Genomic DNA, 113,769 nt, shown 5'->3' on the forward strand with positions numbered 1-113,769 from the left:
CACTGGGTCATGCAGTCCTCGCTGCTGTGCTCCCTGGCGGACAAGCACCGCTCGACCGTGTCGAAGATGGCCCGCAAGTACAAGGCCACCATCGACTCCCCGGCTGGGCCACGCAAGTGCCTCCAGGTCAGTCTCGCCCGTGCCCCGAGCAGCAGGCCACTGGTCGCCCGGTTCGGCGGAATCCCACTCCGACGCAGAAAGGACGCGGTCCTCAAAGACCGCGACCCCGCCCAAGCAGTCTCCGCGCCACGCCAACGCGAGCTGGTCAAAAGGCTGTTGGCCGGGTTCTGCGAGCTCTGCGGAGCGACCGACAACATCGCGGTCCACCAGATCCGCAAGCTCGCTGACCTCGACCTCTTCGGGCAGGGACAACCCAACTGGGCCGCCCTCATGGCCAGGAGACGGCGGAAGACCCTCGTGGTCTGTCCAACCTGCCATGACGGCATCCACGTTGACTGCGCAAACACACCTCACGGAAGTCACTGGAGAGCCCGTTGCGATTAACGTCGCACGACGGGTTCGGGAGGAGGCCGCTGGGAAAAGGACCAGCTCACGCGCTGGCACCTCGCCCGGCGGCCCACCTCACGCTGGACGCCGCCGCGTGAACCGCACCTCCACCCCGGCCCGGATGCCGCCGTGCTCGGTCTCCTGATCCTCGTCATCCTCGCGGCGGTCGTCGGCGCCGTCTGCCAGGTGCGGACCGACGCGCTCAACGCCGTCGACCGTGAGCAGGGCGGCAGGCACGACCGCCCCGCCAAGGTCGAGCGGCTCGGCATATCCTCCTGAACGACGAAGCAGCGGGTCGCGCCCCGTCCGGACCGGGCGCGACCGCTTCGACGGGGTGCGACATCGCATCGCCGGCCGCCGGGCTCACGGCTACGGACTCGTGTGCGGGCCGACCTTCCCGGTGAAGGGGAAGAGCGGATAGCCCTCGAAGCAGCCTCCGTCGGGCTGGATGTGGGGCCAGTTCATCCCCGCTCGGTACAGCGCCGTCAGCACGACGGCTGCGACCACCGGTGCCAGCAGCTCGACGGTCCGGCCGCCGGGGAGCGGGTGCCTGCCCAGGAGGGCCTGGAGCAGTGCGAGGGCGACGGTCATCGTCAGCCATACCGTCGGCACCGTCCCGAACTGCAGGCCGATGGTGTTGCTGACGTTGTTCCCGAGCGGGCAGTCGTTCCAGGCCCGGACCGTCATCCGGGTGCCGACGACCGCGCCGACGGCGGCCAGTGCGGGAGCGAGGAGGTACCGGCCGCAGCTGCCCCGGTCGGCGGCTGCGCGCTCCGGACGCTCTGATGTCTCCATGTCTCGTCCCCCCGGTTCCGGTGGCAGGGTGCCACCCGAACCGGTCACGCCGAGTGGGACCGTGCCGGTTCCTTCTCGACGGCTCAGCGCAGGCGCGAGGAGGAGAGGATCGACGCGAGGTGGGCGACGACCATGCCCCAGGTGATCACCGCGATGGCGGCGAGGGCGATCCGGGTCGGGCCGATGTTCCCGACCGCGGCGTCCGCGACCGCCGTGGCCAGCAGCACGAGCGAGGCCTCGATGCCGTTGGTCACCCGGTGGATCTTGAAGATCGAGGCGAGCCGGCGGGCCGTCGCGATGCCCTGCGAACGCGGCTGGGTCGACTCCTCGTCGGCCGGCAGGAGACCGCTGCGGGCCCGGGCCACGTCCACCAGGTCCGTCGACGCTTTGAGCAGTACCACGCCGAGCGCCGTCGCCAGCCCGACCGACACCCACAGCTCCGAGCCGCCACGCGCCGCCCGCACACCGGCCCCGATCATCAGCGCCGCGTCGGCCAGGTAGGCGCCGAGCCGGTCGACGTACACGCCGGCCGTGCTGAACTGCCGCTTCCACCGAGCCACCTCGCCGTCGACGCAGTCGAACAGCAGGAAGCCCTGGAACAGCACCGCCGCCAGCACCGCGCCCGTCAGCCCGGGGATCAGCAGGGCGGCCCCGGCGCCGACGCCGCAGACCACCATCACCCAGGTCAGGGTGTTCGGCGAGACGGACGTCCGCACCAGCTGCCGCGTCGTCCGCAGCGAGATCGCCCGCATGTACAGGCGGCCCGCCCAGTGCTCGCCGTTGCGGCTCTGCAGCTTGGCCTGCGGCTGGCAGACCTCCCGCAGCTCGGCCAACGCCGGGGCAGCGACCTTCACGAATTCCTCCACCTGTCCGGCCGGACCAGAACGATCAGCACAGGCTACGACCTGCCTTGACCGCTGCTCGGGCCGGGGCTTCGATTCCGGGTATGGAGATCCGCCGTGTTACCCGGGCCGCCGAGGTTCTGGCCGCCGGACACCTCTTCGACAGCCCCCCGCTGCCGGAGGCGACGGCACGCTTCCTCGCCGACGACCGCCACCACCTGCTGATCGCCTACGTCGACGGCGTCCCGGCGGGCATAGTCACCGGGGTCGAGATGACCCACCCGGACAAGGGCACCGAACTGTTCCTCTACGAGCTGGGCGTGGACGAGCCGTTCCGGGGCCGCGGCATCGGCCGGGCCCTGACGGCCGCGCTCGTGGAGCTGTCCCGCGAGCGCGGCTGCCACGGCCTGTGGACGGTGACCGAGGAGGAGAACACGGCCGCCCGCGCCACCTACCGCGGTGCGGGCGGCGAACCGGCGCCGGGCCATGCGGTGTACGTCTGGGACTTCGAGGAGTCCTGACCGGCGCACCGCCCGCCATGCGGTACCGGCGCACCCCGCCCGCCGGGCGGCGCCGGGGCCTCAGACCAGCGCGGGCATCGCCGGCACCTCGGAACCCCGGTGCAGCCAGGCGCGCTCGGCGGCCGACCAGGCGGACGTGGTCAGCAGGTAGACGGCGGCGGCCAGCGGCACCAGCGCGGCGAACAGCACCGTGCCGAAGGACAGGTACGGCAGGAACGACAGCCCGGGCTGCGCGGCCGGCTGCGGGGCGGCGGCCTGCGCCCGGCGGGCCCGCCGGAAGTTGACGTACCCCACCGCGGCCAGCCCCGCGTAGAGCACGCCGAAGACCACCCACTGCGCCACGTCCTGCGCGCCGCCCACGTGCAGGCCGAGCGGGACGCCGAACAGGGTGTGGCCGAGCAGGTCGTTCGGGGTGGTGAAGAGCCGGTACATCACCGAGAAGAAGGGGATCTGCACCAGCATCGGCAGGCAGCCGGCGAACGGCGAGGCCTTCTCCTCCTTGTACATCTCGGCGAGCGCGGCCTGGAGCTTCTCCGGCTTCCCCTTGTGCTTGCGGTTCAGCTCGGCGACCTTCGGCGCGAGCCGCGCGCGCGCCTTCTCGCCGCGCGCCGCCGCCCGGGCCAGCGGGTGCAGGGCGAGGCGGACGCAGACGGTGAACAGGACGATCGCCAGCGCGGTGGGCAGCAGCTGGGCGAGGGCGGCGACGACGTCGTGGGCCAGGCCGACGGCCGGGTCGAGGAGTGCGAAAAGGGACATGGTGGAGCGAGCCCTCCGGGGTCTCAGCGTCTCAGGACATGAGTGGTCTACGGAGGACGGCCGCGTTCAACGGCCCTGTTTTTCGAGGCAGGAGCAGGCGGAACTAGGCGGCCGTCAGGGCCGCCCCCGGCGCCCTGGGGCGTCGCCTGCCCCTGGCGTCCGGATCGCGCTGCGGGAGGAACGCCGTCCGGAACGCGTGCCTGCGCAGCGTCCCGTCCCGTACGGAGGCCGGTGCCCGCGCGCCGAGCAGCCGGGCGACGACCATCGTCCCCGCCACTGCCCCGGCCAGCAGCACCACGGCGGCCGCAGCCGCCACCGACGTCAGCGACCCGCCCTCGGCGAGCGCCTCCCCGGTCAGCACCCGGAGCAGCCCGAGCAGCATCGCGACGAACCCCACGGTGCGCTCCTCTCCGCTCTCTCCGGTGACCGGCATCGGCCGTTGACGACGATGGTACGGCCTCCGGGGCCCGCCGCGTGAGGGTCGTGGAGGAGGTCGTGGAAGAGGGGGCGCGGACCGGCTGCGCACGCCGTAGCCAGAGGTGCTACGCGGGGCTACCTTGGAGGGATGAAGACGATTACCCAGCGGGAGTTCCGGAACAACTCCGCCGCGGTGATGGATGCGGTGGAGGCGGGGGAGACCTTCCACATCACCAGGAACGGGGTCGAGGTCGCGGAGCTGCGGCCGGTGGCGGGGCGCCGGCGGCTCACCGCGGAGGAGCTGGTGGCGCGGCACGTGAAGCTGCCGCGGGTCGACTACCAGCAGATGCGCAAGGAGGCCGAGGAGTACTTCGGTCCCGAGGAACTGGTCGGGGGCGCGGACGACGACCCCTTCGAGCGGCGGCGTGGCTGAGCGGCGCAGGGCGTCCCGGCGGCGGCCGGCCGGGGTACTGGACACCTGTGTCTACATCGACCTGGCGCTGCTCAACCCGGCCGATCTGCCGGCCGTGCCCGAGCTGACCGCGATCACCTTCGCCGAGTTGCAGCAGGGCGTCTCGATGGCGCGCGACCCGATCAGCCGGGCGGCGCGGCTGGAGGTGCTGGGGGCGGCGATGGCGGACTTCGACCCGCTGCCGTTCGACGCGGCGGCCGCCGCCCGGTACGGGACGCTGGTCACGCTGACCATCGCCGCCGGCCGTCAGCCACGCCCACGCCGGATCGACCTGATGATCGCCGCCGTCGCCTCCGCGCACGGGCTGCCGCTCTACACCCGCAACGTCGCGGACTTCCGCGGGCTGAGCTCGGCGGTGGAGATCATCGGCATCTGACCGGGGACGTCAGCCGGGGGCGACGGCCCCGCACCGTCCTGCTCGACCCGGTCGGCGGCCTGCCCGGCTCTCCGGGGCCCGGACCCCGGGGAGCCGGGGCTCTCAGCCCAGCCGGACGGTCGTGCCCGTGGCGGCCGAGGTGCGGGCGGCCTCCAGCACGGCGAGGGTGGCGACGGCGTCGCGCGGGTCGACCGGGGGCGGGGTACCGGGATCGGCCAGGGCGGCGGCGACGCCCGCGTAGAAGGCGGGGTAGTCGCCCGGGTCGGTGGGGATCGGCGTGGCGGACTCGTCGGTGCCCAGGGTGCCGTAGAGGGCGGGCTCGTCGGATCCCCAGGGGCGGGTGCCGTCCGGCCGGTGGCCGGCGCGCAGGTCCGCCTCCTGCGGGTCCATGCCGGACTTCACGTAGCCGGCGGTGTCGCCGAGCACCCGCAGCCGGGGGCCGGCCAGCGGGGTGATGGCGCTGGTCCACAGGTGCGAGCGGGTGCCGGAGGCGTGGGTGAGTGCGAGGAAGGCGTCGTCGTCGACCACTGCGCCGTCCCGGCGGACGTCGATCTCCGCGTACACGGTCTCCACCGGGCCGAACAGGGTGAGTGCCTGGTCAACCAGGTGACTGCCCAGGTCGTACAGGGTGCCGCCGACCTCGGCGGGGTCGGCCAGTTCGCGCCAGCCTGCCTTGGGCTTGGGCCGGAACCGCTCGAAACGGGACTCGAAGCGGTGCACCCGGCCGAGCGCGCCCTCGCGGACCAGGCGGGCGGCGGTGAGGAAGTCGCCGTCCCAGCGGCGGTTCTGGAAGACGGAGAGCAGGACGCCGCTGGACTCGGCCAGCGTGCAGAGCTCCAGCGCGTCGTCGGCGGTGGCGGCCAGCGGCTTGTCGACGACGGTGGCCAGCCCGGCGCGCAGCGCGGCCCGGGCGAGCGGGACGTGGGTGCGGTTGGGGGAGGCGATGACGACCAGGTCGAGCGCGTCCGGGTCGGAGAGCAGCTGCTCGGGGGTGTCCACGGCGCGGGCGCCGGGGTGTTCCCGGTGCAGCTGCTCGCGGCGGTCGGGGTTGGCGGTGACCACCGCGTCCAGCCGGAGCCCGGGGGTGGTGGCGATCAGCGGGGCGTGGAAGGCGGAGCCGGCCAGGCCGTAGCCGATCAGGCCGACGCGGCAGGGGCCGTCGTGGTGGCGGGGCGGGCGCGGGGACGAGGAGGGGCTCATGCGCCCTACTCAATCACGCGGTGTCTGGTTGGTCCCGGTATCGGACGGCGGCTCGGGGAACACCGCCTGCTCGTGGTCGGGGCAGTCGAGCCGTAGCCGGCCGTCGCCGAACGGGGCGTCGACGAAGGCGCAGTGGTGCGGTTCGCGCGGGTTCTCGGGGTGGGCGTCGGGCCGGTAGAAGCGGCAGGTGACGCAGGTGCGGGAGACCGGGATGGCCTGGTGCTGCTGGAGCACCCGGATCATCGTCGTGGCGCCGCGCAGCATGGCCGCGACGGTGTCGTCGCCGAGGGCGTCGAGTGCCTCGCGCAGTGGCGGCGGTACGACGGTGAGCCGTTCGGCCTCGGCGCGGCCGGCCTCGGTGAGGGTCAGGGTGACGGCCCGGGTGTCGGCGCGGTCGCGTTGACGGTCCACCAGTTCCTTGGCTGCCAGGGCGCGTACGGCGTCGCTGACGGTGGGGGCGGTGGAGGCGAGTGCGGTGACGATCTCGCCCTGGCGGCGCGGCCGGGGGTCGCCGGCGAGGTGGAGCAGGATGTCGGCCTGGAGCGGGGTGAGCCTGGTCGGGCCGCTGTTGTGCCAGGTGCTCAGCCGGACCGCCTGGCCGAGCCTGGTCAGCCCGATCAGCAACTGCTCGCTCGGGGACAGCCCCGGCAGTGGATCTGCCATCCGAACCCGGCCTCCTCGGCGCGTTGCTGTGCCGGCTCTCGCCGGCCTCCGTCGGTCCCCGCCGGTTCTCCGTCGGTCTCCTGCCGGTTCTCCGTCGGCGCTCCGTCGGCATCCGGCTCTTGCATTCTAGGCAGTGCCAACTATATTTGGCACTGCCAACGGACTGTTGGCAGTGCCAATCATCGGCGCGCGGCTGCGGCTGCGGCTGCAGCGTGGGGTTCGGCTCGCTGCGGCTGTGCTGCGGCTTCAACCACGGCGCCCGGTGGTCGGCCGTCCGTCAGCTCTGCCTGCACCTCTGCCGTCTGACCCTGCCGGCGCCTTCGCCGGCCACTTCCCATCGAAACGGAGCACAGCCATGCCTCGACTCGGCACCGTCAACCCCGACACCGCCGAACCCGCCGCCAAGGCCCTCCTCGACAAGGTCGAGCGGGCCCTCGGCGTGACGCCCAACATGATGCGGGCGATGGCCACCTCACCCGCCGTCCTCGACGGGTACCTGTCCTTCAGCGGCTCGCTCGCCAAGGGGACGCTCGGCGCGGCCCTCCGCGAGCAGATCGCGCTGGTCACCGCCGTCGAGAACTCCTGCGACTACTGCTACGCCGCCCACCACGTGCTCGGCGCCAAGGCGGGCGTCAGCCCGGCCGACCTCGCCTCCGGCGGGCACGCGCAGGCGGCGGACCCCAAGGCGGCGGCCGCCCTGCGGTTCGCCCGTGCGGTGATCCGCAGCAAGGGCTTCGTCTCCGACGAGGAGATCGACATCGTACGGGCGGCCGGCTACGGCGACGGCGAGATCGGCGAGATCGTCGGCGCGGTCGCACTGAACACCTTCACCAACTACTTCAACTCGGTCGGCCGCACCGAGATCGACTTCCCGGTCGTCGCCCTGCCCGAGTCCGAGGTCGCGACTGCGTGACCGCTGCACGTCGCCGCGCCGCCCCCGGGGTCCAGGGGACGGCGCGGCGGTGCGTCGGCGTAGTGGCGTGGTGGCGTGGCGGTCGGTCAGAGCGGAGGGGCCGTTTCGGTGGGCGGGACATACTGCCGTCGGCCTGGTGTGCGGATTAGGCTGTGCCCCGTTGGGGCAGCCAGCAGTACCCCCGGCGGTCCGGTGTCCCGAGGAGGGTCCGGCCGGTGGGAGGCGCAACGGTGACGGCGGTGCGCCGCAGATTCCGTACGACCATCGCTAGACGTTGCAAGAGCAAGACCCTTGCAAGACTTCGGGAGACACGCACGTGGCAGACCGCAAGCCCATCGAGTCCTGGCTGACCGACATGGACGGCGTCCTCATCCACGAGGGCACGCCGATCCCCGGCGCGGAGGAGTTCCTGCGCCGGCTGCGGGAGTCCGGCAAGCCGTTCCTGGTGCTGACCAACAACTCGATCTACACCCCGCGCGACCTCAGCGCCCGCCTGGCCGGCATGGGCCTGGAGGTGCCGGAGGAGTGCATCTGGACCTCCGCCCTGGCCACCGCCAAGTTCCTCAAGGGCCAGCGCCCGGGTGGCACCGCGTACGTGATCGGTGAGGCGGGCCTCACCACCGCGCTGTACCAGGCCGGTTACGTGCTGACGGACAACAACCCGGACTACGTCGTCCTCGGCGAGACCCGCACCTACAGCTTCGAGGCGCTCACCAAGGCGATCCGCCTGATCAACCAGGGCGCCCGCTTCATCTGCACCAACCCGGACGAGACCGGCCCGTCCACCGAGGGCGTGCTGCCGGCCACCGGTTCGGTCGCGGCCCTGATCACCAAGGCGACCGGCGTCGAGCCGTACTTCGTCGGCAAGCCCAACCCGCTGATGATGCGCGAGGCGCTGAACACGGCGGGCGCCCACTCGGAGACCGCCGTCATGATCGGCGACCGGATGGACACCGACATCGTGGCGGGCATGGAGGCCGGCATGGAGACCATCCTGGTGCTCACCGGTCTGACCGCCGCGGCCGACGTGGAGCGCTTCCCGTACCGGCCGACCCGGGTGGTCAACTCGGTCGCGGACCTGGTGGAGCTGGTCTAGCCTCTCCACAGCTCGTTCTCCGGGCCCTGCCCTGGCCGTCGGCCGGGGTGGGGCCCGCGTGTTCGGTCAGCTGTTGCGTGTGCGGAGGAGGGGAGGGGCGGATGAGCACGACGGCGGAGTCCGGCGAGCAGTCCACGGGGGCGTCCTCGGAGGAGTCCAACGGGGAGTCCAACGGGGAGGCCGCCGAGCAGGCTCCGGAGCGGTTCACCGAGCGGTTCACCGAGCAGTTCACCGACGAGAAACGGGTCACGTGGGCGGAGCTCTACTTCGACCTGGTCTTCGTCTTCGCGATCACCCAGGTGTCCGGCCTGCTGCACCACCACCACGACTGGACCGGCGTCGTGCGGGCCCTCGTGGTGTTCGTGCCGGTCTACTGGTGCTGGGTCGGCACCACCGTGCAGGCCAACATCCGCGACGTGGACACCCCGCGGGACCGGATGGGCATCCTCGCCGTCGGCCTGGCCGGCCTCTTCATGGCGCTGGCGGTGCCCGGCGCCTACGAGGGCCGGGGCGTGCTGCTGGGCGCCGGGTACTGGGCGGCCCGGGTGGTGCTGCTGGTGCTGCTGATCCGCGTTCCGGGCGTCTGGCGCGGGCCGTACGGCGTGGGGGTGCTGGTCAGCGGACCGCTGCTGCTGGTGGGCGGGCTGCTGCCGGACGGGCCGCGGCTGGTGCTCTGGGCGCTGGCGGCGCTCTGCGACCTGTCCGGACCGGTCCTGTTCCGCAACCGGCTGGCCAGGGTGTCGTACAACCCGTCGCACATGCCGGAGCGGTTCGCCCTGTTCCTGCTGGTGGCGCTCGGCGAGTCGATCGTCGGGATCGGCGCCACGGCCGCCGGGGCCCGGCTCGACGCCGCTGAACTGGTCGCGGTGGCCGCGGCGTTCACCATCTCCTGCGGGCTCTGGTGGCAGTACTTCGTCTACGCGGCGGACGCCATGCGGCACGCCGTCGCCGTCGCGGACTCCCGCCGGGACGTGATCCGCCGGGTCTTCCAGTACGGGCACCTGGCACTGGTGGCCGGGGTGATCGCGGTCGCGGTCGGCTTCGGCGAGACGGTGGCCGACCCGCGGCGGGCGCTCGGTGCGGGCTCGGTGGCGCTGCTGTACGGGGGGTGCGGGCTCTACCTGCTGACCTTCGGCTACACGCGGTGGATGATGTTCCGCGCGGTGTCGACGACGCGGATCGTGGCGGCGGTGGTGGTGCTCGGGCTGGCCCCGGTGATGGTGCGGCTGCCGGCGATCGCGGTGCTGGTGACGCTGGCGGTGCTGCTGGTGGCGCTGAACGTGGTCGAGCACGTGAGGGTGGAGCGGGCGGCCGTCCGCTCTGCCGAGGCGGCCCCGGCGACCCCGGTGACCGAGGCGGCTCCGGCGATCCCGGCGGCCCCGGTGACTGAGGCGATCCCGGCGGCCCCGGTGGCTCCGGCGGAGTGAAGTGTCAGTCGGGCTGTGTAGCGTTCGGTGTGGAAAGAGGGCGTGCGGCGCAAGGTCGTGGTGCGTCCGAGGTCGGGGCGGTGCGGCGGTGAGCGGCCGTCCGGTGGGAGGTTGATGTCGTGACGGACACGGTCGAGGCGGGCGTGGGCGAGGCTGGAGCGGTCGAGGTCGGCGCGGGTTCCGGGCTGGAGCTGCCCGAGTCCTGGCGCGGGGTGCTGGGCGGCGAGACGGAGAAGCCGTACTTCGCCGAGCTGGCGGCCTTCGTGGCGGCCGAGCGCGCGGAGCACCAGATCTTCCCGCCGAGCGGGCAGGAGTTCTCCGCGCTGGAGGCCACCCCGTACGAGAAGGTCCGCGTGCTCGTCCTCGGCCAGGACCCGTACCACGACGACGGCCAGGCCCACGGCATGAGCTTCTCCGTGCTGCCGGGCACCAAGACGCCGCCGTCGCTGCGCAACATCTTCAAGGAGCTGGACGCCGACCTCGGCATTCCGGCCCCGGACAACGGCTACCTGATGCACTGGGCCGAGCAGGGCGTGCTGCTGCTCAACGCGGTGCTCACGGTGCGCGCGCACGAGGCGAACTCGCACAAGGCCAAGGGCTGGGAGAAGTTCACCGACGCGGTGATCAAGGCGGTGAGCGCGCGCGAGGAGCCGGTGGTCTTCGTGCTCTGGGGCAACTACGCGAAGAAGAAGCTGCCGCTGATCGACACCTCCAAGCACGTGGTGGTCCAGGGCGCGCACCCGTCGCCGCTCTCGGCCAAGCTGTTCTTCGGCAGCCGGCCGTTCTCCCAGATCAACGAGGCGCTGGACGGCTTCGGCGTCGACCCGATCGACTGGCAGGTGCCGAACCTGAAGCAGGGCTGACCGTACGCCGACCGCAACCGCGTCGGGCTGACGCTTCGTCTGCCCGCCGTCGCTGCCCACTGTTCACCGGCCTCGGCTGCCGGCCGGTACCCGGTGTGCGAAGCTGGGTGCCGGCCGGGTCGCCGGACCGGGTCTGGGAGGGGCGGTACGTGCGCCGGGTAGGGCGAGGAGCAGGGTTCCGGCTGGCTGTGGGGGCAGCACTGCTGGGGCTGGTGACGGGCGTTGCCGGGTGCAACGGCGGTGGTGCGTCAGGGGGTTCGGGCGGCGGTTCCGGTACGGGCGCGGCGCCCGCGTCCACCGGGGCCGGTGCGGCGGGCGGCGCGGGTTCGACCGGCTCGGGGGGTACGGCCGGTTCGGCGGGCTCGGGGGGCGCCGCTTCCGGCGGGGCGTCCGCCGCCGGGCTCGCCCAGCCGCCCGGGCAGACCTTCTACGTCTCCGACCAGACCACGGCCGTCCAGCAGCTCGTCGCCCTGCGCGGCCAGAGCCGGACGGCCGAGGCCGACACGCTGCTGAAGATTGCCGCCCAGCCGTCCTCGCAGTGGCTCGGCGACCAGGCGGCCAAGGGCATCGTCGAGCAGGTGGGCCGCCGGGCCGCCGCCGTGGACCGCACGCCCGTGTTCGTCGTCTACAACATCCCGCACCGTGACTGCGGCCAGTACTCGGCCGGCGGTGCGTCGGACGCCGCCGCCTACCGCTCCTGGATCAGCGGCTTGGCGGAGGCGCTGGGCGACCGCAGGGCGTGGGTGGTGCTGGAGCCGGACGCCGTGGCGCACACCCTCGACTCCTGCGGGGTGAAGGGCGCGTCCGCCGCCGAGCGGTACGGCCTGCTGGCCTTCGCCGTACAGGAGTTGAAGAAGCGCCCGCAGGTGCGTGTCTACCTGGACGCGGGCAACCCGGGCTGGGCGCAGGACCCGTCGGCGATGGCCGACGCGCTGCGGAAGTCCGGCGTCGCGGTGGCGGACGGCTTCGCGGTCAACGTCTCCAACTTCTACGGGACCGACCGGAGCGCGGCGTACGGTACGGAGCTCTCCACCGCGTTGGGCGGGAAGCACTTCGTGATCGACACCAGCCGCAACGGCAACGGCCCGCTCAGCGGCGACGCCTGGTGCAACCCGCCCGGCCGCGCCCTCGGCGAACCGCCCACCACCGAGACCGGCAAGGCCGGCGTCGACGCCTACCTCTGGATCAAGAACCCCGGCGAGTCCGACGGCGAGTGCGGCCGCGGCGAGCCCCGGGCGGGCGAGTTCTGGCTGCCGTACGCCCTGGGGCTGGCGCGCGGGGGCGCCTGACCCGTCCGGGCCGGCGGTACGGCGCCGGCGGTACGGCGCCGGCGGGGCGGCGCCTTCGGGGCGGGCCGTGCGCTCACCCGGGGCCGGGTCGGCTACGGGGTCACCTTGATCCAGCGGGCCACCGACGGGGTGCCGGAGCCGTCCGTCACGAACAGCATGTACCAGCCCGGCGGTAGCAGGTTCGGGTTGCCGGGCAGGGTGAGCGCGACGCCGCCGTCCGAGCGCGCGCCGACGTCCAGGGCGACCGACCGCTGCTCGACGTCGGTCGCGTGGGTGACCGAACTCGGCCGGACCAGCTTGGCGGTGACCACCCCGTCCGGCCTGGGGGACTTCACCGTGACGGTCGTGCCGAGCCTCGCGGCGGCCGGCGCGTCGGTCAGCTGCGGGCGCTCGCCGTGGAACAGGTACGGCGGCGTGTAGATCTCGATCCGCTGCTCGAAGGTGCCCGGCTCGGTGTCGGCCTTGTCGGCGAAGAGCGGGTTGGAGCCGAGGACGACCACCCGGCCGTCCGGCAGCAGCAGCGCCTCGGAGTGATAGTCCCGTCCGACGGTCGGCTCGGCGGCGGTGGTGAAGGTGTTGGTGTCCGGGTGGTAGACCTGCGCCTTGAGCAGGTCGCTCTTGTGCTTGCCCCGGTAGTCGCTGGAACCGCCGGTGGTGAACACGGTGTCGTCGGGCAGGATCACGCTGTTGAGGTAGCGGGTGCCGCCGGCCGGCAGGTCCGGGCCCGGGGCGAAGACCGGCTTGGCGGCGGAGAGGTCGGCGATGTCGGTGCGGGCGGTGGAGAGCGGAGACTCGCCGACGCCCCCGCCGCCGAGCACCATCACCTTCTGCGCCTGGGCGGGCGGCAGCAGCACCGAGGACGAGGTCTCCGTGAGGGCGGGGTCGCGAAGCCCCGGCACCTGCTGGAAGCTGTTGTCCTTCAAGTCCCAGAGCCCTGGTTCGCGGCCCTTGTCCGCCGGGCCGTAGCCCGCGTTGGAACCGGAGTAGAAGAGCTTGCCGGAGGCGGTCAGGAAGATCGACGGGTAGGTGGGGAAGTAGCGGTCGGGCGCTTTGGACCAGTTCTTGTCCGCCGGGTCGTAGATCTCGTTGTCGTTGCCGCTGAGGATCTGCCCCGTGTCGTCCAGCCCCGAGACGGTGACCACCCGCCCGTCCCCCAGCCCGGTGAGGGTCGGGTACCAGCGCGCGTACGCCATGTCGGTGACCCGCTCGTAGAGCTCGGTGTCCGGGTTGAACTCGAAGGCGGCGCGGATGCCCTGGAAGTCCTGCTTCTCCAGTGTCATGCGGTCGGCCATGCCGTAGAGGTTCCGGGCCTCGGCGCCGCTCAGGCCCTTGATCGCGTACTGGGCGGGGGAGTTGTCGACGTACCCGGTGCCCTGCGCCACCGCCTCCACGAAGACGTGTTGCTCGCTGGCCTTCACGACGGTCCGGTCGCCGCCGCCGGTCTTCACCGCGGCCGGAACGGTCACCTCGGCGGTGGACACGTACTCGCGGCCGTTCGGCGCCGTGAACACGGTGCCCTTCGGGAAGGTCCGGGCCGCGTCCGGGTTCTCGTTGCGCACCCGCATGGTGCCCGCCGCCTTCTTCACCGCACCGTCCAGCGCCTCGTAGCGCTGGGTGCCGCCGGCCACCAGCAGTCGCCCGTCGGGCAGCGCGGTGTGGCCTCCGCAGAACATGTCCGCCGGGGTCGGGACCAGCTTGTACGTGTTCCTGGCCGGGTCCCAGAGCACGCTCTTGAAGCTGCCCGCGTCGAAGCTGCGCTGGTCGTTGCCGGAGCCGGCGATGATCAGCACCTTTCCGGTGCGCAGGAGGCTGGCATGGATGGCGTTGACCCGGAACTCGGCGGGGAGGACGAAGGTCTGCCAGTGGCCGTACTCGGCCTTGTACTCGGGACGGTTGATCACGTAGTCGTGGTACTGCGCGTTGGCGAAGCCGAGCACGGCCGGTGCGTTCATCCCGGCGACGGTCAGCGCGACCGTGCTGCCGAGGGCGAACCGCCTGGTACGGCCGGCGTTGCGGATCTTCACGGTGCTTGTCCCCTCCTGCTGCGGGTGCGGGTCAGCGTGTGCTGGTGGGCGCCGGGACGGTTCCGGCGCGGCCCTGGGGCGGGACGACCGCTGCGGCGGTGGGTGTCGGTGCCGTCGCTGTGGCCGGTGAAGTCGTTGCGATTGCGGTTGCGGCCGCCGTTGCCGTCGTCGCTGTCGTCGCGGCGCCGGTGACCGAGAGGGTGGACGTCGGCCGGGCCCGGTGGCGCCGGACGGCGTCGGCGGCCAGCACGAGGATCGGCAGCATGCTGAGGAGGAACGCCAGGCAGGCCCAGGTGCGCATGGCGACGTGATCGTGGCCGGTGAAGAAGGAGGCGGTGACCGCGCCGCCGAACACCAGCGCCCAGAACAGGTGGATCCGGAACGTCGCCAACCGGTCGGGGCTGGCCGAGTCGCCCTTCGGTGTCACCACGAAGCGACTGCGGAGGCGAAGCACCGCTTGCAGAAACGATGCTGCATAGATCGGCCCGCAGAGGGCCGACATCACCATGCCCGCCACCCCGGACGACCCGGCCGGCTCGTGCGGGCTCACGTTGTGCTTCCGGTTCCAGGTGTAGAGCAGCACCTGGAGGGCGGCCGCGTCGCTGTACAACATCATCCAGATCTCGGACGACACGTGGACGCCCGACGCCCCGAATCCCAGGTAGAGCACGCTCGACACCCCGCCGAGCAGCCAGGTCAGCGCCGCCATCGGGTAGAAGCAGACCATCAGCGTGTAGTTGAGCAGCCGGCCGGGCGACAGCCTCCAGGCCGCCCGCCAGTACTGGGTGAGGAGGGTTTCGTAGGTGCCCCGGCTCCACCGCAGCTGCTGGGAGAAGAAGTCGGTCCAGGACGACGGCCCCTCGCCGACCGCCAGCACGTCCGGCGTGTAGACCGACGTCCAGCGCGCGCCGGTGGCCGGGTTCCGGCGGCGGTGGAACTCCAGGCCGGTCGCCATGTCCTCGGTGATCGAGTCGTACAGCCCGCCGATCGACTGCAGTGCGCTGATCCGCACGGCGTTGTTGGTGCCGACGAACATCGGTGCGCCGTAACGGTTCCCGGCCCGCTGGATCAGCGCGTGGAAGAGGAACTGCTGGCTCTCCGAGAACTTGGTGACCGCCGAACCGGAGCTGCGGTAGTTCCCGTACACCTGCGGCCCGACCACGAACGCGACGTCCGGGTCACGGAAGTAGCCGAGCATCCGCTCGCAGAACTCGGGCAGCGGGACGTGGTCGGTGTCCACCGAGACCCAGAAGTCGTAGCCGCCGCCGTGGGCCTGGAGCCAGCTGTTGTAGTTGCCGTGCTTGGTCTTGGCGCGAAACCGGCCCTTGGACTGGTTCCACTGCTTGATCCCGCGCCGGCTGAAGTGCCGCGCGCCCAGCTCGGAGCAGAGCGCGCGCATGGCAGGATCGTTTCCCTCGTCGAGCAGCCAGACGTCGTACGGGCCGTCGTGCCGGACGGCCAGGGCGGCGGTGAGCGTGGTGCGCACCATCTCCGGCGGCTCCTTGCCCGGCACGCAGGTGGTGATGAACGCGACCCGGGTGCCCGCCTGCGGCGTGACCGGGACGGGATCGCGGGCGACCAGGGTGGCGTGGGCGTTCGAGACGACGTTGACCAGCCGGAACACCTCGACCACCGCGATGATCCCGATCATCACCTTGTCGCCGAGCAGCAGCCAGGCGTGCGTCTCGCCCGGCCGGACCGGCCAGTGGTCCGGGAGCAGCAGCCAGACCAGGAGCACCGCCTCGACCAGCGGCGCGGTCAGCAGGAGGAGCGCCGCCCGGATCCGGTGCGGCTCGCGGCGCAGCAGGCTGCGGTACCGGACGCGGTAGGGCGCCGGCGCGGCGGCTGCTTCGGGGGAGTGGTGGTACTGCGGGAAGGCGTGGTCCGGTGGGTCGGGCGTGGTGGCCGGGCCGGCCAGGCGGCTGAAGTGGGCGTAGTCGTACGGGGCTTCGGGGACCGGTATGGAGCGCAGGTCGGCCTCGACCGCGCTGTGCGGGGCGGTCCCCGCCGGGGCGGGTGTGCCTGGGGCAGGTGTTTCCGGGGCGGTTCGGAACTGGGCGTCCGTCTGTCGTGAGAACAGCTTGATCATGTGTGGCTCCCCCCGTGGCCGGCCGCGTGGCCCGGCCGGTTCGTGCGTGCTCCGACCGGGGGTGTACGGACATGGGAGTCCCGCGCTGCGACCTGCGCGCAGGGACCGACCGCTCCCCCCGGAGCCTTGCCTTCGAAGCAGAACACCGCCCGGCGAACCGCGCTGCATCCAGGCGGTTTCCGGGCCGTCAATCAGTAAAACGTGTACGATCGATTTTGTTGTGTGGCTGCGCTGCTACCTCGAATGCAGGGTCCCGCATTGCTCCCCGGACTCCCCTCCGGGGGTGCGGAACCCTTGGCTTCCCCAACTCTCCCGGAGCGAAGGCGTGATCGCAACCGATCCGGGAAATGATCATTGCGCAAGCATGAAGATATGACGGTTCCCGGCCATTCGGGTCGTCGATGGTGCTATTGGGCGGATTCACGTGTCCGGCATTCCGGGTCGGTCGAAAGAATGCGCGAAGGCCGGACCGCCGCGCAGGCAGTCCGGCCTTCGCGCCCTTGTCTCCTCGGCAGGTGGCGTTCGGGGTGGGCGCTTCTCGGGGCGGGCGCTTCTCTCGGGGCGGGTGTCGCGCCGGGCGGCTGCTGCTCGGGGCGTCGCCCTCAGCCGGCTCGCCGAAGGCGCGGCCCGGTCGCCGCCTGGACCTCCTCGACCCCCACCCCCGGGGCCGTCTCCACCAGACGCAGTCCGTCCGGCGTGACGTCGATGACCGCGAGGTCGGTGACGATGCGGTCGACAACCCGTCGGCCGGTCGCCGGAAGTGAGAGCTCGTCGACGATCTTCGGTGAACCGTCCCTCGCGGTGTGCTCCATGACGACGATCAGCCGCCGCGCGCCGTGCACCAGGTCCATGGCGCCGCCCATGCCCTTGACCATCTTGCCCGGGATCATCCAGTTGGCGAGGTCCCCGGCGGCCGAGACCTGCATCGCCCCCAGGACCGAGACGTCGATCCGGCCCGCCCGGATCATGCCGAAGGAGAAGGCGGAGTCGAAGTACGAGGCCCCGGCAGCGACCGTCACGGTCTCCTTGCCCGCGTTGATCAGATCGGGGTGCTCGGTTCCGTCCTCGGGGAACGGGCCGACGCCGAGGATGCCGTTCTCGGAGTGGAGCACCACATGGACGCCGGGCGGAAGGTGATTGGGGATCAGGGTCGGCAGTCCGATGCCCAGGTTGACGTACTGGCCGTTGCGCAGCTCCCGGGCGGCCCGCGCGGCGAGCGCGTTCCGGGGGTCGGGCGCGTTTCCGGGGCCGACCGCGTTCCTCGGGGCGAGTGGGGCGGGCGCATCGGCGGGTCGGGCAGGCGCCTCGGCGGACCTCTCCGTGGCCGGCCTGGTGGACATCCCGGTGGACATGCGAGTGGAGATCTCGGCGGGCATCGGGTCAGGCCTCCTGGAGTGCGGTGCGAACGGTCCGGCGCTCGATGCGGCGGTCTGCGGGGTCGGCGGCGACCACCCGGTCGACGTAGACGCCGGGGAGGTGGACGGCGTCCGGGCCCAGCGCGCCCGGCTCGACGATCCGGTCCGCCTCGACCAGGGTGATCCGGCCGGCCGCCGCGCAGAGCGGGTTGAAGTTGCGGGCGGCGGCGTGGAAGACGCAGTTGCCGTGCCGGTCCGCCACTTCGGCGCGTACCAGCGCGAAGTCGGCGGTGATGGCCTCCTCCAGCAGGTAGCGGCGGCCGCCGAACTCCCGGACCTCCTTCGGTGGTGAGGCCAGCGGCACCGAGCCGTCCGCCCCGTACCGCCAGGGCAGCCCGCCCTCCTCGACCTGGGTGCCGACCCCGGCCGGGGTGAAGAACGCCGGGATGCCGGCGCCGCCGGCCCGCAGCCGCTCGGCGAGGGTGCCCTGCGGCGTGAGCTCCACCTCCAGCTCGCCGGAGAGGTACTGACGGGCGAACTCCTTGTTCTCGCCGACGTACGAGGAGGTCATCCTGGCGATCCGCCCGGCGCGCAACAGCAGGCCGAGCCCCCAGTCGTCCACCCCGCAGTTGTTGGACACCACCCGCAGGCCGGTGGTGTCCGTGGCGGCCAGGGCGCCGATCAGGGTGCTGGGGATGCCGCAGAGACCGAAGCCTCCGACGGCCAGCACCGCTCCGTCGGGGATGTCCCCGACCGCGGCGGCGGCGGAGTCCAGGACCTTGTCCAAGGGGTCACCTCGTGAGGGGGTGTGGGTGAACGGAGGGGCGGGTGGAGGAAAGGGGAGGGCCTCGTTCCCCCACCACCGTCGCCGCGCACGGCCCGCCCGTGCCATGGCGGGCTCCGCCACGCACGTACACGCACACATGGCGACAGGCCACACCGGATGGACGTCGGGGGGCCACCGGCTCGGTGGTATGGCGGCCGCAGCCATATCCGGGCGGGCTGATGCGTCGTCCGGGCACATGTCGCAGCCTTCACGCCACACCTACGGTTCCGGCATCCACCCCCGCAGCACTCTCAGGAGTCGGTCACCATGCGCAGCTCGACAGCCCTCACCAGGACCGCCTCCGGTGCCCCCACGGATGCAGCCGCAACCGAGGCCGTGGCCCCGGCTGCGGGACCGGCCCGCACGGCGGCCGCCGGACCGGCCCGCAGACTCGCCGCGATCGCCGCCTGCGCCCTCCTGGCGGCCGGCTGCGCCAAGGCGGGCACGGCGGGGACCGCCGCTGCGGACGGTGGCGGCTCCAAGAGCCCGGTCAAGGTCGGCCTGGTGTACTCCAAGACCGGGCCGCTGGCCGCGTACGGCAAGCAGTACCTGGAGGGCTTCAAGGCCGGCCTGAACTACGCGACCAAGGGCACCGGCGCGGTCGACGGGCACAAGATCGAGTTCGAGGAGCAGGACGACGCGGGCGACCCGGCCAAGGCGGTGTCGGCCGCCAAGGACCTGATCGGCAAGGGCCACAAGATCCTGGCCGGCTCCACCGCCTCGGGTGTCGCCCTCCAGGTCGGCCCGATCGCAGCCCAGAACAAGGTGCTGTTCATCAGCGGCCCGGCCGCCGCCGACAAGGTCACCGGGTTGAACAAGTACACCTTCCGTTCCGGCCGCCAGTCCTACCAGGACATCAGGACCGCGGCCTCGTTCATCGGTGATGCCAAGGGCAGGAAGGTCACCGTGCTCGCTCAGGACAACGCCTTCGGGCAGGCCAACGTGGCCGCCGTGAAGGCGGTGCTCGGCGCCCAGGGCGCCACGGTCGAGGCGGTGCTCGCGCCCCCGAGCGCGACCGACCTGACCCCGTTCGCCACCCAGGCCAAGACCGCCAAGCCCGACCTGTTGTTCGTCGCCTGGGCCGGCGACACCTCGTCCGCCCTGTGGACGGCGCTGAACCAGCAGGACGTGTTCGCCGAGACCAAGGTCGTCACCGGCCTCGACCTCGCCGCCTCCTACCCGCTCTTCGGAGCGGCGGGCGAGAAGATCTCCTTCCTGAACCACTATTTCGGCGGGGCCGCCGGCACCCCGGTGGAGAAGGCCATGGACGAGGCCGTCACCGCCGGCGGCGGCAAGTCCGACATCTTCACTCCGGACGGCTTCACCGCCGCCCAGATGATCGTGCACGCGATCGAGGCCAACCACGGCTCGGCCGACGACACTTCGGCGCTGGTGAAGTCGCTGGAGGGTTGGAGCTTCGACGGGGTGAAGGGCCGGGCCACGGTGCGTGCCGAGGACCACGCCCTGCTCCAGCCGATGTTCCAGGTCCGGCTGACCGGCACCGGCGCCGCCGCCAAGCCGTCCGTGGAGAAGACGCTGACCGCGGACGAGGCGGCGCCCCCGGTCACCCCGATGGCGGGCTGATCCCGGTGACCGGTCCTGCTCCGTCCGCGATGGGCACGCCCCGGCCCGCCCGGGCCACGGTTTCGCCTCCCGGGGCCGCACCTTCGGCCGCCACGGCCCCGCCGGTGCTGCGGCTCACCGGCCTGGGCTGGTCCGTTCGCGGTGTGCCGATCGTTGAAGACGTCTCCTTCTCGGTGGGGGAAGGCGAGTTCATCGCCTTCATCGGACCCAACGGTGCCGGTAAGACCTCCCTCTTCAACCTGATCTCCGGGATCTACCCGGCGAGCCACGGCACCCTCGAACTCGACGGCGCCGACATCACCGCCGAGGCCGTTCACGCCAGGGCACGCCGAGGGCTCGGCCGCACCTTCCAGACCTCCTCCCTCTGGCCGGGCATGACGGTGGCCGACCACGTCCGCCTGGCCGCGCAGGCAGCGGCCGGGCCGCGGGCCTCGTACCGGATCTGGCGCCGCGCCGACCGCTACGCGGACCAGGTGGACCGGACCCTGGAGCGCACCGAACTCGCGCACCGGGCCGACACCTTGGCGAGCGCCCTTTCCCACGGTGAGAAGCGCAAACTCGAACTTGCCGTCCTGCTCGTCTCCGACCCGCGGCTGATCCTGCTGGACGAGCCGATGGCCGGGGTGAGTGCGGAGGAGGTGCCGGCCCTCACCGAGCTGATCCGCTCGGTGCACCGCGACCTCGGCCGCACCGTACTGATGGTGGAGCACCACATGGACGTCCTGCTCGGCCTGGCCGACCGCCTGGCCGTGATGCACCACGGCACGCTGCTCGCGCTGGACACCCCTGAGGCAGTGATGGCGGACGCCACCGTGCAACAGGCCTACCTGGGCGAGGCGCTGTGACCGACTCTCCTGTCCATGCCTCCTCCTCAGGCGTTGCTGCCGGCGTGCCGGACAGTGCCGCTGATGCCGCTGATGCCGCTGATGCCGCGGATGCCGCCGGTTCCGCGGATGTCGCCGGGGCCGGTGCGTCCGGCCTCATCGGTGCGTCGGGTGCGCGCGGTGCGTCCCGTGCGCCCGGTGCGTCCGATCCATCCGGTGCGTCGGCTCCTGGCGGGGCCCTCCTCTCCGTTCGCGATCTGCGGGTGGTCATCAACGGGCTGCACATCCTGCACGGGGTCGACTTCGACGTGGCGCCGACCGGGGTCACCGCGCTGCTGGGGCGCAACGGCGCCGGCAAGACCACCACGGTCAAGGCCGTGATGGGCCTGGTGCCGCGCACCGGCAGCGTCCTGTTCGCAGGTACCGAACTCTCCTCTCTGCCCACGCACCTCGTGGTCCGTCAGGGTATCGGGTACGCCCCCGAGGACCGTGGGATCTTCGCGGGCCTCACCGTCGCCGAGAACCTTCGGTTGGCCGAACGGGACCGTGATGCCGAGCCCGCCTATCACCTCGTTCATGAACTCTTTCCCGAACTCAAGCAGAGGGCGGCCCAGTTGGCGGGGACGCTCTCGGGTGGCCAGCAGCAGATGGTGGCCATCGGCCGAACCCTGCTCAACCGCAACCGGCTGATCATCGCCGACGAGCCCACCAAGGGCCTGGCGCCGAAGATCGTCGCCGAGGTGGCCGACGTGCTGGCGCGCGCGGCCGAGGCCGTGCCAGTCCTCCTGGTCGAGCAGAACCTCGCCCTCGTTCGCCGGCTGGCCGGCACCTGTGCCGTGCTGGCCGACGGTCGCACCGCCCACCGGGGCGACACCGCCGAACTGCTGGCCGACGAGGAGGCCGCCCGCCGACTGCTGGGCGTCGGCGGCCGCCGACCGGGAGCCGGAGCCGGTCCCGCGGTGACCGGTTCCGCAGTCGTCGGTCAGGCGCCTCCCGGCCCTGCTGTCACCACGGAGGTGAACCCCTGATGGACACGATCGTCCTCCTCACCTGTACCGGTCTCGGTCTGGGTGCGTTGTACTTCCTGGTGGCCTCCGGTCTCTCGCTGATCTTCGGTCTGATGGACGTGCTCAACTTCGCTCACGGCGCCCTGCTCTCCATCGGCGCCTATGCCACCTGGTGGGCCGGCACCGAGGCCGGCTTCCCCTTCTGGCTCTCCGTGCCGTTCGGCACGCTGGTCGGGACGGCCGCCGCCGTCCTGCTGGAGCTCTTCCTGATCCGGCCGCTCTACAGCCGGCCGCGCGACCAGATCCTCGCGACCGTCGGCGTCGGGCTGGCCGTGCCCGCTCTCCTGATGGGCATCTGGGGCGCGGACGCCCGCCCCTTCCCGCAGCCGGAGCTGCTCTCCGGCACCTGGCACCTGCTCGGCGCGACCGTCCCGGTCAACCGCTTCGTGCTGGTGGCCGCGGCGGCCCTGGTGCTGTTCGTTCTCCGGGTGTTCCTCGCCCGTACCCGCTACGGGCTGATCGTCCGCGCCGGCGTCGAGGACCGGGCGATGGTCACGGCGCTCGGCATCGACGTCCGCAGGGCGTTCACCCTCGTCTTCGCCATCGGTGGCGCCGCCGCCGCTCTCGGCGGTGCCCTCGGCGGCCTCTACTTCGGCTCGGTCAACCCCGGTCAGGGGACCAGCCTGCTCATCTTCGCCTTTGTTGTTGTCGTCATGGGCGGCATGGGCTCCGTCACCGGGGCCGCCGTGGCCTCGGTGTGCGTCGGCCTCGTCCAGCAGTTCGCCAACTACTACACCGCTGCAGGGCTCGGCGACCTGTCGGTCGTCGTCCTGCTGGCCGTCCTCCTCCTCGTACGACCCCGCGGACTCACCGGGAGGCTCGCGTGAGCACCAACACCCCCACCACGAGCACCGGTGGCACCGCGGCCGACCGCACTGCCGCCACTTCAGCAGGGACCACTGACACCGGCCCTGCCGGGAGACATTCTGGACGGACGGGCGAGGCCGGCGCCATCCCTCGAACAGGTGAATCAATCACTGAGAGCTCGACAGTGGTGCACAGAGCGCTACGCTGGTGGCCGATCGCCCTGCTGATCCTGCTCCTTGTCGCCCCATACAGTGCGCTTCCCCTCCCGGGACTGCTCGACGGCCCGCTCGGCAGCCCCGGAAGCCTCCAACTCATCGCCCTGTGCCTGCTCTACGGGGGCCTCGCCACCGGGTACGACCTCCTGCTCGGCCGTACCGGACTGCTCTCCTTCGGCCACGCGCTCTACTTCGCGACCGGCCTCTACGCCACCAACCTCGGCATGCTGGAGCTCCGACTCCCCTTCGCCGCCGCGGCGCTCTTCGGCGTCTCCTGTGCCGTCGTGCTGGCCCTGCTGCTCGGCTCGGTCAGCCTCCGCGTCACGGGCATCGGGTTCTCCATGGTCACCCTCGCCTTCGCACAGGCCGGCTCGATCCTCGTCCAACGCAACCCGGGCGGCATCACCGGTGGTGAGGAGGGCCGGTCGGCGCCCGCCGACCAACTGCCCTCCGCCTTCCTGGGCATCGAGAACACCGCCAACCTCTACTGGATCGCCGTCGCCTACCTGGTGCTCACCCTGGCCGCGGTCCACTGGGCCGTCGCCTCCCCGGCCGGGCGGGTCTGGGAGGGCATCAAGGAGAACGAGCGCCGGGTCGAGGTGCTCGGACTCCGCCCCTACGGCTACAAGTTGATCGCCTTCGTCCTCGCCGGAGCCCTGGCCGCGGTGGGCGGGGTGGTCTACCTCCTGCTGACCGGTGGGGCCACGCCGCAGGCCGCCACATCGGACGCCACGCTCTCACTGCTGGTCATGGTCGTTCTCGGCGGCTCCGGCACGCGCTGGGGCCCGCTGTTCGGCGGCGTCATCTACACCTGGGCCGGCCACCGGCTCGGCGACCTCGCCAACTCCGAGGCCGTCGCCGGCCTGCCCGCGGTCCTGCGCGTCCCGCTGTCCCAGCCGCTCTTCCTGCTGGGCGGCCTCTTCGTCGCCGTGGTCTACCTGCTGCCCGGCGGCCTGGCTAGACTGCCTGCCCGCATCCGCGCCGCCCGCTCGGCCCGGGCCGCCGGCCATGCCGGTGCCCCCGGCGTCCGCCCTTCAGGAGGTAGCCCCGCGTGAGCCAGTCACTTCCGCAGCCCGAGCAGCTGACGATTCCCGTTCCCGGTGGGGACCTGGCCGTGCTCCGCTGGCCGGCCACCGTGCCCGGGGCTCCGACCGTCGTGGCGGTACACGGCATCACCGCCAACGGACTCGCCTGGTTCGAGGTGGCCCGCAGGCTTGCCGGCCGGGCCACGCTGCTCGCGCCCGACCTGCGCGGCCGGGGGGCCAGCCGGGCCGTGAGCGGCCCGTACGGCCTGGCCCGGCACGCGGACGACGTGGCCGCCCTGATCACCGAGCTCGGCCTGGGGCCGACGGTGGTCGTCGGGCACTCCATGGGCGCCTGGATCACGGCGCTGACGGCAGTGCGGCATCCCGGGCTGGTCAGCCGGGTCGTCCTGGTCGACGGGGCGGTCAGCTTCCCGCTGCCGGAGGGCGTCCGGGAGGAGGACGCGCTGGCCGCGGTGCTCGGCCCCGCGCTGGCACGGCTGTCGATGACCTTCCCGGATCGCGCCGCCTACCGCGCGTTCTGGCAGCAGCACCCGGCGTTCAACGCCGACTGGTCGGCGGAGATCGACGCCTACACCCAGCGTGATCTGGTCGGTGTCGAGCCCGAGATGCGCTCCTCCTGCGTACTGGAGGCCGTGCAGACCGACGGCGCACAGGTCCTGCTGGACCAGGACGCGGCCGCCGCGGTGCACCGGCTGCCCTGCCCCGGTGAACTGCTGTGGGCGGAACGCGGCCTGCTCGACGAGCCGCAGGGCCTCTACGACGACAAGCGGATCGAGTTGGCAGGGCTGGACCCGGCCCGCGTGGCGGTGGCACCGGTGCCGGACACCAACCACTACTCGATCCTCTGGGGCCGGGCCGGCGTCGAGGCCGTCGTGCAGCGCCTGCTCGGCACCGGGCCCACCGCCGGGTAACGGCCGCTGCAACGGGCCGGTCGGCGGCGCGAGAGGTCACCGCCGCGCCGGCCGGCCCGCCCCGGCCACGCTCGACAGCGGGAGCTGCCCACGCGCTGCGTTGCTCTCGCGGCGCATTGCTCCTGCCGGGCCTTGCTCCCGCCGGGTCGTGTCCCGCCGGGTTCTGCGGCCGGTGCTCAGCCGGCGGTGCCGAGGAAGGACTCCCACCCGCCGGAGGGCGCCTGTCCCACGTTCAGCGTGCGCAGCTTGCGGATCGTGGACTGGTCCTGCACCTCCAGCCAGTCGACCAGCTGCCGGAAGGAGACCAGCCGGACGTCCGGCTTGCTCGCGATGGTCTTGAGGGTCTCCTCGACGGCGTCCATGTAGATGCCGCCGTTCCACTGCTCGAAGTGGTTGCCGATGAACAGCGGCGCGCGGTTGCCGTTGTACGCGCGGTCGAACCCGGCCAGATAGGAGTCCCGGGCCTGGGTGCGCCAGTCGTTGTACTTGGCCGGGTCGCCCTTGGTGCTGCCGGCCGACTGGTTGGCCAGGATGTTGTAGTCCATCGACAGGACCTGGAAGGCGTGCCCGGGGAACGGGATGCTCTGCAGCGGGAAGTCCCAGACCTTGCCGTCCTGCACCTTCTGCGGCCATATCTGCTGGCCGCCGGAGGAGCTGGCGTCGTACTTCCACCCCATCTTGGCCGCGGTCGGCAGCAGGGCCTTCTGCCCTTCGAGGCAGGGGGTGCGGCCGCCTATGAGCTCCTTCTTGTAGTCGAAGGGGAGCGGGTCGACGTCGGTGAAGCCGGTGTTGGTCCGCCACTGCGTCACGAACCCGATCGCCTGGTCGATCTCGCTCTGCCAGTCCTCCGGGGTCCACTTGTTGACGCCGTTGCCGTCCGAGCGGGTCGAGCAGAAGTGCCCGTTGAAGTGGGTGCCGATCTCGTGGCCGGCCAGCCAGGCCTGGCTGATCAGTTTGATGGTGTTCTTGACCGCGCCGTCCGACAGGTAGGGGATGTCGGACGCACCGACCGAGTGCTTCGGCGGGTGGTACAGGTCGGCCTTGCCCTTCGGGAGGGTGTAGATCCCGGAGAGGAAGAAGGTCATCGAGGCCTTGTGCTCCTCGGCCAGCTTGAGGAAGCGGGGGAACTGGCCGTCGTCGGTGGCGCCGGCGCCGTCCCAGGAGAACACCACGAACTGGGGCGGCCGCTCACCGGGCTTGAGCTTCTCCGCCTTGGGCTGGTTCGGCTGGGGGCCGGTGTCGGCGTTGGAGCCGTCGCCGATCGGCGTCCCCTTGGGCGCCCCCTTGCCCGGGGAGTCGCTGCCCGTCGGCCCGTTGCCGGTGCTGCTGCCGCCCGGGGCGGGAGCCGTGCCCGACCCCGACCCTGAACCCGACCCGGATCCGCCGCTGGAGCACGCCGTCACTGCGCCGAGGGCCACGGTTGCGGCGGTGGCACTGAGCACGGTCCTGCGCGAGATGTTGGTCATGGTCTCCCCTGGGTGCCGCTGGCCGGGTGGTGATGGCGACAGTGGGCCGTACCGGTCAAATCGGGCAATTGATGATTATTTCGCCGTCAGCATGTCATGTGGACGCAGGGTGCACCAAGGTGCCGAGGTCCATTGACAGTCAATACGCAGAATGCGAGTCCAGGGGCTGCGGTGATGGCCCTTCTGTTGCCGTCCTGTGACGCTCGGCTCTCGCCGGCGCTGCATCCCCGGCGCTGCATTCGCGGCGCTGCATCTCCGGGGCCACGTCCCACGGTCCGTGCCCGGGCCGTGGCCGGCTCTGCTGCCGACGGGTGGGCGGGCGGACGGGCAGGTGGGCAGCAAGGTGGGCGGACAGGGCGGCGGGCGGATGGACCGGCAGATAGACCGGCCGGCAGATGGGCCGGCAGGAGTCAGATCGCGGCGAGTCGGCGGTGGCGGCGAACGATCCGCGCGATGGTCGTGCTGACCACGGTGGCAGCGGTGCAGGAGACGGCGAGGCTCAGCCATGCGGTGTCGAACCAGTGACTGTTGAGCCAGCCCAGCGTGACGATGTAGGCGGCCCAGATCAGCGCGGCCAGCGCGGACCAGCGGAGGAACCGGTGCGGCTGGGCGGGGGAGTGGCCGATGGCCAGGTCGAGGACGGTGCGCCCGGCCGGTACGAACCGTGCGATCACCACCATCGCGGCGGCCGCCCCGGTGGTCCGGCCGTCCAGGGCCTGCTGGACCCGGGCGACGCTGGCCGCCAGCTGCGGGCGGTGTTCGAGCCGTCGCTGCACCGAGGGGGCGCCGCGCCGGGCGAGCTGGAGGAGCAGCAGGTCCCCGAGGAACGAGGCCACCGCGACGCCGAGCCCCAGCAGCAGCGGTGCGCCGTCTATCTGCGAAGTCTTGAGCACGGCGAGGATGACGAGCGTTCCGCTGGGGATGAAGGGGAGGAAGGCGTCGCCCAGTACGGCGAAGAGCGCCAGGGCGCAGATCCATGAGGATCCGATCACCGCTGCGATGTCCAAGGTCCGACTCCCTCCAGGCTGCCCGGGGGAGCAGATGGCTGCAGGGGACAACGCTAGCGCCTCGACTTTTCATGCCATGAAGCACCCCGGCTGTGCCGGACCTCACAGGAGGCGGGGCAAGGTGCGAGGTGGGGCGCGGGCAGAGGCGCGGACAAAGGCGCGAGCCCCCGGTGCGGGGTGCCGCTCCGGGGGCTCGCGGGGATCGATCGGCGCTGGTCCAGCCCGATGACCTTGCTGGTGAGGACGGATCCGGTTGGGTGATCCGCTCCGGGATCCAGCCTGCCGGACGCCGACCGCCGGCCGCGAGGCCTGTGGCTGGCGACTTCCCGCGCTGGCGTGAAGTCGCCACGCGTGTCCGTCTGCTGGCTCTGAGTCAGCCGAACGGTCGGTAGGCGGCCCGCCGTACGGCGCTGCGCACGACGGCCGGTGACGACGGCGACCGGGCCCCGGTGCGGGGAACACCCGGCCCTGCGGCGTGGTTGACGTCCGTCGGCAGGAACGGCCGTCGTCCAGGGCGCGGCCGTTCGAGACGGCCGGGACGACGGCCACGGAGACGGCGGCCACGACGGCCGCGACCACGGCCGCCCGGGCGGCCAGAAGGGCGGAGGGCATGACCACCGAGGACCACCAGGAGCGCGGTCCCGAGCCGCAGACCGGCGCGGCGATCCGGGGCACCGCCCGCGGTACGGCGCCCGCGCCGCTCTCCATCCTGGACCTGGCCACCGTCGGTGTCGGCTATACCCCGTCCGAGGCGCTGGCCGCGACCACGACCCTGGCCCGCAGCGCGGAGGAGTGGGGTTACCACCGCTTCTGGGTCGCCGAACACCACGGCATGCCCGGTGTCGCCAGCTCCACCCCGGCCGTCCTCCTGGCCCACCTCGGGGCCCGCACCACGACGCTGCGGCTCGGCTCGGGCGGGGTCATGCTGCCCAACCACGCCCCGCTGGCGATCGCCGAGCAGTTCGGCCTGCTGGAGGCACTCCACCCCGGACGCATCGACCTCGGACTGGGTCGAGCCCCCGGCACCGACCCCGCAACCGCCCGGGCCCTGCGCCGCGGCCTCGCCGAGGGGGCGGACGACTTCCCCCAGCAGCTCGCCGAACTCACCCACTTCCTCGACGGCGACTTCCCGGCCGGTCACCCGTACGCCCGGCTCACGGCCGTCCCCCAGGGCGACGGGCGGCCGCCGGTCTGGCTGCTCGGTTCGTCCGGCTTCAGCGCCCAGCTGGCCGGCCGGCTCGGCCTGCCGTTCGCGTTCGCCCACCACTTCAGCAGCACCAACACCCTCCCGGCCCTCGACCTCTACCGCTCGTCGTTCCGCCCCTCGGCCGTCCTCGACGAGCCGTACGCCCTGATCGGGGTGAGTGCGGTCGCGGCCGACGACGAGGCGTCCGCCCGCCGGCTGGCCCGCTCGGCGGCGCTCGGGATGCTCCGGTTGCGGCGCGGCAACCCCGGCCCCATCCCCACCCCGGAGGAGGCCGAGGCCTACCCGTACAGCCCGCTGGAGGCGGACTTCGTCGACGACTGGCTGGGCAACGTCGTCCTGGGCGCGCCGGGTGAGGTCGCCGACGGGCTGGAGGCCCTGCGTAAGCGGACCGGGGTGGACGAGTTGATGGTCACCTCGCACATCCACGGCCACGAGGCCCGCCACCGCTCGTACGGGCTGATCGCCAAGGCCTACGGGCTGACCGGGGCGTAGCGCCGGCCCGCGCGAGGGCGGGCGGAGGCCCGGGGAGGACGGGAGCGGGCCGTACGGCCCCGCGTGCTGCCAGAACCTTGCAGGCGGCGCGGCCCCTACCGCCCGGGCCTTGCAGGCGGCACGGCCCCTACCGCCCGTACCGCCCGGGCCTTGCAGGCGGCACGGCCCCTACCGCCCGTACCGCCCGGGCCTCGCAGGCGGCGCCGCCCGTACCGCCCGTACCGCTACTGCTGAGCCGCACCCGGGAGCTCGTCCGGCCCGGGGCGGCTCTCCCGGAGTATGGCCGCGACGAGTTCGGCCTCGCCGGGTCGGGCGAAGTACCAGCCCTGGGCGGTGTCACAGCCGGTCAGCCGCAGCCGCTCGGCCTGTGCCGCGCTCTCGATCCCCTCGGCGGTGACGGTCAGGCCGAGGGTGTGCGCCAACTGCACCATCGCGCCGACGATCTGCTCGTCGGCGTCGCTCCGGCGGGAGCCGAAGGCGGGGAGTTCCGTCCTGCCGGCGGGGGCCGGGTCGCGGAACCCCTCGATGAAGGTGCCGTCCAGCTTCAGGACGTGCACCGGCAGGCGGGAGAGGTACGCCAGGTTGGAGTAGCCGGTGCCGAAGTCGTCGATCGCGATCCGGACGCCCATGTCGGCGAGCGCCTGCAAGGCCTGCAACGGCCGGCCGCCCGGGCCCAGCAGCGCGCTCTCGGTGATCTCCAGTTGCAGCAGCCGGGCCGGCAGGCCGGTGCTGTCGAGCGCCTGGGCCACGTCGGCGACCACGTCGGAGTCCCAGATCTGGCGGGCGGCCAGATTGACGCTCACGAACGTCTCGGTGTCGGGGAACTCGCTGAGCCAGCGCTGCGCCTGACGGCAGGACTCCTCCAGGACCCACTTGCCGAGCGGCACGATCGCGCCGGACTCCTCGGCGAGTGGGATGAAGCGGTCGGGCGAGAGCGTCCCGTAGCGCGGGTGCCGCCAGCGGACCAGCGCCTCCGCGCCGTGCACCGCCCCGTCGGCGAGTCCGACGAGCGGCTGGTACTCGATGGTGAACTCGCCGCGTTCCAGGGCCGGGCGGAGTGCGGTGGCAAGGAGTTGGCGGGTCAGCTGGTGGGCACCCCGGTCGGGGTCGTAGAGGGTCCAGCGGGCCCGGCCGTCCGCCTTGGACCAGTAGAGGGTGGCGTCGGCGTCCTTGACCAGGTCGGTCGGCGTGGTCTCGTGCACGGAGCGTTCGACGACGCCGACGCTGGCGGTCACCACCAGCCGGTGCCCGGCCACGTCGAAGGGGCGTTCCAGCGCTTCGAGGATCCGGGTGGCCAGCGCGGTCAGCTGGTTGCTTCCCTGACTGTCGGTCACCAGGACGGCGAACTCGTCGCCGCCCATCCGGGCCACCAGGTGGGTGTTGTGCTCGGAGAACCCGCGCCGCAGTCGGGTGGCGACGGCGATCAGCAACTGGTCGCCGATGTGGTGGCCGAGGGTCTCGTTGATCGCGGCGAAGCCGTCGAGGTCCAGGTAGCAGACGCCCACCCGGCGCTCGTCCGTTTCCTCGGCGGCCGCCCCGGAGTCGGGGCCACTGTCGGCGTCGGCGCCCGAACCCGCAGGCGTCGGGTCCGAACCCGCAGCCACTGGGCCCGAACCCGCCGAACCCGAACCGGGGCCGCCGGCCGCCTCGCCGGTGCCAGCGCTGGTGCCCTCGCCCACGGACGCGTCCGTGCCCCCGGCCGCCGGGCCGGCCGTCACCGCGAGGCACGCGGCGTCGAGCCGTTCGAAGAAGAAGGTCCGGTTGGGCAGCCGGGTCAGCGGGTCGTGCAGGGCCTGGTACTCCAGGCGGTCGCCGAGCCGGCGCTGCTCGGTGATGTCCTCCACCATCGCGAGGGTGTAGAGCGGACTGCCCGCTCCGTCCCGGATCAGGGAGACGGTCACCTTGCACCAGACCGTGCGGCCCTCGCGGTGCCTGAGCTGCTTCTCCACCCGGAGCCGTTCGCGCTTGCCGCGGACCAGTTCGGGGAAGAGCCGGTCCGGCATCCCCTCCGGGTCGATGATCTCGCGGACCGGAGTGCGGACCAGCTCGCCGGCCTCGCAGCCGATCAGGGCGGCGAAGGCGGGGTTGACCTCGATGATCCGGTCTTCGGGATCGATCAGGGCCATGCCGATGCCGGCGTCGCAGAAGGCCGCCCGGAACCGGGATTCGCTCGCGCTCAGTGCGGCCAGCAGCCGGTCGGTCCCCCCGGCCGGCAGGTCCGCCCCGTCGGCGGGCCGGTGTGTGCCGCGGGCGAGCGGGGCGGAGCAGGTGGGGCAGCGGACGATGTGGGCGCCGTCCGCGCCCTCGGCGCCTGTCCCGGGCGGGGCACCCGGCAGAAGGAGGAGAGGGTCACCGTTCACGGCGTCGACCGCGTCGACCGCGTCCACCGCGTCCACCGCGTTGAGCGCGTCGATCGCCGGGGCCGCCGTGAGCGCGTCGATCGCCGTGACCGCGTCGGCGGTGGTACCGCGGGGGTCGCCCGTCGTGGTTCCGACGGCCGTGCCGTGGGCGTGGTGCAGGACCGGAGTCCGGAGGTGGCGGTGGTGTTGCGGTTCCTCGTGCCGCACGCCTGGGTGGTGTGCGTCGGCCCCCTCGTTCTGGCCCGGCACGGCATGCTCCCGTCCGCTGCTGACGCTTGATGCTTGACGCTGGTCCGGCCGGTCACCCGGAACTGCGGCGGCCGGCTCGCGCATTCTGTCGAGGTCCTCGCGGTCCGGGGCGGAGCGCTCGCGGAGGAGCACTCGGATGGGGATCCGCGTGAAGAGAAGAACAGGGCGCTGCGGCCGATCATAGGACGCGGCGGCAACGCGCGGTAACCGCCGCCAGGGTGATTCGCCTGCTTTCGGATCATGTGTGGCGGTACATGCAGACGCCCCTGGTGCACATCACATGATGTGCACCAGGGGCGTCTGCTACCACCGTGCGCCCCGGGCGCTGGTCGAGCGCCGGGAGCGCGCCGTTCAGCCGGGTCGCAACGCTCTGTGTGCGCGGCCGGAACGAAGCGTCGGAGGGTCAGGCCAGCTTGGCCGTGAGGGTGATGGTCGTGCCGGTGAGGGCCTGGCTGACCGGGCAGTTCGCCTTGGCGTCTTCGGCGGCCTTCACGAAGCCGGCCTCGTCGAGGCCGGGCACCTCGCCGGTGACGGTCAGGTGGATGCCGGTGATGCCGGCGCCCGGCTGGAAGGTGACATCGGCCTGGGTGTCGAGCTTGGTGGGCGGCGTGCCCGCGCCGGCCAGGCCGTTGGAGAGGGCCATGGAGAAGCACGCGGAGTGAGCGGCCGCGATGAGCTCCTCCGGGCTGGTCTTGCCGTTCGGCTCCTCGGCCCGGGCGGGCCAGGAGACCGGGTACTCGCCGATGCCGGACGAGGCGAAGGTCACCCGGCCCTTGCCGTCGAGTAGGTTGCCTTCCCAGGCGGTGCGTGCGGTGCGAGTGGTTGCCACGATCGGTACCTCCGTTACTGAGGAACTGCTGAGTCGTCACTTCCGGTCATGCCGCGTACCAGACTACGGGCAGGCCGCGGGCCGGTCGCGGGTGGCGCCGCGAGGGTGTGGCGAGGGTCTGGCGAGGTGCTGCGGCGGGAAAACCGCAGGTTCGGGCGCCGGTGACGGTCGGCCCGTCCATTCGCCGTCCGGATCGTGGACGGATGCGCCAAATGGTGAGGATCCGCACCGGGGGCCCTGTTAGATTTGCCCGGGCCTGGACCCCGGCCTTCGGACGGCCGGGTGCCGACCAACCAGAGAGCCGCGGAGCCGCCCCGATGACGGATCACCCCACGACCCCCGATGCCGGACTGCCCGAGGGGATCGCCGATGCCGTGCGGGCCGAGCTGACCAGCCTGCGCGAGAGCATCGACAACATCGACGCCGCGGTGGTCCACATGCTGGCCGAGCGGTTCAAGGCGACCCAGCGCGTCGGCCGGCTCAAGGCCGAGCACAAGCTGCCCCCGGCCGACCCGGCGCGGGAGCGCGACCAGATCCGGCGCCTGCGCGAGCTGGCCGCCGGGGCGCACCTCGACCCGGTGTTCGCGGAGAAGTTCCTCAACTTCATCATCGCCGAGGTGATCCGTCACCACGAGAAGATCGCCAGCGATGCGGTGACCGGCCAGACCGTCGCCGGCTGACGACGCGCCGAGGCGTTCCCGAGCCCTGGCGGGCCGGGCAGGCCGCGGCAGCCCGCGGCAGGTTCCCCAGCGCCTATCTCCCGCGCCCTGTCCGCGCCCCGCGTGCGTACTGTCCGCGTCCTGCGTGCGCCCCGTCCGTGCCCGGCGCGCGTACTGTCCGGGTCCTGCGCGTGCCCCGTCCGCGCCCTGTCCGCCTTCGTCGGTGTCCCGTCCACGTCCGGTCCGCCCTCCGTCCGCGAGGCGCGGATGTCTGGCGCGGGTAAATGCCCGATTTCGCGAGGCTTCGTCGGTGGCGTAGCGTGCAGGTTCCCCCAGCCGGAGAGGTGGAGCAGCGACGATGGCGGTGAACCTGCCCGATACGCACAGCGATGCCGGGAGCGGTCCGGCCCCGGCTGCCGGTGCCGGCCATGGCGCCCCCGGTGCTCCCGGTGTCCCCGGAGGCGGACGGGCCGCGGCGCGGCGGGCGCGGGGCCGGAAGGCCCGGCGGGCGGGGCGTCGTCACCGGCCGTGGTGGATAGAGATCCCCGCGATGGCGGCGGTCGGACTGGTGGTCGCGCTGCTGATCAAGACCTGCCTGTTCCAGGTGTTCACCATCCCGTCCGGCTCGATGGAGAACACGCTGCGGATCGGCGACCGGGTCGGCGTGAACAAGTTCGCGCCGCTCACCGGCTGGGAGCCGAAGCCCGGCGAGCCGATCGTGTTCAAGGACCCGGGGGAGTGGCTGCCGCCGCAGCCGACCGACGGCAACCCGATCTCGCGGGCTGTGAGCTCGACGCTCAGTTTCGTCGGCCTGATTCCGCCGAAGGACGACAACTACCTGGTCAAGCGGGTCATCGCGACGGGCGGCCAGACCGTGCAGTGCTCGGGCACCGCGCTGACCGTCAACGGGGCGAAGGTGGACGAGCCGTACCTCCACCCCGGGGACGACTCCTGCGCGGGGCTCGACTTCGGCCCGGTGACGGTGCCCCAGGGCTACGTCTGGGTCGAGGGCGACCACCGGAGCGACTCCGCCGACTCGCGGTACCACCAGCGCGGCCCGGGCGGCGGCGCCGTGCCGGTGGACAACGTGGTCGGGCCGGTCTCGGCCGTGGTGTGGCCGCTCAATCACCTCGACTGGTTCGGCTGGGTCGGCCACTGACCCCGGGCTCGGCACCGGGCCTGTTCCCGGCGCCCTGCCCTGCGGCACCCTGCACCCCGGCACCCTGCCTCGCAGCGCCCTGTCCTGCGGCACCCTGCTCCACGGCCGCACGCGCCAGCCGCTCGCCCAACGCGGTCGCACCTGCCACAGCACCCGCCCCGGCGCCCGCACCTGCCACAGCACCTCCGTCAGGCACCCCGGCCCGCACCTCGTCGGCCGGGGCGGCTGGCTTGCTCGCCTGGGCCGCGAAGGCGCCGGCCAGGACGAGCAGGCCGCCGGCCATCTGCGGTGCGCCCAGGTGCTCGCCGAGCAGGATCCAGGCCAGCACGGTGGCGACGACGGCCTCCAGGTTGGCCAGCACCCCGGCGACCGGGGGCGACAGGTGCTGGACGGAGATCACGCCGGTCAGGTAGGCGAGCACGGTCGCGATGAGGATCATCCAGGCGGCTGGGACCAGGGCGGGCAGCGAGTGCCCGTTCATGACGACGTTCCCGCCGAGCAGGCTCCAGTCGGCGTCCCACGGGCGGGCGAACACGGTGAGCACGATCGCGCCGATCAGCAGGCCGTACGCGCTGAGGGCGAGCGGGTCGACCGGGCGGTCGCCGCGGCTGCCGGCGTCGGCCAGGACGAAGTAGCCGACCTGGCAGCAGGCGGCCCCGAGGGCGAAGAGGACGCCCAGGGCGTCGAAGCTCAGGCCGTTCCAGACCTCCACCACGCAGGCGAGTCCGGCCACGGCGATGCCGGCGCCGATCGCGGAGCCCCGGCTGATCGGCTTGCGCTGGACGAACTTCACGTAGCCGATGAGCAGCGGCGGCCCGAGGTACTCGATGAGCAGCGCGACGCCGACCGGGATCCGGGAGATCGCCGCGAAGTAGCAGGCCTGTACGCCGGCGACGGCGAGCAGGCCGAAGCCGAGCAGCACGCCGGGCCGCCGGAGCACCGCGTCGCGGTGACGGTAGGCGAGCGGGAGCAGGACCACGGCGGCGCCGGTCACCCGGAGCCAGACCACGTGCAGGGGGGAGAGTCCGGCCTCGATCAGCGGCTTGGCGGCGGTGCCGGAGCCCCCGAAGGAGAAGGCGGAGACCAGCGCGAGGAGGAGACCGAGGGTTCTGCCCGGGGATCGGCCGAGCAGGGGCTTTGAGCTGTACACCCGCGCATTGTGACAGTCATTCCCGCGGTTCGGTAAGGTGCCATTCCGGCATTTGGTCCTGCCCCTAACTGTGCGCAACGGCAGATTTGCGGACAAGTCCGCTACTGCCCCGCCCCGGCCCCCGTCAACGAGCCCGCGCCCGCGCCCGCACCGGTGCCGCTACCCGTGCCCGAGCCGCCCGTGCCCCCCGAAGGCTGGGGAGCGGTGGTCGGGCCGGTGGTCGGCGCCGTGGTCGGCCCGGTGGTGGGTGCGGTGGTCGGCGCCGGCGTCCGGGTGGGCCGGCCCGTCGGCTGGGTGGTCGGCTGGGACGTGGGCCGGGAGGTCGGCTGCTGGGTGGGCGCGGTGGTCGCCCCGCCGTCACCGGGGCGCGAGCCGCCCGGGTTGTTCTGCCCGCCGGGGGACCCGGGGGAGCCGGACGTCTCCGACGGGCCACCCGGCGAGGCGGAGGCCGCACCGCCCGGCGAGGCCGGGGTGGAGGCCGCCCCGGCCGGGGGCGAGGAGCCGTCGGTACCGCCGGACGACGTGTCGTCGCCACCGGACGAGGAGCCGTCCTTGTCCGAGGGCGAGGGGAAGTCGCTGACCGGCAGGCCCTTCAGTGCGGCCTTCATGTAGCCGGTCCAGATCTGCGCCGGGTACTGACCGCCCGCCGCGCCGTCGATGCCGCCGGTGCCGCTGAGGCTGACCTGCGCACCGCTGGCCGGGTCCTGGCCGAACAGGGCGACCGAGGTCACCAGCTCGGGGGTGTACCCGACGAACCAGACGGACTTCTGGTCGTCCGTCGTGCCGGTCTTGCCGGCCACCGGGCGGCCCAGGGACTTGGCGCGCCAGCCGGTGCCGCCCGGGTCGCTCACCACGCCCTGGAGCATGGAGGTGACCTCGCGCGCGGTCTCCTCGCTGACCGCCTGGGTGGTCTTGTGGGCCGGCGGCTGGAGCGCCTCGCCCTCGCGGTCCACCGACTGCACCAGCCACGGGGTGATCTGCTTGCCGCCGTTGTCCAGCGTGGCGTACACGCCGGCCATGTCGAGCACGCTCGGGGTGGCGGCGCCGAGCGGGATGGACGGCACCGGTTCGAGCCCCGGGGTGTTGCTGGGCAGGCCGAGCGCGATGCCGGTGTCCCGCACCTTCTGCAGCCCGGTGTCCTGGGCGAGCTGGGCGAACGCCGAGTTCACCGACCAGTCGGTGGCCTGCTGGAGGGTGATCTGGCCGTAGCTCTTGTCGCCCTCGTTCGGCGGCGCGTAGGGCGTGCCCTTCCCGCCGCGGACCTTGCGCCCGCTGGTGCCGTCGTAGACGGTGCGCGGGGTGACGGTCTGGCCGGACTGGGTCTTGGCGTCGTTCTCCAGCGCCGCCGCCAGGGCGATCGCCTTGAACGTCGAGCCGGCCTGGTAGTCCCGCCGGGTCGCGTTGTCGATGTAGTGCTTGGTGTAGTCGACCCCGCCGTAGAGGGCGACCACGGCGCCGGTCTTCGGGTCGACGGAGACGGCGCCGGCCTGGGCGGCCGCGTCCTTCTTCCGCTTGTCCGGGTTGAGGGTGTCGTGCAGCTGCGCCTGGACGGAGTCCTGGAGGGCCTGCTGGCGCGCCGGGTCGACGGTCAGCTTGATGGTGTAGCCGCCCTTGGCCAGCTCGGACTCGGTGATGATCCGGTTGCCGGTGAGGTACTCGGTCGCCGCGTTGACGAGGTAGCCGGCCTGGCCGGAGAGGCCGAGCTGGGCCTGCGGGTCCTTGACGTCGGGGAAGGTGGTGGCGGCGCGCTCCTCGGCGGAGAGCCAGCCCTCCTTCACCATGCCGTCGAGGACGTAGTTCCAGCGGTTGACCGCGTTCTGCTTGCCCGCCGGGGTCGCGGTGGCGACGTCGTACGCGCTCGGCGCGTTCAGCAGGGCGGCCAGGTAGGCGCCCTGGGCGGGGTTGAGGGCGGACGCGTCGACGCCGAAGTACTGCTGGGCGGCGGCCTGGATGCCGTAGGCGCCGCGACCGTAGTACGAGGTGTTGAGGTAACCCGAGAGGACGTCGTCCTTGGCCTGGGTGGCGTCCACCTTGATCGCTATGAAGAGTTCCTTCACCTTGCGGCTGATGGACTGCTTCTGGCTCAGGTAAGTGTTCTTCACGTACTGCTGGGTGATCGTGGAGCCGCCCTGGGTGCCCTCGCCCTGGGCGGTGTTGAGGGCGGCGCGGACCAGGCCGGGCACGTTGACGGCGCCCTCGTGGTAGAAGTTGCGGTCCTCGGCGGCCAGTGCGGCGTGCTGGGCGGCGGGGGAGACCTTGTCCAGGGGGACGTTCTGCCGGTTGGTCTGGCCGGTCCGGGCGATCACCGAGCCGTCCTGGTAGAGCCAGGTGTTGCTCTGCGCGGTCGCGGCGGCGTGCGCGTCCGGCACCTTCACCAGGGTGATGCCCAGCGCGAAGAGGCCGATGCCGAGCAGCAGGGCGGTGACGAAGCCGAGCAGGGTGAGCCGCCAGGTCGGGACCAGCCGGCGCCACCCGGTGCGCTTGGGGCGGCGGGCCTTCTTGCCGCCGCCGCGGCCGGCACCGCCGGCCGGGTGCTCCGATGTGCGCTTCAGGCTCTTCACCGGGCGGAGCCGGACGGACGGCATGCGACGGCCGCTCTCGGTGTTTCGGGACAAAGCGCGGCCTTTCCTGCGGGCGGACCGTGCCGGCCTGCACGGCGGGGGACATCGGCGGTCAGGGACCTGTGTCCCGTTTCCGGTGTACTGCCCAAAACGCGTCGAAAGGGTCGATTGGCTCCACCGGATCGGCAAGCGAGACCGACATCACACACAAAACGGACGTCGATGGGCAAAAAAATCGGAGAGCCCCTCGCTGCTGCGAGAGGCTCCCCAATGTCTGTGCGCCGCCAGGGACTCGAACCCCGGACCCGCTGATTAAGAGTCAGCTGCTCTAACCAACTGAGCTAGCGGCGCCTGCTGACTCGGAAAACAATACACGGTCCGGAGGGGTACCTCGCACCACGGAGGTGGCCGGGGCGTGGCCGGGAGGGGTGGTCGGGGCGACATCGCCTGGCCGCGGAGGGTCTGCCGCCTGCTTCGGGTGTCCGGTTTCGACCGGTTGGGGCGGACTTTCCTGCCGGTTAGGGTGGAAACGTGCCCCGCCCCCACCTCGGCCGCCGGAACGCTCGGCTCGTCGCCGCCCTGCTGCTCAGTGCGGTGGCGTACACGGCCTGGGTGCTGGAGGTGGTGCTGAGCACCGGCCTCGACCCGGTCCGGGCGTACATCGGCGAACTCGCCGCCGAGGACCAGCCACTGGGCGGGCTCTTCCGCGCCACCGACCTGGTCGCGGGCCTCGCCGTTCTGACCCCGGCCGTCACGGTCCTGCTCACCGAGGCCGCCCGCCGCCACGGCTGGTGGCCGCCGGTCCGCCGGTACGGGTCGTGGCTGCTGGCCGGTGAACTGCTGGTCACCGGCTGGAGCCTCGCCGCGATCGCCGCGTTCGAGGCGGGCCACGGCACCTGGTCGCTCGGCGCGGGCCGGCGCCTGCAGGTGCTCCTGGTCGCGATCTGGCCGGCCGTGTCGGCCGCGAGCCTCACCCGGGACGGCCGGGAGCGGGCCGCGGAGGAGCAGCCGGCCGGGAGGGCGGCCCGCTGGACCCCCACGGAAGGGGCGGAACCGCGATGACCGGGGCAGGGGCAGGGGCAGGGGCAGGGGCAGGGGCAGGGTCAGGCGCGGGAGCGGTGGGGGCGGGAGCCGGGGCGGGAACGGGCCCGGCGGCGGTGTTCCTGCGCATCGACGGCACACCCCTGCACGTCCGCGCCGAGGGCAGCGGCCCGGTCTGCCTGCTCACCGGCGGGCTCGGCAGCAGCTGGTTCGACTGGGACCTGGTCGTCCCCTTCCTCACCCCGTACCGCACGGTGGTCCGCTTCGACCGCCCCGGTTACGGGCTGAGCGCGTCCGAGCCCGCCACCGGCCCCGGCCCGACGCTCGCGGGCGAGGCGGAGCGCATCCGCGGTGTGCTGGACGCGCTCGGGCTGCGCGGGCCGTGCACGGTGGCGGGTCACTCGCTGGCGGCGTTCCACGTCGAGGCCTTCGCCCGGCTCCACCCGGAGCGGACGGCCGGGCTGGTCCTGCTGGACGGCAGTGTCGAACCGGACCCCCGCCCGCTGCCGGCCCCGGAGCTGCGCGACCTGGCGGCGCGGACCGTCGCGGGCGCGGCCACGGCCGTCGCGGTGCCGTACCTGTTCGGGCCCGTGGCGCGGCGGCTGGCCGCCCGGGCGGCCACGGTCCGCAGGGAGGACCTCGCCCCGCCGCCGCTGGTCCGGCGCTGCTACCGGACCGGGCGGGCCCTGCGCGCCCTGCTCCGGGAGAACACGGCCTACCTGGACCTGGCGGCCGCGCTGGCCGACCTGCGCGGAACGGCGCCGCTGCCGGAGGGGCTGCCGGTCACCGTGCTCGCCGCCGACGACGGGTGCCGGACCCGCCGCAGCCGGGAGTGGCTGGGCAGCCAGCGGGACCTCGCCGCGCTGCTCGGGGCCGACTTCCGCACCACCGCACCGGCCGGGCACCTGGTGATGTTCGACCGCCCCGACGCGGTGGCCTCGGCGATCCTCGACACCCACTGAGGCCGGCCGACCACCGGGACGGCGCCGGGGCGCCCGCGCCTCCCGGTTCGGCCCGGACCTCCCGCCGCGAAGCGGGGCTCAGCTGGAGTTGGCCGCGGAGTCCGAGTTGATGGCCCGCCGGACCGCCCGGGCGATCGGCAGCTCCTTGGTGAGCTGCCGGATGGCCCGCCGGGTCGGGGCGCCCGTCGACCCCGGGTAGAGCCGGCGGTCCAGCCGCGCCGCACCGATCAGTCCGGCCAGCTGCCGGTCGCGTTCGGCCGGCTGCCCGTCCGGCCCGGCGGCCGCGGGCGCGCCGCCCTCGCGCGCGAGCGTGGCGGCGACCCTCGCGGCGATCTCCTGCCGGACGTCCGGCCGCGTCGCCACGTGTCGTCGGTAGGGCAGGCCGAGGAAGCGGTGCTTCTCCACCGTGAGCAGGCCGTCGGCGGTCAGCCGGTCGAGGTAGGGGGTCAGGCCGGGCTTGCGAGGGATCCCGCGCAGCGCGAGGTCCAGGCCGAGCTGTTGCTTGCGCTTGCCGGCCTTCTCCAGTCGGGCGAGCACGCCCGCCGCGACCTCGTCGTGCGCGCCCAGCGGCTGGAACCCGGTGATCCGCCGCTCCTCGACGGTGATGGCGCCGGTCACCAGCAGTTCGGCGACGGCGCCGCCCGCGATCACCCGGTAGAAGGTGGCGTAGGGGATGCGCAGCCTGCCGCGCACCGGGTCGGCACAGAGCAGCAACAGTTCCTCGGGGATCGAGCGGGCGTTCAGCGCAGCCACGGACGGGCACCTCCGACGGTGGGGCGGCCAGTGACGCCGCGTATCCCCGGAACCTACCCGCCCGGAAACGCCTCAGGCCGCCCACCGGAGTGGACGGCCTGAGATCTTGCCATGTGCGCCGCCAGGGACTCGAACCCCGGACCCGCTGATTAAGAGTCAGCTGCTCTAACCAACTGAGCTAGCGGCGCCTGCTGACCTGGAGAACATTACACGGGGTGGGCCCGATCCGCCGAATCGCCACGACCCGACCACGGTCCGTGACCGGCCCGCCGGAGTGGCGGGGCGGATGGTGGCCGTCCCGCTGACCCTTGAGGACGGCGCAGGCGCGTCGGAGCCTCCGGCCGGCGGGCACGTGCTGGTCACGCCCGGGCCCGTCGGCGCGTACGCCCTCACCGCGGGACGGTTCACCCGTTCCCTCTCCCGGCTCGGCGCCTGGGCGGTCACCGAGCCGCTGGCCGACCACCCGCTGACCGCCCGGCTGGTCCTGCGCAGCTACGCCGCGGCCCTGGCCGACCGCCAGAGCGACCTGGCTGATCAAAGCGACCGGGCCGACCGGGCCCACAGGACACGGCCGAAGCCGCAGTCCGCGGAGTAGGAAGTCGGCCGGTCCGACTTCCCGTTCCGCACGCCTGCGCCCCTGAGCCTGCGGGACGGCTACTCCGGGAAGTGGCAGGCCGCCTGGTGGTCCACGCCCGGTGCGGGCCCGGTCAGCGGTGGGGCCTCGGCCTCACAGCGGCCGCGCGCCCCGGCGTCCAGCCCGGCGTACACGGGGCAGCGGGTGCGGAACGGGCAGCCGGTGCGGCGCTCGGTGGGCGAGGGCGGGTCGCCGGGCAGCAGGATGCGGGCGCGGGCCCGTTCGGCGGGCGGGTCCGGGAGCGGGACGGCGGAGAGCAGCGCGCGGGTGTAGGGGTGGCGGGGGCGGTCGAAGACGGCGGTGACCTCGCCCTGCTCGACGGTCCGCCCCAGGTACATCACGCTGATCCGGTCGGCGAGGTGCCGGATCACCGAGAGGTCGTGCGAGACGAAGAGATAGGAGAGGCCCAGCTCCGCCTTGAGGGACTGGAGCAGGTTGAGCACGCCGGCCTGGATGGAGACGTCCAGTGCGGAGACCGGTTCGTCGAGGACGAGCAGCTTCGGCCGGACGGCGAGCGCGCGGGCGATCGAGATCCGCTGCCGCTGCCCGCCGGAGAACTGGTGCGGGTAGCGGACGGCGTGTGCCGGGTCGAGGCCGACCTGGCGGAGCAGCTCGGGCACCCGGCGGGCGATCTCCTCACGGGCGGCGTGCTGGGCGCGCAGCGGTTCGGCGATGATGTCGCCGACCGGCATCCGCGGGTCGAGGCTGGCCATCGGGTCCTGGAAGACGATCTGCAGCTCGGCCCGGAGCCGGTGGGCGTCGGCCCGGGAGAGCCCGGCGGTGTGCCGTCCGAGCAGTTCGATCCGGCCGGACTCGGGGGCGGCGAGCCGCAGCAGTTCGAACAGCGTGGTGGACTTGCCGGAGCCGGACTCGCCGACCAGGCCGAGCGTCTCGCCCTGGCGGATGTCCAGCTCGACGCCGTCCACGGCGTAGACCTCGCCGACCCTGCGCTTGAAGACGGTGCCCTTGAGCAGGGGGAACGTCTTGGTGAGGCCGGTGACGGAGAGCACCGGCGAGCGCCCCTCCCGGTCCGCGGAGGCGGCACCCGCCGCAGCCCCGGAGCCGTCGGCACCGCCGCCACCGCCGACAGCACCCGGCACCACCGGCACCGGGTACACCTCGGCCGGAGCCGGCCGGCGTTCGGCCAGCTCCCCGGCCCGGACGCAGGCCGCCAGGTGGTCGTCGGGGCCGTCGAGTCCGGGCTCCGCGGCCCGGCAGCGGTCCTCGGCCAGCGGGCAGCGGGCGGCGAACGGGCAGCCGGCCGGCAGTTCGGCCATCGGGGCGGGCGTGCCGGGGATCGGGACGAGCGGCCCGCCGCGGGCGTCCAGCCGCGGCACCGCGCCGATCAGCCCGAGCGTGTACGGGTGGCGGGGCGCGGCGAACAGCTCGTCCACGCCGGCCGTCTCCACCACCCGGCCCGCGTACATCACGGCGACCCGGTCGGCCATCCCGGCGATGACGCCGAGGTCGTGGCTGACCAGGACGAGTGCGGCGCCGGTCTCCCGCTGGGCGGTCCGGAGCACGTCGAGCACCTGGGCCTGGATGGTGACGTCCAGGGCGGTGGTCGGCTCGTCGGCGAGCAGGATGTCGGGGTCGTTGGCGATGGCCATGGCGATCATCGCGCGCTGGCGCATGCCGCCGGAGAACTCGTGCGGGAAGCTGTCCAGCGCGCGGTCGGGCGCGGGGATGCCGACCAGGTCGAGCAGTTCGGCGGCCCGTCCGCGGGCGGCGGGCCGGTCGAGGCGCTGGTGGATCCGCAGGGCCTCGACGATCTGGTCGCCGATCCGGTAGACGGGCGTGAAGGCGGAGAGCGGGTCCTGGAAGACCATGGCGACCCGGCGGCCGCGGACGGCGGCGAGTTCGCGGCCGGGCAGGCCGATCAGCTCCTTGCCGTCCAGCTCGACCGAGCCGTGGACGCGCGCGGTGCCGGGCAGCAGGCCGAGTACGGCCAGCGCGGTGACGGACTTGCCGGAGCCGGACTCGCCGACGATGCCCAGGGTCTCGCCGCGCCGCAGGGTGAGGTCGACGCCGCGCACGGCGGGCACCGCGGTGCCGCGCGGCCCGGCGAAGTCGACCCGCAGGTCGCGGACGTGCAGCAGCGGGGCCGCGGGCAGCGGGGTTTCGACGGTGGGGGTCACGTGCGGTTCCGCTTCTTCCGGGAACGGGGGTGGCGACGGGGGGCCCGGGCCGCCTCGGCGGTGGGGTCGAGGGCGTCGCGCAGCCCGTCCCCGATCAGGTTGACGGCCAGCACGAAGAGCACCAGCAGCCCGGCGGCGAAGTAGAACAGCCAGGGGAAGGTCGGGGCGTCGAAGGTGCCGGCGGCGAGCAGGGTGCCGAGGGAGACGTCGGGGGCCTTCACGCCGAAGCCGAAGTAGGAGAGCGCGGTCTCGCTCATCACGGCTCCGCCGACGGCGATGGTGGCGTCGATGATCAGGAAGGAGGCGACGTTCGGCAGGATGTGCCGGGTGATGATCCGCAGCGGCCGTACGCCCATGAACCGTGCGGCCCGGACGAACTCGCGATCCCGCAGCGAGATGGTCATCGAGCGGACCACCCGGGCGGTGATCATCCAGTTGAAGAGGGCGAGCAGCAGGACGAAGGCGAGCCAGCCGGCTCCCTTCAGCCGGGGCGAGACGATGGTGATGATCAGGAAGCTGGGGAAGACCAGCATGAGGTCCACCACGAACATCAGCGCCCGGTCGGTCCAGCCGCCGAAGTAGCCCGCGCAGGCGCCGAACAGCGAGGCCAGCACGGTCGAGAAGAGGGCCACCAGCAGGCCGATGACCAGCGACTTCTGCAGTCCGCGGACGGTCTGCGCGAAGACGTCCTGGCCGATCCCGTTGGTGCCGAACCAGTGGGCGCCGGAGGGGGGTTGGCGCAGCGCGCTGTAGTCCGGGGTGGCGTAGTCCCAGGGCGTGAGGTACTGCCCGCCGAAGGCGAGGACGAAGAGCAGCAGGACGATGACGGCACCGGCCACCGCCCAGCGGGCGGCGAGCAGCCGGGCGAGGACGAGCCGGCCCCGGCCGGTCACCTCGGCCGCGGGGGCCGGCCCGGTGGCGGGATCGGAGCCGGAACCGGAACCGGGCTCGGGGGTGGGCGCGGAGGACTCCGCGACGACGGCGGTCACAGCAGGTCTCCTCCGGTCAGGACCGCACACGCGGGTCGAGGGCGGCGTGCAGGGCGTCGGCGAGGAAGCCGGAGGCGAGCACCACGACGGCGGCGAACAGGTTGACGGCGACGACCGCGTTGACGTCCTGTTCGTTGATCGACTGGATGAACCACTCGCCCATGCCGTGCCAGCCGAAGATGGTCTCGGTGAAGGCGGCGCCGGTGAAGATGCCGAGGAAGCTGTAGGCGAACATCGTCGACATCGGGATCACCGCCGTCCGCAGCCCGTGCTTGAGGAGGGCGCGGTTGCGGGTGAGCCCCTTGGCCTCGGCGGTGCGCAGGTAGTCGGAGCCGAGCACGTCGAGCATGGTGCCGCGCTGGTAGCGGCTGTAGGTGGCGAGGCCGCCGAGCGCCAGCGAGAGGGTGGGCAGCAGCAGGTGCAGCGCCCAGTCGCCGAGGTGGGCGCCGAGGCCGCCGGTCAGGCCGGGGGTCTCGTACCCGGTGAAGGGGACGACCTCGTGGCCGGCGACGTCCTTGGCGGCGATGGCGCCGTTCTTGAGGAAGAGCGCCACCAGGAAGACCGGGGTGGAGAGCAGGACGAAGGAGAGGACGGTGATCAGCCGGTCCGTCATGCGGTACTGGCGCACCGCGCTCCAGGCCCCGGCCGCGACGCCGAGGACCATGCCGAGCAGGCTGCCGATCAGCAGCAGTCGCAGCGAGACCCAGATCCGGCGGCGGAAGTCGTCCATCACCGGGGTGTCGTGGATGGTGCGGCCGAGGTCGCCGTGGAGCAGCAGGCCGCCGGCCCAGTGGCCGAAGCGTTCGACGACCGGGGTGTGGTCGTTCAGGTTGAGTTCGGTGAGCTGCCGCTCGACCGAGGCGGCGGCCGGCCGGGGCACCTTGGCCTCGAAGTAGGTGCGCGGCTGGAGGGCCGCGGCGGAGAGCGCGTACGCCAGGAACACGGCGGCGATCAGCAGCACCGCGTAGTAGCTGAGCCGCTTCGCCAGGTAGCGGAGCATCAGCGGCCGCCCGGGACGGGGGCGGGGCCGACGCGTCTGGTGGGCATCGGTGGGTGGCCTTCGGTCGGTGGCCCTGTTCGAGCCGGTGAGGGAAAGGTGCAGGTCAAGAGTGTGGCACCGGTGCACGGCCGCGGTATTGCGGCAGTGTTGCGGCCCGTTTCGTTTGGATCAGGTGTGAACTCCGGCCTCTGGTACTCGTCCTGATCCGCTGTTACGTTCTGGACGCCGGCACCAACTTGGCTGCCCATCGTCAAGCCTCGCCACACCTCTGCGACGCGACTCTCACCACCTGCCATTTTCACGGGGGGACCCCTCATGGACGCTTCCAGCTCACCGGCCCGCGGCTTCGGCCGGGCCGCCGCCCTCGCCCTGGCCGTCGCGCTCGCGGCCACCGCGTGCACCTCGGGCGGCGGGGGGTCGGCCGACAACGCGGCCAAGAGCGAGCCTCCCCGGCAGGGTGCGATCGACATCAACGCCAAGTCGCCGGACCAGCTGCGCGACGGCGGCGAGGTGCGCTTCCCGCTGTACCAGTGGATCACCCAGTGGAACCCGTTCCAGGTGGACGGCCGCTACGGCGACGCGGTCGAGATCATGCGGGAGCTGGAGCCGAACCTCTTCACGACGGACGAGACCGGCACCTTCAAGCCGGTCACCGACTACCTGCTGGAGGCCAAGGTCACCTCGACCTCCCCGCAGGTCATCACCTACAAGCTCAACCCCAAGGCCAAGTGGTCGGACGGGAAGCCACTCGGCTACCTGGACTTCAAGGCCGACTGGGAGGCCAGCAACGGCAGGAAGGACGGCTACAACATCGCCGACTCCTCCGGCTACGAGCTGATCTCCGGCGTCGAGCAGGGTGCCGACGCGAACGAGGTCAAGGTGACCTTCTCGGAGCCGTACGCGGACTGGCAGAACCTGTTCCGCCCGCTGATCCCGGCGGCCGGGATCGGTACGGCGGACGACTTCAACAAGGGCTGGATCGACAAGATCCCGGTCACCGCCGGGGCGTTGAAGGTCGCCGCGATGGACAAGACCGCCCAGACCGTCACGCTGGTCCCGGATCCGGCCTGGTGGGGTGCGAAGCCCAAGGCGGAGAAGATCACCTTCCGGGTGATGTCCCAGTCGGCGACCACCCAGGCGTTCCTCAACAACGAGATCGACTTCGCCGCGGCGGGCACCGCCACGGCGTACGCGCAGCTCAAGGACGCCAAGGACACGGTGATCCGGTCCGCCAGCCCGTGGGACGAGGTGCACCTCTCGTTCGGCGGCGGCGGTGCACTGGCGGACCAGAAGGTGCGTCAGGCGCTCGGCAAGGCGCTCGACCGCTCTGCCCTGATCAAGATCGCCAACAACGGCGTGCCGGTGGAGTTCAAGCCGCTCGGCAACCACATCTTCATGCCCAACCAGACCGGCTACCAGGACAACTCCGGGGAGTGGGCCAAGTTCGACCTGGCCGCCGCCAGGAAGGCGCTGGACGAGGCGGGTTGGAAGGAGGCCGGCAGCGGTCAGCCGCGCACCAAGGACGGCCAGTCGCTGACCCTGCACTTCGTGATCAACGAGTCCACCCCGCAGGCCCAGGTCGACCTCGCCACCGCCGCCCAGGCGATGTGGCTGGCGGCCGGCGTGAAGGTCGAACTCGACAAGGTCCCGGCCAACGACTTCTTCACCAAGTACGTCAACCAGGGCAAGTTCGACATCGCCAGCTGGCGCAACACCGACTCGTTCCCGCTCTCCACCAGCCTGACCAACTTCCGGCTGCCGCAGGGCGACAACGTCTTCGGCAACTACTCCAAGCTCGGCACCCCCGAGATCGACGGGCTGCTCAAGAAGGCGGCCGGCACCATCGACCCGGTGGAGGCCGCGAAGCTCTACAACCAGGCGGACGCCAGGATCTGGGAGCTGGGCCACACCGTCGAGCTGTACCAGCGGCCGACCGTCGTCGCGGCCCGCAAGGGGCTGGCCAACTACGGTGCGTTCGGCCTGGCCGGCGTCGACTACGCCAAGGTGGGCTGGGAGAAGTAGCCGCGGCGGCGCGGCGGGCATCGACGGCCCGGCGGGCACTGGCGAGCAGCGCGGTGATCACGAGGCCGGTGGTGCGGACACGGGAAGGTCGGCTCCGCCGCCCCCGTGCTCCTGCCACCGGCCTTGACCTTCCGCGATGCCCGCAGGCCGCCCGTGTCATGGGGTCTCCTCCGGACCCGCCCGCTTCCAACCGGGGAAGAATCTAGCGGGGTCGTCCGGGCCGCCGTGCCGTACGCAGCGGGCGCGCCCGGAAACCCGCCGGGCTGTCACCCGGTTCGCGCACCGGGACGTCAACTCTCGCTGACGGAACGGCACATCGGGAGAAAGCGACACGCGCGGCACGTTCCGGCACGGCTCGCGCCGCAGCCCCGGGCGGCGGCGGGCACGGCCCCGGACGCGGCCCCGGGCACGGCTCCGGCCCCGCGGGTAGCCTGCTCCGCCCAGCCGTCGCAGGGCGGCCGCGCCGGTGCGTGCGCCCGGCCCGGGCCGCTGCCAGGATGCGGCGGGACGGCGCAGCCCGCCCGTCCCGGAGCCCGGAGACCCGACCATGACCAGCGAACCCGCCGCAGTCCACCGCCCGCACCACAGCGACCGGCACCCGGTGAGCCGGATGGTGCCGCGCAGCCGGGACGAGCCGCACCGGGTGGCCACCCCGTTGGAGCTCTTCTTCGACCTCTGCTTCGTGGTCGCGGTCGGCCAGGCGGGCCGCGAGCTCGCCCACGACCTGGCCGCCGGCCACTACGGCGACGGCCTCACCGGCTACGCCCTCGCGTTCTTCGCGATCTGGTGGGCCTGGATGAACTTCACCTGGTTCGCCTCCGCGTACGACTGCGACGACGTCCCGTACCGGGTCACCACGCTGGTGCAGATCGCGGGCGTGCTGATCCTGGCGGCCGGCGTGCCGCGGATGTTCGCCGAGCAGGACCTCGTGCTCTCGGTGATCGGGTACATGGTGATGCGGCTGGCCATGGTCACCCAGTGGCTGCGCGCGGCGGCCGGCGAGGAGGGGCAGGCGCGCACGGTCGCGCTGCGCTACGCGGTCGGGATCACGCTCTGCCAGATCGGCTGGGGCGTGATGCTGGTGCTGCCGCACGACGTCCGGCCGTACGTGATCCCGCTGGGCATCCTGGCCGAGCTGTCCGTGCCGGTGATCGCGGAGCTGCGCGTCCAGACCCCCTGGCACCCGCACCACATCGCCGAGCGGTATGGCCTGTTCACCCTGATCGTGCTCGGCGAGACGGTGGCGGCGGCGACCGTCGCGGTGCAGTCGGCGGTGGACGAGCACGAGGGACTGGGCCGGCTGGTGCCGGTCGCCGTCGGCGGCCTGCTGGTCTGCTTCTCCGCCTGGTGGATCTACTTCGCCCGGCCGGTCCACGACCACCTGCGTTCCAACCGGCAGGCGTTCCTCTGGGGGTACGGCCACTACCTGGTGTTCGGCTCGGCGGCGGCGATCGGGGCCGGGCTGGAGGTGGCGGTGGAGTCGGCCGTCCACAAGGCGCACGTCTCCGAGGCGGCGGCCACCGCGACGGTGACCGTGCCGACCGCGCTCTACCTGTTCACCGTCTGGCTGCTGCACGCCAGGCACGTCAAGACCGGGGCCGAGCAGGCGCTGCTGCCGGCCGCCGCGGTGGCGGTGCTGGCGTGCACGGCGGCCGGCGGCTCCGGCGTCCTGGCGGCGGGCCTGGTGAGCGCGGCCACCGTGGCGCTCGGCGTGACGATGCACGCCCGCGGCGGGGCGTGACCGTCCCGCCCCTGGAGGCCGTCCCGTCCGGCGTGGCCGTCCCGGCCGGACGAGGGGCGGGACCTTGGCGGCTGCCCGTCGCCGGGGTCCCCGTCGGGGGAGGGGCCGATCAGGTGGTGCAGCGTCTGGTCCTGCCGGGAGAGCCAGGCCCGGTAGGCCGGGTTGACCTGCGCCAGGTCCAGGTAGGCCGCGCGCAGCTCCCCGTACAGGGCGTCCAGGGCCGGCGGGCTGAGCGCGCGCGGCCGCCAGGCGAGCAGTAACCGGACGGTCAGCGGGTCGCCGTGCACCGGGCGCACGACCGTGCCGGGCCCGGGGGCGGAGGTCGGCTGGCAGGGGCGGACGGCCTCGCCGGAGGCGACCAGCTCGGCGGCGGTCGCGTTGTCGCGCACCTGCACCACCCGGGGGTTGAGCCCGGCCTCGGTGAAGACCCGGCGCATCGCCGCGTACTCGTGGTCGGCGGTCGGGTCGACCATCCAGGTGTCCTCGGCGAGGTCGGCCAGGTGCACCACCGGGCGGGCGGCGGCGGGGTGGCCGGCGGCGAGCGCGACGAACTGCGGCTCCCGGGTCATCAGCACCCGGTGCTCGGCGTCCGCCGGTACCCGCAGCGGGAAGCCCTCGCTCTCGTGCACGAAGGCGACGTCCAGTTGGTCGGCGGCGACCATCCGCAGCAGGGCGTTGGCGGAGATGTCGATGTGGATGGTGGTGTCCGTCTCCGGCAGCCGCTCGTGCACCCGGCGCAGCCAGGCCGCCACCACTCGGCTGCCGACGCTGCCGATCCGCAGTTGGCGGGCCCGTTCGCCGCTGGCCGCGTTCCTGGCCTCCTGCCGGGCGGCGGCGACCAGCGCGGCCATCTCGGCGATCACCGGCCGGGCCCGGGACAGCACCGAGTGGCCGAGCGCGGTGGGCCGGCTGCCGGTCTGCTCGCGGGTGAACAGGGTGCCGCCGACGGCCCGTTCGATGCGGTGCAGCTGGGTGGTGAGGGAGGGCTGGGTCATGCCGAGGTGCAGCGCGGCCTTGCGGAGGCTGCCGCTGTCGGCGATCGTGCACAGCACCCGGAGGTGTCTCACGTCGAGCTCCACATCGGGAGCATAACGGGCGAATGGGTGAGACGCCAGGGACATGACAGGGGACGCCCCGCTCCCGGGCCGCCCGGCTCCGGACCCCCGCCGCCCGGCTCCGGACCCCCGCCGCCCGGGGGAGATTGGCTCGCGCTATCGCCGGTTGACATCATCCGCCGGGCCGCCGCCCTGACCGAAGCTCTGGGGCAGCAGGATTCATCCGGTGCCCCGCGGCAGGCCCCCACCGGCCGCGGCGCTCGCACAATCGGAGCCCCCACATGAACCGCATGTCGCGGACGCTTTCCGCTGCCCTCGGCCTGGCGCTCGCCGCCGGCGTCGCCGCCCTTCCCACCGCCGCCTCGGCCGCGCCCGCGTCCGGCGCCGCAGCCGTGCAGCACTACACCCCTGCGGCGGCGGCGCAGAAGAGCGGCGGCAAGGCCGACAACCAGGCCTTCTTCGAGGCCGTGATGAAGTCGGCGCGCGCCAAGCAGGCCGCCACGCCGTTCCTCAAGGCCGTCGTGGTCACCTACGACCCCAGCAGCGCCCCGTCGTTCTCCTCCGAGATAGCCCGGGCCGCCCAGATCTGGAACGGCTCGGTCAGCAACGTCCGGCTCCAGGCCGGTTCCAACGCCGACTTCGCCTACTACGAGGGCGACGACCCGAGCAACGGCTCGTACGCCAGCACCGACGGCCACGGGTCCGGCTACATCTTCCTCGACTACACCCAGAACCAGCAGTACGACTCCACCCGGGTCACCGCCCACGAGACCGGGCACGTGCTCGGCCTGCCGGACCACTACTCCGGCCCGTGCAGCGAGTTGATGTCCGGCGGCGGCCCCGGCCCGTCCTGCACCAACCCGTACCCGAACAGCGCCGAGCGGCGCCGGGTCAACACCCTCTGGCAGAACGGGCTGGCCGCCACCGCGCGCTGACCGCCGTTCCGTTTTACGCCGACCAGGCACCCCTTCACCCCAACACCGCGGTACCCCTGCGCACCGCTTCACCGCGCACCGCTTCACCGCGCACCCCCGCACCGCGCACCGTTCACCCGTTCACCCGTTCACCGCGGCCCGCCCCCGGGCGGCCGCGGCACCCGCGAACAGGAGCCCCCACATGAACCGCATGTCCCGCACGCTCTCCGCCGCCGTCGGCCTGGTGCTCGCGGCCGGCCTCGCCGCCCTGCCCGCCACGGCCGTCGCCGCGCCCGTCGCCGCGCCCGTCGCCGCGCCCGTGGCGGCGCCCGCCGCACCGGTCCAGGGCTACACCGCCGCCGCGGGCTACGCGGGCTCGGCCGCCGAGGACGCCGACAACCAGGCGTTCTACGAGGCCGTGATGAAGTCGGCGCTCGCCAAGCAGGCGGCCACGCCGTACCTCAAGGTCGTCTACGTCACCTACGACGCCAGCAGCGCGCCGACCTTCCGCAACCAGATAGCCCAGAGCGCCCAGATCTGGAACAGCTCGGTCGGCAACGTCCAGCTGCGTTCCGGCTCGGCCGCCGACTTCCGCTACTACGAGGGCAACGACTCGCGCGGCTCGTACGCCAGCACCGACGGGCACGGCCGCGGGTACATCTTCCTGGACTACCAGCAGAACCGGCAGTACAACTCCACCCGGGTCACCGCCCACGAGACCGGGCACGTGCTCGGCCTGCCGGACCACTACTCCGGCCCGTGCAGCGAGCTGATGTCCGGTGGCGGCCCCGGCACCTCCTGCACCAACCCGTACCCGAACAGCGCCGAGCGCAGCCGGGTCAACTCCCTCTGGGCGCGCGGCTGATCCACCGCCCCGGCACGCAACGGCCCGGCCGCCCCCGTGGGTGGCCGGGCCTGTCGGTGCCGCGTGCGAGCATGCGGGCGAGACCCGTCCGCCGACCGCGAGGTGCCGTCCGCCATGCCGCTCCCCGTCCCCGACCGCCTCTGCGACCTGCCCTACGCCCACCTGCTGACCCCGCACACCGGGCCGCTGCGCAGCGACGAGCGCTACGACACCGTGCACTTCGACGGCGGCGAGTACACCGACCAGCGGGCCGGCGGCGCGACCTTCCTGGAGTGCGCCTTCACCGGCGTCGCGCTGAGCGGGGTCAAGCTCCGCCAGGCCCGCTTCAACGAGGTCTGGGCGCAGGCCGGCCGCTGGGTGGGCTGCGACCTCAGCGAGTCCGAGTGGCAGGACAGCGCGGTCACCGGCGGCGTGCTGGCCGGCGTCTCCGCCCACGGCTCGGCGCTGCGCCGCACGGTCTTCCGCGGCTGCAAGCTGGAGGCGGTCAACCTGCGCGCGGCCGTCCTGCGTGACGTCGTCTTCGAGGACTGCCTGCTGCGCGACGTGGACTTCGGCGACGCCCGGCTGACGGACGTCTCCTTCCCCGGCACCACCCTGGAGGAGGTCCGCCTGCGCGGGGCGAGGCTCAGCAGGGCCGACCTGCGCGGCGCCGTCAGCCTCGGCCTGCCCGACGGCCACCAGGGCCTGCAGGGCGCCGTCATCAGCTCCACCCAACTCCTCGAACTGGCACCCCAGTTCGCCCACGCCCTGGGCATCACCGTGAAGGACTGAGGCCGGGCGTTCAGCCGGACGTCGCCCGGTGACGACGGGGCGAACAGTCCGCCAACCCTGACGAGGCCCTCTGGTGGGGAGGCCCGGCGGGGTGGAGGATGCTGCGCGATCGGGGGCCCAACTTGTGTGCACAACATCGCCAGCGAAGGGACGGGCCGGGCAGATGGCCGAGCTGAGTCGTAGGAAGTTCGTCGCACTGTCGGGAGCGGCCGCGGCCGGTCTGGCCGTGGCCGGGACCACCGGCGCGGGCGCGGCACCGGGTACGCCCGCCGCCGCGCCGTCGGCGGCGCTGTCGCAGACCGGCACCATCGCGGACGCGCAGCACGTCGTCATCCTGATGCAGGAGAACCGCAGCTTCGACCACTACTTCGGGATGCTGCGCGGCGTGCGCGGCTTCGCCGACCGCAGCGCGATCCAGATCGCCGGCGGTTACAGCGTCTTCAACCAGCCCAACGGCCTGGGCCGCCAGTACCCGTGGCAGTTCAGCCTGACCAAGCCCGCCGGCGGGGCCGACCCGGAGCGGCTGGCCCAGTGCAACGGCGACCTCGCGCACGGCTGGAGCGACCAGCACACCGCATGGAACGGCGGCAAGCTGGACTCCTGGGTCCTCGCCAAGGGCAACGCCCGCACCCTGGGCTACCTCACCCGCCAGGACATCCCGTTCCACTATGCGCTCGCCGAGAACTGGACCGTCTGCGACGCCTACTTCTGCTCCGTCCTCAGTGCCACCGGCCCCAACCGCACCTACCACTGGTCCGGCCAGATCGACCCGGACGGCAAGGCCGGCGGCCCCGCGTACGACGGCGGCGACGAGAAGGGCCTGCGCTGGCAGACCTACGCCGAGGCGCTGGAGAACGCCGGCGTGAGCTGGAAGGTCTACCAGAACGCCGCCGACAACTACGGCGACAACGCCTTGGCCTACTTCACCCAGTTCTCGGGCGCCCCGGCCGGCAGTCCGCTCGCCGTCAAGGGCATGGGCTCCGTGCCGAAGGCCACCGGGCGCACCCCGGACGACATCGTCGCCGCGATCAGGGCCGACGTGCTGAACGGCACCCTCCCGCAGGTCTCCTGGATCGTGCCCAACCAGGAGGTCTCCGAGCACCCGTACGCCACGCCGGCCGACGGCGCGCACTTCGTCCACAACGTGATCGACGCCCTCAACGCGAACCCGGACGTCTTCAACTCCACCGTCCTCTTCCTCAACTACGACGAGAACGACGGCTTCTTCGACCACGTCCCACCGCCGGCCGCCCCGGCCGGCACCCCCGGCGAGTTCTACAGCGGCAAGAATATCGGGCTGGGCTTCCGCGTCCCGATGATCGCCATCTCGCCCTGGACCCGCGGCGGCTGGGTCGACTCCGAGGTCTTCGACCACACCTCGGTACTGCGCTTCATGGAGGCCTGGACGGCCGCCCTCGGCACTCCCGCCAAGTGCGTGAACATCAGCGACTGGCGCCGGCGCATCTGCGGCGACCTGACCAGCATGTTCGACTTCGCCAACCCGGTCTACGGCCTGCCCGCGCTGCCCGACACCTCGCAGACCATCGGCCTGTCCGCCTGCGGCCCGCTGCCCAACCCCGCCCCGGTGAACAACCAGCTCCCGGTGCAGGAGTCCGGCACCCGCCCCGCGCGTGCCCTGCCGTACCAGCCGAACGCCAACCTGGACCACCTGGAGTTCGGCTCGGCCGGGGCGATCAAGGTCTGGATCAGGATGGAGAACGCGGGCGCGGCGGCGGTGAAGTCGGCCCACTTCGCCGCCTACGCCAACGCCTACCGCGGCGGCGGCCCCTGGCAGTACACCGTCGACCCGGGCGGCAACACCAGCGACTTCTTCAACTGCGGCACCGGCTTCGGCGGCGGCCCGTACGACCTCTCGGTGGTCGGCCCCAACCGCTTCCTGCGCCGCTTCAAGGGCGACGCCACCAAGGCGGGCAAGAACGCGGCCGTCACCGCCTCGTACGCCGTCGAGCCGGGCACCGGCAGGCTCGCGGTCTACTTCAAGCTCGCCAACACCGGCACCACGCCGCTGACCTTCACCATCGCCTCCAACAACTACCGCACGGACGGCCCCTGGACGTACCAGGTCCCGGCCGGCGGCAGCGTCACCGACTTCTTCAACGCCGTCGCCTACACCGGCGGCTGGTACGACTTCACCGTCACGGTGGACGCCGACACCACCTGGTCGCAGCGGTTCACCGGCCACCTGGAGACCGGTACGGCGAGCGTCAGCGGCTGAGCCCCTCCGCCGCGGGCCCCGGCCGTCCCTTGGGGTCCGCGGCCCGGGGATGCGCTCCTCCCGTCCCGGTGTGAGAGTGGGGGCAGCCCGGTATTCGTCCGGAGGAGGAGTCATGGGCATTTTCGACAGGTTCCGCCACAAGGCGCACGACGCCTCCGAGGAGGCCAGGTCCTCCCTCGGCGGGAGCCACGAGCAGGACACCACCGCGATGACGGACCCCGCCCAGCGCGCCGCCCTCGCCCACGACGAGGCCGCCGACGCGTTCGGCCCCGAGATCGAGAAGGCCCGCGAGACGCAGGAGGCGGCAGGCGTCAGCGACCGGGAGGCCGAGGAGCGGGCCCGGGAGGACATGACCGCCGAGGGTGACCCCTGGGACTGACCCGGAGGCCGCAGCCACGCGGGGGCACACGCCGCGCGGTGACACACGAGGGGGCGCGCCCGCCCGGGGCGCGCCCCCTCGTCACGCCCGTGGCGGCAGCGGCGGCCGCCGCAGGTCCGGGCGTGGGGTGTCCTCCGGCGGCGGTGCGGCGGCCGGCGCGTCCTCCAGCAGGTCCAGCGCCAGCCGCACCGCCGTGACCAGCTCGACGTGCCGCCCGCGGGCCCAGTCCTGCGGGGTGCGCAGCACGTGCACGTCCGGCTCCACGCCGTGGTTCTCCACCGACCAGCCGAGTCCGCCGGTGAACCAGGAGGCGTTCTTCGGCACCGAGATCTGCGTCCCGTCGCCGAGCGTGTGCCGCCCGGTCATGCCGACCACCCCGCCCCAGGTCCGGTTGCCCACCACCGGGCCCAGCCCGAGCAGCTTGATCGCGGTGATGATGACGTCCCCGTCGGAGCTGGTCGCCTCGTCGGCGAGCGCCACCACCGGCCCGCGCGGCGCGTCCCGGGGCCAGCGCACCGGCTGCCGTCCGCGGCTGAAGTCCCAGGCCAGCACCCGCCGGGTGAGTTTCTCCAGCACCAGTTCGGAGACGTTGCCGCCGGCGTTGCCGCGCACGTCGAGGACCAGCGCGGGCTTGTCCATCTCCCGGCGGACGTCCCGGTTGAACTGCGCCCAGCCGGAGCCGCCGAGGTCGGGGATGTGCAGGTAGCCGCACCGGCCGTCGCTGAACTCCCGGACCAGGGTCCGGCGCCTGGCCACCCAGTCCTGGTAGCGGATGGGCCGCTCGTCGGTCAGCGGGGAGACGGAGATCCGGCGGACCGGGCCGTCCGGGCCGCTGCGCAGGGTGAGTTCGACGGTGGTGCCGCCGGTGCCGGCCAGCAGCGGGTCCGGGCCGCGGACCGGGTCCAGCGGGCGCCCGGCCACCGCGAGCAGCTCGTCGCCGTCGCGGACACCGTGGGTGGCGAGCGGGGCGCGGGCCCGGGGGTCGGAGGACTCGCCGGGCAGGACGCGGTCGACCAGCCAGCGCCCGTCGGCGGCGCGGTGGGCGTTGGCGCCGAGCAGTCCGAGCGGCTGCTGCGCGAGCGCGGGCCCCTCGCCGCGCCGGGACGGGGTGACGTACGCGTGCGAGGTGCCCAGTTCGCCGAGGAGTTCGCGCAGCAGGTCGGCGAAGTCGTCCGGGCCGGCCACCCGGTCCAGCAGCGGCTGGTACTGGGCGACCAGCGCGGGCCAGTCCAGCCCGCACATCCCGGCGTCCCAGAACTGGTCCCGGACGATCCGGGCCGCCTCGCCGTACGCCTGGCGCCACTCGGCGGCCGGGTGCACGGTGTGGGTGATCCGGCGCAGGTCCACGGTGGTCCCGGCGGTGGGGGCGTTGACCGGCACGATCCGCAGGGTGCCGGCCGAGTAGACGGCGACCGAGCCGCCGTCGCCGGAGACGGCGTAGCCGTCGAGTCTGTCGGCCAGCGTCGAGCGGCTGCCCCGGGCCAGGTCGAAGTACTCCAGGGAGGGGCGTCCGGAGGTGTCGTCGGGGTTGGTGAAGGTCTGCCCGAGGGTGCCGGAGATCGGCCAGCGCAGCCAGAGCAGGCCGCCGCGCACGGCGTCGGTGGCGGAGTACTTGGAGGCGATCACCGGGAACGGGAGCAGCCGCTCGCCGATGCCCTCCGGGTCGACGTGGACGGTGCCGTCGCCGCCGCCGTCGCCGCGCGGGCCGCCGTCCTCGGCGGGCGCGGCGAACGGGGACGGGGTGTCGGCGGCGAGCGGGACGAGGTAGGGGCGGCAGCCGAGCGGGAAGGAGAGGTCGCCGGTGTGCACGTCGTGGACCGGGTCGAAGCCGCGCCAGGAGAGGAAGGCCAGGTAGCGGCCGTCCCGGGTGAAGACCGGCTGCTCGTCCTCGAACCGGCCGTCGGTGACCTCGGTGATCGCCGTGTGCGCGTCGGCGTGGGTGAGCCGGATCCGGCGCAGTGAGCGGCCGGCCACCGGCTGGGACCAGGCGATCCAGCGCGAGTCGGGGGAGAAGCGGGCGCCGGAGACCGGGCCGTGGCCGGAGGCGGCCAGTTCGCGGACGGCCCCGTCGGCGGTGGCCACCAGCAGCAGCCGGCCGTCGGAGGCGGCGGCGGCCAGGAGGGTGCCGTCGGGGGCCGCGGTCAGTTCCAGGACGCGGCCGAGCAGGCCGCCGGCCAGCAGCCGGTGCCCCGGCCGGCCGGGGGCCTGCTCGTGCCCGGGCAGCGGCACGATCTCGACCGCGTCCTCGCCCTCGGCGTCGGTGATCCAGCAGGCCTCGCCGGTCTGTCCGAGCACCACCGGCAGCCGGGTGCGCACGCCCGGGGTGTCGGCGAGGGCCCGGGCGGGGCCGTCGCGGTGGGTCAGCCAGTACTGGCTGCCGCGCACGGTGACCACCCCGGCGCGGCCGGTCCGGTCGCAGGCGAGGTCCTTGACGTGCGAGGCGGCGCTCACCTGGTAGGGCCGGCGGCCGGCCCGGGAGCCGCCGAGCGGGACGTGCAGCCGCTGCGGGGCGGCGGCGTCCAGGCTCTCCAGCAGCCAGAGGTCGCCGGCGTGCTGGTAGACGATCCGGGTGCCGTCGGTGGCGGCCTCCCGGGCGTAGTACGAGGCGTGGTCGGTGTGCCGGCGCAGGTCGGTGCCGTCGGGGCGGCAGGAGTAGACGTTGCCGACGCCCTCGTGGTCGGAGAGGAAGGCGATCCGGTCGCCGTCGGCCGAGGCGACCGGCATCGGGGAGGCGAAGTGCCCCCGGTGTCCTTCCAGGACGCGTTCGCCGTCCACCCAGAGCCGCCCGGTGGCGCCGCCGCGGTAGCGCTTCCAGGCGGCCGGTTCGTGCGGGGCGGTGCCGGTGAGCAGCACGGTGTGCGCCCGGCTCATCTGGGCGTCGCCGACCGGTCCCCAGGGCATCCGGCGCCCGGGCGAGCCGTCCGGCGGCAGGGCGTGCGCCCAGGTGTAGTGGCCGAAGGGCTCGTGGAACGAGGTGACGGCGAGCAGTTCGCCGTCGGGCAGCCAGCCGCGCAGCCGGGTGTCCTGGCTGCCCCAGTGGGTGAGCCGGACGGCCTCGCCGCCCTCCACGGGGGCGGTCCAGACCTCGGGGGTCAGCGCCTGCCAGCCGGTCCAGCCGAGGGCGCGGCCGTCGGGGGAGAGCCGGGGGTGGCTGACCCGGGTGCGGTCGCAGCTGACCCGCCAGGCGCGGCCGACGGTGCCGTCCGGGGCGAGCGGCGCCACCCAGACGTCGTCCTCGGCGGTGAACGCCAGCAGGCCCCCGCGCAGGTGGGGGTAGCGGAGGTAGCCGGGCGATGTCACCTCTCCATGGTTCGACGGGGTGTCACGCCCGGCAACCGGACACCGTGCCCCGACCGGCCCCGTGAGCGTCCAGCCGGTCTGGACCATTGACACCGCACCGGCGGATCCACTTCAGTGGTCTAGTCCAACTAGGGTGCGCGGTCGGGCCGAACCCCCACTGGCACGACCCTTGCCGTGCCCTCGGACGTCCCCCACGATCCGCGCCCCCGCAGGAGTCCCCCGCATGCGCAGAACACCCGCACCCGCACCCGCCGGCCACTCGCCCGCCGGCCGCCGCCCCCGGACGCTGCTCGCCGCCGGCACCGCCTCGGCCGTCGCCGCCGCCACCATGGCCGGCCTGGCCCTGGGTCTGGCACCCGCCGCCTCGGCCGGGGAGTTCCTGGTCAACGGCGGCTTCGAGAGCGGCGCCCTGGGCCCGTGGAGCTGCACCGGCGGCACCGGCAGCGTTGTCACCGGCCAGGCCCACGGCGGCGGTTACGCCCTCGCGGCGGCCGCCTCGGCGGGCGACACCGCCCAGTGCACCCAGACCGTCGCGGTCGCCCCCAACACCACGTACACCTTCAGCGCCTGGGTCAAGGGCTCGTACGTCTACGTCGGCGTGAACGGCGGCACCAGCACCTGGACACCCGGCACCGGCGGCGCGTACCAGAAGCTCAGCGTCGGCTTCACCACCGGCGCCACCCAGACCAGCGCCACCGTGTACACGCACGGCTGGTACGGCCAGGGCACCTACTACGCGGACGACCTCTCGCTGGACGGCCCGGGCGCGCCCACGCCCACCGCCTCGCCCACCGCGACGGCCTCCCCGACCGTCACCGCCTCGCCCACCGCCACCCCGACCGCGACCGCCACCCCGACGGCCACCGCCACCCCCACCGACACCGCCTCGCCGACCGCGCCGCCCACCGGCGGCCACTCCCTGGTCGGCTACCTGCACGCCAGCTTCGCCAACGGCGCCGGCTACACCCGGATGGCCGACGTCCCCGACTCCTGGGACTTCGTCAACCTCTCCTTCGGTGAGCCGACCTCGGTCACCTCCGGCGACATCCGGTTCAACCGCTGCCCGGCCACCGAGTGCCCGACCGTCGAGTCCGACGCCGACTTCAAGGCCGCCATCGCCGCCAAGCGGGCCAAGGGCAAGAAGGTGCTGATCTCGATCGGCGGCCAGAACGGCCAGGTCCAGCTCACCACCGCCGCCGCCCGCGACACCTTCGTCAGCTCGGTCTCCGCGATCATCGACAAGTGGGGCCTGGACGGCCTGGACATCGACTTCGAGGGCCACTCGCTGTCCCTCCAGACCGGCGACACCGACTTCAAGAACCCGACCAGCCCGGTCGTCGTCAACCTGATCTCCGCGCTGAAGACGCTCAAGGCCAAGTACGGCCCGAACTTCGTCCTCACCATGGCGCCGGAGACCTTCTTCGTCCAACTCGGCTACCAGTACTACGGTTCCGGCCCCTGGGGCGGCCAGGACCCGCGCGCCGGCGCCTACCTGCCGGTGATCCACGCCCTGCGCGACGACCTCACCCTGCTGCACGTCCAGGACTACAACTCGGGCTCCATCATGGGCCTGGACAACCAGTACCACTCGATGGGCGGCGCCGACTTCCACGTCGCGATGACCGACATGCTGCTCAAGGGCTTCCCGGTCGCGGGCAACACCGCCAACGTGTTCCCGCCCCTGCCGGCCTCCCAGCTCGCCATCGGCATGCCGGCCACCACCAACGCGGGCAACGGCTACGTCGCCCCCGCCGAGGTCGACAAGGCCCTCGACTGCCTCACCAAGCTCGCCAACTGCGGCGGCTACGTCCCCAGGGCCGGCGCCCAGCCGAACCTGCGGGGCCTGATGACCTGGTCCATCAACTGGGACCAGTTCGGCGGCCGGGAGTTCTCGAAGAACTTCGACGGCTACTTCCGCCGCTGACCCGCCCCCGCCGGGCGCCGGACGGTCCCTCCCCACCGTCCGGCGCCCGCCGGAGTACCGCCTCAGGGCCCGGTCCGGACCGCCTCCAGGTACTCGGCGATGGCGTCCCGGTTGCGGGTCAGGAACTCGATGCGCCGGGTCATGCCGGTGAGCTCGCCCTCCAGGGTGGCGATCATCTCCGGGGTGGCGTCCGGGAAGTGGATGACCCTGGGCCTGTTCAGGCAGGGCAGGATCTGCTTGATGATCCTGGTCGGCAGCCCGGAGTCGAGCAGGCCCCTGATCTGCAGCACCCGGTCGACGGAGGACTCGTCGTAGGAGCGGTAGCCGTTGGCACAGCGCCCGGCGACGATGAGACCCTGTTCCTCGTAGTAGCGCAGCAGCCTCCGGGACGCGCCGGTCCGCTCCGACAGCTCTCCGATGCGCATCCGACTCCACCTCGTGACCGGGCTTGACCTTCACATCAGTGTGATGGTTTGAGCATAGCCGTCATGTCGACCATCGAACGTCCAACAGCCGTGGAACCACGGACACTTCCCGTGCCGGCCCTGCTGGCTCTGGCCACCGCCGTCTTCGTCACCGCCCTCACCGAGACCCTGCCGGCCGGCGTCCTGCCCGCGATGAGCGCCGACCTGGGCGTCAGCGAGTCCGCCATGGGCCAGTCGGTCACCGTCTACGCGATCGGGACGGCGGCCACCGCCATTCCGCTGACCTCGGCCACCGCCGGCTGGCGGCGCAAGCGGCTGCTGGTCACCGCGATGGCCGGGTTCGCCGTCGCCAACACCGTCACCGCGCTCTCCGGCCAGTACGCGCTGACCATGGCGGCCCGGTTCGCCGCCGGGGTCGCGGCCGGGCTGGCCTGGGCGCTGCTGGCCGGGTTCGCGCGGCGGCTGGCGCCCCGGCACCTCCAGGGCAAGGCGATCGCGATCGTGATGACGGGCATCCCGGTGGCCCTCTCGCTGGGCGTGCCCGCCGGGACCTTCCTGGGGCGGGTGCTCGGCTGGTGGGTGGTCTTCCTGCTGATGACGGCCCTCGCGGTGATCGTCGTCGGCTGGATCGCCGCCACCGTCGCCGACGGGCCCGGGCAGCGGGCGCAGGGCCGCGCGCCGGTGCTGCGGGCGCTGTCCGTCCCCGGGGTGGTGCCCGTCCTCTTCGTCACCCTGGTCCTCGTGCTGGCGCACACCGTCCTGTACGCGTACGTCGCGCCGTTCCTGGACGGGCTCGGCATGGGCGGCTCGACCGACGTCGTCCTGCTGGTCTTCGGCGCCGCCTCCCTGCTCAGCATCTGGATCACCGGCGCCTGGATCCACCGGCGGCTGCGCGCACTGACCATCGCAGCCGTCCTGCTCGTCGCCCTGGCCGCCGCGGCGCTGGCCCTCCTGTCGGGCAGCCCGGCCGTGGTCTATGCCGCTGCAGCCCTCTGGGGGCTCGGCTGGGGCGGCGCCCCGACCCTGCTGCAGACCGCCGCCGGCCAGGCGGGCGGCGAACAGGCCGACGCCGTCCAGGCGATGCTGGTCACGCTCTGGAACGCCGCGATGGCCGCCGGCGGCGTGGCCGGCGGGATCCTGCTGGACCGGTACGGGGCGGGCTCCTTCCCCTGGACCGTCCTCGCCCTGCTGCTGCCCGTCCTCGCCGTGGTCACCGCCGCCCGCACCCACGGGTTCCCGGCCCGCCGCGGGTGAGCCGCGGCAACCGGCGAAGATATGACGGCCTATCATCGGCGCATGCCCACCGCAGAGTTGATCCGCATCGTCTCCCGTTCCTCGCCGATGGCGCTCGCGCAGGTCGAGCGCGTGCGGGCCGAGCTCGCCGCCCTGCACCCGCAGGTGCGGACCGAGGTGGTCCCGGTGACCACCTCCGGGGACCGCTGGATGGGGGACCTCGCGCGGCTCGGCGGCAAGGGCGCCTTCACCAAGGAGGTGGACGCGGCCCTGCTCGCCGGTGAGGCGGACCTCGCCGTGCACTGCCTGAAGGACGTGCCGGCCGACCGCCCGCTCCCGGCCGGCACGGTCTTCGCCGCCTACCTGCGCCGCGACGACATCCGTGACGCCCTGGTCCACCCCGGTGGCGGCACGCTCGACGAGCTGCCGCCGGGGACGCGGATCGGCACCTCCTCCGTCCGCCGCCAAGCCCAGCTCGCCGCCTCCCACCCCCACCTGGCCTGTGTGCCGATGCGCGGCAACGCCAACAGCCGTCTCGCGAAGCTGGCGGCCGGCGAGGCCGACGCGCTGCTGCTCGCGGTCTCCGGCCTGGAGCGGATCGGCGAGCAGGCCCGGATCAGCGAGATCCTGTCGTCCGAGGCGATGTGCCCGCCGATCGGCGCCGGCATCCTCGCCCTGCAGTGCCGCGAGGAGGACGCCGCCACCATCGAGGCGGTGACCGGCCTCGGCGACCACCCGACCTGGCGCGAGGCGAGCGCCGAGCGGATGTTCCTGCACGTCCTCCAGGGGCACTGCAACTCGCCGATCGCCGGCTACGCCAAGGCCGAGCCGGACGGCCGCCTCTCGCTGCGCGGGCGGGTCTTCTCCACGGACGGCAAGCAGGTGCTGGACGCCCACGAGTGGGCCGGCTCACTCACTCCCGAGGACCTCGGCACCGCGACCGCCCTCGCGCTCAAGCGGCAGGGGGCGTCCGAGCTGATCGCCGCCATCCCGCACTGAGCGGGCGGGCGGCGGGCGCCGGCGCAAACGCGCGCCGGCGCGGCCGGCCCGGGCGGACGGGGTGCAGCCGCGCAGTTCCGTGGCGTGGAACGCCGGAAGGCCCCTTGCTCTCGCAAGGGGCCTTCCGGCTGTCTGTGCGCCGCCAGGGACTCGAACCCCGGACCCGCTGATTAAGAGTCAGCTGCTCTAACCAACTGAGCTAGCGGCGCCTGCTGACGTGGAGAACATTACCTGGTCAGCAGCCGAAACTTCCAATCGGGCCCGCCCGGCCTCCGTGTCCTCACGGGGTGAGGACGACCTTCCCCCGGACGTGCCCGGTGCCGACCAGCCGGTGCGCGTCCGCGGCCCGCTCCAGCGGGAAGGTGTCGGCGATCTCCAGCCGCAGCCCGCCCGCCTCCCAGAGCTCGACCAGCTCACTCAGCCGGGCCGCCGTCCGCTGCCCCCGCAGCGAGCGGAGCCCGAGCCGCTCGGCCGTGGCGTAGTCGACGACGGTGCCGATCCGGTCCCGGTCGGCGACCAGCTCGACGGAGGCCTCCAGTGCGCCGCGCCCGGCCGCGTCGAAGGCGGCGTCCACGCCCTGCGGCGCCACCGCCCGCACCCGCGCGGCCAGCCCCTCGCCGTACGTGACCGGGATCGCCCCCAGCTCGCGCAGGTAGTCGTGGTTGCGCTCGCTCGCGGTGCCGATCACCGTGGCTCCCCAGGCGCGGGCCAGCTGGACGGCGACCGTCCCGACCCCGCCGGAGGCGCCGTGCACCAGCACGGTCTCGCCCGGTCCGACCTTCAGCTCGCTGAGCCCGACGTGCGCGGTCTGCCCGGAGGCCGAGAGCGAGCCCGCCTGCTCCCAGGGCATCGCGGCCGGCTTGGCGACCAGGTGGGAGGAGTCCACCGTGACGTAGTCCGCGTAGCTCTGCAGCAGCCGGAAGCCCAGGACCTCGTCGCCGACCTCCCAGCCGAAGCTGCCCGCCCCGAGCTGGTCGACCACCCCGGCGAACTCGTTGCCCGGCACCACCGGCGGCTCGACCCGCACCCCCGGGGGCGACCAGCCCTCCCGGACGGCGAGGTCGGCGGGCTGCACCCCGGCCGCGTAGACCCGGACCCGGACCTCGCCCGGTCCGGCGGCGGGGGTGGGCACCTCGGTCACCCGGAGCACCTCGGGGCCGCCGAAGCGGGGGACGGTGACTGCCTTCATGCGGAGTTCATGCCTCTCTGTCAGACCCTCGGATGCGCTCCTCCGATGATCAGACTTGAAGTGCGCTTGAAGTCAACCCCGTTCGGCGTGTTGCGGCAGTTGGGTGCATTGTCAGATTTATCCTGGACGGCGGCCCGGGCCGCACGGCCCGGGCCGCCCTGCTCGTCCGCCGCCGAGAGGAACCCCCGTGGGTCAGCTGCCCCTGCTCTTCCTGGTGCTGCTCGCCTCCGTGGTGACCATGCCGCTCGCGCGCAGGACCGGCGTACCGCAACCGGTGCTGATGACGCTGCTCGGCATCGTCATGGCGATCGTGCCGCAGATCCCGGACATCGCCATCGACCCCGCGCTGATCCTCCCGCTGGTCCTGCCGCCGCTGATCTTCGCCGTCGCCCGGCGCTCCTCGGTCCGCTACTTCCGGGCCAACGTCCGCTCCATCCTGCTGCTCGCCGTCGCCCTCGTCGTGGTCACCACGGCCGCGGTGGCCGGCGCCGTGCACTGGCTGCTGCCCGCGCTCCCGGTCGCCGCCGCCATCGCGCTCGGCGCGCTGGTCTCCCCGCCCGACCCGGTCGCCGCCGTCGCGGTGGCCGGCAGCGTCGGCCTGCCGCGCCGGCTGGTGGCGATCCTGGAGAGCGAGGGCCTGTTCAACGACGTCACCGCGATCGTCGTCTACTCGCTGGCCATCGACGCGGTGGTCGGCGGCGACTTCTCGGCCGGCCACGCGGTCGTCCGCTTCGTGCTCTCGGCCGTCCTCGCCGTGGTCATCGGCGTCGCCCTCGGCTGGGCCAACGCCAAGCTCGCCTCCCTCCTGGAGGACCCCACCCAGCAGGTCGCGCTCAACCTGCTGGTGCCGTTCGCCGCCTACAGCCTGGCCGAGGAGATCCACGGCTCCGGGGTGCTCGCCGTCGTGGTCTGCGGGCTCTACCTCGCCGAGCGGGCCGCCGACGCCGACGCCGTCTCGTACCGGCTGGTCGGCAACGCCTTCTGGGAGATCGTCGAGATCCTGATCACCGGCGTCGCCTTCGGCCTGATCGGCCTGGAGCTGGCGACCGTCCTCAAGGAGGCCGGCAACGGCTGGACCAGCATGCTCGGCGACGCCGCCGTGGTGATCGCCGTCGTCGTCCTGGTCCGGCTCCTCTGGCTGCTGCCGGCCGGCTGGCTCACCAAGAAGCTGCGCAGCGGGACCGAGGAGGACATCCCGATCAGCTGGCAGGAGAGCGTGGTGCTCTGGTGGTCCGGGATGCGCGGCGTTGCGACCGTCGCCCTGGCCCTGGCCATCCCGCTCACCGTCGACTCCGGCGCGGCCTTCCCCGAACGCGGCCGGCTGGTCTTCATCGCCTTCAGCGTCGTCCTGTTCACCCTGTTGGTCCAGGGCCTCACCCTGCCCTGGCTGGCCAAGCGGCTGCACCTGGACATCGACCACGACCGGCACGAACAGGCGGTGCGCCAGCTCTGGTGGCGGGCCGCCAAGGCCGGCCTCACCCGGCTCGGCGAGCTGGAGGAGCAGGACGGCCTGCCCGCCGAGGTCGCCGACCGGCTGCGGGACCGTCAGCACGACCGGCTGGCCCGGCTCTGCCCGGAGAAGTACGCCGAGGAGGACGCCGCCGAGGCGAAGCTGAGGCTCACCCAGTGGCGTGCCGCGTACGCCGTCGAGCAGGAGATGATCGCCGCCTCCCGGCGCGAGGTGCTGGCCGCCCGCAGCGAGCTCGGAGCCGACCCCGAGCTGGTCGACCAGGTGCTGCGCGGGCTCGACCTCCGCTCCGAACGGAAGTGACGGGACGTCCGGAAACGACGGCACGGTGAGGCGGCGGTGTCGGGGAGGCGTCGGCCGGGCGTCCGGCGGCGACGTCGGCGCGCGGCGGTGGAGCGTCGGCGAACGGAATGTGCGCGGGCGGTCCCGGCGTTGCATAGGCTGGCCCCGGGCAAGGCCGTCAACGATGTCGGCGCACCGCCAGTACCCGCACGACCTCGCGAAACCCTCCCGCCTGGCCCTGCCGGTATCTGCACCCAGATGAATCGAGGAGCAACCGATGTCGGAGACCCGTGCCGGCGCCCGTACCCCGCTGGACCGCACCCCGCAGTGGGCCGCCCTCGGCAAGCACCGCGCGGAGCTGGGCGAGACGCACCTGCGCGAGCTGTTCGCCGCCGACCCGGAGCGCGGCCGCCGCTACACCCTCCAGGTCGGCGACCTGCACGTCGACTACGCCAAGCAACTGGTCACGGACGAGACGCTGACCCTGCTGCGCGAGCTCGCCGAGGCCACCGGCGTCGCCGCGCTGCGGGACGCCATGTTCCGCGGCGAGAAGATCAACACCACCGAGCAGCGCGCCGTCCTGCACACCGCGCTGCGCGCCCCGCGCGGCGCCGTCATCGAGGTCGACGGCGAGAACGTCGTGCCCGCCGTGCACGCCGTGCTCGACAAGATGGCGGCCTTCGCCGGGCAGGTCCGCAGCGGGGAGTGGCGCGGCCACACCGGCAAGCGGATCAGGGCGGTCGTCAACATCGGCATCGGCGGCTCCGACCTCGGCCCCGCCATGGCCTACGAGGTCCTCCGCTCCTACACCGACCGCGACCTCGACGTCCGCTTCGTCTCCAACGTGGACGGCGCCGACCTGCACGAGGCCGTCCGCGACCTGGACCCGGCCGAGACGCTGTTCATCGTCGCCTCCAAGACCTTCACCACGATCGAGACGATCACCAACGCCGTGTCCGCCCGCGACTGGCTGCTCACCGGCCTCGACGCCGGCGGCGAGGCGGTGGCCAGGCACTTCGTCGCGCTCTCCACCAACGCCGAGGGCGTCGCCGACTTCGGCATCGACACCGCCAACATGTTCGAGTTCTGGGACTGGGTGGGCGGCCGCTACTCCTACGACTCGGCGATCGGCCTCTCGCTGATGATCGCCATCGGCCCGGACGCGTTCCGCGAGATGCTGGACGGCTTCCACCTGGTCGACGAGCACTTCCGCACCGCGCCGCCCGAGGAGAACGTCCCGCTGCTGCTCGGCCTGCTCGGGGTCTGGTACGGCGCGTTCTTCGACGCCCAGGCGCACGCCGTGCTGCCCTACTCGCACTACCTGTCGAAGTTCACCGCCTACCTCCAGCAGCTGGACATGGAGTCCAACGGCAAGTCGGTGGACCGGGACGGCAACCCGGTGGGCTGGCAGACCGGCCCGGTGGTCTGGGGCACCCCCGGCACCAACGGCCAGCACGCCTACTACCAGCTGCTGCACCAGGGGACCAAGGTCATCCCGGCCGACTTCATCGGCTTCGCCGAGCCGGTCGCCGACCTGCTGCCCGGCCTGGTCGCCCAGCACGACCTGCTGCTGGCCAACTTCTTCGCCCAGACCCAGGCGCTGGCCTTCGGCAAGACCCCGGAGGAGGTCGAGGCGGAGGGCGTGCCGGCCGAGCTCGTCCCGCACAAGACCTTCAAGGGCAACCACCCGACCACCACCATCCTGGCCGGCCGGCTGACCCCGTCGGTGCTCGGCCAGCTGGTCGCGCTCTACGAGCACAAGGTGTTCGTCCAGGGCGCGATCTGGAACATCGACTCCTTCGACCAGTGGGGCGTCGAGCTCGGCAAGGTGCTCGCCAAGCGGATCGAGCCGGTGCTGCTGACCGGCGAGGGCGCCGACGCGCTGGACAGCTCCACCGCGGAGCTGGTCGCCCGCTACCGCTCGCTGCGCGGCCGCTGAGGGCTCCGGCAGGGTCCGGTTCCGGTGGGGCCGTCCGCTTCGGCGGGCGGCCCCACCGCTCCAGCCGCCGCCTCCGCGACCCTGTGCTTCTGCGAAACGCCGGAAGGCCCCTCGCTTTCGCAAGGGGCCTTCCGGCTGTCTGTGCGCCGCCAGGGACTCGAACCCCGGACCCGCTGATTAAGAGTCAGCTGCTCTAACCAACTGAGCTAGCGGCGCCTGCTGACAGAGAAGACTTTAGCAGTGGGGTGCGGCCCGGCCAAAATCGAATATCCGCACCCCGGGCGGACCGCCCCTCCCGGCGGCTCAGCCGGTGCTCAGCCGGTGGGCAGGGCCGCCGGCTCGGCCCGGGCGGCCGGCTCGCGGGTCGCCCGGACACAGGCCCAGAGCACCACCGAGGCGCCCGGCAGCCACGGCTCCCGGCTCTCCGGCGCGACGATCCACCGCCCGGCGCCCAGCCCGGGGGAGTCCGGGCTGTTCACCATCCGCTGCACGGGCGGAACGGTCACCGCGTCGCCGCGCCCGTGGCAGAGCAGCGGCGGCACGTCCCGGGCCCACTCCTCCCAGGCCAGCAGCCGGCGCAGCCGGGCGGCGGTGCCGGGCTGGACGAAGAGCAGCGTGCGCCCCCGGTAGACGGCGACCGGTCCGCAGCCCGGCCCGGAGGCCCACAGCTCGTCCAGCACCCGGCGGCCGAACAGCGACGGCATGCTGATCACGTCGAAGGCGCGCCCGCAGGGCAGCACCGAGGGCGCCCACGGGCGTGACTCCCACAGGGCGCGCATACTGCGCGGGTACTCACTGGCGGAGGCCAGCCAGGCCTCCCCGGCCACGGTGACGTACTCCACCGACTGATACGTCCAGATGTCCACAGAGAGCAGCGTGGAGCGTCGGGGACGTGGCCGGGAGGGAAAGAGCGGTTTGCCGGACAGCGCGGCGGGGAGCGGCGTACCCTTCCCCGGCGCATATGCCAATGGCGCAGTTGCCGCCGTGCAGCGGCGGCCGTCAGCCGTCGTGGCGGCGGGGCTGGAGCAGACCGCGGCCGTACTCGATCATCTTGGCCGCGTAGTCCGGGGTCCAGTCCGCCCGCTCCGCTATCTCGGAGTCCGAGAGCGCGTCGAACCGGCGGGTGTCCGCCAGTTGTGCGGCGGCGACCGCCTGGAAGTCGGTGGCCCGATCGGCCGCCGCGCGGAACGCCAGGGCCAGCTCGGTGGAGCGGCGCAGCAGCTCCGCCGGGTCGTCGATCGACTCCAGATCGAAGAAGCGCTCCGACTCCGGCTCGGCGGCCTGCGGCTCGAACAGGAGCTGCACGGGCCGCCGTCGCGGGGCGGACGCCTCACCGGCGCCTGCGCCGCCCGGACCGGCCGGCGCGGTCGCACCGCTCGGGTCGGAAGCCTGGGCGTGGGAGTCGGGCATGGACGGACACCTCCGGGTGCTCGATGGGGGCGGACGACGGCCGCCGGGGAACGGCGTCGACCGGTCGTGGCCGTCGTCCATTGTCTCGCGGCGATGGCCGGTAACGGAACGGTGCAAGTCCGGGCGCTATTCCCGGGGCGCGCGCCCGGGGTGTGCTCCCCGCGCCGGCCCGCCGCCGGCTACTCCCCGTTGCGGCTCGGGCGCAGGTGAGGCTGTTGCGGCTCCGCCGGGACCGGCCGTGCCTGCGGACGGCCTCCGCCCCGAGTCAGTGGCCCCGTCCGCCCGCCCGTCCGCCCGTTCCGCCCGACCGTCTGTCCGCCCGCCCGACCGGCTCACAGCCGGACGCGGTGCCCGGCGAGGTGGTGCAGCACCTGGTGGTTGGCCTCCCAGCCGTCGGGGAACTTGACCGAGACGCCCAACTGCACCGGCTCGGTGGACGGATGCTCGTCCAGCAGCTCGGCGATCCCGGCCCGCGCCACCACGATGCAGGCGTGCCGGTGGCGGGAGGCGAGCACGCAGAGCCGGCCGGTCTCCAGGTGGAACGCGGTCGCGTCCGGCCGCCCGGACAGCGGGTGCAGCACCACCGTGACGTCGTACTCGCGCCCCTGCAGCCGGTTGGCGGTGTCCACCGTCACGGCCGGCCCGGCGGTCGGGTCGACCGGGACCCCGGCCTTGACCAGCGCCGCCCGGACGGCCGCCGCCTGGTCCCGGTGGGCGGTGCCGACCGCGATCCGGCCGGGGGTGAGCGGTGCGGACCCCTGCTCGGAGTGGGCCGTGAGCCCCCGCTCCAGCAGTCGCCGGACGGTCGCGGCCACCGCTGCCACGGCCTGCGGATCGGTCCGGACGGTGTGCCTGGCCGGCAGCTCCAGCAGTGCCCAGCCGTGCTCGGCGGCCCGGTCGATCGCCGCGTCCAGGGCCGTGCCGTCCGGCCGCACCGCGGCGGTGAGCCGCCGCTCCCCCGGCCCGGTGCCGGAGCGGAACGGCGTGTACGGGTAGAACGCGCCGGAGATCAGCGGCGCCGCAGTGGCCGGCAGCCGCCAGGAGACCGGCAGCCGGTGCGGCTCGATCCGGGGGTTGTGCGCGAGCAGCGTCACCACCGCACTGCTCGACGGGTCGTACGACAGGCCCGCCCACTGCTCGGTGCCGACCACCGTGAACGGGTCCAGCTGGCCGGGGTCCCCGACGAACAGGGCCCGCTCGAACAGCCGGGCCACCGCGAGCAGCGCGTCCGAGCGCATCTGGTACGCCTCGTCGACGATCGCGTGCCGCCACGGCGCCTCGGCCTTCACCCACTGCCACTTCGCGGCGGTCGAGATCACCACGTCGAGCTCGGCGAGGTCCGCCACCTTGTCCGAGGGCGTTACGTTGGCGTGGCGCAGCACCTCGGGTCCCGGGCGGGAGTCGGCCGCGTGCAGCCGGCCGATCGTCAGGTCCGGTGCCTTCTCGGCCAGTCGGTCGACCAGGTCGTCGACCTGGCCGTTGGTCTGGGCGACGATCATCAGCCGCTCGCCCGCCCCGACCAGCTCCCGGGCGGCGCGCACCACCAGGGTCGACTTGCCGGCCCCGGGCGGGGAGTCCACCACCACACCGCGCGGGGCGCCGACGGCCGGGCGGACGGTGGCCTCCAGGATCCGGGCCACCGCTGCGTCGGCGGCCGCGCCGGGGTCCTGCTCGCTGCTCATCTGCCGGGTCACTCCCACTCCTCGAAGGCTGCGGACGCGGTGGCGGACGCCGCGGTGGCGGACGCTCCGGGAGCCGTGGGTGCGACGGCGGGCGCGGCGCTGCCGGGCGGGCCGCCGTGCGTCCACGGGGTGTCGTCCGGCTCGGGCAGCGGGGCGGACTGGCGGACCGTCAGCTCGAAGAGCGTGAAGGTGATCCGCTCGCCCGGCTCGGGCAGGCTCCCCGGCTCGGGCTCCTTCTTCCGGCCCATGCCGGAGAGCACCCGCAGCGTGATGGTGCCCCCGGCCGGGTCGACGGCGACGATCCGTGCCTTCTGCGCGCTCGGGCCGTGGACGCGGTGCGCCTCCCGGCCGAGGTCGGCGTGCGGCCGGTCGGTGGTGCTGACCGTCACCAGCGGGCGCGGCTTGGGGGAGCGGCCCGAGGTGTCGTAGTCCGCCACCACCTCGGTCACCACGCCCGAGAACGCCTCACCGGCCAGCCGGTGCTCGGCCATCGCCAGCGGGTCGTCCAGCGCCTCCTGCACGTCCAGCCGGGCCTGCTCGCGCTCGCGCTGCGCCAGCTTCCGGGCCGCCGTCACGGCGTCGTCCTGCCGGGGCTGCGGCGGCTCGCCGGCCGCCAGCCGGTCCCGGTGGCCGGTGTAGGACCAGCGGTCGCCGGTCCAGCGCTCCTCCAGGTGCCCGGCGGGCGGCAGCGTGCGCAGCAGGTCCAGGCCCGTCCAGACGTCGTGCCAGGTGGGCAGCAGCACCTGTTCCAGCACCGTGCACAGCTGCCCGACGGCGGTCCGGACGGCGGCCCGGGCCTGCTCGGCCGTCGCGTCGTCCTGCTCCTCGGTGCCGTGCCCCCCGGCGCCGTGCAGCAGGGTCGCGGCGGCGGCGTCGTACCGGGCGATCGCCGGGCCGAGCACCAGCTCGTCGAAGCGCGGGTCGGTGGCCGGACCGGCCGGCGGGTGGAGCAGCTGCCCGCGGTCGTCGCGGGCGGACTCGGCCAGCTCGGCGGCCTCGGCGCCGGACAGGCCCGGCGGCGGCGCGTGCCAGGCCAGCCGGGCGGCCAGGTGCTGGTCCTCCAGGTGGCTCTGGCCGGTCGCCCAGTGCCGGGCGAGCAGCCCGGTCATCGGTAGCAGCAGGCTGGTGCCGGGCACCTGGGCCCGGTCGGTGAGGTGGGTCAGCCAGCGGCCGAGCAACGGCACCCGGGCCGGCGCCGGGTACGGTCCCGGCTCGTCGTCCTCGACGGTGCGGCGGAACCGGGTGGACCGGCCGATCAGGGAGAGGTGGTGCACGCCCGCGCCGTTCGGCACGATCAGCTGCGGCGCGTCGGTGCACAGCTCGCGCAGGACCACGGTCTTCTCGCCGGTCTCGGCGTCCTTCTCGGAGCCCTCGATCTGCTCCACCCCGTCGGCGAAGGACTCCAGGTAGGGCAGCAGGTCGGCGGCGACCTCGGCCAGGTAGTCGAAGCGCAGCGTGCGGTTGAGCGGCTGCGGGACGAAGTGCAGCCGGGGCGCGGAGCGGTCGGTGCCGAGCATCACGGCCAGCGGCGCGCCGGCCTCGCCGGCGGCGGTCAGCGGGACCACCACCATCGGGCGCTCGGAGAGGTGCCGGTGGCGGACGGTGGCCAGTGGCTCGGCCCGGCCGCTGCGGACGGCCTCCAGCCGGGCGAGGGTGTCGAGCAGGCTCATCCGGCGGCTCCCGGGTCGGTCGGTGCAACGGTGCGGCCCAGTGCCTCGGCGCGGAGCGCGGCGGCGTAGGCCAGCCGGGCGGCGGCCTCGCCGGCCCCGGTGGCGTCCTCGGCGGCGTCCCCGGTCTCGTCGGTCTCGTTGGTCGCGTCGCTCGCGTCGGCTTCGCCGGCTCCGGTGCTGCCGGCCTCGGCACCGGCGGCCTTGGCGCCGGCCTCGGCGTTCCCGGTCCTCCCGGTGTCCTGGGCACCCTCGGCGGCGGCCAGCGCCGCGGTCACCGTCCGGATGGTGCCCAGCTCGCCGCGCACGCCCCGGCCGAGCTGCTCCACCCGGTCGCCGCAGCGGGCCTCGGAGCGGCAGTGGAAGCCCAGCTCGCAGGCGGACAGGCAGTCCGGGCTGTAGGCGGCGGGGACCGCCTCGACCGACGCGGCCAGCTCCTGGCCGGAGCGGGCGGGCACACCGTCCTCTCCGGGCGCGAGGTCGAAGCCGACCCCCGGCGGCAGTGCGTCCAGCAGGCGGCCGATGCCGGTCATCCGGCTCAGCTGGCGGCGGGTGGTGGCCAGCTCGCGCCGGACGTCCACGGGGACGGCGGTCGGACGGTTGCTGAAGTCCTTGGGGCAGACGAGCAGCACGCTCAGCCGCGGACTGCCCGGCAGCCGCTGTTCGGCGTAGGGGTCCGCGTCCACCGGGCGGCCGGCCAGGGCGGCGGCCGTCTCCTGGAGCGCCAGCACGTAGACGGCGGCCTGACGGGCGGCGGCACCGACCTTGGCCGGGTCCGCGCTGCCGTCCAGCACCGGGAAGGACTTGATCTCGACGACGGTGCACCGCCCGCCGTGCACCACCACGGCGTCCGGTTCCAGGTAGGCGGTGCTGCCGGCCACGTCGAGCCGCAGCAGCGGGTGGTCCAGCAGCGTCCAGGCCTCTGGGTCGGCGGCCGCCTCGGCCAGTGCGGCCGTCGTCCGCTCGGCCCGGACGGCCGGGCCGGAGCGGCGCAGCAGGTCGGGCACGGTGAGCGGAACGCCGCCCTCCACGGGGAGGCCGAGGTGGCGGCGGAGCGGCTCCAGCAGGGCTGCGTAGCCGTCCTCCTTCAACCGGGACTCGAAGATCACGCCGCGCGCGATGGCGAAGGGCGACTGCCCGAACGGCGCGGGCCGGCCGAGCCGGGCGGCCAGGGCCGACTTGTCGACCCCGGCGGCGTCGAGCACCGCGCGGCGCTGACAGCCCGGATTGGCGGCGAGCGCGGCGAGGGCGCGGGCGGTCAGGCTGCGCTGCGGCGCAGGACCGCGAAGCTCGGCGAGCCGCTGGGCGAGCGGCTCAGAGGGCCCGCGGGGCGGGACGTTCGTCGAGACGTTCATGGTGCGGCCCAGTGTCGCACCCGGGTCCGACAATCCGGTCCGGCCCGGGCGATCCGCGGCCATGCGGGTCGAACCACGGGCAACCGCGGCCATGCGGGTCGATTCGGGCGGTACCGGGAGACGGGCGAAGCGGGGGGCCGGGGGCGGGGCGCGCGTCCGCGCCGAAGCCGAAGCCGGGGTCGGTGCCGGGGCCGGGCGCCGGGTTGGGCCGGGCGCCGGGGGCGGTGTCCGCCGTGGTGGCACGGGGGTACCCGGCCCGGGATCGTGGGCGGTGGAGGAGTGAGGGATCATGGAGCCCCGGTGCTCAATGGTGAGACCGACCGTTGCCGCCGCCCCGCCGCGAGGAGCCTCCCATGCCCGCCCGAATCGTCCTGGTCCGCCACGGCGAGACCGAGTGGTCCGCCACCGGCCGTCACACCGGCCGGACCGACATCCCGCTGACCGAGGAGGGTCGTGCGATGGCCCGGGCCCTCGGCACCCGCCTCGCCAAGGCGCCCTGGAACGGCCTGCCGGACGCCCTCGTCTACACCAGCCCGCTCGACCGCGCCGAGGAGACCTGCGCCCTGGCCGGCTTCGGTGACCGCGCCGTCGACCGCCCCGAACTGCTGGAGTGGGACTACGGCCAGTACGAGGGCCGGACCGGCCCCGACATCCGCGCCACCGACCACCCCGGCTGGCTGATCTGGCGGGACGGCGTGCCCGGCGGCGAGAAGCTCTCCGACGTCGCCGCCCGGGTGGACGCCTTCCTCGCCGACCTCAACGACGAGCACGGTGTGCCCGCACAGGACACCACCGTCATGCACTGCGCCGACCGCGACGTGGTGCTCTTCGCCCACGGCCACCTGCTGCGCATCCTGACCGCCCGCTGGCTCGGCCTCCCGCCCGAGTACGCGCAGCGGTTCAAGCTCGGAACGGCCGCGCTCTGCGTCCTCTCCTGGGAGTACGGCGCCCCGGCGGTCGAGGTCTGGAACGACCTCGGCCACCTGGAGGGCCTGAAGCACTGAGGCCCGACCCGCCGCACGACCGATGCCCTCGGGCCCTTCCGACGACTCGCCGGGAGGGCCCGAGGGCTTTTCGGGTGGCGGGTGCCCCGGCCGGCGGGCCCACCCGACCCGACCCGGGTGTCCCGGCTCGGCCGTCCCGGCTGCGGTGACCCGGCTGCGGCGTCCGGAGCCGGGCGTCCCGGCTCAGGCGGCCGACGCCAGGTCGTAGTCGGCCAGGAACCGGCCGACCTCGGTGACGCCCCGGTGCGGGCGCAGCCGGTCGGCGGTGTCGGCCAGCATGCTCCTGATCCGCGCGGAGCGGACCTCGCCGAACAGCGCCACGGCGGCCGTGCCGTGGTGGGCCGCACCGGCCAAGTCCCCCCGGCCGAGCCGGTCGTGGGCGAGCTCGGCGGTGTACAGCACGCGGTTGCGGACGAAGTGCGGTTCCTGGAGCCTTATGGCCAGCCCGGCCTGCTCGCTGGCGCGGTCCCAGTCGCCGAGGGCGGACCAGCACTGGGACTGCAGCCCGGCGATCTCGGCCTCACCGAAGAAGGACATCCACTCCGGGTCGGCCTCGGAGGGGCCGTGGTCGAACAGCCGGTACGCGCGGGCGAGCGCCCGGTCACAGGCGGACCGGTCCTGCAACAGCGCCCAGCCGCCGGCCTCGCGCATGGCGAGCAGCGAGAGCAGCAGGTCGGAGTCCAGGCTCCGGGCGGCGGCCTGCCCGGCCTGGGCGGCGCGCAGCGCCTCGCGCGGTCGGCCGGTGTCCCGGGCGAGGAAGGCGCTGTTGCAGAAGACGTGTGCCTCCAGGGCGGCATCGCCCGCCATCCGGGCGGTGGCCAGGGCCTCGGCGTAGAGCGACCGGGCGTCCGCCAACCGGTTCGAGTCGTGCGCCAACCAGCCGACCGAGATGGCCAGTTCGCCGGCGCCGGCCTGGAGTCTCCGCTCGGTCTCCGCGCTGTAGTCGCCCTCGTTGAGCAACACGTACGCGGTGCGCAGCGACTGCCCGGCCCGTTCGTACAGGGCGTCGGCCCCGTGGGCGTCGTCGGCCAGCCGGATCTCCCGGACGGCCTGTTCGACGCCGAGCACCTCGGTCGCGCCGACCCTGCGCGGCGGCGGGACCGGCCCGGGCCTGCCGGGCACGAAGGCCGACCCGGGGTCGAACAGCGTGGGGGCGGGGGCGAACCGGGCCGCCCCGGACCGCGGTTGGGCCGGGATGAACGCACCCGCGGCGGTCCTCCCGGCGGCGGGTGCGGCCGGGCCGGACGCGGCGCGGGCGGGTCGGGCGGTGGCGGCTTCGGCCGGCTGGTCGATGCCGATCACGGTGGCCAGCGCGGCGGAGCCGCCGGCCAGGAACGTACGGCGACGCACGTCGTCGTTCTCCTCGTCGAAATGGTGCGGTCCAGCGGGCCCCCGGGGTGGCTCCGCGGGCCTCGGCGGCAAGGGCCCGTCCGGTGGGGGTGGTTCCGCGTACGGCGAGGCAGCGTACGGGAGTTGGGTGGAGTGCGGCGAGCGCGGGGCGGGCAGGGGCGGGAACGGCGGGTGGAGCCGGGGTGGCACGGGCCCCCCGCCGTCGTCCGCTGAGCGGCGGCGGACGGCGGTGCGGGGGGAGAACCCGAGTTCGGTCAGTGAGCGGTCCGGCCACATGTGCCGGAAGACCCTCTCGTACGCGTAGTTGGGACAGCGGATCTCACCGGACTCGACCCGCCCGACGTAGCGGGCGTCGCAGGAGACGTGCTCGCCGATCTCGCGGGCGGCCCGGCGTACGGCCATGGCGAACTCGCCCGGCGAACGGTCGCCCCGCAGGGCGCGCATCACGGTGTTGGGTGACGGGCGGTTCGGCTCGGCCGGTGGGGTGGCTGCCATGATGCGCTCCGTGGTCGTGCTGGGGGCGTGCCGGGGTGGTTGCGCCGGCCGACCCGGTCGGGGTCGGGGTCGGGTGCGGGGTCGGGTGCGGGGCTGGTTGGTCCGGCTCGGGGTGCGGGTGGGCCCGGTGGGGCCGGATGGACCACCGGGCACGCAACCGACAGTACCGGGAGTCACCGGTCGGGCACAGCGAGTTGGTGGCTGATCTCCTGTCAATTGCGGGCAAACCAGACGTTGTTGCCGGGATCTGCCATGAAATGCCATGCCTTGCTGTAAGGCGCCCCGTGGCCTGGAGCGGCTCCCCGGCGTTGTCCTGATACGTGGAAGCCCCGGTCGCCGCCCAGGCCCCGCCGTTCGCAGCGGCGGCCCCCCACCCGCCGGGCGGTGGCGCTTCCGATCGGACGAGGTGACAGGAGGGCCGTGATGGCCACCGGAGTACCGCAGTACCACCGCCTGGTCGCCGGAGGGGTGCTCGCCGGCGCCGTCCCCGCCCTGCTGCCCGAACCGGCCGACGACCGCGGTCCGGGCCGAGGGCCGGTCGAGGGCGGTCGCGCCCCGTGCGGCGGCAGCGGGCCGTTCCGCCGCCTGGCCCCGGACGCCGACGGCGCGGCCGGCACCGGCTGCGACACCGTGACGGTCGCCCTGCGGCACGGCCTGGAGGCGGTCGACATCCTGCGGCTGCGCCGGGCCTGCGGCGCGGTGCTGCAGAGCCGGAACGGCAGCACCGTCTCCTTCCTCGTCCCCGCCGGCACCTCGGAGACGTGGCACCTTCCCGGCAGCTCCTGTACGGCGGGTGCCCTGATCCCGCCCGCCACCGATCCGCGCTGGGTGATGCCCCCGGCCGGCGCCGACTGCTGCGTCCGCCCCACCGACGCCTGGGTCCTGCGCTCGGCCCTCTGCGAGGCCGCCTGCACGCTGACCGCGGGCGGCCTCGGCCCGTTCTGACGCCGCCGGCCCGGCTCCACCCCGCCCCCACCCCGCTGAGCTGCGGAGCCCTCCGCCGGCCCGGCGATAATGGCCGGTATGGGACGAAGCAGCAGGGCCGACCGAAGCGCCGACAGGGGCCGTACGGCGGCGGAGCCACAGCCGGCGGCCACCGGCCCTGGCGGCCGGACGCACGCCCAGGGCCCGCTCACCCGTCCCGTCGGCTCCGGGCTCGCCGAACTGCGCCCCGACCGCGACCGCCCTGCGGCCTGGTCGCTGCTGGTCGACGGCGCCCCGCAGTCCATGGTCGACCTCGCCGACCCGACCTACCTGGGCTTCGAGTACCAGCGCCGGCTCGGCCACCTGATCGACCTGGTCGCCCCGCCCGGCCGTCCGCTGACCGTTCTGCACCTCGGTGGCGGCGCCCTCACGCTGGCCCGTTACGTCGCGGCCACCCGCCCGCGGTCCCGCCAGCAGGTCGCCGAGATCGACACCGCGCTCACCGAACTCGTCCGCACCGAACTCCCGCTGGAGCGCGGCTGGCAGATCAAGGTGCGCGGCTCGGACGCCCGCAGCGTCCTGGAGCGGACCCCCGAGGGCACCGTCGACCTGGTGATCGCCGACGTCTTCTCCGGGGCCCGGGTGCCCGCCCACTGCACGACCGTCGAGTTCACCACGCTGGCCGCCAAGGCCCTGGCCCCCGGCGGCTGGTACGCGGTGAACATCGCCGACGGCTCGGCGCTGCCGTTCGCCCGCTCGCAGATCGCCACCCTCGGAGCGGTTTTCCCCGAACTCTGCCTGGTCGCCGACCCGGCGGTGCTGCGGGGCAAGCGCTTCGGCAACCTGATCCTGGCCGCCGCGCACGCCCCGCTCCCACTTGCCGAACTGGGCCGCAAGGTGGCCTCCGACGCCGCCCTCGGCCGGGTCGAACACGGCCGTGCCCTGGCCGACTTCGCCGCCGGCGCCGCCCCGGCCACGGACGCCACCGCGGCACCCTCCCCGGCCCCGCCGCCGGGGGCCTTCAGCTGAGCCCGGCCTTGGCCCCAACCTGGGCCCCGTCCGAGCACTGTCCGAGCGGGCCTCGTCCGGGCTGCCGCCCACCCGCCGGCCCGTGCCCGGCGGGACGTCCCCGGTCGCACGGACGCCCGCCGTCCGTCCCGGTAAACCGCTTGGCGAACGGTGGGTGGCCGCCGAGAATGGGCGCGCTGTCCGGAATGCGGACGGCGGGGCTGGGCGGGAGGAGCGAGGGCATGCGGATCAGACCGGCCCGGCCGGACGAGGCGGAGCGGCTCACTGAGCTCGCCCTGCGCTCCAAGGCGTACTGGGGCTACGACGAGGCGTTCCTGGAGGCCTGCCGGGAGGAACTGACTCTCGATCCCGCCGGGATCGAGCCGCGCCGGACGGCGGTGGCCGAGGCCGACGGCCGGGTACTGGGCTTCGTCACCCTCGTCGGGACGCCCCCGGAGGGCGAGTTGGGCATGCTCTTCGTGGAGCCCGACACCATCGGCCGGGGCGTCGGCCGCAGCCTGGTCGCGCACCTGCGGGCGCAGGCCGCGGCACTGGGCTTCCGCCGGCTCACCCTCGACGCGGACCCGAACGCCGAACCGTTCTACCTTGCGATGGGTGCCACCAGGATCGGCACCACCCCGTCCGAGTCGATACCCGGCCGCGAACTGCCGCTACTCGCCCTGGAGATCGCCGCGACCTCCTGACTCCCCGGCGGGTGCCCGCCGCCGGCGCTCGGGCGGGCGGCGGCGGTGGTGGCGGCGGCGGCGAGGTGGCGAGGTGGCGAGCCGGGCGGAGTGGCGGACGGCCGCCTCAGTGCCCGCGCGGCAGTCCCCGGTGCTTGCACATCGCGGCGCCGGTCAGCAGCAGCCCCGCGGCGATCGGTGCGAGGACGGCCGTGCCGGTGCCCGCGAGACCGTGGCCGGCCGGAGCCGTGAGGGCGCCGGTCAGTGCGAGGTCCTCGTGCGGCGCGGAACGGTCCGGCGCGGTGGCGCGGGAGTTCCCGGTGTCGCCGGGGCCGGGTCGTCCGGCGGTCTGCTCCTGCCGCCCGCTGTTCCCGGGCGCGGGCGCGGGCGGTGGCGCGGCCGGACCGTGCTGCCCGGCGTTGGGCGCGGCGGTCCGTGAGTCGGCGGAACCTGAGGGGCCGACTGCCGCCGAGGCTTCTTTGGAGCCGTCGTCGCCGTCCCGGGAGACGCGCGCCGCCGCGGTGCGGGCCTGTGCGGGGGCGGTCCCGAGCAGGCCGGAGGCGATCACGAACGCGTCGGGGACGGAGGCCCGCTGGCCCGGCAGGGGCAGGTCACCCGCTCTGATCCGGTCCTGGAGCACGCTGCCGACCGGCACCTTCGCGGCCTCCAGGCCGGGCGCGGGGGAGGGGGCGGAGTCGGCCACGTCGGCGGGCTCACCGAGCGGCCCCGGCGAGGAGGCCTGACCGGGCGCCGTCGGATCGGAGGCCGCCGGATCGGAGGCCGTCCGACCGGGCGCGGCCTGGCCGGGAGAGGGTGGTTGCCCTCCGGGGGCCGCCCAGCCCGGTGCGGCCTCGCCTTCGGCCTCCTGGCCCGCTGCGGCGGGATGCCCGGCTGACTCCCCGTCGCGGGGCCGTCCGTCGACGGCCCGCCCGTCGCTGCCCTGCGCCTCGCCGGCCCCGGGACCGGCCCGGCCGCCGCCCGGCGTCCGGGCCGCAGCCTGGCTCACCGGCTCCGGCAGCGGCGAGGCCGCCGCGTGGGCGGGCGCCCCCAGTGCGCCGAGCCCCCAGAGTTGTGCGAGGAGCACTCCGCCCGCTGCGACGGCACGCGACCCGGGCAGCCACCGGCCGCCCGGGCGCCGTGCACCGCCGACGGCGCGTCGGGCGGGAACCGGGGCCTTGCTCGCGTGATTGGCTCGCACGTGAATCGAGAACGAGCGGACGGGCCGTAAGGTCACGGCCGTCGTCACGGACAGTCATCATCGCGGGTCGTGGATCCACCGGCCGCGCGCCGCGGCGGCCGGCTTTCCCGCTGACGGTCAGGAACCGGAGCCGGTCAGGACCCGGAGCCGGTCAGGAGTTGGGGCGCAGGGTCCAGATGACGGTCATGACGCCGGTCACAGCGCCGTCGGCGCGGGTGATCTCGACGGTGACGGGGAACTCCGGCCGCTCGCCCTTGTCCAGCTCGGCGACGATGTCCGAGGCCGGGCGGCCCAGCACGGCGGTGGCGGTGACGGCGCCCATGGCCAGCTTCTTGTACGAGATCTCGGCACTGACTGCGAGCGGCACCGCCCGCGAGAGCTGGTCGCCGAAGGCGCCCAGCACGATGCAACCGCTCGCGGACTCGGCGAGCGTGAACATCGCGCCGGCGTGCGGCCCGCCGACGTGGTTGTGGTACTCCGGCTGGTCGGGCAGCCGGAGGACGGCGCGCTCCGGCGTCGTCTCCAGGTACTCCAGCTTGAGGGTGCGTGCCATCGGCACGGTCGAGTCGAGCAGCTGGCCGATCGAAGGTGTGGTCATGGCAGCTATGTTACTGGCAAGTAGCTTCTGAGGGCAGACCCGTCGGCAGATCTCTTGCGGAGGGATGTCGCGGGACCTCCGGGGACCGTCCGGAACGGGATGCGCGGAAGGAGATGTGCCGAAGGGGGCGGGGGAACGCGAAAACGCCTGAGGGGCCGATCTCTTGAAGAGATCGGCCCCTCAGGCTCTGGGGTGAGTGACGGGACTCGAACCCGCGGCCACCTGGACCACAACCAGGTGCTCTACCAACTGAGCTACACCCACCATCTGTCCGGTCCGTTCCCGCTCTTCGCGTTCCCGTTCCGACAGGAAGAACTCTACAGGATCCGAGAGGGTGCTCGCGCCAGGGTTTCCCTCGGGCGCTCGCCGGTCCGTTCCCCGGCCTTCCGACGGCCCCGGACCGAGGCCGTCGGAAGGCCGGGGGAGGGTCAGTCCGTCGGCGCCTGGTACTTCTCGGCGATCGCGCGCGCGGTGTCGGTGTCCGGGCCGGGCTGCGGGACGAACACCGCCTCGCGGTAGTACCGCAGTTCGTCGATGCTCTCGCGGATGTCCGCGAGCGCCCGGTGGTTTCCGCCCTTCTGCGGGCTGTTGTAGTACGCCCTCGGGTACCAGCGGCGGGCCAGCTCCTTGATGGAGGAGACGTCCACGATCCGGTAGTGGAGATGGCCCTCCAGGGCCGGCATGTCCCGGGCCAGGAAGCCGCGGTCGGTCGCCACCGAGTTCCCGCAGAGCGGCGTCCGCCCGGCCTCGGGCGCGTACTCGCGGACGTACGCGAGGACCAGCGCCTCCGCCTCGGCCAGCGTGACGCCGTGCTCCAGCTCGTCGAGCAGGCCGGAGGAGGTGTGCATCGTGCGCACCACCTCGGGCATGTTCGCCAGCGCCTCGGCGGGCGGGCGGATGATGACGTCCACGCCCTCGCCGAGGACGTTCAGCTCGGAGTCCGTCACCAGCGCCGCGACCTCGACCAGGGCGTCCCGGTCGAGGTCGAGGCCTGTCATTTCACAGTCGATCCATACCAAACGGTCATTCACGCCACTCACCCTACGGCGCGATCACGCGCCACGGGCACCGGAGGAGCCGGGTGCGGCGCCGGCGCGCAGCCCTCCGGGGCGTGCTCGTCCTGGCCGGGAGTGCCGGGCTCGTGGGCCTCGCGGGCCGGTGTGACCTGCCCGGCCCGGCCCACCGGATGGGCCGGGTGCGCCTGGAGGCCGTCCCGTGCGGTCCGCGGGTCACGCGGCTCCCGGACACCCTCGGGGTCGCCCGCGCGGCCACCCTGCGGGTGGACCTGCGGAACGCGTCCCTGCCGGGCCCTGCCCTCCGGCGTCCCGGACACCGCAGGCGCCGGCACCCGGCCGGGCGCACCGTGGCCGCGGCCGCCGGCCGCACCGCCGGTACCGGCACCGCCGGCCTCGTCCGAGGCTCGCTCGGCCGCACTGCGATGCCCCTGCCCCTGACCGCGGGCTCCCGGCTGCGGGTGACCGTCCTCGGCCGCGGCGTGTTCCGCGGTGCGCAGGGGGCGGCCCGCTCCCGGACCGGCCTGCGCCGGAACCAGCGGCGGGCGGGCCGGACCGCGCCCGGCCCCCGGCTGTCCGGGGTGCGAGGGCTGCCCCGCCTGCTGGTGCGGGTAGGGCTGCGCGGCGCGCGTGTGGAACCCCGGCCCGGACGGCTGCCCGTGCTGGCCCAGCGGACCGTGCTGCCCCGGGTGTCCGGCGTGCCCGGTGTTCCCGGCCGCGAGCGGGTGCGCGGACGGCTGCCCGTGCTGGCCCGCCGGACCGTGCTGGCCGTGCTGGCCGTGCGGTGCCCCGCCCGCCGCGGTGGCGGCAGCGGCAGCCGCGGCATGGGCCGCGGCCGACTGCGGTACGGCGCCCGCCAGCCGGAGGTCGCCCGGGTGCACCGGGGCCGGGGTCGGCGAGGCCGCCCCCGGGCGCCGGGCCCGGTAGCTCGTCCGGTACGCGGCCGGCGAGACCCCGAGCTGGCGCCGGAAGTGCCCGCGCAGGGCCACCGGCGACCGGAACCCGCAACGGCGGGCCACGTCGTCGACCGACAGCTCCGAGGTCTCCAGCAGCCGCTGGGCCTGGAGCACCCGCTGGGTGATCAGCCACTGCAGCGGGGCGCTGCCGGTCAGCGTGCGGAACCGCCGGTCGAAGGTCCGCCGGCTCATGTAGGCCCGGGCCGCCAGCACCTCGACGTCGAACTGCTGGTTGAGGTTCTCCAGCGCCCAGGTGACCACCTCGGCCAACGGGTCGTTGCCGATCTCCTCCGGTAAAGACTGATCGATGTACTGGGCCTGTCCGCCGCCGCTGCGACGGCTGGGCACCACCAGGCGGCGGGCCAGCGCGTTGGCCGCCTCGGCGCCGTGGTCGCTGCGCACCACGTGCAGGCAGAGGTCGATGCCGGCGGCGGTGCCGGCCGAGGTCAGCACGTCGCCGTCGTCGACGAAGAGTTCACGCGGGTCGACATGGACCCGGGGGTAGCGCTTGGCCAGGGTCGGCGCGTACATCCAGTGCGTGGTCGCCGGGCGGCCGTCCAGCAGACCGGCGGCCGCGAGCACGAATGCGCCGGTGCAGAGCCCGATGATCCGCGCGCCCTCGTGGTGTGCCTTGCGCAGTGCGGTGATCGCCTCGACCGGCGGCGGCTGCGAGATCGAGCGCCAGGCCGGCACCACGATCGTGCCCGCCCGGGCGAGCGCCTCCAGCCCGTACGGCGCGGAGAGCGTGAGACCGCCGGTGGTGGCGAGCGGCCCCTCCTCCCCGGCACAGACCAGCAGGCGGTAGCGCGGGACCCCGGCGTCCTGGCGGTCGACGCCGAAGACGGAGAGCGGGATGGAGCTCTCGAAGATCGGTGCGCCACCGAAGATCAGTACCGCGACGGTCTCGCGCCGGCGCCGGCCGGACAGCTTCCGGGGTGCGGCGGCCATCACCGCGGTCGAGGAGCCGTTCGCGCCGGGACCGCCGACCGGGCCGTGGCCGGCCGGACCGTAGCCGTTTCCGCCGAGTCCGAGCGGACCTGCCGCGATTGCGCCACCCGCCATGCCTCCTGACGCCGGTCCCGTCGGCGGAGAGGCCGGGGCGGGGCCGCCGGAGAAGGCGGGGAACGCCGCGTCCTGTCCGGGGTGGACGTGCTGGCCGTGTTGGCCCTGCTGTCCGGGGTGGCCCGGAGTGCCAGGATGGCCGGGAACCGACGGGCCCGCGTGCCCGCCGGACCCGCCGCCGTGCACGGGAACAGGATTGACCGAGGGTCGGCTGACGGATCGTCCACCCTGTTCCACGGCGGCCGAGAAGGCCCCTGTTCCGGCCGGTCCCGGTGCCGGGGAGGCAGCCGGGGCGGGCAGGGCCGATGCGGCCGCAGAGGTGTACGAGGGGTGCGGGGCGGCGCTGGAGGTGCCGGAGGAACGGGGGTTGGCAGCGATCGCCGAGGCGCCGGTGGCTCTCGGGGAGCGACCGGTGATACCGGCCACGGCCTGGCCGCTGTCAGGACCCGCGTCGCTCCTGCTCACCCTGCTCAAGGCGCTCAAGCCCCCTCGGTGGTGTGGTGTGGTGGTGCGGCACTGCTAGCCAAGATCGAATCTATCGGGTGGACCGTTGCCGTTGTGACAAGTTCACCATCCGACGCTATGTCGACATGGCAATTTGGCGTGATGCATTCGATCACGAAGCGTGGCACCCGTCGACCCTTCTGGGAAGGGGGCCGGTGCAACGGTGGCTGGTTGTCGCGGGACTGGTCCTGGGGCGCCCGGCTTCGGCGTGCCCGGCCGGAGGGTCTGGGCTGCGACTTTGCCCAAGGGTGGGGGAGGCGCGCGAGATTGACCGAAAATAGGCGGTGCACAGGAGGGCGCACGTAGGCCGAACCGTGCGCCTCCCGGGCTTCATCCGGCCAGTGCCGGGGCGGCAGGGCGACGATCGCCGGCTCGCGCTACCGTCCCTGGAGTGGAGATCCTCAGCCGGCTCGAACAGGCCAACGACAACGCCGCCGCATTCTGGCTCGCCCAAGCCCGTACGCACGGCTGGCAACAGCTCATAACACCCCGGTTCACCGCCGTCCGCTGTGCCCGCACGGCGGACGACGCACACCGCATCGTGATCACGCGCCCCTACGACGATTCCGCGGTCCTCGAAGACGAGCTGGCGGCCCTCGTGCGCGAGTGGGCCACCGTCCGGCTCACCCTGGAAGACCCCTACAGCGGGCTGGACATGACGCGCCACGGCTGCGGGCACGGCCGGGCCATGGCCGTGATGGTGCGCGAACCGGGCCCTCTCGACGCGCCCCTGCCCGGCTCGCTCCCGCGCTCCGGAGACCGGGACGGGGGGCCTCTGACGGTCGATGAGGTGCTGGACGCCGACGAGTTCGCCGAGGTCGAGCGGGCCGTGGTCGAGGGGTTCCCCATCACGGAACGACAGCCCTGGACCCGGGGCGGCATGCTGCCGGGGGACCTCCTCCGCGAACCGGGGTTCCGGGCCTGGCTGGGACGCATCGACGGCGTACCGGCCGGTGCCTCCCTCACCTACGACGACGGCCGCTCCACCGGGGTGTACTGGGTCGCGACGCTCCCCGACCACCGCTCCCGCGGCGTCGCCCGCGCCGTCCTGGAGACCGCGCTGGCCGCCGCCCGTTCCGACCTTCCGGCGACCCTCGTCGCCACCGAACTCGGCGAGCCGCTCTACCGCAAGCTCGGCTTCATCGAGCGGGGCCGCACGCACTGGTGGTCGCTGACCGGGCCGTCGGACGGGTAGGCGCCTCCGAGGGGTGCTTGGAGGCTCCCGGGGTTTCCGGGGCTCCCCAGGGTCTTCCGGGTGCCTCCGGGTGGAGGCGACGCCTTGGTGGTCAGGGAGGGGTGGGGTGCGGCGGGTGGGCCGGCCCGGTGCTGGGCCGGCCCCCCTCGCAGGTTCCCGTGCCGTTCCTGCACTGGCTCCCGTGCAGGTGCCTGTGCCGGGCCCCGCGCCGCTGCTGCCGGGTGCGGCTGCTCCCGGATGCGGCAGGCCGGCGTCGGCCGCGGGCACGGGGTCCCGGTCACGTCACGGTGAGACCGCCGCTGCCTCTGCCGGGGGTGCGGCCGGACGCTGGCCGAACCACGCCGGCGGCTTGGCGAACCTCGTCCGCGCAGGGTGTTCCGCAGGGGCCGTGTGTGCAGGGGCGGGGTGCCCGGGGGAGGGGTGTGCACTGCCGGTGTGAGCGGTGGCGGTCTCACCGGCCGTGGCGGGAGCGCCGACGGCAGCGGGGTGGGAGGGCCGGTCGGCGCGGTCGGAGCGGACTCCGGCCCGTTCCGCGGCGCCCGACCGGTCCGCCGTACCGGTCGACCTCCCGCCGACGGGGCGGCCCTCTCCGGTGGCCGCAAATTCGCCGGAACGGTTTCGGACACCTACCTCCGCCGTCGAGCTCCGGGCACTGACGTCCTCGCCGTGCACGGGAACAGGCGCACGCCGGCCGTCAGGGGCGGACGCCGGGAACTGCGCGCCGGACCGCGCGCCCGGAAGCGCCGTCACCGTGCTCTTCCGGGACCGCGGGCTCCCGGCCTCCGCGCCGGTCGTCCTCCGTCGGGCCGCGCCGCCCGCCCGGATCCCCGGCCGCGGCGCCGGTGCGCTGCGTGCGGACAGGACCTGGCCGACGGCCTCCGGCAGGCCCGCCGCCTTGAGCGTCGGCCGGTAGCCGGGCTCGGCCCAGGGCCGGCCGTGGTGCAGCCAGACGCTGCGCAAGCCCGTGAGTTCCGCCCCCGCGATGTCGGCGGGGGCGTGGTCCCCCACCATCCAGGTCTCCGCGGCCCAGTTGCCGGTGGGCGCGATGCCGCAGCGCTGCGCGGCGATCTCGAAGATCAGCGGGTCCGGCTTGACGCACTCCGCCTCCTCCGAGATGACCCAGCCGTCGACCAGCGGGCCGAGCCCGGTCCGGCGGATCTTCTCCAACTGGGGCCGGGTGTTGCCGTTGCTCACGATGCCGAGCGTCCACCCTGCCGCGCGCGCCGCCCGCAGCGCCTCGATGTTCCGGGAGGGACAGTGGATGTGGGAGTTGATGCCGCGTCGGTAGTGCGCGAGCAGGAATTCGAGGGAGTCGTCCAACCCGTAGCGGCGCTGAGCGGCGGACAGTACGGTGCTGCGCGGCACGTAGCCGCCGCCGTCGATGGTGACGAGCCAGTCGAGATCGCCGGGCGGCAGTCCGCGTTCGGTCAGAAAATCCTGAGCCCAGGCCCGGAAAGCGGCATCCCTGGGGAGCAGCGTGTTGTCGAGGTCGAGCAGGAGCAGCGGCATGCCGAGCATGGTGCCAGCGGCCGCGCGCATGCACCTGGCAAATGCCAGAGGCCGCCGCGAACCCGTGCCAATTGGCTGAAATGGATGCCGGCCCCGGCGGGGCGCCCATGCCTGCGGGAACAGCGGCCGGTGACGGGTGGCGACGGATCGTTGTCGATCCATGACAGTCCGGTCACGGTGTCCCGGTGGCCTGTTGCATCGCCCGGTTCGCTCAGTCAAGCTCCAGGGAACCTCCTTCGCCAGAGGGGGCGCGATCGTTCGCAGGCGGGGGGCGCACTGCGGTCGGCGGGCGCATCCTCCGTTCGCGGGAACCGAGGCGTTCGGAGGCTTCGCCGCTGGGCTGAGTCTCCCGCCCGTCGTACTCTGAAAGGAATAGGTCACAAACGGTGGTGCTCGGCGAAGACCGACGTCGTCCCGTGGGCGGCCCTGCTGCCTGGGCAGCGTTGTCCTCTCCTTTCGGCCCATCTCCCTCGAAGAGCCTTGAGCCATGGCTGGTTTTGAGTCATCCCGACCGGTTGAGCCGGACGCGGTCCGCGGCACCGGCACAGCGGCCGGTGGAGTCGGTGGTGACGGCTGTGACGGCGGAGATCCAGGGGGAGAGCCGGTTGCCGTGGACGCTCGGGCCCTCAGCCGCATTCTTCGCAACATCGCGCGCCGGAGCCGCCCCGGTTCCCGCCAACGACGCGACCAGCACCGGGCCGACCCTGCGGAGCCGGCGGTGACGGGCCGCCTCGGTCCCGGGGCCGAACACCCGGGGGGTGCCGGCCTGCCGAGCGCGCCGGAGATCCAGGAGACGCCGGTCCTGTCCTGTGATCCCGCGTTCCAGCACGGTGTGGTGGTGGGTTTCGACGGCTCCCTGTCGAGCGAGCGCGCCCTCGCCTACGCGGTGGGCATGGCCCGTCGCTCGCAGTGCGGCCTGGTGATCGTTCATGTGGCCAACCGGCTGCCCGCCACGGTCTGGGCCGGCTGTGAACCTCCCGTCTTCGTCGACCTCCCCGACCACCGGACCGAGATGCTCGGCCTGGAACTCGCCTGCGCGGACTTCCTTGCGGGTGTCCCCTGGGTCCTGGTCGAGCGGGGCGGCGACATCTGCCATGAGATCGAGGAGGTCGGGCGCGAGTACGCGGCCGACGCCATTGTGGTCGGCAGCACGCACGGCCTGCTCGGCAAGATCTTCGGTTCGGTCTCCGGGCGGCTGGCGCGGCGGGCCAACCGCCCGGTGATCGTGATCCCCTGACGGCCCGACAAGTAGCGCGCCCCGATTGTCCGACCGGCCCCTGGCCGGCAGGCCGGGAAGCCGCCGACTCGGAACCCGGCGGATCCGGAAGTCGGCAGACAGGCCGGTCGCCGGCCCGGGAAGTCGGCTGACAGGCGGCCGGACAATCGGAAAGCAAGCCTTTTTCAGGCTGTACGGGAGGGGTGGGTCCTCAGGACTGAACGCCCAACTCCCGGGCGATGAGCATGCGCTGGACCTCGGACGTGCCCTCCCCGATTTCGAGGATCTTGCAGTCGCGCCAGAAGCGCGCGACCGGGAATTCGTTCATGAAGCCGTACCCGCCGTGGATCTGGGTCGCCTCACGGGCGTTGTCGACGGCGGCCTCGGACGAGTACAGCTTGGCGATCGCGGCCTCCTTCTTGAACGGTTCGCCGTGCAGCAGCCGGGAGGCGGCGTCCCGCCAGGCCAGGCGGGAGGTGTGCGCGCGCATCTCCATGTCGGCGAGCTTGAACTGGATGGCCTGGTTGGCGCCGATCGGCCGCCCGAAGGCGCGGCGCGTACCGGCGTAGGCGACGGACTGGTCGACGCACCCCTGGGCCAGGCCGGTGGCCAGGGCTGCGATCGCGATGCGGCCCTCGTCGAGGATCCGCAGGAACTGGGCGTAGCCGCGGCCGCGCTCGCCCAGCAGGTTGGCCGCGGGGACGCGGCAGTCGGTAAAGGACAGTTCGCGGGTGTCGGATGCGTTCCACCCGACCTTCGAGTACTTCTTCGACACCTGGAACCCCGGGGTTCCAGCAGGCACGATGATGGAAGAGATCTCGCGCTTTGGCGAGGAGAATTCGCCCTCTTCACTCGAACGAGCGATCGGTTCCGTGAGGGCAGTGACCGTGACCAGGCCGGTGATCTCGGTGCCGGAGTTGGTGATGAAGCACTTGGTGCCGTTGATGACCCACTCGTCGGTGGCCTCGTCGTACCGCGCCGTGGTGCGGGTCGCACCGGCGTCGGAGCCGCCCTCGGGCTCGGTCAGGCCGAACGCCCCGAGCATCTCGCCGGAGGTCAGCCGGGGCAGCCACTCGCGCTTCTGCTCCTCCGTCCCGAAGCGGTAGATCGGCATCGCGCCGAGCGAGACCGCGGCCTCCAGGGTGATCGCGACCGAGGAGTCGACGCGGGCGAGCTCCTCCAGCACGAGGCCGAGCGCGAAGTAGTCGCCGCCCATGCCCCCGTACTCCTCGGAGAACGGCAGGCCGAAGAGGCCCATCCGCGCCATCTCCCGGACGATCTCGTAGGGGAACTCGTTCTGCTCGTAGAACTCGCCGATCTTCGGCGCGACCACGTCCTGGGCGAACTCGGCGACCGTCCGCCGCAGTTCCTCGTACTCGCTGTTCAGTCGGTGATCGAGCATGGTGATCCTCCTGGGGCCCGGCCGGGGTGGCCGCGGGCGTGATCGGGACAACCGTGTGCCGGTCGGATGGTGTGACCGGCACACGAAGTGCTGAGAGGGAAGGTGTCGTGCTGCGAGGGGAGGGGAGCCGGCCGGGCAACGCTGCGGCCGGCGCCGTAGCGGCGCGGGACGACGGAGGTTGCCGGGGCGCGTGGGGTCACGAAGGGGCGCTGGGATCTCCCGGCGCCCCCGCGCGTCAGCCCTGGTTCGCGCCGAGCAGCGCCTGGACGGTGCGGGACGGGCTGGGGCGGCCGAGCTGCCCGGCCATCCAGCCGCTGGCGGCGACCAGGGCACGGAGGTCGACCCCGGTCCGGATGCCGAGTCCGTGCAGCATCCACACCAGGTCCTCGGTGGCCAGGTTGCCGGTGGCGCTCTTGGCGTAGGGGCAGCCGCCCAGGCCGCCCGCCGAGGCGTCGACCGTGGTGACGCCGCTGCGCAGTGCCGCCAGCGTGTTGCTCAGCGCCTGGCCGTACGTGTCGTGGAAGTGCACCGCGAGCCGGCCGACCGGCACACCGGCCGCGGCGAACCCGTCCAGCAGCGCGGTGACCTGGCCGGGGGTGGCCACTCCGATGGTGTCGCCGAGGCTCAACTCGGTGCAGCCCATCTCCAGCAGCTGCCCGCCGAACCGGATCACCTGCTCGGCGGGCACCGGGCCCTCCCACGGGTCGCCGAAGCACATCGAGAGGTACCCGCGCACCCGGACCCCGGCCGCGGTGGCGCGTTCCACCACCGGCCGGAACATCGCCATCGCCTCGTCCGCCGAGCGGTTGAGGTTGCGGCGGGCGAAGGTCTCGGTGGCGCTGGCGAACACCGCGATGTCGGCGGTGTGGTGGGCGAGCGCGCGGTCCAGCCCGCGCTCGTTGGGCACCAGCACCGGCAGGCGCAGCCCGGGGTGGCGCTCCGGCAGGCCGACGAGCCGGGGGACCAGCTCCTCGGCGTCGGCGAGCTGGGGCACCCACTTCGGGTGGACGAAGCTGGTCGCCTCGACGGTGTTCAGCCCGGCGGCCGCGAGCCGGGCGATGAACTCGGCCTTGACCTCGACGGGGACGAGGGCGCTCTCGTTCTGCAGTCCGTCGCGCGGCCCGACCTCGTGGATCCGGACCTCCTCGGGCAGGCCCGGGGCGCGGACGGGGTCGGGCAGGCCCAGGTCGAGGGCGTCGGGCTCGGGGGCGGCGGCGGTGCTCATGACCGCACCTCGGCCGTCATCGCGCCGAGCGCCCGGCCGGCCGTTCCGCCGTCGGCCGCTCCGCCCCCGGCCGTTCCGCCGTCGGCCGCTCCGCCCCCGGCCGCGTCGCCTGCCGGGCCGTCCTCGGCCGGCGTGACGACGACCAGCAGTTCCTCCATCGCCACGGTCGCCCCGGCGGTGGCCCGCAGCTCGCTCACAGTGCCGTCGTGCGGGGCGGCGATCACGTGTTCCATCTTCATGGCCTCCAGGACGAGCAGGGCCTGACCCCGGCGGACCTGTTCGCCGACCGAGGTCTTCACGACGGTGACGGTGCCGGGCATCGGGGCGGTGAGGCCGCCGTGGTGGGCGGCTCCGGCGGCGGTGCTCTCGCCGACGGGGTCGTAGGCGTGCACCGGCCAGGCGTCGCCGTCGATCCCGAGCCAGGTGACCGGGCCGGCGAGCGGGGCGCCGGGCCGGCCGGGGGCCTCGTCGGTGGTCAGGGCGAAGGTCGTCTGCAGGCCGTCGACGGTGAGGTGCAGGCGGCCCCCGGTCCGGACGGCCCGTGCGCGGTGGGCCGGGCCCGAACCGAGCCGGACGTCCACCTCGGGAGTGACGCCGGGGGGAATGTCAGTGGCCTCGGCTACGTTGCCCGCAGTGATCGGACGGACGCTCACCGTCACCGGGTCCTGGCCGGGGGCACGGAGTCGGTGGGTGGTCCAGGCGGCGTCACCGCCCAGGCGCCAGCCGGAGGGAAGGGAGAACGGGTCGGTCCAGCCGCCGCCGTCGGCGGCGGGGGAGAGGTCCAGCTGCCGTGCCAGTGCGGCGGCGTAGTAGAGGAGGTGGGTGGAGGTCGGGGGCTCGGAGGAGCCGGAGCCGGTGCCGTCCGCGGTGGCCGCCGGGTCGGCGGCAGAGGCGGCGGACGCCGGGGAGTAGGGCGAGGCGAGCAGGGCGGGCTGCTGCTGCGCCGTCTGTTCCACCAGGCCGGTGTCGAGTCGGCCGGCGACGACGTCGGGGTGTGCGAGCAGCCGCCGCAGGAAGCCGGTGTTGGTGGTCACGCCGAGGATCCGGGTGTCGGCCAGTGCGGCCCGGAGGCGGCGCAGCGCGGTCGGGCGGTCGGGCCCGTACGCGATGACCTTGGCGAGCATGGGGTCGTAGGCGCTGGTGATGACGGTGCCCGGGGTGACGCCGGAGTCCACCCGGATGCCTTCGCCCTGCGGCTCGTCGAGGACCAGGATACGGCCGCCGGTGGGCAGGAAGTCGCGCTCCGGGTCCTCGGCGCAGATGCGGGCCTCGATCGCGTGGCCCAGGAAGGAGATGTCCGGCTGGGAGAAGGTGAGGCGCTCGCCCGAGGCGATCCGCACCTGCCACTCGACCAGGTCCAGCCGCTCGGTGTGGGCGGCGGCCGGTCCGGCGGCAGGGGTGGTGACGGCGATGGCGAGTTCGGTGACGGGGTGTTCCACCTGGAGACGGGTGTTCATCTCCATGAAGAAGAAGTCCCGTACCCCCTCGGCCGGGGTGGGGGAGTCCGGGTCGATGCCGGGGACGATGAACTCCACGGTGCCGGCCCCGGTGTAGCCGCAGGACTCCGCGGCACGCACGGCCGCGGCGCCCATGGCGGCGCGGGTCTCGGCATTGAGCAGAACGGAGGGTGCCTCTTCGATCAGCTTCTGGTGGCGGCGCTGCAGGCTGCACTCGCGCTCGCCGAGGTGGACGGTGGTGCCGTGGGCGTCGGCCAGCACCTGCACCTCGATGTGGCGGGGCCGGTCGATCCAGCGCTCCAGCAGCAGGGTGTCGTCGCCGAAGGCGGTACGGGCGACCCGCCGTGCGGCGGCGATCTCGGTCGGCAGTTCGGCGGGGTCGCGCACCAGGCGCATGCCCTTGCCGCCGCCGCCGGCGGACGGCTTGAGCAGGACCGGGTAGCCGATCTCGGCGGCGGCCGCGACGAGCTCCTCGTCGGTGGGCGCGGTCGCCTGGCTGCCCGGGACGACCGGCACACCGGCGGTGCGGACGGCCTCCTTGGCGTTGATCTTGTCGCCCATCAGTTCGACCGCGGAGGGAGGAGGTCCGATGAAGGCGAGGCCGGCGTCGGCGCAGGCGCGGGCGAAGGCGGCGTTCTCGGCGAGGAAGCCGTAGCCGGGGTGGACGGCCTGGGCGCCGGTGCGGCGGGCGGCGGCGAGGATCTGGTCGGTGCGCAGGTACGTCTCGGCGGCCGAGCTGTCGCTGCGGTCGGCCGGTCCGAGCCGGACCGCGACATCGGCCTCGCGGACGTGGGGGGCGTCGGCGTCCGCGTCGCTGAAGACGGCGACGGAGCACACGCCGAGCCGCCGCAGGGTGCGGATCACCCGGACGGCGATCTCGCCGCGGTTGGCGACCAGAACTGTGTCGAACATGGGAGGCGTTCCTCCGGGTCGAGGGGAGCCGTAAGAAGGAGGTGGTGGAGGGTGGCGGCGGCAGGGGCCGCGGCGAGGCGCGGCCGGGGCCGGGCCTGGTGACGTCCGGTGCGGGCCCGTGGCCGGCGTGCGGACACGCCGGCCACGGGGTCACATCCGGAAGACGCCGTACGGGCCGGGCTGCGGAAGCGGGGCGTTGGCGCAGGCGGTGAGCGCCAGCCCGAGGACGGTGCGGGTGTCCATCGGGTCGATCACCCCGTCGTCCCAGAGTCGCGCGGAGGCGTAGTAGGCGTTGCCCTGGCGCTCGTACTGCTCGCGGACGGGGCGCTTGAACTCGTCCTCCGCCTCGGCCGGCCACTCCTCGCCGTGCGCCTCCAGCTGGTCGCGGCGGACGGTGGCCAGGACGGACGCCGCCTGCTCGCCGCCCATCACGGAGATCTTGGCACCCGGCCACATCCAGAGGAAGCGGGGGGAGTAGGCCCGTCCGCACATCGAGTAGTTGCCGGCCCCGTACGAGCCGCCGATCACCACCGTCAGCTTCGGGACCCGGGTGCAGGCGACGGCGTTGACCATCTTGGCGCCGTGCTTGGCGATGCCGCCCGCCTCGTACTGCCGGCCGACCATGAACCCGGTGATGTTCTGGAGGAAGAGGAGGGGGATGCCCCGCTGGTCGCACAGCTCGATGAAGTGGGCGCCCTTGAGCGCGGCCTCCGAGAAGAGCACGCCGTTGTTGGCGACGATGCCGACGGGGTGGCCGTGGATCCGGGCGAAGCCGGTCACCAGGGTCGCCCCGTACTCGGCCTTGAACTCGGCGAACCGGCTGCCGTCGACCAGTCGGGCGATCACCTCGCGCACGTCGTACGGCGTGCGCGGGTCCACCGGGACGGCCCCGTACAGGCCGGCCGGGTCGACGGCCGGCGGCTCGGCCGGGGTCAGCGGCCACGGCCGGGCGGCCCGCGGGCCGAGCCCGGCGACGATGGTGCGGACGATGGAGAGGGCGTGGGCGTCGTCCTCGGCCAGGTGGTCCGTCACCCCGGAGGTGCGGGAGTGGAGGTCGCCGCCGCCCAGTTCCTCGGCGGTGACCACCTCGCCGGTGGCCGCCTTCACCAGCGGCGGCCCGCCGAGGAAGATCGTGCCCTGGTTGCGGACGATGACGGCCTGGTCGCTCATCGCCGGGACGTACGCGCCGCCCGCGGTGCAGGAGCCGAGCACGGCGGCGATCTGCGGGATGCCGGCGGCCGAGAGCCTGGCCTGGTTGTAGAAGATCCGGCCGAAGTGGTCGCGGTCCGGGAAGACCTCGTCCTGCATCGGGAGGAAGGCGCCGCCGGAGTCCACCAGGTAGATGCAGGGCAGGCGGTTCTCCAGCGCGACCTCCTGGGCGCGCAGGTGCTTCTTGACCGTCATCGGGTAGTACGTGCCGCCCTTGACGGTGGCGTCGTTGGCGACGACGACGACCTCGCGCCCCGCGACCCGGCCGATGCCCGCGATGACACCGGCTGCCGGTGCGGCCCCGTCGTACATCCCGTCGGCGGCCAGCGGGGCCAGTTCGAGGAAGGGGGAGGCCGGGTCGAGCAGGGTGTCGACACGGTCGCGCGGGAGCAGCTTGCCGCGCGCGGTGTGCCGGGCGCGGGCCTTGGCCCCGCCGCCGAGGGCGGCCGTGCCCAGCTTCTCGCGCAGTTCGGCGACCAGGGCGCGGTGCGCCTCGGTGTTGGCCCGGAAGGCGTCCGAGCCCGGGTCGACGGCGGTGCCGAGCCGGGGTGCGGGAGCGGCGGCTCCCGGGGCGACGGATCCGCCGGACGGCGAGCCGCCCGTGCCTGCCGCGCCTGCGCCTGCGGCGCTGCCGTTGACGCCGGCGGGTACGCCGGCGGTGGGGATGACCATCCCAAGAGCTCCCTTGCCCTCGGCACCAGGTGGGCGGCAGGGCCGGGTGAGCCCGCGACCCCCACGTTAATGAGCGTTAACTCGTGCGCCCAGGTTAACGGCCGATAACCCCACTGTCTACGATGGGCAGCATGTCGAAGGTCCCAGCCGCTTCCGCGCTCCCACGCCGTGACCAGATCCGCAAGGAGGCCGCCCGGCTGTTCGCCGCGCGCGGCTTCCTGGGTGTGGGCGTCGACGAGATCGGCAAGGCGGTCGGCATCAGCGGGCCCGGTCTCTACCGCCACTTCGCGGGCAAGGACGCGATGCTCGCCGACCTGCTGATCGGTATCAGCGAGCGCCTCCTGGAGGAGGGCCGTCGCCGGGCCGGCGGCGGCGGCGACGGTGCGGCCGCGGCGCTCGACGCGCTGATCAGCGGGCACGTCGACTTCGCCCTCGACGACCGGGACCTCATCACCCTGCACGACCGCGAGCTGCTGAACCTCAAGGAGGAGGACCGCCGGACCGTCCGCCGGCTCCAGCGCGGCTACGTCGAGCTGTGGGTGGACGTCGTCCGGCAGGCCTACCCGCCGCTGGCCGAACCGACCGCCGAGCCGGTCGCGCGGGCCGCGGTGCACGCCGTCTTCGGCCTGATCAACTCGACCCCGCACAGCGTCGCCCCCAACCCCGCCCAGGACGACCGGGCCGGCCTCCAGCGCGACGGCATGGCCGCCCTGCTGCACAGCCTGGCGCACGGCGCCTTCTCCGCGGCGGCCGACGCCGCGGCGCGCGGCTGAGCGACCCGCCTCTCCGCCCGGGCCGCGCCCGCCGCGCCTCGGGCCCCGCGCGGTCCGAGGGGGCGCCGCGTCGGGCGGGTGGCGTTGCGTCGGCCCGGTGACGCCCGAGGGTCGGTGCCGTCCAGGGGCCGGTGACGCCCGGGGGCCGTGCGGCTTCGGGCCCGCGCTCGGCCGGTAGGCCGCGGACGGGTGCGTGGTCCCTGCCCGGCCGCCAGGGTGGCTACCGGCCGGGCTGCTCCGGGCCGCCGGGTCGGACCGTCACCCGGCCCGACTCCAGGTCGATGCGGCGGTCCAGCGGGCCGGCCGACCCGGCGTCGTCCCGCAGGACCAGCCGGCGCTCCTTCTCCTCCCGCATCTGCTGCCGCCCGGGTGAGAGAAAGGCGTTGAGCTCGTCCATCATGCTGAGGCTCGACGCCGCGCCGACCCCGGCACGGCGCCGCCGCCAGTAGATCCAGCCGCGCCGCTCCATCCACAGGAGGAGCCGGTCGACCAGCAGTAGCGCTGGCACCGTCACGACGGCGCCCACGGCCGGCACGACCATGCTCATCGCTTCTCCCCCTTCCGGCGGCGGACGCTCCGCCCGCCTGGGTCCGCCCGCTCCGGTCCGCCCGCCTCGATCTGCCCGCCTGGGTCCGCCCGCGGGCCCAGGCGTCGGGGGCCCGCAGGCTCAACGTCCCGTCCTGGGCCCGAGTGCCCACGGGTCGCAGCCCCGGCTGCGGGCGGGGCCTAGGTCCAAAGGAGGGCGGCCCGCTGCGCCGGTGGAAGGTGGGCGTTCCGCGCGCGGTCGTCCACCCTTGGTGGCAGGGGCACGGGCCGAGGCCGGGCCGGGAATCACCGCTGGCCGCGGGCTGTTGGCTCCTCAGCCGGGCCGGACACCCGGCGTGCTCTGGCCGGATGGGCCGGCCGGACAAAACCATGGCGGCCACCCGACGGAATGGTTAGCATCCCTAAATATGCCTGAGACTCACGGATCTACGGTGGAGCTTTCCCCGAGCGGACCCCCGACCGGTACCCGGGGCGCGCCGGACGGTGCCGACGGCAAGCCGGGCACCCGCGGCAACCAGGGCACCGACGGCAGACCGGACCCCGGCAGGGAGCAGGGCGCCGACGGCGGCAACCCGGGCGGGGCCGCGGCCCCCGGTGGCAGCGCCCAGGGCTGGCTGCGGCGGCTGGTCGGCTACTGCTGGCTGTCGCGCCGCAGCCTGCTGCTGGCCTTCGGGGCGTCGCTCGTCGGCATGGCCGTCACCTCACTGGTCCCGCTGGTCACCAAGCTGATCATCGACGACGTCATCACCGAGCACACCCGTTCCCTGACCCCGTGGGCCGTGGTGCTGCTGGTGGCGGCGGCCCTGGTGTTCGCCTGCACCCAGGTGCGCCGCTACTACGGCGGGCAGCTCGCACTCGACGTCCAGCACCACATGCGCAGCGACCTCTTCCGCTCGCTCGGCCGGCTCGACGGGCACCGGCAGGACCGGTTGGACACCGGCCAGGTGGTCGGACGCGCGACCTCCGACCTCCAGTTGATCAACGGCCTGCTCTCGATGCTGCCGATGATGACCGGCTTCCTGCTGATGTTCGTCATGTCGCTGGCCGTGATGCTCTGGCTCTCGCCGCCGCTCACGCTGATCGCCCTGGTCATGGGCCCGGCGCTCTGGTGGGTCTCGGTGCTCAGCCGCAAGCGGCTGTTCCCGTCCACCTGGGCGGCGCAGCAGGAGGCGGCGGCCGTCGCGGGGGTCGTCGACGAGGCGATCGGCGGCGTCCGGGTGGTCAAGGGCTTCGGCCAGGAGGCCCAGGAGCTGGGCAAGCTGGAAGCGGCCTCGCGCAGCCTCTTCGCGGCCCGGCTGCGCTCGGTCCGGCTCAACAGCCGCTACAACCCGGCCATGCAGGCGATCCCGGCACTGGCGCAGGTCGCGGTGCTGGCGTTCGGCGGCTGGCTGGCGGTCAACGGCCAGGTCACGCTCGGCACCTTCGTCGCCTTCTCCACCTATGTCGCGCAGATGACCGGCCCGGTCCGGATGCTGACCATGGTGATCACGGTCGGCCAGCAGGCCCGCGCGGGCGTGGAGCGGGTGCTCCAGCTGATCGACGAGCGCCCGCTGGTGCAGGAGCGCCCGGGTGCGGTCGCCCTCGACCTCACGGCCGCGCACCTCTCCGCCCAGCACGCTCCCGCCGAGACCACCGGCACGGCCGGATCCACCCGGTCCACCGAGCCCGCCGCCTCCGCCACCCCCGCTGCCCTCGACGCACCCGCCGCCCTCGACGCCGTGCACGGCGAGACGCAGCGCACCGTCGGCCCGCTCACGTCCGGCCTGGCGTTGGAGTTCGACCAGGTCGAGTTCCGGTACGACCCCGAGCACCCCGCGCCCGTCCTGCACGGGCTCAGCCTGAAGCTGGCCCCCGGCGAGACGCTGGCCCTGGTCGGCGCGTCCGGCTCGGGCAAGTCGACGGTGGCGCAGCTGGTGCCCCGGTTCTACGACCCGGCGGCCGGCGCGGTCCGCCTCTACGGCCACGACCTGCGCGACCTCACCCTCGACTCGGTCCGGGCCGCGGTCGGTATCGTCCCCGAGGAGAGCTTCCTGTTCTCCGAGACGGTCCGGACCAACATCGCGTACGGGCGGCCCGACGCCACCGACGAGCAGGTCGTGGCGGCGGCCCGCGCGGCGCAGGCGGACGAGTTCGTCCGGGAGCTGCCGGACGGCTACGAGACCAAGGTCGGCGAGCAGGGGCTCACGCTCTCCGGCGGCCAGCGCCAGCGCATCGCGCTCGCCCGGGCGATCCTCACCGACCCGGGCATCCTGCTGCTGGACGACGCCACCTCGGCGGTCGACCCGCAGATCGAGGCGGAGATCCACGACGCGCTGCGCTCGGTCATGACCGGCCGCACCACGCTGCTGATCGCGCACCGCCGTTCCACCCTCCAGCTGGCCGACCGGATCGCGGTGCTGGACCACGGCCGCCTGCTGGACATCGGAACGCACGAGGAGCTCGACGGCCGATGTCCCCAGTACAGGGTGCTGATATCCGATCCGGAGGCTGGCCAGGCCCGGCCTCCGGCCACCACTGGAACACCGGCCGACGCACTCAACGAGGCCCCCCGGACCGAAACCCCCCGGACCGAAACCGCCCGGACCGAGGCCCCCCAGGCCGAAACCCTCCAGGCCGAGGCCCCCCGGACCGAGGGCCCCGTCACGGAGCCCGCAGACAGTCCCGCCCCCGAGGCCGCCCCCGGGGCCGCCCCCGCCCCCGGGGCCACCGCGGACACCCCGGCGTCGCAGCCCCTCCCCGAGCTGCCGACCCCGGCCCTGGCCAAGGCGGCCCGCACCGCCGACCCGGACCTGCTCGCCAAGGTCGCCGCGCTCCCCCCGGCCACCGACGAACCGGAGATCTCCCGGTCCCAGGCGGAGGCCGGCGACCCGGACTTCAGCCTCCGGCGGGTGCTGCGCCCCTTCCACGGCCCGCTCGCCCTCGCGCTCCTCCTGGTCGCGCTGGACGCGGGCGCCGGCCTGGTGCTGCCGATCCTGATCCGGCACGGCATCGACGACGGCGTGAGCAAGGGCCTGATGTCGGGCGTCGCCGTCGCCTCCCTGACCGCCCTGGTGATCGTTCTGCTGGACTGGCTGGTGCAGGGCGCCGAGAACCGGGTCAGCGGCCGTACCGGTGAGCGGGTGCTCTACACGCTCCGACTCAAGATCTTCGCCCACCTCAACCGGCTCGGCCTGGACTACTACGAGCGCGAGCTGTCCGGCCGGATCATGACCCGGATGACCACCGACCTGGACTCGCTGACGTCCTTCCTGCAGACCGGCGTCGTCACGGCGGTGGTCAGCCTGCTGACCTTCCTCGGCATCTTCGCGGCCCTGCTGGTCATCGACGCCGGCCTGGCGCTCGTGGTCTTCGCGGTGCTGCCGCTGCTGGTGGTGGCGACGCTGGTCTTCCGCAAGAAGTCCAAGCAGCAGTACGAGATCTCGCGCGACCTGATCAGCACGGTCAACGCCGACCTCCAGGAGAACGTCGCCGGCATGCGGATCGTCCAGGCCTTCCGCCGGCTGGACGCCAACACCGACCGCTTCGTCGCCAGAGGCATCGCCTACCGCGAGGCCCGGGTCCGCGCGCAGCTCTACATCTCGCTGTACTTCCCGTTCGTGCAGTTCCTCTCCAGCGTCGCTGCCGCGCTGGTGCTGATCGTGGGCGCGTCGCGGGTCGACTCCGGGACGCTCACCGTCGGTGCGCTGGTCGCCTACCTTCTCTACATCGACCTGTTCTTCGCGCCGGTCAACCAGCTCTCGCAGGTCTTCGACGGTTACCAGCAGGCCGCGGTGGGTCTGGGCCGGATGCGCGAACTGCTGCAGACCCGGACCACCACCGCGGAGGTGGCCGACCCGGTGCCGGTGCGGGGCGGGCTCCGGGGCGAGATCGACTTCGAGGACGTCGGCTTCGCCTACAACGGCGGCGCCGACGGCGCCCCGTCCGTGCTCACCGGCGTCAGCCTGCACATACCCGCGGGCCAGACGGTGGCGCTGGTCGGCGAGACGGGGGCCGGCAAGTCCACCCTGGTCAAGCTGGTCGCCCGGTTCTACGACGCGACCGCCGGCACCGTCCGCGTGGACGGCGTCGACCTGACCCGGTACGACCTGGCACAGTACCGCCACCGGCTCGGGGTGGTGCCCCAGGAGGCGTACCTGTTCGCGGGCACGGTGCGTGAGGCGATCGCGTACGGCCGGCCCTCGGCCTCGGCGGCCGAGGTGGAGGCGGCGGCCCGGGCGGTCGGTGCGCATGACATGATCGTCCGGCTGTCGGGCGGCTACGAGCACGAGGTCACCGGGCGGGGGCGGAACCTCTCGGCCGGCCAGCGCCAGCTGATCGCCCTGGCCCGGGCGGAGCTGGTCGACCCGGACATCCTGCTCCTGGACGAGGCCACCGCCGCGCTCGACCTGGCCACCGAGGCGGCCGTCAACCACGCCTCGGACCGGCTCAGCGGCGGCCGTACCACGCTGGTCATCGCCCACCGCCTCACCACGGCCGAACGCGCCGACCGCGTCGTGGTCCTGGACCACGGCAAGGTGGTCGAGGACGGCACGCACGCCGAGCTGCTCGCACAGGGCGGTGTGTACGCGCGGCTCTGGCAGGCGTTCGTCGCCGACGGCCACCCGGCGCCGGAGCCCGAGCCGGTGGTCGGATAGCGGTCGCAGCCGCGGAGGGACCGGGGCGAGGGGTCAGGCCGCGATCAGTGAGGTGAGCAGTCCGGAGGCGTCGATCCCGCGCGGCAGGTCGCTGACCTGCCCGTCGCCCACCTCCACCACCCGCCAGCCGGAGCCGTCGGCCCGGCTGGCGAGGTCGGTGGTGACGAAGCGGCAGCCGAGGGCCCGGACCAGTGGCCTCACCCCGGTGAGGTCCGGTTCGGCGGTCTGCCCGGGTGCGTCCGGGTGCGGCCCGACCAGCACGGGCTCGCCGTCCAGCCACCACACGCGGGCCTCCACCGGCCGCTCCCCGTTCCCGCCGCGACCCCGCGCGCCCGCCGGCCCGTCCTCCGGTCCGCCGGCCGGCCCGCCTCCGCCTCCGGCTCCGTTCACGAGCCCGTCCGTCGTGCCGGCGTCGCCGCCGGCCCGCGCGAACTCCTCGTACCGGCGCAGCACCACACCGCCCGCCAGGAACTCGCCCTGCAACTCGACGAAGCGCTCCACCACCCGCCCGACGGAGGCCAGGTCGGACAGCTCGGGGACGTAGCAGGCCTCGTCCCACTCGTGCTTGCGGGACTTCACGTAGTCCTTGACGATCGCCGGGCCGTGCCCGCCGAGCCGTTCGACGGCGGCGGCCAGCTGCTCGGCCCCGGGGCGGCCCGCCGCCGGCGACAGCGGGATCCAGGTGCTCGGCGGGGTCGCGCCCTCGAACACGTCGTACCAGCCGGGCAGTTCGTGCGCCGAGGCGTAACCGGCCGCACTGGTGAGCAGGTTGGCACCGCGGTCGGCCAGGGCCCGCTCGAAGGCGGCGTAGTCGGCGGCGGGGATCATCCAGCCCCGGTACCAGAGCGGGCCGCAGTCCTTCCGCACCTGCCGGACCGCCTCCGCGGCGTCTCCGGCGAGCAGCGCGTCGTGGTCGACGAGGTACTGCTCACCGCCCAACTCCCGCAGTGTCCGGGCCTCCCAGGCGAAGTGCGGGTCGGGCCGGCGCGGGTTGAGCGGGTCGGCCGGGAAGAGGATCGCTGGTGCGGGCATGGGTGTCAGAGTACGGCCACCGGACGCCCGCGGCGGCGTGAACACCCAGTCTCCCCGCGGTTGGTGCCACAGCCCCGGCGCCAATCCACTCGACACTGCGCGACCGGCACTGCGAGAGTGATCCGATGCGAAATCTGCTGCGGCGAGCGAGGCGTATCCCCAGGCAGGCGGCCCGGACGGTGGTGCTGGACGGGAGTGGTTCCGTCTTCCTGCTCCGCTCCGACAACAGTGAGGTCGGCGTCCACTGGACGATGCCCGGCGGTGGCATCGAGGCGGGCGAGACACCGTGGACCGGTGCCCGGCGCGAGCTCTGGGAGGAAACCGGCTGGACCGACCTGGAACCCGGGCCGCTGCTCTGCACCTGGGAGCACGACTTCACCTGGCACGGTACGCCCGTCCGCCAGCACGAGCACATCTACCTGACCAGCGGACCGAACCGGGGCCCGGACGGCGACGTCAGCGCGGTGCACTCCGCCGACGGGATCCTCGACTGGCGCTGGTGGGCCCCTGCCGAGCTGGCCGACGAGGACGCCGACGCCCTCTGGCCGCCCAGACTCCCGGAGTTGCTGGCCGATGTCCGGGAGGGCTGGCTGGCCGACCGACGCGAACCGCAGCCCGTCCACCTCGGCTACGTCCCGAACGCCCCGGCGTCGGCTCCCTGACGCGCCGGGCGGCGGCCACCTGGCCCACCCGACCACCTGGCCCCCGACCATCAGGCACCCGCGACCGGTCACCCCGCCGCCAGTCACCCCGCCACCGGCTGCCGGGACGCCGGCCGCTGACCGCGGAGCCATGGCACTCCGGACCCGTGACCGATGACCGATGCGTGGCCGGGGCGAGAGCGAGGCGAGACCGACAGGCCCAGGGCGTGGCCGGCACACTTCAGAGCGGAGGCCGCCCGCCGCGTCGGCCCGGCCGCCCGGTCGGGCCGGACTGCCAGCCGTGCAGGTCGAGCTCCCGGTCGTGCAGCGCGCCGGGGTTGATCAGCACCGACAGCTGCGCGTCGGCCAGCCGGCCGAGGTCGAGGCCGGTGGCCTGGAGCAGGTGGTCCGTCGGTACCGAGACGGCGATGGCGGGCCGCCACGCGGGCAGCACCACCAGGGCGGTGCCGCGGCCGGCCCGGACCAGCTCGGCCTTCACCCGCACCGGCTGCCGCTCCTCGGGGCGGCCGGCGGCGTCGGGAAGGTTCGGGCTGCCCCCGATCAGGATGCCGAGCGGCGTCTCGGCCGTGGCGGGCACGGCCTCGCCGAAGGGCGCGGCCGCGGCGGGCTCGGCCGGCGCGGCGTTCGGTGGAACGGCCGAGGCCGTCGCCCCGCGCTTCTTCGCGTTCCCGGCCTCGCCGGCTGTCTCGACCTCGGGATGCATGCGTCGCAGCCGTCGCGAGGGCGAGGGCCGCTTGGCCCGGAGGGTCCGCAGCTCCTCCTGCGCGGCCCGCAGGACGGGTACGGTCCGCTCCTCCGCGGTCTCCGGCGACTGGAGCCGTGTGAACCCTCCGACGTCGGCTCCCCCACCCGTGCCGGTGCCCGTGTCGGTGCCCGAACCGGCACCCGGGCCGGCGGCGGATCCGGCACCCTCGGCCAGCAGTTCGCGGATCTCCGCGACCGGCCGACGGCAGGCGGCGGCGAGCTCGGCGATCGAACGGCCCTGCCCGTGCGCGGTCCGCAGTCGCTCGGCCAAACCGGCCCGGACCAGTGCGGCCGCGGCAGCCTCGCCCTCTCCACCCCCTGCGTTCCCGGCCTCGGCAGCCTCGCCCCCTGCGCCCCCTGCGCCCCCTGCATCTCCCGCGTCGCCGCCCCGCGGGCGCGGAACCGAGCCGTCACGGGCACCGCCGGCCACCCCGGAATCCGTCGCCCCCGTGATCGCGCAGAGCCCGGCGGCCGGGGCGGCCGCACCGGAGGCGGGCCGGTCGCCGGCGGGAACCCCGTCCACGGGAAGGCCGGGGGTGGGCAGGCCGGCTGACGGCAGGTCGGAAGCGGTCGCGGTCTGGTCGAGCGTGGTCATCGGCACGGGCCCTTCGGGGTACGGTCCCGACGATCCTCCCGCACGCCGCGACCAGCTCCAAGCGGCTTTCCCCCCGGTGTGGGCGACGACACCGTCCGACCCGCTGCGCCGCCGCCCGGCCGTCCCGGACTCAGGCGCCCGGAGCGACGAAGCCCTTCAGGTCGGCCAGCACGACGTTGGCTGCGGAGACGCCGAGCCCAAGGAACCAGGTCTCGTCCGAAACCGGCCGGGCCTGACCGGACTTGACCGCGCCGAGGGTCTTCCAGAGCGGTCCGCCGAGCACCGCGTCCTGGTTGGTGGAGCTGGGCGTGCCGTACACGCCGTAGAAGACCCAGTCGGCGTCGGCCTTGTCGATCTGCTCGGGGCTGATCTCGACGGCCAGCTCCTTGACCTGCTCGATCTCGGGCTGCGGCAGCGGAACGTCGGCGAGGACGGTGCCGATGAAGGACAGCTCGGCGTACAGCCGGGTCTTGCCGGGCATGAACCGCAGCGGCGTGATGGTGGGCCGCTTGTCACCCAGCTTGGCGCCGATCGCGGTGGCCGCAGCCTGGTAGGCGTCGAGCTGCGCCTTGGCCTCCGCCTCCAGGCCGAAGGGGGCGGCGTTGAGCTGGAAGTTCTGCTTCCAGGGGTGGCCGGGGCGCAGCGAGAAGACGGTCGGCGCGATCTTGGAGAGCTGCGCGTACTGGTCCTGGGCGCGGAGCCGGCTGCCGAGGATCAGGTCGGGCTTGAGCGCGGCGATGGCCTCCAGGTTGAGGCTGTTGACGGTGCCGACGGCCGCCGGGTCCCCGGTCTTGTCCTTGAGGTAGGACGGCATGCTCTTCGAGCCGTCGGTGTGGACGACGCCGACCGGCTGGATGCCGAGCGAGACGACGTTGTCGAGCTCGCCGGTGTCCAGGACGACGACCCGCACCGGCTTGGCGGGGATGACGGTCTCGCCCATGGCGTGCTTGACGGTGCGCGGGTAGACGCCGGGCGCGGCGTCGGTCCCGAAGCCCTTCATCTTCTCGATCACGGTGGCGTAGTCGTCGCCGCCCTGCTTGACCGACTTCTGGTCGGGCGATGAGCCGGCCGACGACCCGGAGGAGGCCTTGGCCGAGCCGCCGGCCGATGCCCCGGCCCCGCCGGAGCTCCCGCAGGCGGTGAGCAGGCCGCCCAGGCCGAGGACGGCGCCGCCGACGAGACCGGCGGTGAGGAGCCCGCGGCGGGAGGGGGTGGGGCTGACGACGGTCCGGTCGGCGGGGTGGGGGGCCACGCGACGCTCCTTCGCGGTCGATCGAAGTTAGGTGAGGCAAACCTATCCGAACCCGCAGGGAGGTCGATCGCGAGGCTGCTGGGGTGAGGTCCAAACCGTCTCAAGACATGACATAAGGGGGAAATCAACTTGCCGCCATCCCTTCGAAATAAAGGTACATGACGCTTACATCCCGTTAATTCATGCACCCGCTGCGGCTCTCGATGAATGAATCGAAGCAAGTGGTTCAGATCACCAAGAGTTGGTCTACTCAACCTTCAGTACTCGCACCTAGGGTGCGCTGGTGTTTGATCAGCAGCTCTCAGAGCACGGAAGCAGCGGCCGGGCAACGGCGCCCGCCGCTCCGCAGGGTGCCCCGGTCAGTGGCGCCAGTGGTGGAGCCCCCGACCCGGGGGTGGCGGGGGCAGCGGGGGACAAGGGCCTACGGGGCAACTCGGTCGGCCTGCTGAGCAGCGTGGTCCTGGGCGTCTCCACGGTCGCCCCGGTCTACTGCCTGACCGCGACGCTGGGCCCGACCGTCACCGCCGTCGGCGTCCGGATGCCCGCGGTCTTCCTGGCCGGCTTCCTGCCGATGCTGCTCGTCGCGTTCGCCTACAAGGAGCTGAACAAGGACTTCCCCGACTGCGGGACGTCCTTCACCTGGACGGTCAAGGCCTTCGGCCCCCGGATCGGCTGGATGGCCGGCTGGGGACTGACGGTCGCCACGATCATCGTGCTCTCCAACCTGGCCGGGGTGGCGACCGACTTCCTCTACCTGATGCTCGGTGAGATGACCGGCAGCAGCGGGATCGCCGAGCTGAACGACAACAAGGCCGTCCACCTCCTCACCGTGGTCATGCTGATCGCCGCCGCCACCGCGATGAGCTACCGGGGCATGACGGCCACCAAGTGGTTCCAGTACAGCCTGGTCGGCCTCCAGCTGGCCGTGCTGCTGCTCTTCTCGGTCATCGCCATCGGCAAGGCCGCCGCCGGCGACCTGCCCGACTCGATCGGCTTCTCCGCCTCCTGGCTCAACCCGCTCCAGGTCACCTCGTTCAGCGCGTTCACCGCAGGCCTGTCGCTGTCGATCTTCATGTACTGGGGCTGGGACACCTGCCTCACCATGAACGAGGAGACCCTCGGAAGCGCCAAGACCCCGGGCCGGGCCGCGATGATCTCCATGGTCACCCTGGTCGGCTCCTACCTGCTGGTCGCGATCGCCTCCCAGATGTTCGCCGGCGTCGGCGACGGCGGCACCGGCCTCGGCAACCCGGCCACCGCCGACAACGTCTTCTCCGCGCTGGCCCGCCCGGTGCTCGGCTCGCCGTGGAGCATCCTGCTCTTCCTGGCCGTCGTCGCCAGCGCCGCCGCCAGCCTGCAGACCACCTTCATCCCCGTGGCCCGCACCCTGCTCGCGATGAGCTCCTACCGGGCCGTGCCGCCGCGCTTCGGCTCCGTCCACCCGCGCTTCCGCACCCCCGGCTACGCCACCGTGGCCGCCGGCGCCGCCACCGCCGTCTTCTACGTCGGCATGAGCGTGATCAGCGAGAACGTCGTCCAGGACACCATCCTGGCGCTCGGCCTGATGATCTGCTTCTACTACGCGCTGACCGCCTTCGCCTGCGTCTGGTACTTCCGCCGCTCGCTCCTGGGCGGCCTGCGCGACCTGGTCCTCCGGGGCGTCGCCCCGCTCATCGGCGGCGTACTCCTCAGCGCGGTCTTCCTGCAGACCCTCACCGACGCGTGGGACCCGGGCTACGGCAGCGGCGCCGTCCTCGGCATCGGCTCCGTGTTCGTCATCGGCGTCGGCATCCTGCTGCTCGGTGCCGTGCTGATGACCTGGTACGGCGCGTACCGGCCGGAGTTCTTCCGCGGCGAGACGCTGCGCAAGGACACCCCCGCACTGGTGGTGGAGGACTGACAGCGGGGCGACCGGTGCCGGGGAGGCCGAGCCCCGGGTCCTCCCGAAAACCCTGACGTCGTCGGGGGAGCGGCGCTATCCTCCACCACATGAAGCGCTTCGCAGGTCTCAGCTGGTGGCCGTCCTAGGACGGCCACCAGCCACGCCTGACCAGGGCCGTCCGGATGGACGGCCCTGTTGCGTTTCCCCACGGGACGGGCCCGAGCCCCGGACGGCCACCACCACCGCCGTACCGAGGAGAGACCCCATGACCGTCACCACCACACCGCACTCCGCCGACCCCACGGCCGTCGGCCCCACGGCCTTCGACACCTCGGCCGCCGACCTGGACGAGCGGATCCGCCGCAACCCCGAAGCCCACCGGATCCTCACCGGCGACCGCCCCACCGGCCCGCTCCACCTCGGCCACTACTTCGGCACCCTGCAGAACAGGGTCCGCCTCCAGCGCCTCGGCGTCGAGCTGTTCATCGTCATCCCCGACTACCAGGTCATCACCGACCGGGACGTCGCCGACCGCCTCGCCGAGCACACCGAGAACCTCGTCCTCGACTACCTCGCCATCGGCATCGATCCCGACCGGGCCACGATCTTCACCCACAGCGCCGTGCCCGCCCTCAACCAGCTGCTGCTGCCGTTCCTCAGCCTGGTCAGCGTCGCCGAGCTGAACCGCAACCCCACCGTCAAGGACGAGATCGCCCACTCCCGCCAGTCGGCGGTGAACGGGCTGATGCTCACCTACCCCGTCCACCAGGCCGCGGACATCCTCTTCTGCAAGGCGAGCGTCGTTCCCGTCGGCCGGGACCAGCTGCCCCACCTCGAAATCACCAGGACCGTCGCCCGCCGCTTCAACGAGCGCTACCCGCACCCGGACGGCACCGCCGTCTTCCCCCGCCCCGAGGCCCTGCTCTCCGCCGCCCCGCTGCTGCTCGGCACCGACGGCGGGAAGATGAGCAAGAGCCGCGGCAACGCCATCCCGCTCTCCGCCGACGAGGACACCACCGCCCGCCTGATCAAGGGGGCCAAGACCGACACCGAGCGCCGGATCGGCTACGACCCGGACGCCCGCCCCGAGGTCTCCAGCCTCGTCCTGCTCGCCGCGCTCTGCCAGGACCGCGCACCCGAGGCCGTCGCCGACGAGATCGGAGACGGCGGCAGCGTCGCGCTCAAGCGCACGGTGACCGAGGCCGTCAACGACCACCTCCGCCCGATCCGCGCCCGCCGCGCCGAACTCGCCGCCGACCGCGGCTACGCCCGGCAGGTGCTCCGCGCCGGCGCCGAGCACGCCAACGCCATCGCGGAAGCCACCCTCGACGAGGTCAGGGCGGTGATGGGGTCGGCCTGAACGCAGCAGGGCATATCTTGTCTGATCGGCGTCACGGACGGCCCCGCCGCCGAGCCGCCCCGCCGCCGTCCCGTCGTCGCCCCTGACGCGAACCACTCCACTCCGGAAGGAACCTGGCAATGGATCAGCGCACTCCCGCGCCCGCCCGAGGCCTGACCCGTCCGCCCCGGCTCCTCCCCGGGGACCGCATCGCCGTGGTGGCCCCCAGCAGCCCGATCGACCCCGAGCGGCTCACCGCCGGGTCCGAGATCCTGCGCTCCTGGGGGCTGGAGGTCACGGTCGGACCGCACGTCCTCGACACCCACCCCGTCCTCGGCCACCTCGCCGGCACCGACGCCGACCGGGCCGCCGACCTCCAGTCCGCCTGGCTCGACCCCGCCGTCGACGCCGTCATCTGCGCCCGCGGCGGCTACGGCGTGCACCGCATCGTCGACCTGCTCGACTGGGACGCCATGCGCGCCGTACCGCCCAAGGCGCTGATCGGCTTCAGCGACGTCAGCTCGCTGCACGAGGCCTTCGCCCAGCGGCTCGGCATCGCCACGCTGTACGGACCGATGAGCGCGGCCGCCTCCTTCATCCAGGACGGTCCGACCGCCGACCACCTGCGACGCACCCTCTTCGACCCCGAGTCCGTCACGGTCCTCACCTCGCCCACCGCCGAGGCCCTCGTCCCGGGCACCGCCCGCGGCATCACGGCGGGCGGCTGCCTGCACGTCATCACCGCCGAGCGCGGTACACCGTCCGCCCGCCCCTCCTTCGCCGGCACCATCCTGATCCTGGAGGACGTCCACGAGCACCCGTACCAGCTCGACCGCCTCGTCACCCAGCTGCTGCGCTCCGGTGCGCTCGACGGTGTCGCCGGCATCGCGCTCGGCTCCTGGGACGGCTGCGGCCGGCCCGAGCGGGTCCGGGAGGTCATGCTCGACCGGCTCGGCCCGCTCGGCATACCCGTCCTCTGGGAGCTGGGCTTCGGCCACTGCCCCTCCACCCTGACCGTGCCGCTCGGGGTCCCCGCCCTGCTCGACGCCGACACCGGGACCCTCACCCTGGAGACGCCCGCCCTCGCCCCGCGGAGCTGACGGCCGCCCGGGCGCGGTCAGTAGGGTGCGCCCATGTTGCGTCCTGAAAGCTGGTCCAGGCTCGCGGGTGGGAGTCCCGTCCGGGTAGACACCGGAGTGCCCGGTAGCAGGTCCCGGTTCGTCGTGGAGACGCGGCGGGCTGAGCGGGATGTCAAGAGCCTCTTCGGAGGGAGCAAGCACGCGGGCCGTAGCATCAAGCGAACCCTGCAGCCTCGTCACACCAACAACGGAGAAGCCGAGCCCCTCATGTCAGGGCGAAGGCCACGTCCCGAGGGTCCTGTTCCGGGGTCAGCCCGCGGGGTTCTCCCGGGGTATGGAGGGCGGCACGTGTGCACAGTCTGGGCCGGAACAGGAGAGACCCGTCTGACCACGCCTGACGTCGGGCAAGAGACCGGACGTATAAGCCGATGGTGAAGTCGTCCGGAGGGCGGCGAGAGTCCGATGGGGTCGTAGTACCGCTGATCGGCGTGCAACACAACGCGTCGGGAGGGAAGGGCCCCAACTTTGATCACGCTCGTGGCGGGGGTAAGCGCGAGGGCATGGCCGGAGAGAGTCCGGTCAACTACCCCGACGGGCGATTGCCCGTCGTAGTGGACGGGCGTGCGTCCGTCCTGAAAGTGCGAAAACTCCAACGCGCGCTATGGGCTGTGGCCAAGCAATCGCCGGAGCGACGTTTCCACGCCCTGTACGACCGTATCCACAGAGGTGACGTGCTGTGGGAGGCGTGGGAGCGGGTCCGGGCCAACAGAGGGAGCGCCGGGGTGGATCGGGTCACCCTGGAGTTCGTGGAGGGTCAGTACGGGGTTGGCCGGTTGCTCGGCGAACTCCAGCAAGCTCTCCGCTCAGGTACGTACCGTCCCGCGCCGGCCAGGCGTGTGGACATCCCGAAACCACAGGGTGGCAAGCGGCCGCTGGGCATTCCCACGGTGCGCGACAGGGTGGCCCAGCAGGCGGCGAAGATCGTCCTGGAGCCGGTGTTCGAGGCGGGCTTCCTGCCGTCCTCGTACGGATACCGGCCGAAGCGGTCGGCGTTGCAGGCGATGGAGCGTCTTCGGACGGGCTTCATCGAGGGCCGCTGTGTCGTCGTGGAGTTCGACATCCGCAACTTCTTCGGCGAGATCGACCACGGTCGCCTCCTCGCCGAGGTGGGGCGTCGGGTGTCGGATCGCCGGGTGCTCAAGCTGCTGCGGTTGTGGCTCCAGGCGGGTGTGATGGTGGACGGGGAGGTCCGGCGGACGGTCGCCGGGACTCCGCAGGGCGGGGTGATCTCACCCTTGCCGGCCAACATCTACCTGCACGTCCTGGACACCGGGCTCGCCGAGCGCGGTGTCGGTGAGCTGGTCCGGTACGCGGACGACGGTGTCGTCCTGTGCCGGTCGGTGACCAATGCGAGGAACGCCTTGGCGGTGGTCGGGGAGATCCTCGACGAGCTGGGGCTGGAGCTGCACCCGGACAAGACGAAGATGGTCGACCTCGGAGAGGGCCGGGAAGGACTCGACTTCCTCGGCTGCCACTTCAGAGCCCGCTTCTCGGGCAAGGTGTGGGAGAAGTACGGCAAGGTGCGCTTCTACCTGCATCGATGGCCCTCACAAGCGGCGATGAAGCGACTCCGGACCAAGGTCCATGAACGGACCGACTGCCGTCGGACTGGAACGGACATCCGCGAGGTGATCGCGGACCTGAATCCGATCCTGCGCGGCTGGGGCGCCTACTTCCGAACCGGGAATGCCGCCCGGAAGTTCAGACAGGTTGACCGATACGTGCTGGAGCGGCTCCGCGGACTCATGGTGAGGAAGCGCGGCCGCAACCTCCGAGCAGGTCAGACAGCTGTGTGGACGGACGAGTGGTTCAACGGGCACGGCCTGCACAGTCTGCGTGGCACGGTTCGCTATCCGAAGACCGTGTAACCCGGTCAAGAAGATCATCGGTAAGCCGTGTGCGGGAAAACCGCACGCACGGATTGAAAGGGGACGGAGGAACCAAGCCCGTAAAGGGCACTGCGCCTCCAACTACCAATGAACGAGGACACCCACACCGCCCCTGATCTCGCGGCGCTCGCCCTCGGTCTCCTCCGGGGCCCGGGAAGCAACGCCCGCACCATCCTCGGACTTGCCGGCCCACCCGGCGCCGGCAAGTCCACCCTCGCCCGGCACCTGGTCGCCGAGGTCGAACGCCACGAAGGCCCCGGCAGCGCCGCATACCTCCCGCTCGACGGCTTCCACCTCTCCGCCGCCCAGCTCGGCCGCCTCGGCCTGAGCCACCGCAAGGGCGCCCCCGCGACCTTCGACGCCCACGGGTACGTCGCGCTACTGCGCCGCGTCGCGTCGGACCGCTTCCAGGACATCTACGCCCCCGACTTCGACCGCGAGCTCGACGAACCCGTCGCCGCCCGCCACGTCGTCGCGCCGTACGCCCGGCTCGTCATCACCGAAGGCAACTACCTCGCCGCCACCGAGCACCCCTGGCCGGAGGCCCGCCGCCTGCTGCGCGAGCTCTGGTACGTGGACGCCGAGGACACCGTTCGTGAGGAACGCCTGCTCCGCCGCCACCGCGCCGGCGGCCGTGACGAGGCCACGGCCCAGCACTGGGTCACCACCAACGACCACCCCAACGGCGAGTACGTGAAGACGGGCCGCTCCCTCTGCACCCGCATCGTCCGGGTCAGCGGTTTGCCTGCGACTCAAGGAGGGCGTAGTGTTCTCTAGTCGCTCGGCAGGGAGCACCGGACACGCATCGGCGCGGACGGTCCCGGAGCGGCCAATCCCTGGAAACACCACTTCCCGGTTCGGGCTGGGTCGTGCTTTGCCTTTTTCGGCGGTGTGGCTCGGGTCTTATTCGGCGTGTCCGTTTATATGGATTGCGGCCGGATTCGCTTCTCGGAGCGGTGATGGGCTAGAGTTTGGAACGTCGGACGGGGCGTCAAGCCGCAGAAGACACCAGCGAGTTGGATGAACGAAGCGCCGGAAACGGAGCGGAAAACATCTGATAAGCTGGGAACACGAAAGAACGAAGCGCCCGGAGGGCCCGCTGGAAGGCGGTCCGAAGGAAGTGTCCGTTCCTTGAGAACTCAACAGCGTGCCAAAAGTCAACGCCAGATATGTTGACATCCCCGGCCTCAGATTCTTCTGGGGTTGGAGATTCCTTTTGAAATAACACAGCGAGGACGCAGTGCGCGGGGCCGCCCTATTCCGGTGGTTGCCGTGCCGCTCAACGCGGGTGTG

At 73.4% G+C, this 113,769-nt stretch carries 89 protein-coding genes, 5 tRNA genes and 2 pseudogenes; 47 read left to right on the forward strand and 49 right to left on the reverse strand.

Annotated elements, in window-relative coordinates; genetic code table 11:
• Positions 1-636 precede the first annotated feature (636 nt).
• On the forward strand, positions 637-786 hold the full coding sequence (locus tag C2142_RS24820) for a hypothetical protein (RefSeq protein ID WP_153882816.1): 150 nt from the start codon (positions 637-639) through the stop codon (positions 784-786).
• A 90-nt stretch (positions 787-876) separates the two neighbouring features.
• Here C2142_RS24820 and C2142_RS24825 read toward each other — a convergent pair whose 3' ends face one another.
• Together C2142_RS24825 and C2142_RS24830 are read right to left on the reverse strand one after the other, a co-directional pair.
• Positions 877-1,302 carry a hypothetical protein gene (locus C2142_RS24825; RefSeq protein WP_148645013.1) on the reverse strand — a complete coding sequence of 142 codons (426 nt, stop codon included), beginning with the start codon at positions 1,300-1,302 and terminating at the stop codon, positions 877-879.
• A gap of 83 nt (positions 1,303-1,385) precedes the next feature.
• Positions 1,386-2,156 carry a CDP-alcohol phosphatidyltransferase family protein gene (locus C2142_RS24830; protein ID WP_241002756.1) on the reverse strand — a complete coding sequence of 257 codons (771 nt, stop codon included), beginning with the start codon at positions 2,154-2,156 and terminating at the stop codon, positions 1,386-1,388.
• A 92-nt stretch (positions 2,157-2,248) separates the two neighbouring features.
• On the opposite strand from C2142_RS24830, the gene C2142_RS24835 reads away from it, so the two are divergent.
• Positions 2,249-2,665 (forward strand): GNAT family N-acetyltransferase, encoded by a 417-nt coding sequence (locus C2142_RS24835; protein WP_148645014.1) that lies wholly within the window; start codon positions 2,249-2,251, stop codon positions 2,663-2,665.
• A 60-nt stretch (positions 2,666-2,725) separates the two neighbouring features.
• Here the strand turns inward: C2142_RS24835 and C2142_RS24840 are convergent, their stop codons facing one another.
• Positions 2,726-3,421, reverse strand: a complete 696-nt coding sequence (locus tag C2142_RS24840) for a YidC/Oxa1 family membrane protein insertase (RefSeq protein ID WP_148645015.1) — start codon at positions 3,419-3,421, stop codon at positions 2,726-2,728.
• A 103-nt stretch (positions 3,422-3,524) separates the two neighbouring features.
• Positions 3,525-3,803 carry a DUF6412 domain-containing protein gene (locus C2142_RS24845; protein ID WP_174315772.1) on the reverse strand — a complete coding sequence of 93 codons (279 nt, stop codon included), beginning with the start codon at positions 3,801-3,803 and terminating at the stop codon, positions 3,525-3,527.
• 183 nt (positions 3,804-3,986) lie between these two features.
• Here C2142_RS24845 and C2142_RS24850 point away from each other — a divergent pair, with 183 nt between their 5' ends.
• Both C2142_RS24850 and C2142_RS24855 read left to right on the forward strand, forming a co-directional pair.
• Positions 3,987-4,271, forward strand: coding sequence for a type II toxin-antitoxin system prevent-host-death family antitoxin (locus C2142_RS24850; protein ID WP_148645017.1), 285 nt, complete (start codon positions 3,987-3,989; stop codon positions 4,269-4,271).
• Positions 4,264-4,686, forward strand: a complete 423-nt coding sequence (locus C2142_RS24855) for a type II toxin-antitoxin system VapC family toxin (RefSeq protein ID WP_148645018.1) — start codon at positions 4,264-4,266, stop codon at positions 4,684-4,686. The genes C2142_RS24850 and C2142_RS24855 overlap by 8 nt, the downstream gene beginning before the upstream one ends.
• A gap of 102 nt (positions 4,687-4,788) precedes the next feature.
• Here the strand turns inward: C2142_RS24855 and C2142_RS24860 are convergent, their stop codons facing one another.
• Positions 4,789-5,886: a Gfo/Idh/MocA family oxidoreductase gene (locus C2142_RS24860; RefSeq protein ID WP_148645019.1), complete on the reverse strand. Its 1,098-nt coding sequence runs from the start codon at positions 5,884-5,886 to the stop codon at positions 4,789-4,791.
• Between the two features lie 9 nt (positions 5,887-5,895).
• Positions 5,896-6,549 (reverse strand): MarR family winged helix-turn-helix transcriptional regulator, encoded by a 654-nt coding sequence (locus C2142_RS24865; RefSeq protein ID WP_148645020.1) that lies wholly within the window; start codon positions 6,547-6,549, stop codon positions 5,896-5,898.
• A gap of 355 nt (positions 6,550-6,904) precedes the next feature.
• Between C2142_RS24865 and C2142_RS24870 the strand changes: the two genes are divergently transcribed.
• From C2142_RS24870 to C2142_RS24890, 5 genes are all read left to right on the forward strand, one after another.
• Positions 6,905-7,462 carry a carboxymuconolactone decarboxylase family protein gene (locus C2142_RS24870; protein ID WP_148645021.1) on the forward strand — a complete coding sequence of 186 codons (558 nt, stop codon included), beginning with the start codon at positions 6,905-6,907 and terminating at the stop codon, positions 7,460-7,462.
• Positions 7,463-7,778: 316 nt separating this feature from the next.
• The gene (locus C2142_RS24875; RefSeq protein ID WP_148645022.1) at positions 7,779-8,558 is read left to right on the forward strand and encodes an HAD-IIA family hydrolase; all 780 of its coding nucleotides are present in this window, start codon (positions 7,779-7,781) and stop codon (positions 8,556-8,558) included.
• A 101-nt stretch (positions 8,559-8,659) separates the two neighbouring features.
• Positions 8,660-9,985 (forward strand): low temperature requirement protein A, encoded by a 1,326-nt coding sequence (locus C2142_RS24880; protein ID WP_148645023.1) that lies wholly within the window; start codon positions 8,660-8,662, stop codon positions 9,983-9,985.
• Positions 9,986-10,170: 185 nt separating this feature from the next.
• Positions 10,171-10,848 (forward strand): uracil-DNA glycosylase, encoded by a 678-nt coding sequence (locus tag C2142_RS24885; RefSeq protein WP_148645882.1) that lies wholly within the window; start codon positions 10,171-10,173, stop codon positions 10,846-10,848.
• A 188-nt stretch (positions 10,849-11,036) separates the two neighbouring features.
• Positions 11,037-12,137 (forward strand): glycoside hydrolase family 6 protein, encoded by a 1,101-nt coding sequence (locus C2142_RS24890; RefSeq protein WP_241002757.1) that lies wholly within the window; start codon positions 11,037-11,039, stop codon positions 12,135-12,137.
• 92 nt (positions 12,138-12,229) lie between these two features.
• Here C2142_RS24890 and C2142_RS24895 read toward each other — a convergent pair whose 3' ends face one another.
• The 4 genes from C2142_RS24895 to C2142_RS24910 all read right to left on the reverse strand — a co-directional run bounded on the left by C2142_RS24895 (position 12,230) and on the right by C2142_RS24910 (position 18,392).
• Positions 12,230-14,089, reverse strand: coding sequence for a galactose oxidase-like domain-containing protein (locus C2142_RS24895; RefSeq protein ID WP_148645884.1), 1,860 nt, complete (start codon positions 14,087-14,089; stop codon positions 12,230-12,232).
• Between the two features lie 103 nt (positions 14,090-14,192).
• Positions 14,193-16,250: a cellulose synthase catalytic subunit gene (locus C2142_RS24900; protein WP_148645024.1), complete on the reverse strand. Its 2,058-nt coding sequence runs from the start codon at positions 16,248-16,250 to the stop codon at positions 14,193-14,195.
• Positions 16,251-16,852: 602 nt separating this feature from the next.
• Complete coding sequence (locus C2142_RS24905; protein ID WP_174315735.1) at positions 16,853-17,626, reverse strand: 3-oxoacid CoA-transferase subunit B; 774 nt, start codon at positions 17,624-17,626, stop codon at positions 16,853-16,855.
• A 4-nt stretch (positions 17,627-17,630) separates the two neighbouring features.
• Complete coding sequence (locus C2142_RS24910) at positions 17,631-18,392, reverse strand: CoA transferase subunit A (protein ID WP_148645025.1); 762 nt, start codon at positions 18,390-18,392, stop codon at positions 17,631-17,633.
• Positions 18,393-18,698: 306 nt separating this feature from the next.
• On the opposite strand from C2142_RS24910, the gene C2142_RS24915 reads away from it, so the two are divergent.
• Positions 18,699-20,015 carry a substrate-binding domain-containing protein gene (locus C2142_RS24915; protein WP_148645026.1) on the forward strand — a complete coding sequence of 439 codons (1,317 nt, stop codon included), beginning with the start codon at positions 18,699-18,701 and terminating at the stop codon, positions 20,013-20,015.
• A 143-nt stretch (positions 20,016-20,158) separates the two neighbouring features.
• Positions 20,159-20,860 carry an ABC transporter ATP-binding protein gene (locus C2142_RS24920; RefSeq protein ID WP_241002758.1) on the forward strand — a complete coding sequence of 234 codons (702 nt, stop codon included), beginning with the start codon at positions 20,159-20,161 and terminating at the stop codon, positions 20,858-20,860.
• 26 nt (positions 20,861-20,886) lie between these two features.
• Here C2142_RS24920 and C2142_RS24925 read toward each other — a convergent pair whose 3' ends face one another.
• Positions 20,887-21,132: a hypothetical protein gene (locus C2142_RS24925; RefSeq protein ID WP_206671050.1), complete on the reverse strand. Its 246-nt coding sequence runs from the start codon at positions 21,130-21,132 to the stop codon at positions 20,887-20,889.
• Between C2142_RS24925 and C2142_RS24930 the strand changes: the two genes are divergently transcribed.
• The 4 genes from C2142_RS24930 to C2142_RS24945 all read left to right on the forward strand — a co-directional run bounded on the left by C2142_RS24930 (position 21,103) and on the right by C2142_RS24945 (position 24,885).
• Positions 21,103-21,867, forward strand: a complete 765-nt coding sequence (locus C2142_RS24930) for an ABC transporter ATP-binding protein (protein WP_241002759.1) — start codon at positions 21,103-21,105, stop codon at positions 21,865-21,867. The genes C2142_RS24925 and C2142_RS24930 overlap by 30 nt on opposite strands.
• Complete coding sequence (locus C2142_RS24935) at positions 21,867-22,733, forward strand: branched-chain amino acid ABC transporter permease (protein ID WP_148645027.1); 867 nt, start codon at positions 21,867-21,869, stop codon at positions 22,731-22,733. Before C2142_RS24930 ends, C2142_RS24935 begins: the two co-directional genes overlap by 1 nt.
• Positions 22,734-22,900: 167 nt before the next feature.
• A complete protein-coding gene (locus tag C2142_RS24940) occupies positions 22,901-23,983 on the forward strand; it encodes a branched-chain amino acid ABC transporter permease (protein WP_241002760.1) in 1,083 nt (360 codons plus the stop codon).
• A complete protein-coding gene (locus C2142_RS24945) occupies positions 23,980-24,885 on the forward strand; it encodes an alpha/beta hydrolase (RefSeq protein WP_241002761.1) in 906 nt (301 codons plus the stop codon). The genes C2142_RS24940 and C2142_RS24945 overlap by 4 nt, the downstream gene beginning before the upstream one ends.
• A 176-nt stretch (positions 24,886-25,061) precedes the next feature.
• Here the strand turns inward: C2142_RS24945 and C2142_RS24950 are convergent, their stop codons facing one another.
• Entirely contained in the window at positions 25,062-26,351 is a 1,290-nt protein-coding gene (locus tag C2142_RS24950; protein WP_148645028.1) for a hypothetical protein, read from the reverse strand.
• 410 nt (positions 26,352-26,761) lie between these two features.
• A complete protein-coding gene (locus C2142_RS24955; protein WP_148645029.1) occupies positions 26,762-27,358 on the reverse strand; it encodes a hypothetical protein in 597 nt (198 codons plus the stop codon).
• A 610-nt stretch (positions 27,359-27,968) separates the two neighbouring features.
• Between C2142_RS24955 and C2142_RS24960 the strand changes: the two genes are divergently transcribed.
• On the forward strand, positions 27,969-29,057 hold the full coding sequence (locus tag C2142_RS24960) for an LLM class flavin-dependent oxidoreductase (protein WP_148645030.1): 1,089 nt from the start codon (positions 27,969-27,971) through the stop codon (positions 29,055-29,057).
• A 224-nt stretch (positions 29,058-29,281) separates the two neighbouring features.
• On the opposite strand, the gene C2142_RS40340 is transcribed toward C2142_RS24960, so the two are convergent.
• Together C2142_RS40340 and C2142_RS24975 are read right to left on the reverse strand one after the other, a co-directional pair.
• Positions 29,282-31,624, reverse strand: coding sequence for a bifunctional diguanylate cyclase/phosphodiesterase (locus tag C2142_RS40340; RefSeq protein WP_241002762.1), 2,343 nt, complete (start codon positions 31,622-31,624; stop codon positions 29,282-29,284).
• Positions 31,625-32,069: 445 nt separating this feature from the next.
• A complete protein-coding gene (locus C2142_RS24975; protein ID WP_148645032.1) occupies positions 32,070-32,495 on the reverse strand; it encodes an OsmC family protein in 426 nt (141 codons plus the stop codon).
• A gap of 317 nt (positions 32,496-32,812) precedes the next feature.
• Here C2142_RS24975 and C2142_RS24980 point away from each other — a divergent pair, with 317 nt between their 5' ends.
• On the forward strand, positions 32,813-33,175 hold the full coding sequence (locus C2142_RS24980; RefSeq protein ID WP_148645033.1) for a chorismate mutase: 363 nt from the start codon (positions 32,813-32,815) through the stop codon (positions 33,173-33,175).
• 337 nt (positions 33,176-33,512) lie between these two features.
• Positions 33,513-34,313 (forward strand): signal peptidase I, encoded by an 801-nt coding sequence (lepB, locus tag C2142_RS24985; protein WP_277347272.1) that lies wholly within the window; start codon positions 33,513-33,515, stop codon positions 34,311-34,313.
• On the opposite strand, the gene C2142_RS24990 is transcribed toward lepB, so the two are convergent.
• The 3 genes from C2142_RS24990 to C2142_RS25000 all read right to left on the reverse strand — a co-directional run bounded on the left by C2142_RS24990 (position 34,276) and on the right by C2142_RS25000 (position 38,375).
• Positions 34,276-35,463 carry an EamA family transporter gene (locus C2142_RS24990; RefSeq protein WP_241002763.1) on the reverse strand — a complete coding sequence of 396 codons (1,188 nt, stop codon included), beginning with the start codon at positions 35,461-35,463 and terminating at the stop codon, positions 34,276-34,278. The two genes, lepB and C2142_RS24990, sit on opposite strands and share 38 nt — an antisense overlap.
• A 101-nt stretch (positions 35,464-35,564) precedes the next feature.
• Entirely contained in the window at positions 35,565-38,078 is a 2,514-nt protein-coding gene (locus C2142_RS24995) for a transglycosylase domain-containing protein (protein ID WP_241002764.1), read from the reverse strand.
• Between the two features lie 223 nt (positions 38,079-38,301).
• Positions 38,302-38,375 (reverse strand) — tRNA-Lys (locus C2142_RS25000).
• A gap of 180 nt (positions 38,376-38,555) precedes the next feature.
• Here C2142_RS25000 and C2142_RS25005 point away from each other — a divergent pair.
• Positions 38,556-39,086, forward strand: a complete 531-nt coding sequence (locus C2142_RS25005) for a DUF998 domain-containing protein (RefSeq protein WP_148645035.1) — start codon at positions 38,556-38,558, stop codon at positions 39,084-39,086.
• A gap of 95 nt (positions 39,087-39,181) precedes the next feature.
• Positions 39,182-40,027 carry an alpha/beta hydrolase gene (locus C2142_RS25010; protein WP_241002765.1) on the forward strand — a complete coding sequence of 282 codons (846 nt, stop codon included), beginning with the start codon at positions 39,182-39,184 and terminating at the stop codon, positions 40,025-40,027.
• A 78-nt stretch (positions 40,028-40,105) separates the two neighbouring features.
• On the opposite strand, the gene C2142_RS25015 is transcribed toward C2142_RS25010, so the two are convergent.
• A complete protein-coding gene (locus C2142_RS25015) occupies positions 40,106-40,780 on the reverse strand; it encodes a GPP34 family phosphoprotein (protein WP_148645037.1) in 675 nt (224 codons plus the stop codon).
• Positions 40,781-40,894: 114 nt separating this feature from the next.
• Positions 40,895-40,968: transfer RNA gene (locus C2142_RS25020), tRNA-Lys, on the reverse strand.
• 98 nt (positions 40,969-41,066) lie between these two features.
• Between C2142_RS25020 and C2142_RS25025 the strand changes: the two genes are divergently transcribed.
• Positions 41,067-41,375: a hypothetical protein gene (locus tag C2142_RS25025; protein ID WP_148645038.1), complete on the forward strand. Its 309-nt coding sequence runs from the start codon at positions 41,067-41,069 to the stop codon at positions 41,373-41,375.
• Positions 41,376-41,434: 59 nt separating this feature from the next.
• Here the strand turns inward: C2142_RS25025 and C2142_RS25030 are convergent, their stop codons facing one another.
• From C2142_RS25030 to C2142_RS25040, 3 genes are all read right to left on the reverse strand, one after another.
• Positions 41,435-43,552 (reverse strand): ABC transporter ATP-binding protein, encoded by a 2,118-nt coding sequence (locus tag C2142_RS25030; RefSeq protein ID WP_206671022.1) that lies wholly within the window; start codon positions 43,550-43,552, stop codon positions 41,435-41,437.
• Positions 43,549-44,445 carry an ABC transporter permease gene (locus tag C2142_RS25035; protein ID WP_148645894.1) on the reverse strand — a complete coding sequence of 299 codons (897 nt, stop codon included), beginning with the start codon at positions 44,443-44,445 and terminating at the stop codon, positions 43,549-43,551. Before C2142_RS25035 ends, C2142_RS25030 begins: the two co-directional genes overlap by 4 nt.
• A gap of 112 nt (positions 44,446-44,557) precedes the next feature.
• On the reverse strand, positions 44,558-45,541 hold the full coding sequence (locus tag C2142_RS25040; RefSeq protein WP_148645039.1) for an ABC transporter permease: 984 nt from the start codon (positions 45,539-45,541) through the stop codon (positions 44,558-44,560).
• 315 nt (positions 45,542-45,856) lie between these two features.
• On the opposite strand from C2142_RS25040, the gene C2142_RS25045 reads away from it, so the two are divergent.
• Both C2142_RS25045 and C2142_RS25050 read left to right on the forward strand, forming a co-directional pair.
• Complete coding sequence (locus tag C2142_RS25045; RefSeq protein ID WP_148645040.1) at positions 45,857-47,563, forward strand: ABC transporter family substrate-binding protein; 1,707 nt, start codon at positions 45,857-45,859, stop codon at positions 47,561-47,563.
• A 547-nt stretch (positions 47,564-48,110) separates the two neighbouring features.
• Complete coding sequence (locus C2142_RS25050; protein ID WP_148645041.1) at positions 48,111-49,304, forward strand: low temperature requirement protein A; 1,194 nt, start codon at positions 48,111-48,113, stop codon at positions 49,302-49,304.
• Between the two features lie 128 nt (positions 49,305-49,432).
• Here the strand turns inward: C2142_RS25050 and C2142_RS25055 are convergent.
• Positions 49,433-50,425 (reverse strand): annotated as a pseudogene (locus tag C2142_RS25055) (LysR family transcriptional regulator); the annotation flags it as partial.
• A gap of 215 nt (positions 50,426-50,640) precedes the next feature.
• On the opposite strand from C2142_RS25055, the gene snpA (C2142_RS25060) reads away from it, so the two are divergent.
• From snpA (C2142_RS25060) to C2142_RS25080, 5 genes are all read left to right on the forward strand, one after another.
• Positions 50,641-51,294, forward strand: a complete 654-nt coding sequence (gene snpA / locus C2142_RS25060) for a snapalysin (RefSeq protein WP_148645042.1) — start codon at positions 50,641-50,643, stop codon at positions 51,292-51,294.
• Positions 51,295-51,484: 190 nt separating this feature from the next.
• Positions 51,485-52,138 carry a snapalysin gene (gene snpA, locus C2142_RS25065; RefSeq protein ID WP_148645896.1) on the forward strand — a complete coding sequence of 218 codons (654 nt, stop codon included), beginning with the start codon at positions 51,485-51,487 and terminating at the stop codon, positions 52,136-52,138.
• 114 nt (positions 52,139-52,252) lie between these two features.
• Positions 52,253-52,909, forward strand: coding sequence for a pentapeptide repeat-containing protein (locus C2142_RS25070; protein ID WP_148645043.1), 657 nt, complete (start codon positions 52,253-52,255; stop codon positions 52,907-52,909).
• Positions 52,910-53,072: 163 nt separating this feature from the next.
• Positions 53,073-55,145 (forward strand): phospholipase C, phosphocholine-specific, encoded by a 2,073-nt coding sequence (locus tag C2142_RS25075; RefSeq protein WP_148645044.1) that lies wholly within the window; start codon positions 53,073-53,075, stop codon positions 55,143-55,145.
• Positions 55,146-55,257: 112 nt separating this feature from the next.
• Positions 55,258-55,524 carry a hypothetical protein gene (locus tag C2142_RS25080; protein ID WP_148645045.1) on the forward strand — a complete coding sequence of 89 codons (267 nt, stop codon included), beginning with the start codon at positions 55,258-55,260 and terminating at the stop codon, positions 55,522-55,524.
• Positions 55,525-55,605: 81 nt separating this feature from the next.
• On the opposite strand, the gene C2142_RS25085 is transcribed toward C2142_RS25080, so the two are convergent.
• Complete coding sequence (locus C2142_RS25085; RefSeq protein WP_241002766.1) at positions 55,606-58,824, reverse strand: S41 family peptidase; 3,219 nt, start codon at positions 58,822-58,824, stop codon at positions 55,606-55,608.
• A gap of 328 nt (positions 58,825-59,152) precedes the next feature.
• Between C2142_RS25085 and C2142_RS25090 the strand changes: the two genes are divergently transcribed.
• On the forward strand, positions 59,153-60,748 hold the full coding sequence (locus C2142_RS25090) for a glycosyl hydrolase family 18 protein (protein WP_241003267.1): 1,596 nt from the start codon (positions 59,153-59,155) through the stop codon (positions 60,746-60,748).
• 62 nt (positions 60,749-60,810) lie between these two features.
• Here the strand turns inward: C2142_RS25090 and C2142_RS25095 are convergent, their stop codons facing one another.
• Positions 60,811-61,173, reverse strand: a complete 363-nt coding sequence (locus C2142_RS25095) for a MerR family transcriptional regulator (protein WP_148645047.1) — start codon at positions 61,171-61,173, stop codon at positions 60,811-60,813.
• 63 nt (positions 61,174-61,236) lie between these two features.
• Here C2142_RS25095 and C2142_RS25100 point away from each other — a divergent pair, with 63 nt between their 5' ends.
• Entirely contained in the window at positions 61,237-62,427 is a 1,191-nt protein-coding gene (locus tag C2142_RS25100) for an MFS transporter (RefSeq protein WP_148645048.1), read from the forward strand.
• Between the two features lie 42 nt (positions 62,428-62,469).
• Positions 62,470-63,405, forward strand: coding sequence for a hydroxymethylbilane synthase (hemC, locus tag C2142_RS25105; RefSeq protein ID WP_148645049.1), 936 nt, complete (start codon positions 62,470-62,472; stop codon positions 63,403-63,405).
• A gap of 135 nt (positions 63,406-63,540) precedes the next feature.
• Here hemC and C2142_RS25110 read toward each other — a convergent pair.
• Positions 63,541-63,614, reverse strand: a tRNA-Lys gene (locus C2142_RS25110).
• 71 nt (positions 63,615-63,685) lie between these two features.
• Positions 63,686-64,594 carry an NADP-dependent oxidoreductase gene (locus C2142_RS25115; RefSeq protein WP_148645050.1) on the reverse strand — a complete coding sequence of 303 codons (909 nt, stop codon included), beginning with the start codon at positions 64,592-64,594 and terminating at the stop codon, positions 63,686-63,688.
• Between the two features lie 187 nt (positions 64,595-64,781).
• Here C2142_RS25115 and C2142_RS25120 point away from each other — a divergent pair, with 187 nt between their 5' ends.
• Complete coding sequence (locus C2142_RS25120) at positions 64,782-66,365, forward strand: Na+/H+ antiporter (protein ID WP_148645051.1); 1,584 nt, start codon at positions 64,782-64,784, stop codon at positions 66,363-66,365.
• Positions 66,366-66,621: 256 nt separating this feature from the next.
• Entirely contained in the window at positions 66,622-68,283 is a 1,662-nt protein-coding gene (pgi, locus tag C2142_RS25125) for a glucose-6-phosphate isomerase (protein WP_148645052.1), read from the forward strand.
• Positions 68,284-68,425: 142 nt separating this feature from the next.
• Here pgi and C2142_RS25130 read toward each other — a convergent pair.
• The 6 genes from C2142_RS25130 to C2142_RS25155 form a co-directional block, all read right to left on the reverse strand.
• Positions 68,426-68,499: transfer RNA gene (locus C2142_RS25130), tRNA-Lys, on the reverse strand.
• A gap of 98 nt (positions 68,500-68,597) precedes the next feature.
• The gene (locus C2142_RS25135; RefSeq protein ID WP_174315773.1) at positions 68,598-69,209 is read right to left on the reverse strand and encodes a bifunctional DNA primase/polymerase; all 612 of its coding nucleotides are present in this window, start codon (positions 69,207-69,209) and stop codon (positions 68,598-68,600) included.
• 73 nt (positions 69,210-69,282) lie between these two features.
• The gene (locus C2142_RS25140; RefSeq protein ID WP_241002768.1) at positions 69,283-69,693 is read right to left on the reverse strand and encodes a hypothetical protein; all 411 of its coding nucleotides are present in this window, start codon (positions 69,691-69,693) and stop codon (positions 69,283-69,285) included.
• A 332-nt stretch (positions 69,694-70,025) separates the two neighbouring features.
• On the reverse strand, positions 70,026-71,375 hold the full coding sequence (locus C2142_RS25145) for an AAA family ATPase (protein ID WP_148645054.1): 1,350 nt from the start codon (positions 71,373-71,375) through the stop codon (positions 70,026-70,028).
• An 8-nt stretch (positions 71,376-71,383) separates the two neighbouring features.
• Positions 71,384-73,045, reverse strand: a complete 1,662-nt coding sequence (locus C2142_RS25150) for a hypothetical protein (protein ID WP_241002769.1) — start codon at positions 73,043-73,045, stop codon at positions 71,384-71,386.
• Complete coding sequence (locus C2142_RS25155; RefSeq protein ID WP_194235811.1) at positions 73,042-74,397, reverse strand: hypothetical protein; 1,356 nt, start codon at positions 74,395-74,397, stop codon at positions 73,042-73,044. Before C2142_RS25155 ends, C2142_RS25150 begins: the two co-directional genes overlap by 4 nt.
• 353 nt (positions 74,398-74,750) lie before the next feature.
• On the opposite strand from C2142_RS25155, the gene C2142_RS25160 reads away from it, so the two are divergent.
• Complete coding sequence (locus C2142_RS25160; RefSeq protein WP_148645055.1) at positions 74,751-75,401, forward strand: histidine phosphatase family protein; 651 nt, start codon at positions 74,751-74,753, stop codon at positions 75,399-75,401.
• A 183-nt stretch (positions 75,402-75,584) separates the two neighbouring features.
• Here C2142_RS25160 and C2142_RS40345 read toward each other — a convergent pair whose 3' ends face one another.
• Positions 75,585-77,246 (reverse strand): tetratricopeptide repeat protein, encoded by a 1,662-nt coding sequence (locus C2142_RS40345; protein ID WP_241002770.1) that lies wholly within the window; start codon positions 77,244-77,246, stop codon positions 75,585-75,587.
• A gap of 423 nt (positions 77,247-77,669) precedes the next feature.
• Here C2142_RS40345 and C2142_RS25170 point away from each other — a divergent pair, with 423 nt between their 5' ends.
• The 3 genes from C2142_RS25170 to C2142_RS25180 all read left to right on the forward strand — a co-directional run bounded on the left by C2142_RS25170 (position 77,670) and on the right by C2142_RS25180 (position 79,882).
• On the forward strand, positions 77,670-78,191 hold the full coding sequence (locus tag C2142_RS25170; protein WP_241002771.1) for a hypothetical protein: 522 nt from the start codon (positions 77,670-77,672) through the stop codon (positions 78,189-78,191).
• Positions 78,192-78,269: 78 nt separating this feature from the next.
• Positions 78,270-79,199: a fused MFS/spermidine synthase gene (locus tag C2142_RS25175; RefSeq protein ID WP_148645056.1), complete on the forward strand. Its 930-nt coding sequence runs from the start codon at positions 78,270-78,272 to the stop codon at positions 79,197-79,199.
• 221 nt (positions 79,200-79,420) lie between these two features.
• Complete coding sequence (locus C2142_RS25180) at positions 79,421-79,882, forward strand: GNAT family N-acetyltransferase (RefSeq protein ID WP_148645057.1); 462 nt, start codon at positions 79,421-79,423, stop codon at positions 79,880-79,882.
• Between the two features lie 106 nt (positions 79,883-79,988).
• Here C2142_RS25180 and C2142_RS25185 read toward each other — a convergent pair whose 3' ends face one another.
• The 5 genes and pseudogenes from C2142_RS25185 to C2142_RS25205 all read right to left on the reverse strand — a co-directional run.
• Positions 79,989-80,945 (reverse strand): hypothetical protein, encoded by a 957-nt coding sequence (locus C2142_RS25185; RefSeq protein ID WP_148645058.1) that lies wholly within the window; start codon positions 80,943-80,945, stop codon positions 79,989-79,991.
• Between the two features lie 265 nt (positions 80,946-81,210).
• On the reverse strand, positions 81,211-81,657 hold the full coding sequence (locus tag C2142_RS25190; RefSeq protein WP_148645059.1) for a DUF4442 domain-containing protein: 447 nt from the start codon (positions 81,655-81,657) through the stop codon (positions 81,211-81,213).
• A 188-nt stretch (positions 81,658-81,845) separates the two neighbouring features.
• A tRNA-His gene (locus C2142_RS25195) sits at positions 81,846-81,921 on the reverse strand.
• Between the two features lie 164 nt (positions 81,922-82,085).
• A complete protein-coding gene (gene orn, locus C2142_RS25200) occupies positions 82,086-82,688 on the reverse strand; it encodes an oligoribonuclease (RefSeq protein WP_148645060.1) in 603 nt (200 codons plus the stop codon).
• 890 nt (positions 82,689-83,578) lie between these two features.
• Positions 83,579-84,574 (reverse strand): annotated as a pseudogene (locus tag C2142_RS25205) (helix-turn-helix domain-containing protein); the annotation flags it as partial.
• A gap of 1,009 nt (positions 84,575-85,583) precedes the next feature.
• Here C2142_RS25205 and C2142_RS25210 point away from each other — a divergent pair.
• The gene (locus tag C2142_RS25210) at positions 85,584-86,387 is read left to right on the forward strand and encodes a GNAT family N-acetyltransferase (protein WP_148645061.1); all 804 of its coding nucleotides are present in this window, start codon (positions 85,584-85,586) and stop codon (positions 86,385-86,387) included.
• A 282-nt stretch (positions 86,388-86,669) separates the two neighbouring features.
• On the opposite strand, the gene C2142_RS25215 is transcribed toward C2142_RS25210, so the two are convergent.
• Complete coding sequence (locus C2142_RS25215) at positions 86,670-87,926, reverse strand: HAD family hydrolase (protein ID WP_241002772.1); 1,257 nt, start codon at positions 87,924-87,926, stop codon at positions 86,670-86,672.
• A 736-nt stretch (positions 87,927-88,662) separates the two neighbouring features.
• Here C2142_RS25215 and C2142_RS25220 point away from each other — a divergent pair.
• Positions 88,663-89,133, forward strand: a complete 471-nt coding sequence (locus C2142_RS25220) for a universal stress protein (protein WP_241003268.1) — start codon at positions 88,663-88,665, stop codon at positions 89,131-89,133.
• Positions 89,134-89,323: 190 nt separating this feature from the next.
• Here the strand turns inward: C2142_RS25220 and C2142_RS25225 are convergent, their stop codons facing one another.
• The 4 genes from C2142_RS25225 to C2142_RS25240 form a co-directional block, all read right to left on the reverse strand.
• Positions 89,324-90,514, reverse strand: a complete 1,191-nt coding sequence (locus C2142_RS25225) for an acyl-CoA dehydrogenase family protein (protein ID WP_148645063.1) — start codon at positions 90,512-90,514, stop codon at positions 89,324-89,326.
• Between the two features lie 235 nt (positions 90,515-90,749).
• The gene (locus tag C2142_RS25230; protein WP_148645064.1) at positions 90,750-91,739 is read right to left on the reverse strand and encodes a hydroxymethylglutaryl-CoA lyase; all 990 of its coding nucleotides are present in this window, start codon (positions 91,737-91,739) and stop codon (positions 90,750-90,752) included.
• Positions 91,736-94,108, reverse strand: coding sequence for a biotin carboxylase N-terminal domain-containing protein (locus tag C2142_RS25235; protein WP_148645065.1), 2,373 nt, complete (start codon positions 94,106-94,108; stop codon positions 91,736-91,738). The genes C2142_RS25230 and C2142_RS25235 overlap by 4 nt, the downstream gene beginning before the upstream one ends.
• A 150-nt stretch (positions 94,109-94,258) precedes the next feature.
• A complete protein-coding gene (locus C2142_RS25240) occupies positions 94,259-95,989 on the reverse strand; it encodes a carboxyl transferase domain-containing protein (protein WP_241002773.1) in 1,731 nt (576 codons plus the stop codon).
• A gap of 131 nt (positions 95,990-96,120) precedes the next feature.
• Between C2142_RS25240 and C2142_RS25245 the strand changes: the two genes are divergently transcribed.
• Complete coding sequence (locus C2142_RS25245; RefSeq protein WP_148645066.1) at positions 96,121-96,762, forward strand: TetR/AcrR family transcriptional regulator; 642 nt, start codon at positions 96,121-96,123, stop codon at positions 96,760-96,762.
• Positions 96,763-96,982: 220 nt separating this feature from the next.
• On the opposite strand, the gene C2142_RS25250 is transcribed toward C2142_RS25245, so the two are convergent.
• Positions 96,983-97,309 (reverse strand): DUF6191 domain-containing protein, encoded by a 327-nt coding sequence (locus tag C2142_RS25250; protein WP_148645067.1) that lies wholly within the window; start codon positions 97,307-97,309, stop codon positions 96,983-96,985.
• A gap of 406 nt (positions 97,310-97,715) precedes the next feature.
• On the opposite strand from C2142_RS25250, the gene C2142_RS25255 reads away from it, so the two are divergent.
• On the forward strand, positions 97,716-101,942 hold the full coding sequence (locus C2142_RS25255; RefSeq protein ID WP_148645068.1) for an ABC transporter transmembrane domain-containing protein: 4,227 nt from the start codon (positions 97,716-97,718) through the stop codon (positions 101,940-101,942).
• 33 nt (positions 101,943-101,975) lie between these two features.
• On the opposite strand, the gene C2142_RS25260 is transcribed toward C2142_RS25255, so the two are convergent.
• Complete coding sequence (locus C2142_RS25260; protein WP_148645069.1) at positions 101,976-102,974, reverse strand: ATP-grasp domain-containing protein; 999 nt, start codon at positions 102,972-102,974, stop codon at positions 101,976-101,978.
• Positions 102,975-103,099: 125 nt separating this feature from the next.
• Between C2142_RS25260 and C2142_RS25265 the strand changes: the two genes are divergently transcribed.
• Positions 103,100-103,636 carry an NUDIX domain-containing protein gene (locus tag C2142_RS25265; RefSeq protein WP_148645070.1) on the forward strand — a complete coding sequence of 179 codons (537 nt, stop codon included), beginning with the start codon at positions 103,100-103,102 and terminating at the stop codon, positions 103,634-103,636.
• A gap of 220 nt (positions 103,637-103,856) precedes the next feature.
• On the opposite strand, the gene C2142_RS25270 is transcribed toward C2142_RS25265, so the two are convergent.
• Together C2142_RS25270 and C2142_RS25275 are read right to left on the reverse strand one after the other, a co-directional pair.
• Positions 103,857-104,975: a hypothetical protein gene (locus tag C2142_RS25270; RefSeq protein ID WP_148645071.1), complete on the reverse strand. Its 1,119-nt coding sequence runs from the start codon at positions 104,973-104,975 to the stop codon at positions 103,857-103,859.
• A 130-nt stretch (positions 104,976-105,105) separates the two neighbouring features.
• Positions 105,106-106,227, reverse strand: a complete 1,122-nt coding sequence (locus tag C2142_RS25275) for an iron-siderophore ABC transporter substrate-binding protein (protein ID WP_241002774.1) — start codon at positions 106,225-106,227, stop codon at positions 105,106-105,108.
• 394 nt (positions 106,228-106,621) lie between these two features.
• Here C2142_RS25275 and C2142_RS25280 point away from each other — a divergent pair, with 394 nt between their 5' ends.
• From C2142_RS25280 to C2142_RS25300, 5 genes are all read left to right on the forward strand, one after another.
• Positions 106,622-108,127: an APC family permease gene (locus C2142_RS25280; protein ID WP_148645072.1), complete on the forward strand. Its 1,506-nt coding sequence runs from the start codon at positions 106,622-106,624 to the stop codon at positions 108,125-108,127.
• 247 nt (positions 108,128-108,374) lie between these two features.
• The gene (gene trpS, locus C2142_RS25285; RefSeq protein WP_148645073.1) at positions 108,375-109,469 is read left to right on the forward strand and encodes a tryptophan--tRNA ligase; all 1,095 of its coding nucleotides are present in this window, start codon (positions 108,375-108,377) and stop codon (positions 109,467-109,469) included.
• A gap of 119 nt (positions 109,470-109,588) precedes the next feature.
• A complete protein-coding gene (locus tag C2142_RS25290; protein ID WP_148645074.1) occupies positions 109,589-110,548 on the forward strand; it encodes an LD-carboxypeptidase in 960 nt (319 codons plus the stop codon).
• A gap of 539 nt (positions 110,549-111,087) precedes the next feature.
• Positions 111,088-112,455 carry a group II intron reverse transcriptase/maturase gene (gene ltrA, locus C2142_RS25295; RefSeq protein WP_174315736.1) on the forward strand — a complete coding sequence of 456 codons (1,368 nt, stop codon included), beginning with the start codon at positions 111,088-111,090 and terminating at the stop codon, positions 112,453-112,455.
• A gap of 108 nt (positions 112,456-112,563) precedes the next feature.
• Positions 112,564-113,253, forward strand: a complete 690-nt coding sequence (locus tag C2142_RS25300; protein WP_148645075.1) for a nucleoside/nucleotide kinase family protein — start codon at positions 112,564-112,566, stop codon at positions 113,251-113,253.
• Positions 113,254-113,769: the final 516 nt, after the last annotated feature.

The sequence above is a fragment of the Streptomyces sp. CB01881 genome (assembly GCF_002953255.1).
Lineage (GTDB): Bacteria > Actinomycetota > Actinomycetes > Streptomycetales > Streptomycetaceae > Kitasatospora.

Bases quoted from the DNA above. Each gene is read 5' to 3' on its own strand.
- C2142_RS24825 (WP_148645013.1), bottom strand. From the start codon at position 1,302: ATGGAGACATCAGAGCGTCCGGAGCGCGCAGCCGCCGACCGGGGCAGC.
- C2142_RS24835 (WP_148645014.1), top strand. From the start codon at position 2,249: ATGGAGATCCGCCGTGTTACCCGGGCCGCCGAGGTTCTGGCCGCCGGA.
- C2142_RS24840 (WP_148645015.1), bottom strand. From the start codon at position 3,421: ATGTCCCTTTTCGCACTCCTCGACCCGGCCGTCGGCCTGGCCCACGAC.
- C2142_RS24845 (WP_174315772.1), bottom strand. From the start codon at position 3,803: ATGCTGCTCGGGCTGCTCCGGGTGCTGACCGGGGAGGCGCTCGCCGAG.
- C2142_RS24850 (WP_148645017.1), top strand. From the start codon at position 3,987: ATGAAGACGATTACCCAGCGGGAGTTCCGGAACAACTCCGCCGCGGTG.
- C2142_RS24860 (WP_148645019.1), bottom strand. From the start codon at position 5,886: ATGAGCCCCTCCTCGTCCCCGCGCCCGCCCCGCCACCACGACGGCCCC.
- C2142_RS24865 (WP_148645020.1), bottom strand. From the start codon at position 6,549: ATGGCAGATCCACTGCCGGGGCTGTCCCCGAGCGAGCAGTTGCTGATC.
- C2142_RS24870 (WP_148645021.1), top strand. From the start codon at position 6,905: ATGCCTCGACTCGGCACCGTCAACCCCGACACCGCCGAACCCGCCGCC.
- C2142_RS24880 (WP_148645023.1), top strand. From the start codon at position 8,660: ATGAGCACGACGGCGGAGTCCGGCGAGCAGTCCACGGGGGCGTCCTCG.
- C2142_RS24895 (WP_148645884.1), bottom strand. From the start codon at position 14,089: ATGAACGCACCGGCCGTGCTCGGCTTCGCCAACGCGCAGTACCACGAC.
- C2142_RS24900 (WP_148645024.1), bottom strand. From the start codon at position 16,250: ATGATCAAGCTGTTCTCACGACAGACGGACGCCCAGTTCCGAACCGCC.
- C2142_RS24905 (WP_174315735.1), bottom strand. From the start codon at position 17,626: ATGCCCGCCGAGATCTCCACTCGCATGTCCACCGGGATGTCCACCAGG.
- C2142_RS24915 (WP_148645026.1), top strand. From the start codon at position 18,699: ATGCGCAGCTCGACAGCCCTCACCAGGACCGCCTCCGGTGCCCCCACG.
- C2142_RS24935 (WP_148645027.1), top strand. From the start codon at position 21,867: ATGGACACGATCGTCCTCCTCACCTGTACCGGTCTCGGTCTGGGTGCG.
- C2142_RS24950 (WP_148645028.1), bottom strand. From the start codon at position 26,351: ATGACCAACATCTCGCGCAGGACCGTGCTCAGTGCCACCGCCGCAACC.
- C2142_RS24960 (WP_148645030.1), top strand. From the start codon at position 27,969: ATGACCACCGAGGACCACCAGGAGCGCGGTCCCGAGCCGCAGACCGGC.
- C2142_RS24980 (WP_148645033.1), top strand. From the start codon at position 32,813: ATGACGGATCACCCCACGACCCCCGATGCCGGACTGCCCGAGGGGATC.
- lepB (WP_277347272.1), top strand. From the start codon at position 33,513: ATGGCGGTGAACCTGCCCGATACGCACAGCGATGCCGGGAGCGGTCCG.
- C2142_RS25025 (WP_148645038.1), top strand. From the start codon at position 41,067: ATGGTGGCCGTCCCGCTGACCCTTGAGGACGGCGCAGGCGCGTCGGAG.
- C2142_RS25040 (WP_148645039.1), bottom strand. From the start codon at position 45,541: ATGCTCCGCTACCTGGCGAAGCGGCTCAGCTACTACGCGGTGCTGCTG.
- C2142_RS25045 (WP_148645040.1), top strand. From the start codon at position 45,857: ATGGACGCTTCCAGCTCACCGGCCCGCGGCTTCGGCCGGGCCGCCGCC.
- C2142_RS25050 (WP_148645041.1), top strand. From the start codon at position 48,111: ATGACCAGCGAACCCGCCGCAGTCCACCGCCCGCACCACAGCGACCGG.
- snpA (WP_148645042.1), top strand. From the start codon at position 50,641: ATGAACCGCATGTCGCGGACGCTTTCCGCTGCCCTCGGCCTGGCGCTC.
- snpA (WP_148645896.1), top strand. From the start codon at position 51,485: ATGTCCCGCACGCTCTCCGCCGCCGTCGGCCTGGTGCTCGCGGCCGGC.
- C2142_RS25070 (WP_148645043.1), top strand. From the start codon at position 52,253: ATGCCGCTCCCCGTCCCCGACCGCCTCTGCGACCTGCCCTACGCCCAC.
- C2142_RS25075 (WP_148645044.1), top strand. From the start codon at position 53,073: ATGGCCGAGCTGAGTCGTAGGAAGTTCGTCGCACTGTCGGGAGCGGCC.
- C2142_RS25080 (WP_148645045.1), top strand. From the start codon at position 55,258: ATGGGCATTTTCGACAGGTTCCGCCACAAGGCGCACGACGCCTCCGAG.
- C2142_RS25090 (WP_241003267.1), top strand. From the start codon at position 59,153: ATGGCCGGCCTGGCCCTGGGTCTGGCACCCGCCGCCTCGGCCGGGGAG.
- C2142_RS25095 (WP_148645047.1), bottom strand. From the start codon at position 61,173: ATGCGCATCGGAGAGCTGTCGGAGCGGACCGGCGCGTCCCGGAGGCTG.
- C2142_RS25100 (WP_148645048.1), top strand. From the start codon at position 61,237: ATGTCGACCATCGAACGTCCAACAGCCGTGGAACCACGGACACTTCCC.
- hemC (WP_148645049.1), top strand. From the start codon at position 62,470: ATGCCCACCGCAGAGTTGATCCGCATCGTCTCCCGTTCCTCGCCGATG.
- C2142_RS25115 (WP_148645050.1), bottom strand. From the start codon at position 64,594: ATGAAGGCAGTCACCGTCCCCCGCTTCGGCGGCCCCGAGGTGCTCCGG.
- pgi (WP_148645052.1), top strand. From the start codon at position 66,622: ATGTCGGAGACCCGTGCCGGCGCCCGTACCCCGCTGGACCGCACCCCG.
- C2142_RS25140 (WP_241002768.1), bottom strand. From the start codon at position 69,693: ATGCCCGACTCCCACGCCCAGGCTTCCGACCCGAGCGGTGCGACCGCG.
- C2142_RS25145 (WP_148645054.1), bottom strand. From the start codon at position 71,375: ATGAGCAGCGAGCAGGACCCCGGCGCGGCCGCCGACGCAGCGGTGGCC.
- C2142_RS25150 (WP_241002769.1), bottom strand. From the start codon at position 73,045: ATGAGCCTGCTCGACACCCTCGCCCGGCTGGAGGCCGTCCGCAGCGGC.
- C2142_RS25155 (WP_194235811.1), bottom strand. From the start codon at position 74,397: ATGAACGTCTCGACGAACGTCCCGCCCCGCGGGCCCTCTGAGCCGCTC.
- C2142_RS25160 (WP_148645055.1), top strand. From the start codon at position 74,751: ATGCCCGCCCGAATCGTCCTGGTCCGCCACGGCGAGACCGAGTGGTCC.
- C2142_RS40345 (WP_241002770.1), bottom strand. From the start codon at position 77,246: ATGGCAGCCACCCCACCGGCCGAGCCGAACCGCCCGTCACCCAACACC.
- C2142_RS25170 (WP_241002771.1), top strand. From the start codon at position 77,670: ATGGCCACCGGAGTACCGCAGTACCACCGCCTGGTCGCCGGAGGGGTG.
- C2142_RS25175 (WP_148645056.1), top strand. From the start codon at position 78,270: ATGGGACGAAGCAGCAGGGCCGACCGAAGCGCCGACAGGGGCCGTACG.
- C2142_RS25180 (WP_148645057.1), top strand. From the start codon at position 79,421: ATGCGGATCAGACCGGCCCGGCCGGACGAGGCGGAGCGGCTCACTGAG.
- C2142_RS25190 (WP_148645059.1), bottom strand. From the start codon at position 81,657: ATGACCACACCTTCGATCGGCCAGCTGCTCGACTCGACCGTGCCGATG.
- C2142_RS25215 (WP_241002772.1), bottom strand. From the start codon at position 87,926: ATGCGCGCGGCCGCTGGCACCATGCTCGGCATGCCGCTGCTCCTGCTC.
- C2142_RS25225 (WP_148645063.1), bottom strand. From the start codon at position 90,514: ATGCTCGATCACCGACTGAACAGCGAGTACGAGGAACTGCGGCGGACG.
- C2142_RS25230 (WP_148645064.1), bottom strand. From the start codon at position 91,739: ATGAGCACCGCCGCCGCCCCCGAGCCCGACGCCCTCGACCTGGGCCTG.
- C2142_RS25235 (WP_148645065.1), bottom strand. From the start codon at position 94,108: ATGTTCGACACAGTTCTGGTCGCCAACCGCGGCGAGATCGCCGTCCGG.
- C2142_RS25240 (WP_241002773.1), bottom strand. From the start codon at position 95,989: ATGGTCATCCCCACCGCCGGCGTACCCGCCGGCGTCAACGGCAGCGCC.
- C2142_RS25245 (WP_148645066.1), top strand. From the start codon at position 96,121: ATGTCGAAGGTCCCAGCCGCTTCCGCGCTCCCACGCCGTGACCAGATC.
- C2142_RS25250 (WP_148645067.1), bottom strand. From the start codon at position 97,309: ATGAGCATGGTCGTGCCGGCCGTGGGCGCCGTCGTGACGGTGCCAGCG.
- C2142_RS25255 (WP_148645068.1), top strand. From the start codon at position 97,716: ATGCCTGAGACTCACGGATCTACGGTGGAGCTTTCCCCGAGCGGACCC.
- C2142_RS25260 (WP_148645069.1), bottom strand. From the start codon at position 102,974: ATGCCCGCACCAGCGATCCTCTTCCCGGCCGACCCGCTCAACCCGCGC.
- C2142_RS25265 (WP_148645070.1), top strand. From the start codon at position 103,100: ATGCGAAATCTGCTGCGGCGAGCGAGGCGTATCCCCAGGCAGGCGGCC.
- C2142_RS25270 (WP_148645071.1), bottom strand. From the start codon at position 104,975: ATGACCACGCTCGACCAGACCGCGACCGCTTCCGACCTGCCGTCAGCC.
- trpS (WP_148645073.1), top strand. From the start codon at position 108,375: ATGACCGTCACCACCACACCGCACTCCGCCGACCCCACGGCCGTCGGC.
- C2142_RS25290 (WP_148645074.1), top strand. From the start codon at position 109,589: ATGGATCAGCGCACTCCCGCGCCCGCCCGAGGCCTGACCCGTCCGCCC.
- ltrA (WP_174315736.1), top strand. From the start codon at position 111,088: ATGGCCGGAGAGAGTCCGGTCAACTACCCCGACGGGCGATTGCCCGTC.
- C2142_RS25300 (WP_148645075.1), top strand. From the start codon at position 112,564: ATGAACGAGGACACCCACACCGCCCCTGATCTCGCGGCGCTCGCCCTC.